The sequence below is a fragment of the Cytobacillus sp. IB215665 genome, assembly GCF_033963835.1.
Lineage (GTDB): Bacteria > Bacillota > Bacilli > Bacillales > SM2101 > Nanhaiella.
In genome coordinates this window covers 1-111,222 of sequence record NZ_JAXBME010000017.1, presented here as the reverse complement: position 1 = coordinate 111,222, position 111,222 = coordinate 1, and the positions used below count along the sequence as shown (strand labels likewise).

At 34.7% G+C, this 111,222-nt stretch carries 121 protein-coding genes, 8 tRNA genes, 1 rRNA gene and 1 pseudogene; 95 read left to right on the top strand and 36 right to left on the bottom strand.

The features are described 5' to 3' along the window. Window positions 1-262: 262 nt before the first annotated feature. The 15 genes from rrf (at window position 263) to glmM (ending at window position 7,533) form a co-directional block, all read left to right on the top strand. A 5S ribosomal RNA gene (rrf, locus tag SLH52_RS18315) occupies window positions 263-378 on the top strand. 7 nt (window positions 379-385) lie between these two features. Then, window positions 386-460 (top strand) — tRNA-Asn (locus tag SLH52_RS18310). A gap of 1 nt (window position 461) precedes the next feature. Then, window positions 462-534 (top strand) — tRNA-Thr (locus tag SLH52_RS18305). Window positions 535-550: 16 nt separating this feature from the next. Then, a tRNA-Glu gene (locus tag SLH52_RS18300) sits at window positions 551-625 on the top strand. Window position 626: 1 nt separating this feature from the next. Then, window positions 627-702: transfer RNA gene (locus SLH52_RS18295), tRNA-Val, on the top strand. 11 nt (window positions 703-713) lie between these two features. Then, window positions 714-789 (top strand) — tRNA-Thr (locus SLH52_RS18290). Between the two features lie 13 nt (window positions 790-802). After that, window positions 803-887: transfer RNA gene (locus SLH52_RS18285), tRNA-Tyr, on the top strand. A 21-nt stretch (window positions 888-908) separates the two neighbouring features. After that, window positions 909-983: transfer RNA gene (locus SLH52_RS18280), tRNA-Gln, on the top strand. A 17-nt stretch (window positions 984-1,000) separates the two neighbouring features. Then, window positions 1,001-1,073, top strand: a tRNA-Lys gene (locus SLH52_RS18275). Between the two features lie 168 nt (window positions 1,074-1,241). After that, window positions 1,242-2,144, top strand: coding sequence for an arginase (rocF, locus tag SLH52_RS18270; protein WP_320210703.1), 903 nt, complete (start codon window positions 1,242-1,244; stop codon window positions 2,142-2,144). 296 nt (window positions 2,145-2,440) lie between these two features. Continuing rightward, on the top strand, window positions 2,441-3,004 hold the full coding sequence (gene sigW, locus SLH52_RS18265; protein WP_214483887.1) for an RNA polymerase sigma factor SigW: 564 nt from the start codon (window positions 2,441-2,443) through the stop codon (window positions 3,002-3,004). Window positions 3,005-3,020: 16 nt separating this feature from the next. After that, a complete protein-coding gene (locus SLH52_RS18260; protein ID WP_320210696.1) occupies window positions 3,021-3,662 on the top strand; it encodes an anti-sigma factor in 642 nt (213 codons plus the stop codon). A gap of 401 nt (window positions 3,663-4,063) precedes the next feature. After that, window positions 4,064-4,885: a diadenylate cyclase CdaA gene (cdaA, locus tag SLH52_RS18255; protein ID WP_320210695.1), complete on the top strand. Its 822-nt coding sequence runs from the start codon at window positions 4,064-4,066 to the stop codon at window positions 4,883-4,885. Beyond that, window positions 4,878-6,143, top strand: a complete 1,266-nt coding sequence (locus SLH52_RS18250) for a YbbR-like domain-containing protein (protein ID WP_320210694.1) — start codon at window positions 4,878-4,880, stop codon at window positions 6,141-6,143. The genes cdaA and SLH52_RS18250 overlap by 8 nt, the downstream gene beginning before the upstream one ends. A gap of 43 nt (window positions 6,144-6,186) precedes the next feature. Then, window positions 6,187-7,533, top strand: a complete 1,347-nt coding sequence (glmM, locus tag SLH52_RS18245) for a phosphoglucosamine mutase (protein ID WP_214483891.1) — start codon at window positions 6,187-6,189, stop codon at window positions 7,531-7,533. Window positions 7,534-7,879: 346 nt separating this feature from the next. On the opposite strand, the gene SLH52_RS18240 is transcribed toward glmM, so the two are convergent. Continuing rightward, complete coding sequence (locus tag SLH52_RS18240; RefSeq protein WP_214483892.1) at window positions 7,880-8,023, bottom strand: hypothetical protein; 144 nt, start codon at window positions 8,021-8,023, stop codon at window positions 7,880-7,882. 39 nt (window positions 8,024-8,062) lie between these two features. Between SLH52_RS18240 and glmS the strand changes: the two genes are divergently transcribed. Continuing rightward, complete coding sequence (glmS, locus tag SLH52_RS18235; protein ID WP_320210693.1) at window positions 8,063-9,865, top strand: glutamine--fructose-6-phosphate transaminase (isomerizing); 1,803 nt, start codon at window positions 8,063-8,065, stop codon at window positions 9,863-9,865. A gap of 672 nt (window positions 9,866-10,537) precedes the next feature. Here the strand turns inward: glmS and SLH52_RS18230 are convergent. The 3 genes from SLH52_RS18230 to SLH52_RS18220 all read right to left on the bottom strand — a co-directional run bounded on the left by SLH52_RS18230 (window position 10,538) and on the right by SLH52_RS18220 (window position 12,683). After that, window positions 10,538-11,623, bottom strand: coding sequence for a site-2 protease family protein (locus tag SLH52_RS18230; protein WP_320210692.1), 1,086 nt, complete (start codon window positions 11,621-11,623; stop codon window positions 10,538-10,540). 152 nt (window positions 11,624-11,775) lie between these two features. After that, on the bottom strand, window positions 11,776-12,201 hold the full coding sequence (locus SLH52_RS18225; protein ID WP_413785561.1) for a flavodoxin family protein: 426 nt from the start codon (window positions 12,199-12,201) through the stop codon (window positions 11,776-11,778). 176 nt (window positions 12,202-12,377) lie between these two features. Further along, window positions 12,378-12,683 (bottom strand): lanthionine synthetase LanC family protein, encoded by a 306-nt coding sequence (locus tag SLH52_RS18220; RefSeq protein WP_320210691.1) that lies wholly within the window; start codon window positions 12,681-12,683, stop codon window positions 12,378-12,380. A 714-nt stretch (window positions 12,684-13,397) separates the two neighbouring features. Here SLH52_RS18220 and SLH52_RS18215 point away from each other — a divergent pair. Beyond that, window positions 13,398-13,754 (top strand): winged helix-turn-helix transcriptional regulator, encoded by a 357-nt coding sequence (locus SLH52_RS18215; RefSeq protein ID WP_214483894.1) that lies wholly within the window; start codon window positions 13,398-13,400, stop codon window positions 13,752-13,754. Between the two features lie 49 nt (window positions 13,755-13,803). Here the strand turns inward: SLH52_RS18215 and SLH52_RS18210 are convergent, their stop codons facing one another. Continuing rightward, window positions 13,804-14,331 carry an NAD(P)H-dependent oxidoreductase gene (locus SLH52_RS18210; protein ID WP_320210690.1) on the bottom strand — a complete coding sequence of 176 codons (528 nt, stop codon included), beginning with the start codon at window positions 14,329-14,331 and terminating at the stop codon, window positions 13,804-13,806. A gap of 297 nt (window positions 14,332-14,628) precedes the next feature. Between SLH52_RS18210 and SLH52_RS18205 the strand changes: the two genes are divergently transcribed. The 5 genes from SLH52_RS18205 (at window position 14,629) to SLH52_RS18185 (ending at window position 18,121) form a co-directional block, all read left to right on the top strand. Then, complete coding sequence (locus SLH52_RS18205) at window positions 14,629-14,913, top strand: hypothetical protein (RefSeq protein WP_320210689.1); 285 nt, start codon at window positions 14,629-14,631, stop codon at window positions 14,911-14,913. Beyond that, on the top strand, window positions 14,910-15,236 hold the full coding sequence (locus SLH52_RS18200; protein WP_320210688.1) for a collagen-like protein: 327 nt from the start codon (window positions 14,910-14,912) through the stop codon (window positions 15,234-15,236). Before SLH52_RS18205 ends, SLH52_RS18200 begins: the two co-directional genes overlap by 4 nt. A 628-nt stretch (window positions 15,237-15,864) precedes the next feature. Beyond that, a complete protein-coding gene (locus SLH52_RS18195; RefSeq protein ID WP_320210687.1) occupies window positions 15,865-16,371 on the top strand; it encodes a GNAT family N-acetyltransferase in 507 nt (168 codons plus the stop codon). A gap of 713 nt (window positions 16,372-17,084) precedes the next feature. Then, window positions 17,085-17,687 carry a TetR/AcrR family transcriptional regulator gene (locus tag SLH52_RS18190; RefSeq protein WP_320210686.1) on the top strand — a complete coding sequence of 201 codons (603 nt, stop codon included), beginning with the start codon at window positions 17,085-17,087 and terminating at the stop codon, window positions 17,685-17,687. Between the two features lie 11 nt (window positions 17,688-17,698). Then, complete coding sequence (locus tag SLH52_RS18185) at window positions 17,699-18,121, top strand: DUF3995 domain-containing protein (RefSeq protein ID WP_320210685.1); 423 nt, start codon at window positions 17,699-17,701, stop codon at window positions 18,119-18,121. A gap of 352 nt (window positions 18,122-18,473) precedes the next feature. Here SLH52_RS18185 and SLH52_RS18180 read toward each other — a convergent pair whose 3' ends face one another. The 12 genes from SLH52_RS18180 to SLH52_RS18125 all read right to left on the bottom strand — a co-directional run bounded on the left by SLH52_RS18180 (window position 18,474) and on the right by SLH52_RS18125 (window position 28,162). After that, window positions 18,474-19,823: a PAS domain S-box protein gene (locus SLH52_RS18180; RefSeq protein ID WP_320210684.1), complete on the bottom strand. Its 1,350-nt coding sequence runs from the start codon at window positions 19,821-19,823 to the stop codon at window positions 18,474-18,476. A gap of 20 nt (window positions 19,824-19,843) precedes the next feature. Further along, window positions 19,844-20,305 carry a GAF domain-containing protein gene (locus SLH52_RS18175; protein WP_320210683.1) on the bottom strand — a complete coding sequence of 154 codons (462 nt, stop codon included), beginning with the start codon at window positions 20,303-20,305 and terminating at the stop codon, window positions 19,844-19,846. Beyond that, complete coding sequence (locus tag SLH52_RS18170) at window positions 20,295-20,948, bottom strand: response regulator transcription factor (protein ID WP_284730479.1); 654 nt, start codon at window positions 20,946-20,948, stop codon at window positions 20,295-20,297. The genes SLH52_RS18175 and SLH52_RS18170 overlap by 11 nt, the downstream gene beginning before the upstream one ends. 100 nt (window positions 20,949-21,048) lie before the next feature. After that, entirely contained in the window at window positions 21,049-21,690 is a 642-nt protein-coding gene (locus tag SLH52_RS18165) for a sensor histidine kinase (protein ID WP_320210682.1), read from the bottom strand. A 65-nt stretch (window positions 21,691-21,755) separates the two neighbouring features. Then, window positions 21,756-23,066, bottom strand: a complete 1,311-nt coding sequence (locus SLH52_RS18160; RefSeq protein ID WP_320210681.1) for an MFS transporter — start codon at window positions 23,064-23,066, stop codon at window positions 21,756-21,758. Between the two features lies 1 nt (window position 23,067). Continuing rightward, entirely contained in the window at window positions 23,068-23,346 is a 279-nt protein-coding gene (locus SLH52_RS18155; RefSeq protein WP_320210680.1) for a hypothetical protein, read from the bottom strand. Next, window positions 23,333-23,644, bottom strand: a complete 312-nt coding sequence (locus SLH52_RS18150; protein ID WP_320210701.1) for a hypothetical protein — start codon at window positions 23,642-23,644, stop codon at window positions 23,333-23,335. The genes SLH52_RS18155 and SLH52_RS18150 overlap by 14 nt, the downstream gene beginning before the upstream one ends. Further along, a complete protein-coding gene (locus SLH52_RS18145; RefSeq protein WP_214483908.1) occupies window positions 23,634-23,840 on the bottom strand; it encodes a hypothetical protein in 207 nt (68 codons plus the stop codon). The genes SLH52_RS18150 and SLH52_RS18145 overlap by 11 nt, the downstream gene beginning before the upstream one ends. After that, on the bottom strand, window positions 23,830-24,351 hold the full coding sequence (locus SLH52_RS18140) for a Rieske (2Fe-2S) protein (RefSeq protein WP_214483909.1): 522 nt from the start codon (window positions 24,349-24,351) through the stop codon (window positions 23,830-23,832). Before SLH52_RS18140 ends, SLH52_RS18145 begins: the two co-directional genes overlap by 11 nt. Window positions 24,352-24,363: 12 nt before the next feature. Continuing rightward, window positions 24,364-24,924 carry a 4Fe-4S dicluster domain-containing protein gene (locus SLH52_RS18135; RefSeq protein ID WP_320210679.1) on the bottom strand — a complete coding sequence of 187 codons (561 nt, stop codon included), beginning with the start codon at window positions 24,922-24,924 and terminating at the stop codon, window positions 24,364-24,366. Further along, window positions 24,925-27,093: a molybdopterin oxidoreductase family protein gene (locus SLH52_RS18130; RefSeq protein WP_320210678.1), complete on the bottom strand. Its 2,169-nt coding sequence runs from the start codon at window positions 27,091-27,093 to the stop codon at window positions 24,925-24,927. Next, window positions 27,080-28,162, bottom strand: coding sequence for a hypothetical protein (locus SLH52_RS18125; protein WP_320210677.1), 1,083 nt, complete (start codon window positions 28,160-28,162; stop codon window positions 27,080-27,082). The genes SLH52_RS18130 and SLH52_RS18125 overlap by 14 nt, the downstream gene beginning before the upstream one ends. A gap of 620 nt (window positions 28,163-28,782) precedes the next feature. Between SLH52_RS18125 and SLH52_RS18120 the strand changes: the two genes are divergently transcribed. Beyond that, window positions 28,783-29,076: a hypothetical protein gene (locus SLH52_RS18120; RefSeq protein WP_320210676.1), complete on the top strand. Its 294-nt coding sequence runs from the start codon at window positions 28,783-28,785 to the stop codon at window positions 29,074-29,076. A 537-nt stretch (window positions 29,077-29,613) separates the two neighbouring features. Further along, entirely contained in the window at window positions 29,614-30,126 is a 513-nt protein-coding gene (locus SLH52_RS18115; RefSeq protein WP_320210675.1) for a hypothetical protein, read from the top strand. A 396-nt stretch (window positions 30,127-30,522) separates the two neighbouring features. Here SLH52_RS18115 and SLH52_RS18110 read toward each other — a convergent pair whose 3' ends face one another. Then, window positions 30,523-30,834, bottom strand: coding sequence for a YesK family protein (locus SLH52_RS18110; RefSeq protein WP_320210700.1), 312 nt, complete (start codon window positions 30,832-30,834; stop codon window positions 30,523-30,525). Between the two features lie 437 nt (window positions 30,835-31,271). On the opposite strand from SLH52_RS18110, the gene SLH52_RS18105 reads away from it, so the two are divergent. From SLH52_RS18105 to SLH52_RS18090, 4 genes are all read left to right on the top strand, one after another. Further along, on the top strand, window positions 31,272-32,036 hold the full coding sequence (locus SLH52_RS18105; RefSeq protein WP_320210674.1) for a polysaccharide deacetylase family protein: 765 nt from the start codon (window positions 31,272-31,274) through the stop codon (window positions 32,034-32,036). 430 nt (window positions 32,037-32,466) lie between these two features. Beyond that, complete coding sequence (locus tag SLH52_RS18100) at window positions 32,467-33,573, top strand: flavin monoamine oxidase family protein (protein ID WP_320210673.1); 1,107 nt, start codon at window positions 32,467-32,469, stop codon at window positions 33,571-33,573. 236 nt (window positions 33,574-33,809) lie between these two features. Further along, window positions 33,810-34,028, top strand: coding sequence for a hypothetical protein (locus SLH52_RS18095; RefSeq protein ID WP_320210672.1), 219 nt, complete (start codon window positions 33,810-33,812; stop codon window positions 34,026-34,028). 545 nt (window positions 34,029-34,573) lie between these two features. Then, entirely contained in the window at window positions 34,574-34,927 is a 354-nt protein-coding gene (locus SLH52_RS18090; RefSeq protein WP_320210671.1) for a VOC family protein, read from the top strand. 86 nt (window positions 34,928-35,013) lie between these two features. Here SLH52_RS18090 and putP read toward each other — a convergent pair whose 3' ends face one another. The 3 genes from putP to SLH52_RS18075 form a co-directional block, all read right to left on the bottom strand. Beyond that, window positions 35,014-36,462, bottom strand: coding sequence for a sodium/proline symporter PutP (putP, locus tag SLH52_RS18085; protein ID WP_320210670.1), 1,449 nt, complete (start codon window positions 36,460-36,462; stop codon window positions 35,014-35,016). 515 nt (window positions 36,463-36,977) lie between these two features. Then, a complete protein-coding gene (locus SLH52_RS18080; protein ID WP_320210669.1) occupies window positions 36,978-37,403 on the bottom strand; it encodes a VOC family protein in 426 nt (141 codons plus the stop codon). Then, on the bottom strand, window positions 37,403-38,392 hold the full coding sequence (locus SLH52_RS18075) for a helix-turn-helix transcriptional regulator (RefSeq protein WP_320210668.1): 990 nt from the start codon (window positions 38,390-38,392) through the stop codon (window positions 37,403-37,405). The genes SLH52_RS18080 and SLH52_RS18075 overlap by 1 nt, the downstream gene beginning before the upstream one ends. A gap of 261 nt (window positions 38,393-38,653) precedes the next feature. Between SLH52_RS18075 and SLH52_RS18070 the strand changes: the two genes are divergently transcribed. From SLH52_RS18070 to SLH52_RS18030, 9 genes are all read left to right on the top strand, one after another. Continuing rightward, window positions 38,654-39,697 (top strand): DUF1835 domain-containing protein, encoded by a 1,044-nt coding sequence (locus SLH52_RS18070; RefSeq protein WP_320210667.1) that lies wholly within the window; start codon window positions 38,654-38,656, stop codon window positions 39,695-39,697. Between the two features lie 122 nt (window positions 39,698-39,819). Next, a complete protein-coding gene (locus SLH52_RS18065) occupies window positions 39,820-40,248 on the top strand; it encodes a hypothetical protein (RefSeq protein WP_320210666.1) in 429 nt (142 codons plus the stop codon). A gap of 487 nt (window positions 40,249-40,735) precedes the next feature. Next, complete coding sequence (locus SLH52_RS18060) at window positions 40,736-41,572, top strand: VOC family protein (protein ID WP_320210665.1); 837 nt, start codon at window positions 40,736-40,738, stop codon at window positions 41,570-41,572. Window positions 41,573-41,595: 23 nt separating this feature from the next. After that, window positions 41,596-42,354 carry a MerR family transcriptional regulator gene (locus SLH52_RS18055; RefSeq protein ID WP_320210664.1) on the top strand — a complete coding sequence of 253 codons (759 nt, stop codon included), beginning with the start codon at window positions 41,596-41,598 and terminating at the stop codon, window positions 42,352-42,354. 72 nt (window positions 42,355-42,426) lie between these two features. Continuing rightward, window positions 42,427-43,215 (top strand): AraC family transcriptional regulator, encoded by a 789-nt coding sequence (locus SLH52_RS18050; protein ID WP_320210663.1) that lies wholly within the window; start codon window positions 42,427-42,429, stop codon window positions 43,213-43,215. A 204-nt stretch (window positions 43,216-43,419) separates the two neighbouring features. Continuing rightward, entirely contained in the window at window positions 43,420-43,782 is a 363-nt protein-coding gene (locus SLH52_RS18045; protein WP_320210662.1) for a VOC family protein, read from the top strand. Between the two features lie 366 nt (window positions 43,783-44,148). Continuing rightward, window positions 44,149-44,637 (top strand): SRPBCC domain-containing protein, encoded by a 489-nt coding sequence (locus tag SLH52_RS18040; protein WP_320210661.1) that lies wholly within the window; start codon window positions 44,149-44,151, stop codon window positions 44,635-44,637. A 356-nt stretch (window positions 44,638-44,993) separates the two neighbouring features. Beyond that, window positions 44,994-45,518 (top strand): DUF6773 family protein, encoded by a 525-nt coding sequence (locus SLH52_RS18035; protein ID WP_320210660.1) that lies wholly within the window; start codon window positions 44,994-44,996, stop codon window positions 45,516-45,518. Then, entirely contained in the window at window positions 45,515-45,712 is a 198-nt protein-coding gene (locus SLH52_RS18030) for a helix-turn-helix transcriptional regulator (RefSeq protein WP_320210659.1), read from the top strand. The genes SLH52_RS18035 and SLH52_RS18030 overlap by 4 nt, the downstream gene beginning before the upstream one ends. Window positions 45,713-45,842: 130 nt before the next feature. On the opposite strand, the gene SLH52_RS18025 is transcribed toward SLH52_RS18030, so the two are convergent. Together SLH52_RS18025 and SLH52_RS18020 are read right to left on the bottom strand one after the other, a co-directional pair. Further along, window positions 45,843-47,081, bottom strand: a complete 1,239-nt coding sequence (locus SLH52_RS18025) for an ABC transporter permease (protein ID WP_320210658.1) — start codon at window positions 47,079-47,081, stop codon at window positions 45,843-45,845. Beyond that, window positions 47,071-48,009, bottom strand: coding sequence for an ATP-binding cassette domain-containing protein (locus tag SLH52_RS18020; protein ID WP_320210657.1), 939 nt, complete (start codon window positions 48,007-48,009; stop codon window positions 47,071-47,073). The genes SLH52_RS18025 and SLH52_RS18020 overlap by 11 nt, the downstream gene beginning before the upstream one ends. A gap of 337 nt (window positions 48,010-48,346) precedes the next feature. Here SLH52_RS18020 and SLH52_RS18015 point away from each other — a divergent pair, with 337 nt between their 5' ends. From SLH52_RS18015 to SLH52_RS18005, 3 genes are read left to right on the top strand one after another with little or no spacing between them, the layout of a single operon-like run. Continuing rightward, the gene (locus tag SLH52_RS18015; RefSeq protein ID WP_320210656.1) at window positions 48,347-48,724 is read left to right on the top strand and encodes a DUF3796 domain-containing protein; all 378 of its coding nucleotides are present in this window, start codon (window positions 48,347-48,349) and stop codon (window positions 48,722-48,724) included. Further along, window positions 48,708-48,926, top strand: a complete 219-nt coding sequence (locus tag SLH52_RS18010; protein WP_320210699.1) for a helix-turn-helix transcriptional regulator — start codon at window positions 48,708-48,710, stop codon at window positions 48,924-48,926. The genes SLH52_RS18015 and SLH52_RS18010 overlap by 17 nt, the downstream gene beginning before the upstream one ends. Further along, the gene (locus tag SLH52_RS18005) at window positions 48,923-49,702 is read left to right on the top strand and encodes a class I SAM-dependent methyltransferase (RefSeq protein ID WP_320210655.1); all 780 of its coding nucleotides are present in this window, start codon (window positions 48,923-48,925) and stop codon (window positions 49,700-49,702) included. The genes SLH52_RS18010 and SLH52_RS18005 overlap by 4 nt, the downstream gene beginning before the upstream one ends. Window positions 49,703-49,974: 272 nt before the next feature. Here the strand turns inward: SLH52_RS18005 and SLH52_RS18000 are convergent, their stop codons facing one another. Then, on the bottom strand, window positions 49,975-50,538 hold the full coding sequence (locus SLH52_RS18000) for a hypothetical protein (RefSeq protein WP_320210654.1): 564 nt from the start codon (window positions 50,536-50,538) through the stop codon (window positions 49,975-49,977). 102 nt (window positions 50,539-50,640) lie between these two features. Beyond that, window positions 50,641-51,204 carry a hypothetical protein gene (locus SLH52_RS17995; RefSeq protein ID WP_320210653.1) on the bottom strand — a complete coding sequence of 188 codons (564 nt, stop codon included), beginning with the start codon at window positions 51,202-51,204 and terminating at the stop codon, window positions 50,641-50,643. Between the two features lie 393 nt (window positions 51,205-51,597). Between SLH52_RS17995 and SLH52_RS17990 the strand changes: the two genes are divergently transcribed. The 4 genes from SLH52_RS17990 to SLH52_RS17975 all read left to right on the top strand — a co-directional run bounded on the left by SLH52_RS17990 (window position 51,598) and on the right by SLH52_RS17975 (window position 52,711). After that, window positions 51,598-51,804: a class I SAM-dependent methyltransferase gene (locus tag SLH52_RS17990; RefSeq protein WP_320210652.1), complete on the top strand. Its 207-nt coding sequence runs from the start codon at window positions 51,598-51,600 to the stop codon at window positions 51,802-51,804. Window positions 51,805-51,870: 66 nt separating this feature from the next. After that, window positions 51,871-52,218, top strand: a complete 348-nt coding sequence (locus tag SLH52_RS17985) for a hypothetical protein (protein WP_320210651.1) — start codon at window positions 51,871-51,873, stop codon at window positions 52,216-52,218. A gap of 60 nt (window positions 52,219-52,278) precedes the next feature. Beyond that, window positions 52,279-52,545 carry a DinB family protein gene (locus SLH52_RS17980; RefSeq protein WP_320210650.1) on the top strand — a complete coding sequence of 89 codons (267 nt, stop codon included), beginning with the start codon at window positions 52,279-52,281 and terminating at the stop codon, window positions 52,543-52,545. 13 nt (window positions 52,546-52,558) lie between these two features. Continuing rightward, window positions 52,559-52,711 carry a hypothetical protein gene (locus tag SLH52_RS17975; protein ID WP_320210649.1) on the top strand — a complete coding sequence of 51 codons (153 nt, stop codon included), beginning with the start codon at window positions 52,559-52,561 and terminating at the stop codon, window positions 52,709-52,711. Between the two features lie 337 nt (window positions 52,712-53,048). Here SLH52_RS17975 and SLH52_RS17970 read toward each other — a convergent pair whose 3' ends face one another. Continuing rightward, the gene (locus tag SLH52_RS17970; protein ID WP_320210648.1) at window positions 53,049-54,278 is read right to left on the bottom strand and encodes an MFS transporter; all 1,230 of its coding nucleotides are present in this window, start codon (window positions 54,276-54,278) and stop codon (window positions 53,049-53,051) included. Window positions 54,279-54,446: 168 nt separating this feature from the next. On the opposite strand from SLH52_RS17970, the gene SLH52_RS17965 reads away from it, so the two are divergent. The 15 genes and pseudogenes from SLH52_RS17965 (at window position 54,447) to SLH52_RS17895 (ending at window position 69,494) form a co-directional block, all read left to right on the top strand. Next, window positions 54,447-56,207: an ABC transporter substrate-binding protein gene (locus SLH52_RS17965; protein ID WP_320210647.1), complete on the top strand. Its 1,761-nt coding sequence runs from the start codon at window positions 54,447-54,449 to the stop codon at window positions 56,205-56,207. A 50-nt stretch (window positions 56,208-56,257) separates the two neighbouring features. Further along, the gene (locus SLH52_RS17960; protein ID WP_320210646.1) at window positions 56,258-56,755 is read left to right on the top strand and encodes a GNAT family N-acetyltransferase; all 498 of its coding nucleotides are present in this window, start codon (window positions 56,258-56,260) and stop codon (window positions 56,753-56,755) included. Then, the gene (locus SLH52_RS17955; protein ID WP_320210645.1) at window positions 56,745-57,257 is read left to right on the top strand and encodes a GNAT family N-acetyltransferase; all 513 of its coding nucleotides are present in this window, start codon (window positions 56,745-56,747) and stop codon (window positions 57,255-57,257) included. The genes SLH52_RS17960 and SLH52_RS17955 overlap by 11 nt, the downstream gene beginning before the upstream one ends. A 435-nt stretch (window positions 57,258-57,692) precedes the next feature. After that, complete coding sequence (locus SLH52_RS17950; RefSeq protein WP_320210644.1) at window positions 57,693-58,346, top strand: FusB/FusC family EF-G-binding protein; 654 nt, start codon at window positions 57,693-57,695, stop codon at window positions 58,344-58,346. 342 nt (window positions 58,347-58,688) lie between these two features. After that, window positions 58,689-59,654, top strand: coding sequence for a Gfo/Idh/MocA family oxidoreductase (locus SLH52_RS17945; RefSeq protein WP_320210643.1), 966 nt, complete (start codon window positions 58,689-58,691; stop codon window positions 59,652-59,654). A gap of 371 nt (window positions 59,655-60,025) precedes the next feature. Beyond that, window positions 60,026-61,000 (top strand): annotated as a pseudogene (locus SLH52_RS17940) (quinone oxidoreductase family protein). A gap of 353 nt (window positions 61,001-61,353) precedes the next feature. Then, window positions 61,354-62,178 (top strand): MBL fold metallo-hydrolase, encoded by an 825-nt coding sequence (locus SLH52_RS17935; RefSeq protein ID WP_320210642.1) that lies wholly within the window; start codon window positions 61,354-61,356, stop codon window positions 62,176-62,178. A gap of 46 nt (window positions 62,179-62,224) precedes the next feature. Next, window positions 62,225-62,890 (top strand): HAD family hydrolase, encoded by a 666-nt coding sequence (locus SLH52_RS17930; protein ID WP_320210641.1) that lies wholly within the window; start codon window positions 62,225-62,227, stop codon window positions 62,888-62,890. Window positions 62,891-63,241: 351 nt separating this feature from the next. Further along, the gene (locus SLH52_RS17925; RefSeq protein WP_320210640.1) at window positions 63,242-63,949 is read left to right on the top strand and encodes an MBL fold metallo-hydrolase; all 708 of its coding nucleotides are present in this window, start codon (window positions 63,242-63,244) and stop codon (window positions 63,947-63,949) included. Between the two features lie 24 nt (window positions 63,950-63,973). After that, entirely contained in the window at window positions 63,974-64,543 is a 570-nt protein-coding gene (locus tag SLH52_RS17920; RefSeq protein ID WP_320210639.1) for a TetR/AcrR family transcriptional regulator, read from the top strand. Between the two features lie 222 nt (window positions 64,544-64,765). Continuing rightward, window positions 64,766-65,656: a 5'-3' exonuclease gene (locus tag SLH52_RS17915; RefSeq protein ID WP_320210638.1), complete on the top strand. Its 891-nt coding sequence runs from the start codon at window positions 64,766-64,768 to the stop codon at window positions 65,654-65,656. Between the two features lie 375 nt (window positions 65,657-66,031). Continuing rightward, complete coding sequence (locus SLH52_RS17910) at window positions 66,032-66,499, top strand: NUDIX hydrolase (RefSeq protein WP_320210637.1); 468 nt, start codon at window positions 66,032-66,034, stop codon at window positions 66,497-66,499. Window positions 66,500-66,560: 61 nt separating this feature from the next. Beyond that, entirely contained in the window at window positions 66,561-67,025 is a 465-nt protein-coding gene (locus SLH52_RS17905) for an NUDIX hydrolase (RefSeq protein WP_320210636.1), read from the top strand. Between the two features lie 841 nt (window positions 67,026-67,866). Then, window positions 67,867-68,481, top strand: coding sequence for an HAD family hydrolase (locus SLH52_RS17900; RefSeq protein ID WP_320210635.1), 615 nt, complete (start codon window positions 67,867-67,869; stop codon window positions 68,479-68,481). Window positions 68,482-68,777: 296 nt separating this feature from the next. Beyond that, window positions 68,778-69,494: a YebC/PmpR family DNA-binding transcriptional regulator gene (locus SLH52_RS17895; RefSeq protein WP_214484193.1), complete on the top strand. Its 717-nt coding sequence runs from the start codon at window positions 68,778-68,780 to the stop codon at window positions 69,492-69,494. A 36-nt stretch (window positions 69,495-69,530) separates the two neighbouring features. Here SLH52_RS17895 and SLH52_RS17890 read toward each other — a convergent pair whose 3' ends face one another. Both SLH52_RS17890 and SLH52_RS17885 read right to left on the bottom strand, forming a co-directional pair. Then, the gene (locus tag SLH52_RS17890; protein WP_320210634.1) at window positions 69,531-69,788 is read right to left on the bottom strand and encodes a VOC family protein; all 258 of its coding nucleotides are present in this window, start codon (window positions 69,786-69,788) and stop codon (window positions 69,531-69,533) included. A 9-nt stretch (window positions 69,789-69,797) separates the two neighbouring features. Next, the gene (locus SLH52_RS17885; RefSeq protein ID WP_320210633.1) at window positions 69,798-69,959 is read right to left on the bottom strand and encodes a hypothetical protein; all 162 of its coding nucleotides are present in this window, start codon (window positions 69,957-69,959) and stop codon (window positions 69,798-69,800) included. Window positions 69,960-70,179: 220 nt separating this feature from the next. Between SLH52_RS17885 and SLH52_RS17880 the strand changes: the two genes are divergently transcribed. The 12 genes from SLH52_RS17880 (at window position 70,180) to SLH52_RS17825 (ending at window position 80,115) form a co-directional block, all read left to right on the top strand. After that, window positions 70,180-70,587 (top strand): VOC family protein, encoded by a 408-nt coding sequence (locus SLH52_RS17880; protein ID WP_320210632.1) that lies wholly within the window; start codon window positions 70,180-70,182, stop codon window positions 70,585-70,587. 302 nt (window positions 70,588-70,889) lie between these two features. After that, the gene (locus tag SLH52_RS17875; protein WP_320210631.1) at window positions 70,890-71,402 is read left to right on the top strand and encodes an NUDIX domain-containing protein; all 513 of its coding nucleotides are present in this window, start codon (window positions 70,890-70,892) and stop codon (window positions 71,400-71,402) included. Between the two features lie 147 nt (window positions 71,403-71,549). Beyond that, the gene (locus tag SLH52_RS17870; RefSeq protein ID WP_320210630.1) at window positions 71,550-72,179 is read left to right on the top strand and encodes an NUDIX hydrolase; all 630 of its coding nucleotides are present in this window, start codon (window positions 71,550-71,552) and stop codon (window positions 72,177-72,179) included. A 386-nt stretch (window positions 72,180-72,565) separates the two neighbouring features. After that, complete coding sequence (locus tag SLH52_RS17865; protein ID WP_320210698.1) at window positions 72,566-72,829, top strand: metalloregulator ArsR/SmtB family transcription factor; 264 nt, start codon at window positions 72,566-72,568, stop codon at window positions 72,827-72,829. A 93-nt stretch (window positions 72,830-72,922) separates the two neighbouring features. Beyond that, window positions 72,923-73,789 carry a permease gene (locus tag SLH52_RS17860; RefSeq protein WP_320210629.1) on the top strand — a complete coding sequence of 289 codons (867 nt, stop codon included), beginning with the start codon at window positions 72,923-72,925 and terminating at the stop codon, window positions 73,787-73,789. 282 nt (window positions 73,790-74,071) lie between these two features. Further along, window positions 74,072-74,404 (top strand): PadR family transcriptional regulator, encoded by a 333-nt coding sequence (locus SLH52_RS17855; protein ID WP_320210628.1) that lies wholly within the window; start codon window positions 74,072-74,074, stop codon window positions 74,402-74,404. Between the two features lie 14 nt (window positions 74,405-74,418). Continuing rightward, window positions 74,419-75,090 (top strand): hypothetical protein, encoded by a 672-nt coding sequence (locus SLH52_RS17850; protein WP_320210627.1) that lies wholly within the window; start codon window positions 74,419-74,421, stop codon window positions 75,088-75,090. Between the two features lies 1 nt (window position 75,091). After that, window positions 75,092-75,661 carry a DUF4825 domain-containing protein gene (locus SLH52_RS17845; RefSeq protein WP_320210626.1) on the top strand — a complete coding sequence of 190 codons (570 nt, stop codon included), beginning with the start codon at window positions 75,092-75,094 and terminating at the stop codon, window positions 75,659-75,661. A 340-nt stretch (window positions 75,662-76,001) separates the two neighbouring features. Next, a complete protein-coding gene (locus tag SLH52_RS17840; RefSeq protein ID WP_320210625.1) occupies window positions 76,002-76,241 on the top strand; it encodes a transcriptional regulator SplA domain-containing protein in 240 nt (79 codons plus the stop codon). 111 nt (window positions 76,242-76,352) lie between these two features. Further along, window positions 76,353-77,381, top strand: a complete 1,029-nt coding sequence (splB, locus tag SLH52_RS17835) for a spore photoproduct lyase (protein WP_320210624.1) — start codon at window positions 76,353-76,355, stop codon at window positions 77,379-77,381. 238 nt (window positions 77,382-77,619) lie between these two features. Continuing rightward, window positions 77,620-78,834, top strand: a complete 1,215-nt coding sequence (locus tag SLH52_RS17830; protein ID WP_320210623.1) for an FAD-dependent oxidoreductase — start codon at window positions 77,620-77,622, stop codon at window positions 78,832-78,834. 234 nt (window positions 78,835-79,068) lie between these two features. Next, window positions 79,069-80,115 (top strand): hypothetical protein, encoded by a 1,047-nt coding sequence (locus tag SLH52_RS17825; RefSeq protein ID WP_320210622.1) that lies wholly within the window; start codon window positions 79,069-79,071, stop codon window positions 80,113-80,115. A 226-nt stretch (window positions 80,116-80,341) separates the two neighbouring features. Here the strand turns inward: SLH52_RS17825 and SLH52_RS17820 are convergent, their stop codons facing one another. Beyond that, complete coding sequence (locus tag SLH52_RS17820) at window positions 80,342-81,268, bottom strand: manganese-dependent inorganic pyrophosphatase (protein ID WP_320210621.1); 927 nt, start codon at window positions 81,266-81,268, stop codon at window positions 80,342-80,344. A gap of 192 nt (window positions 81,269-81,460) precedes the next feature. Here SLH52_RS17820 and iadA point away from each other — a divergent pair, with 192 nt between their 5' ends. The 9 genes from iadA (at window position 81,461) to SLH52_RS17775 (ending at window position 87,268) form a co-directional block, all read left to right on the top strand. Beyond that, a complete protein-coding gene (iadA, locus tag SLH52_RS17815; protein ID WP_320210620.1) occupies window positions 81,461-82,630 on the top strand; it encodes a beta-aspartyl-peptidase in 1,170 nt (389 codons plus the stop codon). A gap of 289 nt (window positions 82,631-82,919) precedes the next feature. Further along, window positions 82,920-83,078, top strand: coding sequence for a hypothetical protein (locus tag SLH52_RS17810; protein ID WP_320210619.1), 159 nt, complete (start codon window positions 82,920-82,922; stop codon window positions 83,076-83,078). 28 nt (window positions 83,079-83,106) lie between these two features. After that, entirely contained in the window at window positions 83,107-83,346 is a 240-nt protein-coding gene (locus SLH52_RS17805; RefSeq protein WP_320210618.1) for a sulfurtransferase TusA family protein, read from the top strand. Window positions 83,347-83,384: 38 nt separating this feature from the next. Then, window positions 83,385-83,726, top strand: coding sequence for an FAD/NAD(P)-binding oxidoreductase (locus SLH52_RS17800; RefSeq protein ID WP_320210617.1), 342 nt, complete (start codon window positions 83,385-83,387; stop codon window positions 83,724-83,726). Further along, window positions 83,659-84,525: an FAD/NAD(P)-binding oxidoreductase gene (locus SLH52_RS17795; protein WP_320210616.1), complete on the top strand. Its 867-nt coding sequence runs from the start codon at window positions 83,659-83,661 to the stop codon at window positions 84,523-84,525. Before SLH52_RS17800 ends, SLH52_RS17795 begins: the two co-directional genes overlap by 68 nt. A 44-nt stretch (window positions 84,526-84,569) precedes the next feature. Further along, window positions 84,570-85,106 carry a hypothetical protein gene (locus tag SLH52_RS17790; RefSeq protein ID WP_320210615.1) on the top strand — a complete coding sequence of 179 codons (537 nt, stop codon included), beginning with the start codon at window positions 84,570-84,572 and terminating at the stop codon, window positions 85,104-85,106. Window positions 85,107-85,322: 216 nt separating this feature from the next. Further along, window positions 85,323-85,688: a hypothetical protein gene (locus SLH52_RS17785; protein ID WP_320210614.1), complete on the top strand. Its 366-nt coding sequence runs from the start codon at window positions 85,323-85,325 to the stop codon at window positions 85,686-85,688. Then, window positions 85,637-86,446 carry a membrane protein insertase YidC gene (gene yidC / locus SLH52_RS17780; RefSeq protein WP_320210613.1) on the top strand — a complete coding sequence of 270 codons (810 nt, stop codon included), beginning with the start codon at window positions 85,637-85,639 and terminating at the stop codon, window positions 86,444-86,446. Before SLH52_RS17785 ends, yidC begins: the two co-directional genes overlap by 52 nt. A 105-nt stretch (window positions 86,447-86,551) precedes the next feature. Further along, complete coding sequence (locus SLH52_RS17775; RefSeq protein ID WP_320210612.1) at window positions 86,552-87,268, top strand: hypothetical protein; 717 nt, start codon at window positions 86,552-86,554, stop codon at window positions 87,266-87,268. A gap of 195 nt (window positions 87,269-87,463) precedes the next feature. On the opposite strand, the gene SLH52_RS17770 is transcribed toward SLH52_RS17775, so the two are convergent. Next, window positions 87,464-87,769 carry a hypothetical protein gene (locus SLH52_RS17770; protein ID WP_320210611.1) on the bottom strand — a complete coding sequence of 102 codons (306 nt, stop codon included), beginning with the start codon at window positions 87,767-87,769 and terminating at the stop codon, window positions 87,464-87,466. A 314-nt stretch (window positions 87,770-88,083) separates the two neighbouring features. Between SLH52_RS17770 and SLH52_RS17765 the strand changes: the two genes are divergently transcribed. The 3 genes from SLH52_RS17765 (at window position 88,084) to SLH52_RS17755 (ending at window position 90,334) form a co-directional block, all read left to right on the top strand. Continuing rightward, on the top strand, window positions 88,084-88,704 hold the full coding sequence (locus SLH52_RS17765) for a DJ-1/PfpI family protein (protein WP_320210610.1): 621 nt from the start codon (window positions 88,084-88,086) through the stop codon (window positions 88,702-88,704). Window positions 88,705-88,877: 173 nt separating this feature from the next. Further along, window positions 88,878-89,315, top strand: coding sequence for a GNAT family N-acetyltransferase (locus SLH52_RS17760; RefSeq protein WP_320210609.1), 438 nt, complete (start codon window positions 88,878-88,880; stop codon window positions 89,313-89,315). A gap of 320 nt (window positions 89,316-89,635) precedes the next feature. Beyond that, the gene (locus SLH52_RS17755; RefSeq protein WP_320210608.1) at window positions 89,636-90,334 is read left to right on the top strand and encodes an aspartate/glutamate racemase family protein; all 699 of its coding nucleotides are present in this window, start codon (window positions 89,636-89,638) and stop codon (window positions 90,332-90,334) included. 213 nt (window positions 90,335-90,547) lie between these two features. Here the strand turns inward: SLH52_RS17755 and SLH52_RS17750 are convergent, their stop codons facing one another. Further along, window positions 90,548-91,603 (bottom strand): cytochrome D1 domain-containing protein, encoded by a 1,056-nt coding sequence (locus SLH52_RS17750; RefSeq protein ID WP_320210607.1) that lies wholly within the window; start codon window positions 91,601-91,603, stop codon window positions 90,548-90,550. 354 nt (window positions 91,604-91,957) lie between these two features. On the opposite strand from SLH52_RS17750, the gene SLH52_RS17745 reads away from it, so the two are divergent. Beyond that, entirely contained in the window at window positions 91,958-93,010 is a 1,053-nt protein-coding gene (locus SLH52_RS17745) for an acyltransferase family protein (RefSeq protein ID WP_320210606.1), read from the top strand. Window positions 93,011-93,108: 98 nt separating this feature from the next. Here the strand turns inward: SLH52_RS17745 and SLH52_RS17740 are convergent, their stop codons facing one another. From SLH52_RS17740 to SLH52_RS17730, 3 genes are all read right to left on the bottom strand, one after another. Beyond that, window positions 93,109-93,762, bottom strand: a complete 654-nt coding sequence (locus tag SLH52_RS17740; RefSeq protein WP_320210605.1) for a class II aldolase/adducin family protein — start codon at window positions 93,760-93,762, stop codon at window positions 93,109-93,111. Further along, a complete protein-coding gene (locus SLH52_RS17735) occupies window positions 93,762-94,994 on the bottom strand; it encodes an MFS transporter (protein ID WP_320210604.1) in 1,233 nt (410 codons plus the stop codon). Before SLH52_RS17735 ends, SLH52_RS17740 begins: the two co-directional genes overlap by 1 nt. A gap of 108 nt (window positions 94,995-95,102) precedes the next feature. After that, window positions 95,103-96,632 carry an FGGY-family carbohydrate kinase gene (locus SLH52_RS17730; protein WP_320210603.1) on the bottom strand — a complete coding sequence of 510 codons (1,530 nt, stop codon included), beginning with the start codon at window positions 96,630-96,632 and terminating at the stop codon, window positions 95,103-95,105. Between the two features lie 650 nt (window positions 96,633-97,282). On the opposite strand from SLH52_RS17730, the gene SLH52_RS17725 reads away from it, so the two are divergent. The 4 genes from SLH52_RS17725 to SLH52_RS17710 all read left to right on the top strand — a co-directional run bounded on the left by SLH52_RS17725 (window position 97,283) and on the right by SLH52_RS17710 (window position 100,937). After that, window positions 97,283-97,843 carry a TetR/AcrR family transcriptional regulator gene (locus tag SLH52_RS17725; protein ID WP_214484163.1) on the top strand — a complete coding sequence of 187 codons (561 nt, stop codon included), beginning with the start codon at window positions 97,283-97,285 and terminating at the stop codon, window positions 97,841-97,843. A 14-nt stretch (window positions 97,844-97,857) separates the two neighbouring features. Next, window positions 97,858-99,318, top strand: a complete 1,461-nt coding sequence (locus tag SLH52_RS17720) for an aspartate aminotransferase family protein (RefSeq protein ID WP_320210602.1) — start codon at window positions 97,858-97,860, stop codon at window positions 99,316-99,318. Between the two features lie 168 nt (window positions 99,319-99,486). Next, window positions 99,487-99,867: a nucleoside 2-deoxyribosyltransferase gene (locus SLH52_RS17715; RefSeq protein ID WP_320210601.1), complete on the top strand. Its 381-nt coding sequence runs from the start codon at window positions 99,487-99,489 to the stop codon at window positions 99,865-99,867. 245 nt (window positions 99,868-100,112) lie between these two features. Beyond that, entirely contained in the window at window positions 100,113-100,937 is an 825-nt protein-coding gene (locus tag SLH52_RS17710; protein WP_320210600.1) for a DUF4037 domain-containing protein, read from the top strand. Window positions 100,938-101,182: 245 nt separating this feature from the next. Here the strand turns inward: SLH52_RS17710 and SLH52_RS17705 are convergent, their stop codons facing one another. Beyond that, a complete protein-coding gene (locus SLH52_RS17705; RefSeq protein WP_320210599.1) occupies window positions 101,183-101,644 on the bottom strand; it encodes an SAM-dependent methyltransferase in 462 nt (153 codons plus the stop codon). 353 nt (window positions 101,645-101,997) lie between these two features. Between SLH52_RS17705 and SLH52_RS17700 the strand changes: the two genes are divergently transcribed. Further along, a complete protein-coding gene (locus SLH52_RS17700; protein ID WP_320210598.1) occupies window positions 101,998-103,224 on the top strand; it encodes an MFS transporter in 1,227 nt (408 codons plus the stop codon). A gap of 90 nt (window positions 103,225-103,314) precedes the next feature. After that, window positions 103,315-104,529: an MFS transporter gene (locus SLH52_RS17695; protein WP_320210597.1), complete on the top strand. Its 1,215-nt coding sequence runs from the start codon at window positions 103,315-103,317 to the stop codon at window positions 104,527-104,529. 214 nt (window positions 104,530-104,743) lie between these two features. On the opposite strand, the gene SLH52_RS17690 is transcribed toward SLH52_RS17695, so the two are convergent. Beyond that, window positions 104,744-105,925, bottom strand: a complete 1,182-nt coding sequence (locus SLH52_RS17690; RefSeq protein WP_320210596.1) for a DUF418 domain-containing protein — start codon at window positions 105,923-105,925, stop codon at window positions 104,744-104,746. Window positions 105,926-106,080: 155 nt separating this feature from the next. On the opposite strand from SLH52_RS17690, the gene SLH52_RS17685 reads away from it, so the two are divergent. From SLH52_RS17685 to SLH52_RS17665, 5 genes are all read left to right on the top strand, one after another. Beyond that, on the top strand, window positions 106,081-106,794 hold the full coding sequence (locus tag SLH52_RS17685) for a response regulator transcription factor (protein ID WP_320210697.1): 714 nt from the start codon (window positions 106,081-106,083) through the stop codon (window positions 106,792-106,794). Further along, window positions 106,791-108,551: a HAMP domain-containing sensor histidine kinase gene (locus SLH52_RS17680; protein WP_320210595.1), complete on the top strand. Its 1,761-nt coding sequence runs from the start codon at window positions 106,791-106,793 to the stop codon at window positions 108,549-108,551. The genes SLH52_RS17685 and SLH52_RS17680 overlap by 4 nt, the downstream gene beginning before the upstream one ends. Before the next feature lie 699 nt (window positions 108,552-109,250). Beyond that, the gene (locus tag SLH52_RS17675) at window positions 109,251-110,570 is read left to right on the top strand and encodes an MFS transporter (protein ID WP_320210594.1); all 1,320 of its coding nucleotides are present in this window, start codon (window positions 109,251-109,253) and stop codon (window positions 110,568-110,570) included. A 17-nt stretch (window positions 110,571-110,587) separates the two neighbouring features. Next, a complete protein-coding gene (locus SLH52_RS17670) occupies window positions 110,588-110,878 on the top strand; it encodes a glutaredoxin family protein (RefSeq protein ID WP_320210593.1) in 291 nt (96 codons plus the stop codon). A gap of 68 nt (window positions 110,879-110,946) precedes the next feature. Beyond that, window positions 110,947-111,222 (top strand): heavy metal-associated domain-containing protein (locus tag SLH52_RS17665; RefSeq protein ID WP_320210592.1); only part of this gene is annotated, 276 nt, incomplete at its 3' end.

The window sequence follows — 111,222 nt, the reverse complement described above, 5'->3', positions numbered from 1 at the left end:
CTGAGGTGGAAGCGTGGTGACACGTGGAGCTGACAGATACTAATAGATCGAGGACTTAACCAAGTTGAAATGTGTAGCAAGCTCGCTCATATCCATAGGGCATTGGAGCTATCGACGAGAAGTTGTTTTGTAACTTCGTGGGAGAGAGCGAAATGACCGTAGGATATAGCTTGCGAAACTGGACAAATAAGAAACAAGCTTTATTCAATGAATGTCTATTATCTAGTTTTGAAGGAATATCAACTTATTCCTACATATTATGTCTGGTGACGATGGCGAAGAGGTCACACCCGTTCCCATACCGAACACGGAAGTTAAGCTCTTCAGCGCCGATGGTAGTTGGGGGTTTCCCCCTGTGAGAGTAGGACGTTGCCAGGCTCATTGTTCCACAGTAGCTCAGTGGTAGAGCTATCGGCTGTTAACCGATCGGTCGCAGGTTCGAATCCTGCCTGTGGAGCCATGCTTCCATAGCTCAGCAGGTAGAGCACTTCCATGGTAAGGAAGAGGTCACCGGTTCAAGCCCGGTTGGGAGCTTACAATGAAAAGTATTGGCCCGTTGGTCAAGTGGTTAAGACACCGCCCTTTCACGGCGGTAACACGGGTTCGAATCCCGTACGGGTCACCACGGAGGATTAGCTCAGCTGGGAGAGCACTTGCCTTACAAGCAAGGGGTCGGCGGTTCGATCCCGTCATCCTCCACCATTAAATTTTATGCCGGTGTAGCTCAACTGGTAGAGCAACTGACTTGTAATCAGTAGGTTGGGGGTTCAAGTCCTCTCGCCGGCACCATCTATAAACATATGGAGGGGTAGCGAAGTGGCTAAACGCGGCGGACTGTAAATCCGCTCCCTGAGGGTTCGGCGGTTCGAATCCGTCCCCCTCCACCATGTTTTTATTGTAAATAATAATGGGCTATAGCCAAGCGGTAAGGCAACGGACTTTGACTCCGTCATGCGCTGGTTCGAATCCAGCTAGCCCAGCCACTTATATTTTTTGTTTTGAGCCATTAGCTCAGTTGGTAGAGCATCTGACTTTTAATCAGAGGGTCGGAGGTTCGAGTCCTCCATGGCTCACTCTTAAGACGATATCTTTTTGATAGGTAAAATACATACTACCAGAAACATCTAAATCATGTGATTTAGATGTTTCTTTGTATATATATACAAAATGTTGTTCAGTTGAATCATTGATGCTATTACAGATAAAATATAAGTATAGTCTAGAAGGGGGAAAATGTTGTGATGAAACAAGTATCAATAATTGGAGTACCTATGGATTTAGGACAAATGCGTAGAGGGGTAGATATGGGGCCTAGCGCGATTCGTTACGCAGGTGTTACAGAAAGACTTGAGAATTTATCTTATGAAATAGAAGATTTAGGGGATATTGAAATTGGTAAACCAGAGAGAGCAAATGCTATTGTAGAAAATCATAAACTCCGCAACTTGAAAGCGGTTGCTGAAGCGAGTGAACGTTTAGCAGATAAAGTCCAGGGTGTAATTAAAGAAAAACGTTTTCCATTAGTTCTTGGTGGAGATCATAGTATTGCCATTGGAACATTAGCTGGAGTTGCAAAGAGTTACAATAATTTAGGTGTGATTTGGTACGATGCTCATGGCGATCTAAACACAGAGGAAACCTCACCGACAGGAAATATCCATGGGATGCCGTTAGCAACAAGTATGGGTATTGGTCATAAGACCTTAACAGAGATAGCAGGATATACTCCAAAGGTTAAACCTGAAAATATCGTTATAATTGGCGCAAGATCACTTGATGACGGAGAAAAAGAACTAATTAAAGAAAAAGGTATAAAAGTTTATACGATGCATGAGATTGATCGATTAGGTATGGCTAATGTTATGGAGCAAGCTATTAATTACCTTAAAGATCGTACTGATGGCGTACACCTGTCATTAGATTTAGATGGCTTGGATCCTCATGATGCTCCAGGTGTAGGCACACCTGTAATTGGAGGGATAAGCTATCGTGAGAGCCATTTAGCAATGGAAATGTTAGCAGAAGCAAATATTATCACATCTGCTGAATTTGTTGAAGTAAACCCTATACTTGATGAAAGAAACACTACAGCTACTGTTGCAGTAGCATTGATTGGCTCGCTATTTGGAGAAAAACTACTTTAACGAAAAAATGTATGGACTGTTATTTTAGGTGGAGTGAAATCTCCACCTAATTTTATTAAGAAACACGTTGACTATAGAATATAAAATATATTAGAAATGATTGCTTGCTATAAACTCTATCTTTAGTACTAACTTTCCCTTTCTATATCACCGAATTTTGTAATCCTCATGGAAATTATACTATTTTAAACACACCCTTCCTTAATTTTGTTAAAATATTTATATGCATATTTTGAAACCTTTTATAAGTTAGAGACGTAAATAAGCTAGCCGCATGGAGCGGGGGTATGAATGGTATGGAAACAATTGTTAAAAAAAGGATAAAACAAGTTATTAAAGGAGATCAAAACGCATTTGCAGAAATTGTAGAAATTTATAAAGATAAAGTATTTCAATTATGCTATAGAATGCTTGGAAATCGTCATGAGGCTGAGGATATTGCCCAAGAAGCTTTTATTCGTGCATATACTAATATTCAAAGCTTTAATCAAGATCTCAAATTTTCGACTTGGTTATACCGAATTGCTACAAATCTTTCAATTGATAGAATTAGGAAAAAGAAACCAGACTATTATTTAGATGCAGAAGTTTCTGGAACAGACGGACTGACTATGTATTCTAATGTAGCTGCGGACGAAGCTTTGCCTGAAGAAGAGCTTGAGAGACTAGAGTTACACGAAACGATTCAAGGTGAAATATTGAAGCTTCCAGAAAAATATCGTACAGTCATCGTATTGAAATATATTGATGAATTACCATTAAAGGAAATAAGTAAAATATTGGATTTGCCTATAGGAACCGTTAAGACGCGGATTCATCGTGGTAGAGAAGCATTAAGAAACCAACTTCGAAATGTATAATGAAGGGGTGATTAAAATGAAATGTCCTGAAAACATTGTTTATTTAATGCATGAATATTTAGATGAAGATATTTCAATTGAAGATAAAAATTTGTTAATTGATCATGTGAAAAGTTGTGAAGACTGTGAGGCGCACTTCCATGAACTTAAAAAGTCCATTGCTCTCGTTCAAAGTATTTCTCATGTAGAGGCGCCTAGCAATTTCACAAATAGCGTAATGCAAAGTTTGCCTAAAGAAAAACGATCAGCAGGCGCAAAGCGTTGGTTAAGAAATCATCCTTTTCTAACAGCTGCATCGCTTTTTATCATCTTAATGGCAGGTAGTATATTTTCAAACTGGACAGAGGATGACCAGTTTACTGTATCTAAACAACCGAATCTAATTATTGAAAACTCTACAGTGACCGTTCCAGAAGGGGAAATAGTTGAAGGACCAGTCATTGTGAAAAATGGTACGCTCAAAATAGAAGGGCAAATTAACGGTGATGCAACAGTAATTAATGGTGAAGTAATTAATGGGGAACAGTATCTTGCTTCTGCTGGCAAAGTAACAGGTGAAATTGAGGAAATTAATGAATTATTTGAATGGTTATGGTATCATCTAAAGGATATTGCAAAGGATACAGTAAGTCTATTTGACCAAGATCAGTCAAAATAGAAACAGAATAATGAGGGTCATCTTAATAAAGATGACCTTTTTTTCTAAGGTTGTTTTCCTTAATTGTGCTTTGCGTAATAAGAGTTAAACACGAATATCTCTATATGAGGGGCATCTTTTCTCCTGAAAAATCCATATAAAGCATATAATAAACACCAGTTACTCAAATTTAAGTAGAAAAAGGAACAAGGTTTACGAAAAGAGTTAAGAAATCAAGGTCCCATATAGCTTTATTATAATTTTTACATTTGCAACAAAGTTTAACGAAAAAACTTAATACTAATAAAAGATATTTAATACATTATTTTAGGTTTAATTAGGTTTGGTATGATATATGCTATAATAGTCATATTTATATAGAAGAGTAGTTCAAGTACTTGAATAATGGAGGAAGTGTGAGAATGTCTTCAGAGGGTCTCTCAATCTTTAATTATCTAGGTATTATCGTCGATATTCTCGTTGTTTGGTATGTTATCTATAAGCTAATAATGGTCGTCCGAGGAACGAGAGCTGTACAGCTTCTCAAAGGAATCACTGTTATTATAACCATTCACATATTAAGTCAGTATTTGGGCTTAAAAACATTAGGGTGGTTAATGAACCAAGTGATAACATGGGGATTTTTAGCTATCATTATTATTTTTCAGCCTGAACTACGTCGTGCACTAGAACAATTAGGACGAGGTAGATTCTTTTCAAGAATTACGATTAATGAGGAAGAAGAACAAGCAAACTCAATTGAAGCCATTGTAAAAGCTACAGGTTATATGGCAAAACGTCGTATTGGCGCTTTGATTACTATTGAGCGTGAAACAGGGATGAGCGATTATATTGAAACAGGAATACCACTTCATGCTAAGGTTTCTTCCGAATTGCTTATCAATATTTTTATCCCAAATACACCACTTCATGATGGAGCAGTCGTATTGCAGAATAATCAAGTGGCTGCAGCAGCGTGTTATTTACCATTGTCAGAAAGTCCATTTATATCTAAGGAGCTTGGAACAAGGCATCGAGCAGCGTTAGGTGTCAGTGAAGTAACTGATAGTCTTACCATCGTTGTTTCAGAAGAAACTGGTAGTATTTCTCTAACTAAGAATGGTGAATTACATAGAGATTTAACACAAGATTCTTTTCGAGAACTTCTTACAAATGAACTAAAACCAACTCAAAACCAGGCTACTTCTACTCGTTGGCAATGGAGGTGGCAAAAGAATGGATAAGTTCATGAACAATCGATGGTTTATGAGGATTATCGCCCTGTTATTGGCCTTGATGCTGTATATGTCTGTCTATATTCAAGAACAGAAAGAGCAGAGTGATGGAAGCCTTACGCTACCTCTTTTTGATGATTCAACTGAAATATTAGAAGACATACCTGTTGAGGTTTTGTATGATCAAGAGCGATTTGTTGTAACAGGTGCTCCTCAATCAGTTGATGTGAGATTAGATGGACCAACAAGCAAAGTTAAAACGATAATAGCATTAAGAAATATAAAAGTTTATGCTAACCTAGAAAACAAATCAGAGGGTAATTACTTAGTAACGCTAGAATATGAGAATGTGGATGATAAGGTAAACGTTACATTTGAACCAAAATCCCGATATGAGGTAGCTTTGCATGAAAAAGTAACGCAAGAATTTGCTATCAAAGTGGATTATAATGAATCTTTAGTAACAGAAGGGTATACTGTAGAGAACTTGGTGCCTGAACCTACTATAGTCTCCATAACAGGGGCAAAAGAAGAGGTTGAAAGAACTGCAATCGTAAGAGCTTATATTGATTTACAGGATGTTATTGATGATATAACAGTTGAATCATCAGTGACAGTACATGATAAAGATGGGCAACCATTAAATGTGGAAGTTGAACCAGCAAATATTAGTGTTGGGGTTTCCATTACAAGTCCAAATAAAGTAGTACCACTTAATTTTATAGAAGAAGGAACGTTACAAGGTATATACATCAAGAACATTGAAATGGTTCCGGATAAAGTAACTGTCTATGGACCGAAAAATGTCATTGATAGTATTACGAAAGATGATGTCATTGACATTCCTATCGATCTTAATAGCATAACTAAAGATGAAGAAATCATCATCCCTATTAAGCTTCCTGAAGGAGCTGCGAAAATAGATCCTGTAGAAGTGAAGGTTGCGATTGATGTAGAAGAAGAGGTTACAGAAACTTTTGCCGATATACCGATCGATTATGAAGGGTTAGGAGAAGGCTTAGCCTTAAGCTTTTCTGACCTGGAAAACGGTGTACTAGATATAACGGTAACAGGTAGAAAGAGCTCTATTGAAAATATAAGCAACAATAATATTACAGCAACGATAGATGTAGCGAATTTACCTGTAGGAGATTATGAAGTACCTGTTGAGGTGTCTATTTTAAATGAAGAAGGCATTGAACCGATCGATATTTCTTTGGAAATACCTATAGAAACTGTGAAAGTTAATATATCTGGTATTGAGTAAATATATAAACGGTAATTGTCCTAAAAAGGAGCGAATAAAGGAAATGAGTAAATATTTTGGTACAGATGGAGTGCGAGGGGTTGCTAATAGTGAGTTGACGCCAGAATTAGCATTCAAAATTGGTCGTTTTGGAGGGTATGTCCTAACAAAGGATGAAGAACGTCCTAAAGTTCTTATCGGGAGAGACACCCGTATTTCTGGTCATATGCTTGAAGGGGCTCTTGTCGCAGGTCTACTATCAATTGGAGCCGAAGTGATGAGATTAGGAGTTATCTCTACACCAGGTATTGCTTACTTAACGAAAGCGCTAGGTTCTCAAGCAGGTGTAATGATTTCTGCTTCTCATAACCCTGTTCAAGATAATGGGATTAAATTCTTTGGTCCTGACGGTTTTAAATTGTCAGATGAACAAGAAGCAGAGATAGAAGAATTGTTGGATCGACCTGAAGATGAGTTGCCACGTCCAATCGGAGGCGACTTAGGGCAAGTGAATGACTACTTTGAAGGTGGACAAAAATATTTACAGTTTTTAAAACAATCTGTTGATGAGGACTTTTCTGGCATACACGTCGCACTTGATTGTGCGCATGGTGCTACTTCATCATTAGCGCCACATCTGTTTGCTGATTTAGAAGCAGATATATCAACGATGGGAACTTCACCAAATGGTGTGAATATTAATGATAACGTGGGCTCAACACATCCAGGAAGTTTGTCAGATCTCGTAAAAGAAAAGGGGGCTGACCTTGGTCTTGCATTTGATGGTGATGGAGATCGGTTAATTGCTATTGATGAGAACGGTGATATTGTTGATGGCGATCAAATTATGTTTATTTGTAGTAAATATTTGAAAGAGCAGGGACGCCTAAAGCATCAAACAGTCGTATCTACTGTAATGAGTAATATTGGTTTCTATAAAGGATTAGAAGAAATTGAAGTACAAAGTATACAAACAGCGGTAGGTGACCGTTATGTTGTCGAAGAAATGAAGAAAAATGGTTATAGCCTAGGTGGAGAACAATCAGGTCATATCATCTTTTTAGACTATAACACGACTGGTGATGGTTTATTAACAGGGATTCAGCTCGTTAACATTATGAGAGCAACACAAAAGCCATTGTCTCAACTTGCGAATGAAATGAAAAAGTTTCCTCAGCTACTAGTGAATGTGAGAGTTACTGATAAAAATAAAGTGCTAGAAAATGATAAAATCAAACAAGTGATCGAATCTGTTGAGCGTGAAATGAATGGCAATGGTCGAGTTCTGGTCCGTCCATCTGGTACTGAACCACTCATTCGTGTGATGGCAGAAGCATCGACAGAGGAATTGTGCCAAGAATATGTTGAACGCATTGTTGCTGTCGTGAAAGAAGAGACATCAGAGGTATAAGCTTGCTAAACGTTTGAAGAATATGTGTACAAGTTCGCTCTTAATAATAGATGAAAACACCCTCACAAGAAATAGATATGTGAGGGTGTTTTAGGATGCTATCTTGCTCATGGGCACCTTAACTAACACGTAATGTGTTTATCATGCATATTTTATAAATAGAGCAATAGCTCGAGATTAGAGGTAAGTGTTGAAAATATACAGTTAAATTTGACGATACGAATGGAAATCATGTAAGATATTAGGTATAGCTTTATTCAAGGACAGAAAGGTAGGGTAGGAAAACGACATATTTAAGCGCCTGAACTAAGTAAAGGACGAACAACTTAGTTGACGAGGAGGAGGTTTATCGATTTATCGGCGGATACCTCCCGGTTGCACTGATTACGACCGCAAGCATATACGAAAACAAAGAGGTGACTTTTTGCACAAGCGTATGTGTATAATCAGCAAAAAAAACAACTTGGCAAGGGGGCGAGTAAGTCCCCATACTTCCTTGCCCCCTTATTATTAGGGAGGACGAAGAAACATGTGCGGAATTGTAGGATATATTGGTCAACAGGATGTAAAGGAAATTTTATTAAAAGGGCTTGAGAAACTCGAGTATCGTGGTTATGATTCAGCTGGAATAGCAGTTGTAAATGAATCTGGTGTACACGTATTTAAAGAAAAGGGACGAATTGCTACATTACGAGAAAATGTAGATAGTCACGTAGACTCATCGATGGGGATTGGCCATACAAGATGGGCTACACATGGTGTACCTAGTAAAACTAATGCGCATCCTCATCAAAGTGCATGTGGTCGATTCACGTTAGTGCATAATGGTGTAATAGAGAACTACTTATTGTTAAAGAATGCATATTTACAGAATATCACTTTACAAAGTGAGACAGATACAGAAGTTATTGTCCAAATGATTGAGCAATTTGTCGTTGAAGGTTTATCTGTAGAAGAAGCCTTTCGTAAAACAATGAGTGAGCTGAAAGGTTCATATGCGATTACAATGATAGATGCAGAAAATGATGAGACGATTTATGTAGCCAAAAATAAAAGTCCATTATTAGTTGGAGTCGGTGACAACTTTAATGTAGTTGCAAGTGATGCAATGGCGATGTTACAAGTAACAGATCAGTTCATCGAATTAATGGATAAGGAAATTGTTATTGTTACAGCGCAGCAAATGGTTATTAAAAACTTACAAGGTGTCGTCAAAGAACGTGAGCCATTTACTGCAGAGCTTGATGCGAGTGATATAGAAAAGGGAACATACCCACACTATATGTTAAAAGAAATCGATGAACAGCCACTTGTCGTGCGCAAAATTATTCAACAATATCAAGATGACCGTGGAAAATTGGCTATTGATCATCATATTAGTGAGGCATTAGACGAAGCAGATCGCATTTATATTGTAGCTTGTGGAACGAGTTATCATGCCGGTTTAGTCGGAAAACAATTTATTGAAAGAATGGCTAAAGTACCAGTTGAGGTACACGTAGCAAGTGAATTTTCTTACAATATGCCACTGTTATCGAAAAAACCACTGTTTATTTTTATATCTCAAAGTGGTGAAACAGCCGATAGTCGAGCTGTCCTTGTCCAAGTGAAAGAACTTGGTCATAAAGCCTTAACGATTACAAATGTACCGGGTTCTACACTATCACGTGAAGCGGATTACACCTTATTGCTACATGCTGGACCTGAAATAGCAGTTGCATCAACAAAAGCATATACTGCCCAAATCGCTGTACTGGCGATATTAGCTGCAGTAACAGCTGAACGAAAAGGTGAACGCTTAGATTTTGACCTTGTGACAGAGCTTGGAATGGCTGCAAATGCAATGGAAGTGCTATGTAATGAAAAAGAAGAATTTGAACAAATTGCACGTGAGTACTTGTCAACAACGAGAAACTGCTTCTTTATCGGTCGTTCAATAGACTATTATGTAGGACTTGAAGGTGCACTTAAGTTAAAAGAAATCTCATACATCCAAGCAGAAGGCTTTGCTGGCGGAGAGTTAAAGCATGGAACAATTGCCCTTATTGAAGACGGTACTCCTGTCATTGCACTTGCCACACAAGACCATGTCAACTTAAGTATTAGAGGAAACGTAAAAGAAGTCGTTGCACGTGGTGCTAATCCTTGTATTATCACTATGAAAGGTTTGGAGAGTGATGATGATCGTTTTGTCATCCCTACTGTTCATGAGCTACTCACACCACTCGTATCAGTCATTCCTTTACAACTTATTTCTTATTACGCAGCCCTACACCGCGACTGCGACGTTGACAAACCTAGAAACCTTGCCAAATCAGTAACTGTTGAGTAGGATTGATTAAATTTTAGAAAAGAGTTGTCATATTACAACTTAGTCGTGACTTATACAACTCAATCGTGACCTAGCGTTGTACTTTATTAGTATAGTATTGGATGCTTGAATGGATAAACTGGTTAGTATCAGAGTGCTAACCAGTTTTTTTATATGCATTTAAGAACCTAATTAAACATGCCTATTCTCTACAGACACCGAAGCTCGAATGGTATTTTAGTGTTGATATTGTTTTATTGAAAGTAAGTTGTACTCTGAATATTCAAAGGGAATGTCTCAAAAATTGAGATATTCCCTTTTTTTAATTAGTATTTAAAAAAATCGATCATTTTCTTCCTATGTTATTCCATATTCGCGCCATATTGTGGAAGACTCGAGTCATAATAATCTTAAAAGAGAATAACAGTCTTCAAGAAAACTGCCCTATTGCTCAATACCAATTATTTCAAATATCAGACTTTTACTCAAGATATATTTCCATAAAAAAGAAGCTTATCTTGTTGCAGATAAGCCCCCGTTAGAAAATATTTTATATGGTAACTTTATTTTATCAGAAGTGGTCCTTACTTAAATTCCAATATCAAAATAACCTGTAAAATTTCGTCGGCTTTTTCATCTTAGAGTAAGGGTTTATCCCGGCCTCTTTAAACTACTATCAATACAATAATCTAGTTACTCTCTTACACTACCTATTTTAATCTTTGTCTTTAACTCATCTAACAATTCATTCTCTAATATAAAATAACCAGGATTAACTATAGTTACATTAAAAAGGTCTTGCTGCAAAGTATTCAATTTATTTAACTCTTTTTTGGCTGTTTGTAACTCTCCATCTAAAAAGTCGATAATACATTTAGCTCTTAAAAACCCATATTCGTTAACATTGTTTGAAGGATCTAGTTTACTATATAAACTTTTTAGTTTATAGTAATCTAAGTTATTTTGTGAGTTAAGAAATTCAACCATGATCCGTGATGAGTTTAATATTTCTTTTAAGTCTTTACTAGGGTCAAAACGCATTAACTCCTTTAAAGTTAATAAACGTTCTTCATTGGTATCGACATCCATCCCTTGATAATAAATTAAAGTATGAACATGTTCCTTATACTCAAAGGAATTATCAGATGTCATTAAATTATTCTTTAAATATTCTACTGTCTTAATATCCCAATCTTTTGGTCTTCTCACACTTAAAAGTTCATTCATTATAAGAAAAGTGTTTAAATACTTTTTTGTATTTAAATCATTTTTCAATAAAGTTAGTAACTCTTTTCCGTCAGTTTTATTGTTTTCATCACCAAGTGGAAGAAGTGTTGCTAAAGATATTAATATATTTATAAGAAAGAAAGTGTTCAGAAACTCTATATTAAAAATAGAACCCAATGTTAAAAACAGTGTTGCTAACATTATACTTATTAATGGGCCACCAGCAGTATAAATTATTAATTTTTTTCTTATCTTTGTCTTATTGGTCAAATAAGACCGTGTTACTCCTCCAGCCAATTCCCAATTATCATTTTGAAAAATCTTTAATTTCCCATTAGATTTATAAATTTTAATTGGGCCTAGAATAACAAATTCAAAATCGAATCCCGCTATTTTTCCAGCTATTACATGTCCAATTTCATGTAACAAGAGAAATACAAACATAGAAAGTAACAAAAAGATACCTCTATAGAAATTCTCTTGGAAATCCATAATTAAAGAAAGAACATAAATTACCATAATAAACAAAGGAATAGCAGAAACTGGTTTCAACAATACACTTTTGATATTGGATCACTACTTTCTAAAAATATACTAACCTATTCTTCTCAAGCATTTTGCTATTAATTACATCTTGGAAAGAATCACATTCAAACAATCCATTGTTCTCCCAATATTGATATTCCGTATGATTAGGTGGATAATCACTGTATACATACTTTAAACCTTGGTTGGAAGACGTGTTCTAATTCGTCTGTACTTTTGACTTTTTTGGTTTCATTAATATAATCATAAATATTAGAAGCAAAACCTGTTAACTGAGAATCTGTAATTTGAGTTTCATGATCAAGACCTATTTTTTCAACAATATAGAGCCCTAGATAATTAACAATTTTACGTAAATACGCATAAACAAATTGCATACCATTATTTGAACATGAGGACACTACAGTCCCTGGTTTTCCAGTTAATCTTAATAAATGTGTCCAATAGGTTATTCTATCGATAAAAGCTTTCGTATCACCTGAGACATTGTGACCGTAAACTGGACTTGCAACAATAATATAGTCTGCAGTGAGCATACCCTTTTTTATAATTTTCATGTTATCACTACTATCATCTTTGTCAATTTTACACGTGCCATATTCAAAGCATTGCGTACAACCTGTTGAGTTATACGGTGTATGAAAATCAATTATTACTTTCTCCTTAGAAACTTGATTAAATCTCTATGAGTTTATTTATAAAAACGTTTAAACTGGAATTCTCATTTCCACTTCCAGAGTAAATGAATATCTTTTTCAAATTATACACTCCCCATAGTTAAGACTGAAGGTACTTGATTATTGGAATGAATTCTCAAAAATTGATATCCAATTCCTGATAATCCATTAAACAATGAAATATTTGGAAAACCATCTATTGAATCTACTCTATATCCGTTATTAGACTTTGAATGTTTTATTACTTCATTTGCTATAATTTTTGTACAGTTAAGGTAGTAACTATCTCTTGTTAGTTCAAAATAATGTAAAAACAATTCTACCGTACCAAAATTGCCATGACAAAGTCCATCAAGATTTTTGTAATACCCGTTGCTTGCAATTTTCATTACTTTCTTAAATTTGTCATACAATTATGTCACGACTAAGTTGTAATGAGGCTAATTATTTGGAACGGTATGATAGGTGTTAGAAAAGATATTATGTCATGACTGAGTTGTCACACTACAAGAGTTCTCAAATTACAGCTTAGCTTTATTAGTATAATATTAAATGATTGAATTCGAACAATGATTTTATAATAAAAAACTGGTTAGTTATAGTGCTAACCAGTTTTTTTGCATGTATTTGAAAATGTAATCAAACAAGTCTATGTTTTAGCACGTTTGTGAAACAAAAAGTAAAAAGGATGGTACAGTAATGGGCATTTGTAGAATGTATTATCCTTATTTTTAGACTTTTTACTATTTAGATCTTGATTATTTTTACTACAACTGAATTTTTTCCGACTCTATTAATCATTGATAAAAACAGATGGTGAAAAGGCCATATCAATACTTAAATTGTCATTCAAGCTCCAGAGTCTGGACTTTAGTTTCATTTATCTACGTGAAAAAAGTAAACAAATAAAGAGCCAAGCAAAGCTTGATCAATCGGTTGTTGTTGCGGAAGAGGGGTTATCAGCACTTAAATAGCTTAGCATTGTAAATCCGTATGTTCGGGATTGGACCCCTATTTGATGAATAATGAATAATGACTATGATATATTATTAAATATAGCTACTTAGAGGATGTACTATTTGGTCAGAAGGAGGATATAAGTTGTGAGTGAAACATGCGTTCCAACTGGTGTTGAGTTAAAAAGTACTGATTTTGGTTATACACTGTCCTTGATAGGCGGTAAATATAAAATGATTATTATGTATTGGCTTTTTGAAAATAAGGTTATGCGTCATAATGAGTTGAAAAGGTGTATTGCTACAATTCCATTTAAAACGTTAAGTGTCATGTTGAAAGAGCTTGAAAGAGATGATCTCATTATACGAAAAGAGTTTCCCCAAATACCTCCAAAAGTTGAATATTCATTATCTGAACGAGGGCTTTCCCTCATTCCGTTATTAGATATGATGTGCGAGTGGGGAGAGAAAAATCGTTTGTCAGTCTCCGAAGTTGGCAAGTAGGAGTTATAACAAAAAAAAGTATTCTCTGAATTAGAGAATACTTTTTTTGTTATAGTGCCTTAAGAAATTCTAGATAATCATGAGCACTTTGTTCAATTTCACTCTTGGATGGTTCATATTCTGCTCCATAAAACGCAAAGAACGAACGATAATCTGCTTTGCAATATAAAGCAGTTGTTTTAAATGGAACTAAAATCTGTTCAAGTGTGAATTGATATCTTCCATTATCACTGTAATCTTCATTTCTTATTCCGGCAGATACAGCAAGAGCAAGCTTACGACCTTGTAAATTATCTCCTCCTTGACCAAAGGCCCATCCGTGAGCTAAAACATCGTCCATCCATTGTTTAAGAAGAGGTGGGCAATTAAACCAAAAGATAGGGAACTGAAAAATAAGATTTCCATGAGATTCAACCAATTTTTGTTCTCTTTCTACATCTATTTTTCCATCAGGATAAACTTTATATATCTCATGGATAGTATATTGTTCAGGGTGTTTTTTTAATTCTTCAACCCATCTATTATTAACAACGGATGTTTCTATATTTGGGTGTGCTATGACAACAAGAGTCTTCATGTCATCCTCCTAAATTTTATTTATTTCAACCTCGGAATTTATTATAAACTCAACAGCACATATATGTAAGTACGCACAATTAGTACAGGTACTTACCTAAAGGTAAGTATTATTGATCTTTCCTCCTTTGTGAGGGAGCTGGTTTTTCAAAACGGAAGTCACCCACAAGGAAAATACCAATTTATATTTGTTTGAATCTCCTACATATATACAGTCAATTGACTACACACACGTCTATACATACTAATTTCAATCTCATAATATAAAGAAAAAATGAGGTGAAAATGATGTATAACGATGAAAAAGATAGCGTTTGTAACAGCTATAAGATCATACCTCCACCACCACAAGGAAAACAGGGTCCAAAAGGACCACGTGGGAAACAAGGATTACAGGGACCGCAAGGAGAACAGGGACCGCAAGGAGAACAAGGACCGCAAGGAGAACAAGGCCTGCAAGGAGAACAAGGCCTGCAAGGAGAACAAGGCCTGCAAGGAGAACAAGGCCTGCAAGGAAAACAAGGCCTGCAAGGGGAACAAGGGCGGCAAGGAGAACAAGGTCTACAAGGAGAACAGGGATTGAAAGGGGAACAAGGGCCACAAGGAGAAATAGGTTTTCAGGGACCACCAGGAGAACAAGGGCCACAAGGGGATAGTTCGGGCAGTCAGGTTGTCCTTTTGCAATCATTATTGGCAACAAAGAGCAATATCGAAGCGGTTGTGGAAAAGGAAGTCTCCAAAATAAGTGATTTATACAACGTTATGAAGTTTGAAGAACAGCAGAAACTATTAGACGAAACATTAAAGATGATTGATGAAAAGCTAATGGTGTTGCTGAATCAAAGTATGGAAGCAAAGAAACAAGCCGTAGCCAAGAAAAAAAAATGGTGGAAATTTTGGTCATAAACATTCTATAATTGCACATAAAATTATCATTAAAAATGAGCACTATTTTATCCTAGTTATCTTGAGCTTTCCTATGTAACTATGGGGTGTGTATGTGACGATTATTGACTAAATGCTTTTAAATGAAATTATCTTTTTTTTATGTACTATGCTGCGTATAGATATTATAAATATAAAACACCGTGCTAGAGCAAGCGATTGACTAGGTGGAGCTACAATCCCATCCAGTAATAGACTTTGTACCCTGTCCTAGAAATTGTGGGCAGGGGAATATTAGAGGATAATTAATCCAAATGTTCTTTATAAAATCTGTGCGTAACCTTTGTTGCTTTTTCGATTACATTATAGGACATGATGTGCATTAAATCATTTTTTATAAAAGATGAGATGCCCCGAATACTAGTTATATTCATGTTTAGCTCTTATTACGAAAAGCAATAAATAAACGCTGAAATAGCCTCTGTGTGTGTCCTTAATCAATATAATGTGTATCTCATAAACAAAGAATCTTGTAGGAAAAAATAAATAACCCGAAAAAGAAGTGACTCCCAAGTTGCATGACGTCATAAGTTAGGTCGAAATGTTATACTATTTAATAGAAATCGAGATCATAAACGAGGTGATTCGAGTGAAAGTAATCGAAACTGATAGATTAATTCTTCGGTGGGTAGAATACAGTGATGATGCATTTATCCTAACATTATTGAATGAGCCTGGATGGATTCAATACATAGGAGATAAGGGAATTAAGACATTGGATGATGCGAAAGATTATATTGCATCTGGACCTCGAGCGATGTATGAACGAGAGGGTTTTGGCCTTTTCTTGACAGAGACTAAGGAAGATCACACTCCGATTGGTTTGTGTGGGCTGATTAAGAGGGCCGGTCTTGAGGATGTGGATATTGGTTTCGCATTTCTGGCTGACTATCAATCTAAAGGCTATGCGTATGAGGCAGCTAGAGGGACAGTGGAATTTGCTAAAAGACTGAACTTAAACCGTCTTGTAGCAATCACCTCGAAAGATAACTACTCGTCTGCCAAATTATTAGGGAAGCTTGGCATGGAGCTTGAAGGGTATATGACACTTCCAAATGATACGGAAGAGCTTAAATTATTTGCTTTGAATATATAACACTACCATGATTCATTAGAAAATATTTTTTATGGGATTGTTTTGGCCTTGGTAGGTGTTAAAAAATATCCTCCTTACTAAGTACGAATGATGGATTGCTCTATGAAAAGCCTTTAAACACAGTAGAGGAATGGTCAGAAAAAATAAATATGATTACTGGGTATGATAAGCAATTTCTTATTGAAGCATTAGAAATATATAAAGATTTATTTGAGTTAAACTCTCGGTGATCTTATTAAAAAAGTGGCGCTTTTTACTATAAAAAGCGTCTTTCTTTATGACTTGTCCGAGGTTGTTGAGTAACCATACTAGTAATCTCAGCGTTGGTTGTTAAGTTAATGATTATGCCATTCAAGAGCTGCTCATTCATCTTTGTTCATTATTGGCTGAACAGTATTCGTTAATTGATGAAGAATAAATCTATAGATATTAAGCAATGTTATTCAATGTGAAGGAAGTGACCATTGATCTAGGTGAACCTACAAAAACTACATTTAGTGTTATAGGTAATTAACAATGACATCATGAAGCAACGGTTGAAATCACTCACGTGTAAGGGTCTAACAATTACGTGAACGGATGAGTAAAAAGAAGTGTTTGGAGTTGAATGTGAGATTATTAAATGTATTTATTTGTAATTTAAAGGAGTATGTATTAAAATGACTATAGTCATAAATTGACTACAGTCAATATAATGGAGAGGAGGAAAATCTATGTTACGTGAAGAACGAAAAAAAGAATTAAAAAAACAGATATTCCTTAAATCAATTGAATTGTTTAAAGAATATGGGTATGACAATGTGACAGTTGAAAATATTGCTTCTTCATGTGGAATCGCTAAAGGAACATTTTTTAATTACTTTCCGAAGAAGGAACACGTTTTATTGTATTTGGGTCATTCTCAGAATGATTTATTTCAAGAGATCATAAAAAAACATCAAGATTTAAAAATTAAAAATAAGCTTCTACTTATTTTTAAGGAACTATTATCCGTCTATTTGGAAAATACTGATCTCCTAAAGCTTACGCTATCTGAAACCATTAGATCAGCATTAAAGGATGAAACAAGGAATATTGGTTTTTTTAAAGAAAGCTTAGCTGAATTGCTTGAAGACGCTATAACAAACGACATGTTACCTACACATTTTTCCTCAAAGACGATTGCCTCAGTACTAATAGGAATCTATTTTAATACTTTAATTAGTTGGTCTGTTAATGAAGGCCAAAGTAACGATATCTTTACTATTTTCCAAGATCAGTTTGAAGTGGTTTGGCAAGGAATTGATGGAGGCTCGAAGTACGAAAACCTACATTAGGAGGTAATATTGTGCAGCTATTATTTATTTACTTACCGGTAACGATTTTAGGTTTAGTTAGTTTGTTGCATTTTTATTGGCTTTTTGGTGGTACATGGGGATTTCAAGCTTCATTACCAGAAAAAACAGAGGGAGGCACATTGTTTACCCCTAGATGGTTTGAAACCCTCATTGTTGCAGTCGGGTTAATTGGTGTGGGGGTTATATTATTAGTTCAAAATGAACTCATTCCATCTTGGGAATTAAATTCTTGGATGAAATGGGCGAGTATCATTCTTACATTCATTTTTTTGATAAGAGCAATAGGTGATTTTAAATATTTAGGGTTCTTTAAGAGAGTGAAAAATACAACCTTTTCAAAGTACGATACAATATTATACTCCCCTCTTTGCTTGTATTTAGGAATTTCTTTCATGATTTCATGGCTACAATAATGTTTGAGATACTTAGTTAAGTAAGGAGATATGGATTCTTATTAACATGCAATAAATTCTTTAATCGATCTTTAGATATGGGCCTTTCAGGAAGAAGAATGTCATTGTATATGGTTGTTTTCACACTAACCATAAACATGATCGTGGCATCGCTTCTCCCTTAAGGTGATGATAACAAGCAACAAAGTTTACGAAAATAGTTTTAGTAGAGGTTTAATAAATACATTAGCAGAGTATTTAGATCATTTTTTTCATATCGACGTTTCTTTTGGCTGCTTAACTTTGTTTCAATCAACATATACATTGAATAAACAAAGGTTTTTATGACGTTGTCACATTTAAGTGTTGGGGGTCAGGCCCCCAGCGGAATTTCTAAGACAACTGTCGTTCCTTTGCCTTCAGTGGAATGTATTCGAATAGATCCTCCAGCGGCTTTTGCTCTTTCCTTCATACTGAACAGGCCAACTCCACGCGAAATTTTATTAATATTAAAACCTTTTCCTTTGTCTTCAATGACTACACGTATTTCTTCATCCATTTCTCTAATGGTAACAGTTGCGTCTTCGGTATGAGCATACTTTCTAATGTTCGTAAGAGCCTCCTGAATAATTCTATAAATAGTGATTTCTTTGTTTGAGTTTAACCGGTAATTTAAAAAACAATCAAAATGGACGCTAATATGATAATATTCTGTATAACGGACCAAATACGATCTAATGGCAGGTATGAGACCTAAATCATCGAGAACAGATGGACGCAATTCCCAAGAAATATCACGGAGCTCTTCAATAATTTCAGTCGCTTCATCTTGCAGTTGATCAAGTAGTGGATGGTTTATTTCTTCCTTCAGCCTATTTATCGTTATGAGGTGGCTATATAAATTTTGTCCTATGCCATCATGAAGCTCTCGTGATAGGCGTTTCCTTTCATCTTCCTGTATATCAATGATTTTTGTCATCATTTTTTTAAGCTCTTCTTCAGCATTTTTTCTTTGAGTCACCTCATGGCGAATGGCTAAATGCTGATAAGGTATCCCATCCTCATTTAAGAACGGTACAATAGTAGTATCCACCCAATAATACGTACCATCCTTCGCTTTGTTTTTTAATTCGCCTTTCCAAACATGACCTGAGGAAATTGTTGTCCAAAGCTCTTTAAAAAACTCTTTGGAATGATGGCCAGAATTAATAATTTTATGATCTTTCCCAAGAAGCTCGTCCTTTGAGTATTTTGAGATCTTACAAAATTGATCATTAACATAGTTAATGATACCTCTTTGGTCTGTGATCGCGACAATGGAGGAGGCATCGAGTGCAAATTTAAGGTCAACAAGTTCATTCAATTGGTAGCTTTGTTGCTCGTTTAATCTCGACCTATCCTTTACAGTGTATAAGTTCATGAGGAAGAATAACTCGTCATGTAGTTTAAAAGAGCTTATTTTAATAAAAAGTGAAAATGTGTGACCATCACGGTGTCTGCCGTATTGGTGTATAATCTTACCTTCACGGTTTTCATTTATAACTAAGTCAGGAAGTACGTATGACAGCGTCTTTCCGATTAATTCTTTTGCCTTATAACCAAAATTGTTACATCCGTGCTGGTTTATATATGAGATGATGCCAAAACCATTAAGGAGAATGGTAGCATCTCTTGAACCAGGATCAATCTTAGTAGGATCAAGTGAAAGATGATTCCTGTCCATATTATTGGCCTCCAGTTGCATTAAATTAGTCTGTTTAATTTCTCTTCCAATATTTTCGCTGTTTCTCTAACTGTTGCTTGTTCGCGTTCATTTATAGCTCTTTTTTCCCTGTTACCTGCCAATATGACTCCTTTAGGGATGTTATTTGAAAAAATCGGGACAGCATAAGCAAAAAGAATATTTTCAGCAAGCATAATAGGATACTCAAGCGCCTTTCCCAATATTTTTTCTGGAAAATTTTCTATATACATGGGCCTACCTGTAGAAATCACTCTCCCAGCTATCCCTTTGCCAAACCTAAGTGTTATGCGTTTATATTTATCGTTGCTGTTTCCAGCAGCATAATGCCATTTTATGTTGGGCCCTTCCGTATTTTGCAGGGCTAAGCCAATAAAATCGCATTTTAATTGTAATAATAATTTTTCACATACTTGATTAATCTGCTCATCGCAGGCTGCCAACCTACTTACTTTATATTCCATAGCCTAATAACCCCTTTTTTAATGCATAAGCTACAAGCTCTGGACGAGTTTTCATTTTAAGTTTTTCCATCAGATTTCCTTTATGCGTTTCCACAGTTTTAACACTGATGACCAATTTTTCACCAATATCCTTATTAGAAAAGCCTTTAGCAATCAATGTAAGGACCTCTTTTTCTCTATTTGATAATAAGTTAAAAGTGTCGGCATTTCCATCTTTCACATTTCCGAGATATTCCTCCATCAATCGTTTCGTAGCATTAGGGTGCAAATAGGCGTCGCCAATCGCAACAGAGCGAATAGCAGCAACCAACTCATCATGTGGCGCACTTTTTAAAATACAGCCTGATGCACCTGCTTGGATAGCTCTGAATAAATATTCTTCGTCATCATGCATTGTCAAAATGAGAATGGCTATATTAGGCATAAGCTTTTTTAATTCTGATGTCGCGGATAAACCATCTTTACCATGGGGCATACTTAAGTCCATAACGACAACATCTGGATTAAGTTCAAGCGCCTGTTGAATGCCCTCATTCCCTTCAGAAGCCTCACCAACAACCTGCATATCCCCTTGGTTGTTTAATAGCATTTTTAATCCCATTCGTACGACAGCATGGTCATCGCATAGCAAAATTGTAATCAATCCCGCTCCCCCTTACTAATGTTTGCACTTATATTATAGTCATTATGTTAAAAAAGAAACAAGGGAATATGCTATGCACACCCCTTGCGTATATGTATCTCTATAACGGAAGGGAGATGTCTATTGAAGTCCCTTCTCCTATATTAGAAGTAATGGTGCACGTGCCTCCGATTAACACTAATCGTTCGATCATAGCTGCAAGACCTGTGGATTTTTTCATGCCGGTGTTCACATCAAAGCCTTTGCCAGAATCGTGAATGTTTATTTTTAACACCTTAGGTTTCCACATGAAAGTAATATGAGCTTTCATTACATCTGCGTACCTTGCTATATTAGCTAAGGCTTCCTGACACACTCGAAATAGCGTAATGTTTGTTTGTTCATCCATTCTCATTTCATCACCTTCGCTTACTACCTCAACAATAACTCCATATGTTGAAGTATAAAGCTTTAAGTAGCTTTTCAAAGCAGGCAGTAAGCCAAGAGTAGGAAGGGTAGGTGGATGCAATTCGACAGCAAGAATACGCATTTCATTTATTGTTTTTTCTAACATTTGCGTCATATCATCAATATATTCTTTCATTCCTTGTTGATCTATTGCCGTTCTTAAAAATTCCATACTCGTATATAAGCTATAGAGGTTTTGACTCACACCTTCATGTAATTCTAGAGCAATTCGTTTAATTTCATCCTCTTGAGACTGAATAATATATGAGGAAACATTCTTTTGCTTTTTAGGCATGTCTTTCATGCACCCCCCTTATTTCTTTAACATTTAAAGTATGATTGCAGCATACCAGGTCTGATTTATGATGCTTTTGCAACTTCTTTTTCTTTTGAGTGTACCTTTCGCTGATAGTAATACCAGTTTAATACTAATGAAACGACATACAATCCAATAAAGATATAAAAAGCATTGACTGGTGTTCCTGTTGATTCAACAGACCACCCAAATAGTTTTGGAATAAAGAATGAACCATATGCTGCAAATGCAGCCGTAATTCCTAAAACAGGAGCTGCTTCTTTAACAGGGAAGATACCAGGTATCATTTGGAACGTTGATCCAGAACCGATTCCAGATGCAATAAATAACAGTAGGAATGATGCAAGGAAACCAGAGAAAACTTCCATATTTGTAAAATAGATTACACCTAAAGATCCAGAGATCATTGTTATAAATACCCAAGCGGTAACAATTGCTCCTCCGAATTTATCAGACATCCATCCCCCAACTGGTCTTGCTGCTGCAGCAAGAAATGCACCTAGGAAAGCGACAGATAGATATTCTGGGAATTGAGCTTTTAATAGTAAAGGAAAAGCTGCTGCATAACCGATAAATGAACCGAATGTTGCTACGTAAAGAACGGTCATAACCCATGTATGCTTGCGTTTAAGAACAACAAATTGATCTGAAACAGATTGTTTTGCAGTAGGAATATTATCCATTCCAAAATAGGCAACAATGGTCAATATAACGATAGGTACAACCCAGATAAATGCAGCATTGTGTAGCCATATTACTTCACCGTTTGTGAGTTGTTGTCCTTTTCCTAAAAATGCTAAAGATCCAGTTGCAATAATAAGTGGTGTTACAAATTGTACTACAGACACACCCATATTACCTAATCCACCATTAATACCCAAGGCCGTTCCCTTTTCTTTCTTAGGGAAGAAGAAGCTCATATTAGCTGAGCTTGATGAAAAATTCCCTCCACCAAGGCCACAAAGCGCTGCTAGCAATAGCATAACTGAATATGGAGTTTCAGGGTTTTGAACCGCAAACCCAATTCCGATAGCAGGAATTGCAAGGATTGCTGTTGAGAATACTGTCCAGTTACGTCCACCGAATGTTCCAACGGCAAAAGTATAAAAGAATCGTAATGTTGCGCCTACAAGTCCAGGAACTGCAGCTAGTGTAAACAGCTGCTCAGCCGTAAAGTTAAAACCGATATCATTTAATCGGACAGCTACTACTGACCAAATTTGCCATACAATAAAAGCCATCATTAATGTTGGAACTGATATCCATAAATTTCTTGTCGCATGTTTTTTCCCTTCTTGCTGCCAAAACTTGTCATCTTCCGGGTTCCACTGAGTAATTCGTTTGTTCTTACTCATGTTAGTCACTCACCTTTCTAATTACGTAATATAATGCATGTTCTGAATCAAAAGCTTTCCATTCATTATCGTGTTTGTTTACACTTGAACTTAACGGGACTGCAAAGAAGTTCATGTGATCAAAATAAATGCGCAAATGAGTTTCATCTGGACACAAAGCTGTTTTTTGAATGATTTTAGGTACAAAGGGAGCTTTGTCATCATCCTGATCATCGAAAATAGCTACCTCCACATTTTGTAGGACAAAAGAATTCAAGTCGTTTTTGTTAACGAGTTCCACAAGTGCTGCACCCTTTCTTAGGAGGATATATATATATTTTGTATCCTTGTAAATATTCCCAAAATTGGTCGCGAGCGTGGTCTTCGATATAATGGATTGTTTCTTCTTCAGATTTCCATCTGCTCATACCCTTAACCTCTGCTACGACGATATCGATGCCTTGCTCGTTCTTTTCTTCAAGATACCAGTTTAAGTTAACCTCATTGAATAGCTCGGTTAGCATAGGCTCAACAACAGCTATAAAGTTGCCAGTTGACTTCCTTACGAAACAAAAATCAATATAAGTTTCACTGTTCATCACACTCACGCCTCACGTTAATCGTCTTTTTATAAGCTAGTATTGCTAAGGGGAATGATACAAAATTTAAACCGGCAAAAATCAACACATTTACGTAGTTTTCATAATAGTATTGATGAACCATATACTGGGTAAAGACAATATTTAATAATAAAATAGCGCTTAAGATGATTACACCTATATAGCTACGTTTCATAACGCTTCACCCTTTCTGCATAAATTGCACCGTTTTCAACTTTGACCTTTATTTCAGGCAGAGGTCTTCTTGGAGGTCCTGCAGTAGGTGCACCTGTTTCAACATCAAATTTGCCATGATGGCAAGGACAAATCATTTCACCTTCCTCCTTCACCCAGAAAACTGGGCAACGTAAATGTGTGCATGCATTCTGATATGCAACATATTTGTTTTCTGCCAAGCGAATCAAAATGGCGTCATCATGCTCACTAGGGAACTTGAATTCTACTGCATCACCAATTGGTAAGTTGCTTACGTCAGTTATTTTCTTAAGTGGATATTCTTTGTCTCCTAGACCCATTAATTCTTTAGCTGCTACTGCTCCCCATGGAAGTGAAGACACTGCGAATACACCTGCAGCTCCAACCAATGTTTTCATAAACCCGCGTCTGTCCAGTCTTCTTTCATTATTCCGCTCTATATTATGAGTATAATTATCTTCATTAAAGGGAATTTTGTTGTTATCAGACATCCCTCATCCCTCCTAATATAACTTTGTAATGCCTTGCAAGATCCCAGGAAGATTTACTTTCACGTTTGTTTCACCTTCTAGGTATGGCATGCTCGTAACCCATTTGTCGTTATCTAGGTTAAACTGCTTCTTTTTGTTTGCAATTTCTTCTTCTGTCAACCATTGAAGTGTGTTGGAAGGGCATACGCTAGCACACATAGGTGGAATGCCGTCTTTTGTCCGATCTATACATAAATCGCATTTATACATTAAATTCTGTTCTGTATCAAATTTCGGTATGCCATAAGGACATGCGATTGTACAGTTTTGACAGCCGATGCATTTCTCAACAAGTGCTGATAATACTGCCCCTGTTTCATGTATTTGGATAGCCTGGGCTGGACAGCTTCTTGCACATGCTGGATTTTCGCAGTGTAGACACATAAGAGGCATCGTCTGCCGGTTAACAAGAGGGTTAACATCATAAACGTAGTTCCTGTTACGTTCTTCATGCCCACCACATTGCGTACATGCAGCGAGGCATGAACGGCACCCTATACAGTTTTCAAGTTCTAAGTACAGCCTCTTTTTCATTTATTGCACCTTCTTTATTTCGACTTTTTCCAATTGTGCAGCACACGCCTTAAATTCTGGCATACGGGACATAGGATCTAGTGCTGCAATTGTTAATAGGTTAATAGAATCCTCGTTACCAAAGTGATACGGAACAAAAACGGTATCCTTTCGAATCGCTTCTGTTATTTTAACTTTATAAATTGCTTCGCCTCTTCTAGTAAACAAGCGGACTTGTTCCTCATGGTCCATATTGTATTTAGCTGCTGTTTCCGGATGAATCTCCACAAATGGCTCTGGGCACATGTCATGCAGGAACGATATTCTCCTTGTTTGGTTTCCTGATAGATAGTGATAGACAACTCGTCCAGTTGTTAAACGAAGAGGATATTTATCACATGGCTCCTCTGCAGGAGGACGATAAGGAAGTGCACATATCTTTGCTTTTCCATCTGGATGATAGAATTTCTTATCTAAAAACATATGTGGAGTACCCTCATCATGCTCATCCTTACAAGGCCAAAACACTCCATCCTGCTTATCGATTTTGTCCCATGTTGCACCATAGTAGTCTGCATTACCACCTTTTGTTGCCAATCTGAACTCATCTGCAATAGCTTTAGCTGTTGTCAAATGAGAGAAATATTTACCACGTCCTAGGCGTTCAGCAAGTTCAACTTGTATTTGCCAATCAGGCTTCGATTCTCCTACAGGCTCTTGAGCTTTATTAATCTTGATAATACGCCCTTCAATATTAGTAACTGTTCCTTCATCCTCTGACCAAGTGACTGCAGGAAGAACGACATCGGCAAATTGTGCTGATTCTGATAGATAGAAATCCGCACAAACCATAAAGTCTAAATTCTTTAATGTTTTGCGAACATAATTTAGATTTGGTGCAGAAACTGCCGGATTAGAGCAGAGGAGGTATAAACCTCGAATCGTTTTCTCCTCCATCAGCTCGAACATTTCATAAGCTGATACACCAGCTTGTGGCATTTCATCAGGTGTAATATTCCAAACCTTGCATATTTCTTTCACATGTTCAGGGTTAGTAATCTTACGGTATCCTGGAAGCAAGTCTGATTTCTGTCCATGCTCCCTGCCACCTTGACCGTTCCCTTGCCCTGTAAAAGTTGCGACACCTGACTTCGGACGGCCAATTTTCCCTGTAACAAGCGCCATATTCGTATAACCAGAAACATTATCTACCCCTTTGTGTTGCTGCTCCACTCCACGGGCAAACATAACAACTGCATTTGGTGCCTTACCGTACAGCTTTGCTGCACGAATGATTTTTTCAGGTGCTACACCTGTCAGCATGCTCGTGTATTCTGGCGTGTAATCTTTCACAAGTTCCTTCGTTTCTTCAAAGCCGTTTGTATGGTTATTGATAAAATCTTCATCTATATAGCCCAATTGGATTAGCTGATTTACAATGCCATTAGCAAGTGCCAGGTCAGTACCAGGCTGTAGATCTAGGTGAAGGTCAGCTCTTCTTGCAATTGGTGTTTCACGCGGGTCAACTACAATGATATAGCCGCCTCTTTCTTGCACGTTCCAAACCCTAAACATGGATGTTGGGTGACATTCAGCAGTATTGCTTCCAGCGATAAATAAGCAGTCTGTCTCATGGATATCTGTCCATGGAAGCGTAGAGCCTCTATCAACACCAAATGTACGGAGGAACCCTCCAGCTGCACTTGACATACAAAAGCGACCGTTATAATCGATATAGCGCGTTCCGAGACCAACCCGAGCGAATTTCCCAGTTAAATAACACTTTTCATTTGTCATGGACACGCCACTGAATACCGATAAAGTATCTTTACCATACTCTTTTTGAAGCTCTATGAATTTCTTTGAAATCAGCTCATACGCTTCATCCCAGCTTGCTTCGCGAAAGCCTTCCGTAGTACCTTTGAGTGCAGCATTATCACGGATCAACGGCTTTAACAAGCGGTCTTTATGATTTGTCTGCTGATAGGCTGTTACACCTTTAGGGCACATTTTTCCGACGGTAACTGGCCAATCATAACGAGGTTCAACCCCGATAATTTTATTTGTTTGGGTATTAACACGTAGATTCATCCCGCATTGCATACCACAATAGCTGCAATGTGTTTTGACTAATGTTTCATTTGGATGGTATACATTCTCAACTTCCTTATAAAACTTATCCCTTTGCATTCTGGTTTGCCTCCTTGACCTTCACTTCATGGGTAGGGAACCCTGAAAATTGTGCGATCCGATACTTTCTTCTGCATGGAAGACACAATTCCGCTAGATGATGACCTTCCTTCGTTGTGAATTGAATATCATTCACGTTAAGAACATCGACGACATCTTGCGATTGTTCTGATGATACAAATTGACCTCCACAAACTTTACATTCTTTCATCGATTGCTCAGCATAATGTTCTCTATAGTTTCGAGCAAGTACACTCATTGGACGGAATGGAATGTGTGCTAGCTTGCCGAATGGAAGATAGATTAACGTAATAATGACTGACCACTGATGAATTAATGACATTGCTGGCTGTCCCGCACCGTCTAAAAAAATGTTCATAAATGTTAGAGATAAACCTGTTATGCTCACAAGAAGTAGCATATATAGAGGCATGAAGTCATAAAGGAATTTCTGCTCTGCTCTTGCTTGCATATTTTTTAGGCGACGGTACAATGCCATACATACGCCCGTAATGACCATAACCGCAGTAATGTTTAGTGCATTATAAGAAAGATTTGCGATGATGCCCTCCGCAGGGACAGTCATTACTTTTATGCCGAACGCAATAATGTTATAGAAGCCATTGTCATCCATCGTAAAATACATCCATCCGAAAACGAGAGGGAAAGTGACGAGGCAAGATAGAATACATCCCCATCCAATTAACACGTGTTGAGTCCATCGGTAAATTCCCCTATTCCAGATGAAATTGTATGTTGCAAGATGATCAACGGAAGTTTTTGGTGTAGACTTTCTAAATAACAATTTCAGCCCTTTTTTCAAAATGATCTTTGTTGGTGGACGTTCTCCCCAAGCAATAAATCGGTAGAAGAAGCCTCCTAGAAAGACGATTGTTCCAACCATATATCCATAGAGGTTCAAATCTATATGTGTAAACATCCTAGTCCCTATAAAAGATAAAATTGCAAGTGCTGTTACTGATAAGAACATTGACTTAGCAAAGTTCGATGCAAACGCATTGTTTAGTTGGCTTCCTGTTTTTTGATTGACTGCAGCTTTTGCTTGCATGTAAACTCCTCCTTATTCACGAACAATTATCATAATTCAATTGTATATGAGGGAAAGGAGATTACATATCGGGGAAATTCTCTATTCGAAGAGGGAAATTCCCCTATTTTTTAAAATAAGTATTTATAAGCAAAATGAATCGATTGCCAAAAGGATAGTAAAGAGAAGGCGGTTAGGGGAGTGTACAAGTAATGACATTATAAAAATGCCATTACCCTGTGGTGATTTACTTTTGCAGTTTGAATTTGGATTGTGGTTGTTCGGACTATTAATCATGCCATTGTTCCAATTGTTTTGTTATATTTCTTCATATTAATAAGACCTCTCAGTAAAATAGCGAAATAGGTGAAACCTTTGTAGCAAGAAAACGTATTACTTTTAAAGGATTTTTTATTAAAAATGGACAGTGTGATGAGTTTTAAGAAAGCTCAATGTTTATAAAAGTAAAAAAGCACGAAATCTAGATGTGTAAGTACTTATCTTAGAACGAAAAGCAACAATCAATACAACAACAGCCGTTATTTACTTAAGTATGGTGCAATTATATGAAGCCCTTCAGGTGGGTGGGGGTCTACTGAATTTAATATAAACTAAAATGTAATACTCATGGAGGAGACTTTATGACTACAGCGATTTTAACAGTTATTTTTATGATTCCTATATATGCATTGTTAATTTGGGCTTATATTTCTCCCGAGGAAAGTATGTTATTTGGGAATAGATGGATGTACAAGGAAGAACCTGAGCTTTCAGAAGAAGTGATTCGCTATAGGAAGTTTGTATCTCTTATGATTATGATTGGACTACCTATTGTAATAATTAGTTTCATGTTTGAGCTCTATTTCCTCAGATTCATCTCCATTATCGGATTAGCTATTGCTTTCATGTTCGGGATATTAAAAATATTTAAATGAAATGAGATGTATAAACGATTAGATGCAGTAGCTTATGAAGCTGCTGTTTTTTTGATGTTTATGAATTTATAGTGTAAAAGATATCTTAAATTATGTAAGTGTCGGTTATGATGAGGGACGATTATTCAATAATTTACGAAAGTCTTATATATTGCTCATGTTACTAACATAAGACAGCAGAAATAAATTTATACAGTTGTCATCAAATTAATGGGGAAAAGAAGCCACAAACGTTAAGTTTATATGGCTTTAGACTTTAAACAACATTTGATGTACAAAAAACTATATAGAAGGTTTATATAGTAAAGAGTAGAATTATTAATTAACATTCTATTTCTATTGTTTAGTTAGGTTATAGGAAATCTTATCTAGCATTTATTGAGAAGTAATTAAATCTACTTCATTGCTCAATTCAGATGGTAACAATGTAGTTTAATTGACAGGAGTTCTCAAAAAACTCTTAACCTATTTAATAGGAAATTACATTGTAAGTGAAAGAACAGAAATGATTGACTTTAGAGTAGTTGAAAGGGGTGAATGGATATAAGAGTTCATATTATTGGTGGAGCAGGGAGTGGAAAAACATATACTGCTAAGCAGTTAAGTGAAATGTATAAAATACCACACTTAGATTTAGATCAAATATTTTGGGATCAACAAGCAGAAGAGTATGGTATAAAAGCTTCTGCATCTATGCGGGATAACAATTTGAAAGGGTTTGTGGAACACCCTTCATGGATTATAGAAGGAGTATATTTCACTTGGTTAGCCCCTAGCTTCGCACTCGCTGATCAAATATTTGTCCTTCAAACACCGTTATCAATACAGGAAAATAGAATTTGGAGTAGGTTCCAAAAAAGAAAAACAGGTTTATTACCTTCAACTAAAAAAGAAACAACTCAAAGCATACAACAATTAATTGAATGGAACAAAAAATATAATCAAGACTTCCTACCGAATTTTATTAGAAATACGGATTACAAATATAAAATAATACAATTCGAAAACGGTGAAAGTATTATAGAGCATGTTAGCAAATTTTTAAGTTAGTGAGACTTAGTCTATTGAAACTTAACTGTAACTTCACTTGTTTCAGCATTAATAATTTCTCCCAATTATATAAGAATACTGACCATCGTATAAAGTCTATTTCTATTTACGATACAAGCTGTATGATATATGAAAAATGCAATATAAAATCATTGAGCATCTAAAGTGAGTAACTCCGATAAATTCTTAGAATCACATTAATTGTTGAGAACCTTCAATTGAAGGTTCTTCTTTAATATCTTTAGTTGCTACTTGTGCTACATAAGAACAGCTAGACTAGGTTTTAGTGCTAGATTGCCGGTATATATAGAAGGAATATTACTTGTATGATAGACAGCAACCTTACAAAAACAGCCTTGCTGAGAAATTAAAGTGCATATAGTTAGCTACTATTTGTTAATGTATCGACGCTTTCTTAAACTTTACAATGAATGTTCCTATTACGGAGCCGAAAAGCACACTAATAAACAAAAAGAAAAAGCCCATAGCATCCCAGCCATTAAGGGTAAAAAAACTAATTATCGCGAATGCCAAAGTAATAACGGATAAAATTGTTCCTGGTAACCAGTACAATGTTGGCTTCCGCTTGCTAACCAATGTGGAAGAAAACCCAACAATAATAATAACTGCAACAAAAGAATAAACAAAGATTTGCACAAATTCACCTACTTTCCTTTTTGTAGGAACATTTATAGCTCCCTTACCCATCAAATTTGCAATTTCCCTACATCATCAGAAAATGAATCATGAAGTTGGCATCTATTACTATTCTTATGCAGGTCCTTGCTGATTTTATTAACAGAAAAAATACCGATAAGTGTCTTTAAATTACTATAGCTGTTTTCGAGTTAATTTTTATTTTTCAATCTAAGATTTAAGCACGTATCAACCTGGCGTTCATGGGATCTTTTCTACTAATATACAATAATTGAAGTTTCATTAAAACTCTTCATACTGTCCATTTTTAATAAGAATAGCAACAATGTTGTCTTAGTTAAAATAGTTACAAAGAGAGCCATTACTACAACCAAAGTGTTTATATATAGTTGAATAGAAACAAAATTTAACTATTTATTTTTTGTGCAAGGATAATTAATCTGTTAATTGTGGAAGAATATAGATAATAATAAGGGAGGAGAAAGAAAGTGAATCAACATTATACAAAGCAACTTTGTATTAAACCAATTTTTAAGTTAAACATCGTCGTTATATTTTTCAGGGTTTTCATGATTCTTTTCATTCTACTTTCTTGTTTATTCTATTCGGTCAGTCCTGTAAAAGCTGAGCAAGATTATTCAGAGGAAACTACATCGAGAAGTAAGGTTGCATATATAACTATAGATGATGGCCCTTCGGAATATACTGAGAAATTTTTAGATCTATTTGATAAATATAATGTAAAAGTAACCTTCTTTATGCTCGATGGCTATATGAGAAAATATCCAAACATCGTTAAAGAAGTAATAAAGAAAGGTCACAGTATCGGCCTTCATGGTGTGACCCATGATGCTCGTCATGTATATGCATCACTGGAAAATGTTATTAATGAAATGGAGAAAGAACGAATAACGCTCCAAACAATAACTGGTATTGATACTACATTAATTCGTACGCCATATGGAAGTAAACCTTTTTTTGAGGAAGGGTGGAAGGAAGCGATTCAAGATATTGGCTATCAAATATGGGATTGGAACATAGATAGCGAAGATTGGGTAACCCAAGATGAAAGAATGGTTGAAAATGTTATTAATGATGTCAAGAACCTTGAGCTAAAGAATGAACAACCAGTTATTTTATTTCATGATACAAAAGCTACATGTGAACATATAGAAGCAGTAATTGTTTATCTACTTGATCAAGGATATGATATACGCTCCATTGATGATTCCATACCACCTTTCACTTGGTGATATGGAGTCAGCCTTGTTGTCATACTTTGTGCTGAGCGTACGCTAAACTCAATATTCAAATGAATTTTAAACGTAAGCTTGGGGTTTGGTTGATGGTTATAATCATTTCTGTTGAAAATTTACCTATTAGTAGATAAAATATATTATTAGTAATTTAAGCTTTTTTATATGTTTTGTGGTTGAAATTATACAAATAACTAAAATTTTTTAAACTTGTCTAGTACACGTAGTTATTCTGTTTATTAAAATTAGCTTAGTGAGAAGAGCTTTTACGGGTTTTCATAGTGTTACAGAAGAAAGCTATAACGAGTACTAGAGGTATAATTATTCTTTCATAGTACGAAAACCAATGAACGTATGGTAATTAAGGCTTTCTGGGTACGAAGAATATTATATCCAGTTTAAAGTTTCGAAATGGAGGTAAAAAAAGATGAACGATCCTATCATAATTGTGGGTGCTGGCTTAAGTGGTCTACGTGCTGCTTCTTTATTAATTGCACAAGGCATCAATTGTAGGGTTTTGGAAAGTAGAGGGAGAATTGGAGGTAGAGTTTTAAGTAATTTGGGGCTAGGTATTCACGGTCTTGACAAGTTTGATTTGGGACCGACATGGTTCTGGCCGCACTATGAGCCGGTTATAACTAGCCTTGTTAAAGAGCTTGGGTTACATACATTTGATCAGCACATCAAAGGAACTAATCTTTTGGAACGGTTTAAGAATGAACCAGCACAGAGATATTTGTTACCAGAAGGAGCTGTTGAGAGGTCTACCCGCTTCAAAGGTGGAGTACAATCTCTCATTGATGCCGTGGCAGCTACACTACCTCTCGGGACAATCGAGATGAACACGCGTGTAACAACAATTCGATGGGAAGGTGAAGAAGAAATTACTGTTGAAGCGCTCGTTGGAAGCAAAAAAAAATATTTTCGACCAAGAGCTGTCATTCTTGCATTGCCTCCTAGACTTGTAGCAAATCACATTGATTTTTCACCTTCTCTCTCAACGGAACTTATGGGGAGCCTCCTTAATAAGCCTACGTGGATGGGAGGACAGGCAAAGGTGATTGCGGTTTATGACCGACCTTTTTGGAGAGAACATGGACTTTCTGGTCAAGTAACGAGCTGGATTGGTCCATTGCAGGAAATACATGATGCTTCACCTCAAATTGGTTCAGGAGCACTTTTCGGTTTCTTTAGGATACCTGCGAAAATGCGTCAAGGACTAGGCGAGGAAAAGATATTCAAACTAGTCGTGGAGCAGTTGACTCGGCTATTTGGAGCACCAGCGAATAACCCGGTAGATTTGCTATATAAGGATTGGTCAACTGATAATGAGACAGCGGTAGCAGAGGATATCACTTCACTTAGCGATTTTCCAAGGTATGGTCCACCGACAGGAATTCGTACGTGGGAAAAGAAGTTATTTTTTGCAGGTACAGAAACTGATGCTGAGTTTGGGGGACATCTTGAAGGAGCTTTACGATCAGCTGAGCGTGTGGTATCTGAAATTAATGAAATATACAAAGCTCCATTATAACTTACAATATTCTATTCTGTCTCATTTCAACAAAGCACAGTAAGTCATGATCTGTGCTTTTTGTATTTAAGATTTTGAAATAAATGTTCTTAAGAAATTCTTCATTTTTATCATACTTTAGATTTAAGATTTAGCTTGTACAATAATTAGTATGTAAAGCAAACGATTAGAATCATAGAACAATCATAATTTGTAGCAAATCAAGCTAAACCCAAATTTACAAGGAGGAATAAGTCATGAAAACTGCCAAACAATATATGGTATCTCCATCAGAACCATTCCGTAGATATGCACAGGATTTAGGGATTGATTATTCAAACAAAACAGTAGATGAGATTGAAGATTTAATTGTTGAAACATTAGCTGATCTTGAAGAATCGAAAAAAGTATTCCGACTTGTTCAATTCTTTAACATGATCAGGTTTCGTTTTCATGCGCTTGTTTTAAGAACTTGAACTCATTTTACAATTTTCCATACATCATTATCATAATTAATAGAAACAACAAATACCTCTTTCATTCCAAGCTTACCGCAACGGTTGACGGTTTCTCTTCTAAAAATCTAGCCTTTCATCACCCACTTTTTTTTATTACTGTAATTTGATTATAAGAGCCATTTCCTCTTTTAAAACAGGCTGTTTTCGCATGATCGTTGTTCTTTTTCTACTTGTACTAGGACTTCGCAACAATAAGAAAACGTAGAAGGAACAAGTAGTTAAAGTTCAAATGAATTTAATGTTATTCGTAGTCATCAAATAAGTTCATTTTTGATAAATTAGAGTTTAACACTAAAAAATATATTGTAAAAATTCTTATTATTTGAAATAATTGTATTTATGGTATCTTACCTAGGGGGATCAAGCGGTATTTTCGCATTGATTGTCGTTTTTCGTAGTACTGTAAAACGATAGCTATAAAGTCTATCTTATTACTTTTGATTTAGGAACTATAGCAACAAAGTTTATAAAATGAGTCTTTTAAAAAAGTAGGAGGTATGGTGATGAGTATTCCTGTTTTAAATGAAATTGGGACCGTTTTTATTCCAGTAAGTAATATAGAAAATGCACGTGATTGGTATTGTGACATTTTAGGTTTACCTGTAGACGGAGAAGTTCAGTTTGGTCATATATATGTAATGCCTATGAAAGGTTCGGGTATTGTACTAGACAGTAAAATATTTTCAGAGGAAAATATTTTTAAAACGCCATTATTTCATTTTAATACAGAAGATATTGAGGCAGCTTATACATATATGAAACAAAAAGGGGTTCAGTTAACTTCTGAAATTGAACATAATCATTATTTTAATTTCAAAGATCCTGACGGAAATCACTTAATGATTTGTAAGTGTTAATGTTATGAAAATATCTCTCTAGAGTTCAAATGAAAAACTACTCCCTTAGGATATGAGAGTAGTTTCTTTATATTTTATACGATAATTCATTTTACTTGTTCAAATTCGTTTTCAATTTCTTTAGAGGGCTTTTCTCCTACTAAACTTACGATCACGATGGCTAATGATGCAAAAATAAATCCTGGTACAATTTCGTAAAGATCAAACAGGCCACCTTCAGCATTTTTCCAAAGCATAACAGTCAGTGCCCCTACAAACAACCCAGCAGCCGCTCCACTTCCATTCATCCGCTTCCAAAATAGCGAAAAGAGGATTACTGGACCGAATGCAGCACCAAAACCTGCCCAAGCGTAGCTTACTAGCTCTAGTACTGAGCTCTCAGGATTTGAGGCTAGAAGGATGGCAATAATAGCAATGATTACAACAGATAATCGACTAATCCACACTAACTCACGATCACCAGCTTGCTTTTTGTACAACGATTTATAAAAGTCTTCAACGACTGCACTTGATGATACGAGTAACTGAGAGTCAATTGTACTCATAATTGCAGCTAATATTGCAGCTAATAAAAACCCAGAAACCCAAGGATCAAATAATACTTGCGTAAATTCAATAAATACAATTTCGGGATTTGCTAAAGGTACATCTGCAAAATAGGCAATTCCGACAAACCCGGTAAAAACTGCACCTAACGCAGCTAGTATCATCCAAGTCATCCCTATTAACCTAGCAGTGGGAATATCTTTTACGGATTTTATAGCCATAAATCTTGCTAAAATATGTGGCTGTCCGAAATACCCAAGTCCCCAAGCTAATAAGGAAACAACTCCAATAAAGGTTGTATCGGCAGCAGCATCTAAATAAGTTGGATCAATCGATGCTACTCGATCTATCGTTTCACCGATCCCCCCCATTTCGGTGATGGCTACTATAGGGACAATAACCAAAGCAAGAAACATTAAAATACCTTGAACAAAATCTGTCCAACTAACAGCAAGAAAACCACCTAAAAATGTATATGAAACAATGACGAGTGCACCAATCCATAAAGCAGAGCTATACGATAAACCGAATGAGTTTTCAAACAAAATGGCTCCGCCAACCATTCCTGAAGATATGTATAAGGTGAAAAATATGAGGATAACAACAGCAGACGTGATGCGTAAAATCTTTGATCGATCTTTGAAGCGGTTTTCTAAAAAATCTGGAATCGTAATTGAGTTGTTGGATATTTCAGTATAGGCTCTAAGTCGCCGTGCCACGAATTGCCAATTTAAATACGCACCGATAGCTAATCCTACTGTAATCCATAGCGCATTCATACCTGAAAGGTAGGCTGATCCAGGTAAACCTAATAACAACCAGCTACTCATATCAGAAGCCCCAGCGCTAAGTGCCGTTACTCCTGGACCTAAATTTCTCCCACCTAATACATAATCTGATAAGTTTTTTGTTAAACGATAGGAGATAAAACCGATAACGAGCATTAAAATGAGATATACAATGAAAGTAATAAGAGTTGCTTCATGCATTATGAATTTCTCCTTTCAAGTAGATAAGTCAAAACAGATAATGCGATTAACAAAGGCATACTAAATAGTAATAGATAGGATGTAATTGATAAGCTTGCCATTGATTACCCTCCTTATGTGCTATGTAAAATTATGCTACCACGGTATTGAATGCGCTTTCAATAAGCTTGAACAATATTAGGAGTATATTAACGAAATAGTAAGTATTTGGTATGAATGATGTATATATATCAACTAAATAGCGTCTTATCGACATATAATAGCGTTTATCGTAATTTTTGGATATTTACACCATCGTATAATACTGGTGTAATAAAGGGATATTTTATTGATAGCAGGGAATCAAGTATGAACATTGATAAAAAAATCACTAACCAATTCAACTCTTTGCTCACTCATGTGAGAAATTCTTATCTTTTCATCAATTACAAATATAAATAAAAAAAACATAGTTTACGAAAAGAGTCTTATAAAAAAACCATGTGGGGTAGGCTCTCCACATGGTAATCCTTTAACTATGCTTCTTCAGTTCTTTCTCCAAACCCTATTATATTCCCGTTGCAGTCTTTGATATGGAATTCTTCCATACCGTACCAAGTTGTGTATAAGTCTTTTACGACTTCAACTTTTGTTTTGATTTCTTGGTAGAATTCTTTCAATCCCTCTACTTCTAAATAATAGCAGGCAGATGTCCCAGGTGTAATGTCCTTAAATACAGGCACATCTTCTGCCATACTTTCTGGTGTTTGAAACATTAACACTATATTATCCTTGCTCATAATGGCAAAAACATAGTCTTTACTTTCATTAATTTGATTGTCGGTATTTTGATTACGATCTACAATCATCTCGACCTGAAAACCTAACACATCTTGATAGAATATTATTGATTGATTAATATTTTCCACAATAAAGTTTGTTGTGAATTTTTTTAGTTTCATTAGATTTGCTCCTTTAAATTAATTTCTGATTTTGCTTTTCCAATTGAATTCCTTTTATCTGAATAACGATGACACATGTTCTGTGCAAGCTGGAAAATCTCATTTCGCATAGCTTCTGGTTCTACCACATGAGCATTTAATCCGAGAGAGAAAAAATAGTTCACAGTATAATTCCACTCTGTTGCTGGACACATGTAATCAATTTCCCATTCGTTATCTGTGATGTTTTTTACTAGATGTCCGATATGAGGGTCTTGCTCCAATTGTAATGCACCTTGATAAGTTAATTTTGCAATAACTCGTATAGGAGGGGCAGGGCTTGTTGCGTCCTCTTCACTAGGTTTTTGACTAGGTGTCATGTTGTCTGTTAATTCAATGACTTCAATGTTGTCCATGCGGTCAACTCTAAAAATGCGATCTTCTTGATGCAAATGAGAGTAGGCTTCGCAATACCAAAATCCGTGAGCAGTGTATACTCTTTTAGGGAGGATTTTGACCCAGCGGTGATGATTTTTGGATCTATATTTTATGTTCAACCACTGTGAGTTTACCGTATATTCTAGCAATGACATTAACAAAGGGGTTTTGTAATTTCTATTAGGAATTTCTAATTCGACATGATTAAGAATTGGGTCTATTTGTTCCAATGTTTCATCAGGTATTATTGCTTTGATTTTATCTAGTGCTGTCCATCTTTCTTGATTAAAAGGAGTGTCTTGTATTTTTGTCATTGCACGAAGAGCGAATAGTATAGCTAACCCTTCTTTTACATCAAATTGTAGTGGTGGTAGCTGATAGCCATCCATTAAATGAAAACCTCCACTAGGACCAGTCATAGAATATAGAGGAATGCCGATTTCGGATAATGCTTGCATGTCTCGTAAGATGGTTCTTTTTGATACTTCAAATTTAGCTGCTAAAGATTGTGCAGTTTCTGATTTATGCTGTAATGCAATGAGTATTGCCATCAGCCTGTCAGCCCTTTTCACATTGTGTCACCTCCTTAACAAGTATCTAAAGACATTATAACAAGGTATTAGTGACACTATGTTTGTCATCAATTATAAAAAACTTGAAAGTTGATATCTTTTATGGGTCAAATATAAGGTTTTATAGGTCAAATTCGTATATTATTGTGTCAAAATCTTATATATATCGGTCATTCGACAATATTCTTTAAATCTGTTTGTAACTTTGAAAGGAGATATTCTTCTTACATAGAATAGCTTAACTTAAGGGGAGATGAAACGATGTTAGAGCTAAAAAACATGATAGAAAATCTACCAGAAAACGAAGCAAAGTCATTCTTGTATTTAATTTTACGTAGAATTGATATGGAAAAAGAACCAAGCAATGTTGAGGCACAACATCTCATAAAATATCTTAAACAGACTATTGATGACTTTATTCGTATAAAAAGAGAACAATCTATAGATTATAAAGAGTTTGAAAAAGTACATATCGTCTTTGGTGTCTCAGCTGGAGGTAGTCTTAAAAATGGGTTAAAAAATTTAGACAAGCATCACACTGAGAAGATTATCCATTTCCGAGACACTTTCTCTGTAGGTCCATTAACAGATTTAGAGGATTCTAGCGGTGTAGGCAATAGATATCACTGGTTAGAAAATCATTTAATTTTTGAAGATGGGGAAATAGAGAAAGATATTATACGCTTTAAAGATACAATACGCGAGCTGAATGCAATTCCTTTACATATTCCTATCGTTATTTGGGCTGGAGAAAATGCTCATGAACAAACTGGATTAAGATTTGTTTTGCACTTGTTAAAAGATAAGTGTAACCCTATATTTTGTATAAATTCTTCCTTATCTTATATAGACGTATATAAAAATCATGAAATTAATTATAAGCCTTTGCATACAGGAGAGATTGCTCCTGATAAATTGTTAAGTATTTATGAGAAAAATAGTGAGCTTCAGCAGCCTATGTCTAAGGAAGAACGAATACAGCTCGAGGAAGAATGGGTAGAGCTATCAACGACTCATGAGGTACTGAGAATATGGGAGCAAGGCAAAATACTTAGTGTTGATGAAGATTACTATGATGAATATATTATTAATACCGCAAATGAATTACATCAGGAACGACAACATACTGATTTTTTGAAGTGTGCTACAGTGATAGGTCATGCCATTGGTCATTTAGAGCAATATCATGGTGATTTGTTTTTTGAATATCGAGTGAGACATTTAATCTTGAACGGAATTTTCGAGATCCATGGTGTACCAAAAGCAATGAGGTTTTATAGTGTGAAATTACGTGAAATTTCTTAAACTAACTCTTAATAAAAAATCCAGTTCCTTTGAGCGGAATTGGATTTTTTCTAGTTAACTTTAATTTGTAATGTTTGATGATGAATATCGTCTATAAAAAATAAAAGATAGGAGGCAATGAAATGACCTTTCATAGATATACGTTGTTTTCTGTTTTGATATTCACCTTTGCTATAATAGGTTGTAGCGAATCACAAAGAAACGAACAACCCAACGCTTCGATTGTAACATTAGGTGGCAAAACGATTTCAAGTGTATTAGTCACCATTACGAACAATGTGAACAAACCTCAAATTTATTACACATCAGAAAATTTCATAGCCATTCAAACATTTGTGGCAGCAATTAAAGAGGCAAATAGAATACCTGGTATAGTTGATGTTAGTCGTTCTGACTTTGTGGTTTCATTAAATTTTGAAGATGAATCGACTGAGCAATATTTTTTATGGCTAGATTCAGATAGTGGATCTATTATGAATCGAGCAGACACACATTCATTGTATACATTACCTCACCATGTTATAGAAGAGCTAAACGAATATATTAAGTAGAATTTCTGATTTCTTACCTTTGTCTTTAAAAGAAGGACTTATTGAAAAAAAGTAGAAAATTTATGATGTAGACTTCATTACTTAGGCTCACACAAAATTGAGAGATGATTTGCCAACCTGTTAGAGTGATAGTATCTCTTCTACAAATTAGTTTATAAAGTACATTGACCTTAAACCAACTACAACCTTTATGATAAATTTCATTAGGAGATAAATTTTTAAAAATTGTATAAGGAAAGGCTTATTTCGTCAACTTTGTTGCTGCTTTTCCTAAAAATGGACAATATATATAAGTATTTTTTAAACTCAATAATTTAATAAATTTGCCACGAACGCTAGATATATATGTGCTTATATCTAACTACGAAAAGCAATAATGAATGTGAAAATAGCGTTGTAACAAATATAAGCATGTATATCAATTACGATCTTTTAATCTCCCTATTTTATCTCTTATGAAAATATTTTTTTGAATGAGGTGCTCAATATGTTATGTTCATCTATTGGTTGGGACGGTGGTTTCATTATGGTCGATTCTGATAAATTTGAAGAGGGAGTTGAATGGTATGTGCAGTATATGGGGTGGGAATGTATCGACCAATTCCAAACTCATGTAGGAAAAAAAGCATTCTTTCGTCTACCTATTCGTGATCATTTTGAACAAATTACATTGAAATCGTTTGAATCAAATATAGAGCATTTTCAAAAGAATGCTCAAAATGAAGGTCATGCTCGGCTAACATTTGATGTTGGAGATATTGATAAGACGCTGGATTATTTTCAAACAAACAATATTATTGTTTCTGATGTAAGGGAACTTGCTAATGGGATAAAAACATTTGATATAAGCGCTTTTAATGGTGCGAGATTAACAGCTATACATAACCCCGAGCTTGAAGGAGAGTACCCTCAGGCTAGGTTAATTAAATTTGGAACTACAATATCTACTATTATAGGAGTTTCTAATCTTGAGCGATCGGCAAACTGGTATAAACATAATTTTGGAATGGAAATAATAACTAGCTTTCCAGATACTCGAGCAGTCCTTATGCACGCTTTTACTTCACCATGGAATGAAAAGAGAGAACCAATACCGATATTATTAGAAGAAATGATAGACAGTGATTTTGAACAATCTAACCCAGCTGTACGAGTTTATTTTGATTTAAAACAAAAGAACATGTTTTTCAACACGTATGAATTGTTTAAAGAAAGAGGAGTAACAACGTCCCAAATTGCTGGGAATCCAAATATGTGGGCTGGTTTTCATGTGTATGATCCAGATGGTAACCGCATAAATCTGTGGACGTATCAGATCAGCTAACTTTAATTGGGATGTGAATGTAGATGAAGATAAACGATTTTGCACAAAAAACAGGTATACCATCTAGTACTTTACGTTTTTATGACCGGAAACAAGTTCTTGTCCCTGAAGAAAGATTAGCTAACGGCTACCGTATATATACGGAAAATCAAATTAAGCAAGCTCAGTTTATACATTCGCTTCGACAGGCAGATGTTTCTATCACTGATATTCAACTATATTTAACAGCTGATCAAGAAACAAAATCAAAGCTTGTTGTGGGTTGGAGAGAAAATATCGAATCAAAGCTTTCTGCATTACATATTGCACAAAAGTACTTAGGAGGCTTTCATCCCGAGAATGAAGGTATTTACTTAGTTAAATGGAATGAACCTAGAGATTTTATATGGTTTACACATACAGTTGAAAGAAAAATGAGTCCATTTCACGCATTTATTGAGTCTGATCGAGATAAAGCTCTACAACTTGGTTTGACGATTTTTCCTGAAATTTACATAAGAACACATGAAACAAATAACACTCACATGACAGGAGAAATTGGCTTCCAAATTAAGAGTTATTATAATGAAGTAAGCGAAGAAGGAATTAATTTCGAATCTTATCCACCTACGCTTTTCACTACGATCAAGTATCCTATTCATAATGAGTATATTTGTTTTCATTATATGAAAGTTATCCAGCAGTATGGGTTTATTCCTAAGGGTCAAAAAATGGAGCGTTACGAAAGTGATGATGCTACTTATTTTCAGCTAATGATACCTGTAATGCATTCTGTCAACTAGAAGAAGAAATGATGTGATGTAGAAAATTCATACTGAAAAAGAAAAATAGATTTTTTGAAGCAGGTGAACAATTTGACAAGTAATGTAGATCATGTCAAAGCTGTTGTCCAAGCGGTAGAATATATGAAAAATAACTTAGATAAAGAGATTACGACTGAAGAATTAGCGTCACTTGTGGGCTATAGCTCTTACCATTTTTCAAGGTTTTTTAAAGAAGTAACAGGAATATCACCTCGTCATTATTTGTCTGCGCTACGTATTGAGGCGGGTAAGCAAATGCTTGTCAGACATTCCTCTCCATCTATTGTCAAGACGATGATGTCCATCGGTTTTAGCAGCCTGGGAAGCTTTAGTGCAAAATTCAAACAATTTGTAGGTTTACCACCAAAGCAGTTTCAGGTAACTACAAACGACTTATATCATTTTGTTAATCAATACACAGAAGGAGAAAATTCAGTTATTCAATACTTTCATCCACCAGTTCTCACCTGTCATATAGAAGCACCAGCTGGATTTAAAGGGTTTATATTTGTTGGCTTATTTCCTCGACCGATCCCTGACGAAAGACCAGTTATTGGAACAGCATTTACTCAAAAACAATCGAGCTGTATATTTTCTCAAATCCCTACTGGGACTTATTATGCTCTTGCTGCAGGTATACCACTAAGCTTGAATCCTAAAGATTATTTCTTGCTAGAACATGCTTTACGTGGGATGTACGATGACCCGATTCACGTTACAGGTACTACAGATCAGGAGGTACACATTAAGTTAAGGAGCCCTTTGCCGTTCGATCCTCCGATCTTAATTAACTTACCACAATTATTATTAGAAGAGGTACAAAAAGTGCGGAAAAAATGACTGTTATTACTTGAAAAGGAGGTACATATTAACACGTTTGTCTTAGACTGTATTTGCTTATAATGAGGGGGCACATTCCTTCTTTTCCAATTGCAGAGGATACACAATACCTTGTCCGTAGTTATTATAAAAAAGCAAACTAGGAGAAATTTTATCTCTGAATTATTGTTAAAATAAGGATGTAAACAATAAGGAGGTCATGTTATGTTAAACAAAGTTTGTGTCATTACGGTTAAAGTAGATAATATGCAAGAAGCAATTCACTTTTATACAAAGATGTTGGACTTTAAAGTGTCTGAGCATTATGGTGACAAGATAGTTAGTTTAGTACAAGATGAGGTACCGATTGTTCTAGAGGAAACAGGGACGAAAAATACTGCATCAAACCAAAATGTGTTATTTGGTATTATATCAGAGGATCTTGATAAGGATTTGACGGAGTTAAAATCCAGAGGGGTAAGGCTCCAATTCAGTGAACCTAAACCATGCCCACCAGGTCGTTACCTTGTCATAGAGGATCCAGCAGGAAATCAAATTGAACTTGTTGAGTTTTCAAACTTTAATTGATTATATTTGTACATTCAGAACTGCCAAGGATTTTATTTTCGCTGAGCTTCACAAATCAATCTTTTTACTTTCATGAAGCAAGTGTACGTTATGATTAGAAAACAACAAGGAAATTACTAATCTTAACTAAGGCTCTTTTCTTGAAATTTATTCCTATTGTTTATCAATTTAGTGGTTATATATATTGTTAGTCATCGTTGTACAGAAGAAAAGATGCTACGAACTCAAGTTGTGTACGGTGTATTTTTAAATACGAAAAACAACAATCAACGTGAAAACATCCTAGACTAAAGTCAATAGTGCGTGAGGGTATAGTATATTCTCGCAATCAATAAAATTAATTCTATATATAAGGAGAGGGTTTTGTTGAAAACATCTACAGGAAAAAGTATCTTGAAAAAGGATGTTCTTATTAATGCTCCATTAGATCTTGTGTGGCATGCATGGACGAATTCCGATAGAGTTTCCAAATGGTTTGCACCTATAACTGTAGTTGAACCTAAGGAAGGTGGAGCATTTGAGTTATATTTTGATCCTGAAAATGTTGAAGGTATGAATACGAAAGGTTGTAAAATAAAAAGATTTGTTCCAACAAAGCAATTAGAATTCACTTGGAAAGGTCCTGATCAGTTTGCTTCCATTATGAACAACCAAGATGACCTTACACTTGTAAATGTTCTTTTTGAAGAAGAGGAAGAAAAAACTAAGGTTACACTTGAACATTTTGGTTGGGGATTCGGAGCATCTTGGGAAGAAGCATTTAAATGGCATGAAATGGCATGGCAGGGAGCGCTCGGAAGTCTGAAATCTGCATTAGAGAAGGGTGAAGGCGAACTTTGTTGTCAGCCAGAATAAGCGTATTTAAATGGTGAAGTATACAGCCAATATTAAAGACATCGTAACAATAGTAGGAGCACCAGCTGCTTTAATTACCTTTGAAGGCCCGTATGGAAATAAAATAAGATTGTACGATGAGCTTTAAAATTTATATAGTGATTATATAATATGAGTAATTAGTGCCTATTAGGGGTGCTTTTTTTATTTGATCATTCCTAGGACGAGCTGAAATATATGTCTGTATTATTAATGATAAAACCGTTAAATAATAAATATAAATGCTAAAATGACATATATATATTGCAATAAGAAATATATAGTTGTATAATTTTTACATAAGTTTAAGTGCCAATATAAAACGAGGGGTGAAAATATTGTTAGGGTTGAAAAGACATAAACAAGTTGATGAGCGCCTTTTGAATCTGCAAAACAAAATATACAAAGAGATATATTTCATGATCATGTGTATAACTATTATCTCAATAATTGTAAAGTTTATAGTGTATGGGGTAGGTTCAAAATTTATTTTGACAGAATTGATTATTTTAATTATTACGGGTTTGTATTATATGGTACGAGCGGGGCACTTAGGAATTTTTACAGATGAAGCAGAGATGCATGACCGTAATAGCAAGATAAAGCTATCTACGAAAAATGTAATTGTGGGTCTTATCATTGGAATATTTATATCTGTCATTTTAGCAACAAGTAGTGCCATAAATTATGCAAATAGTAAAGGAGAATCTATCTATTTCTTTATTATTGTGTTCATCGCATCCTTTATGATGTATGTACCTTTTTTTGTTGGTATTATATCCATACCGTTCCTAATTACAAAAAAGAAGAGTGACCAAGTTGTCCGAAAAGGGCTGGAGGATATTCAAGGTGAGTGGAAGTGAAAAACTTAAAACTAAAAATGGCCAGAGTAGAACATGATTTATCACAACAAGAATTGGCAAACAAGGTGGGTGTATCTAGGCAAACAATAGGTTTAATAGAACTCGGTAAGTACAACCCTACATTGCAGTTATGTCTTGCTATTTGTAAAGCACTAAATAAAACGCTAGATGAGCTGTTTTGGGATGAAGATTAATATTATCGTCATTCTATGAATTGCTAATAAAAAACCAATATTAAAAAGAAATAATATTCAAAGTAGAAATATTGAACAGGGGCGTCTATAAGTCAAGAAACTTGACTTAGTAGACAGCCCCTTTTGTAATTTATGCTCTTAGCCACTTCCAAATTTCTTTCGGGCTAGCATTCTTACCATACATTAAAATACCAACTTTAAATATTTTCCCAGCGATTTTCATTAACAACCAAACGCTTATAAGTAATAAGACTAATGAAATAATAATCTCCTTCCATGGCCAAACCTCTAGCATTGAAAGGCGCATTAATAGGACTGTAGGTGAAGAAAACGGAATATACGTGCCAATTATAGCAGCTAATCCTGATGGATTATCTAAAATAGGGCCAATAAATATAAGCGGCATAAATGGCAACATCAATACAAGCCCTTGAAAATTACTAGATGAATTTACATCTTCTACTGTTGCTCCTAATCCTACAAATATAGCAGCATATAGAAGGTAACCAACAATCGCGATGAATAATAACAGTAATAGCTCTGGAACTAATAAATATTCAATGATTGGGATTTCATCGAAATTCAAGACTACTATAGGGCCAATGATCCCTAACCAAACAATTACTTGAGTCATTCCCAACCAAAAATAACCAACGATTTTACCTTGCATTAGCTCTACTGGCGTTACAGATGATAATACAATTTCAGCTACTTTCTCTTTTTTCTCCTGAGATGCACTTTGGAATATCATCATTCCTGTCATGCTTATCGAAAACAAAATTATGCCAGCGAATAGTCCAGGAATAATTCTTTTTAGAGGGTCTTGACTAGTAGCTGTTGCGCTAGTTCCTTCCTTAGCTGTATCTTCTATTAACACAGGTGAAAATACAATTTCACTTGTAACCACTTGCAGTTGCTCAGAGGTTAATTCTAGTTGATTCAACCTTGATAATTGTAGCGGTTGGGTAAAGATACGTAGATCTCTTGAGAAATCATCGTTTATACCTTTACTAGTGTAAACTTGTATATTTCCATTTAATAAAATTGATTTCGACAATGGAATATAAGCTGTATTTTCCTCGATTTTAAGTTGCTCAAGCATTGTTGCTTCATTTGATGTTGTTTTTTTGATGGACCAATTTATGGATTCATCTTGTTTTATAATCTCTTCAATTTGAGGCATGATGTTCAGTTCATCATAAAGATAGACAGTTACTGCTTCATCGTCATTTCCAAGCCCTTCTAATAAAGAAGGTAATGTTGCAAATAAGATAAAAATGATTGGTGTTATGATAAGTGAGATTAAAAAAGATTTATTCTTAATGTTGCGTTTAAATTCCCATTTAGCTACCTTCATACTATTGCGCATTAGCTTCACCTACTGACTGATGTAATTGATTATCGGTTGCAATATCAACAAAGATTTCATGAAGTGAAATACGGTCAATTGATAACTCTTGAATGTTTAGATCGTTTGGAATTTCCTTTAACCAACTGTTTATACTTACATGTTGGGATAGATAAAGTATAGACGTATTTTCATGCTGTTCCACACGTTCAACCATAGGAATATTTTCTAATGTGGCAAGGTCATTATTTCCTAGAATCGTACATTTAAAGTTTGCAAACTGTGTTTTCACCTCATCCATCGTTCCAGAAATAACTTTTCGCCCCTTGTGAATCATAAATAAACGATCACATAGCTCCTCAACTAAGTTCATCTGGTGAGAAGATAATAGAATAGCTGTACCATTGTTAGCCAATTCTTTAATTTCTGTTTTGAATAGCTCTTGGCTAACAGGATCTAATCCTGAGAACGGTTCGTCCAATATTAATAATTCAGGTTCATGAATAATTGAAGCAATAAACTGAACTTTCTGCCCCATTCCTTTTGACAATTCTTCAACAGAAACCTTGTCTTTTCCTTCTAATCCTAGTTTAGCAAGATAGTGTAAAGCTCGTTGTTTGGCTTTCTTTTTTGGATAGTCCTTGAGCTCTGCGAAATAAAGCAGGATATCCATCACAGTAACATTTTTATAGAGCCCACGTTCCTCAGGTAAATAGCCAATTTTGTGGCGTGGAATTTCCTTTTCAGCATGATTATTGAAAGCTACTGACCCTTCGTCAGGATACAAAATACCCATAATGTTTCGGATCGTTGTTGACTTACCAGCACCGTTAGGCCCTAGGATGGCCATGATCTCTCCTTTGTGGACCTCAAATGAAATGTCTTGAATGATGGATTTTTTCTTGAAATACTTCCCTAGCTGATTAACTTTGAGAACCACTTCAGTCATAGCTGTTTTCCCCCTTTTTTAAATCTACGGCTTATTAATTTACCATAATTTAAAGTGAAGTAGTGTCATAATTTGTCGAACATATGAGGGAGTTTTAGAGACTATTGATCTACCAGAGGTGGGAAATAGCGAAACGTGGAGATATGAAAAATTAGATAAACCAAACGGTAATGGGAGATGGTCTAACTATTACGGAGAAATAATTGAAAATTGGGTATTTGAGCAACAACTGTTAATGGCTCTAACATCCTATACATTTTATAAATTTATTGGAATATAATGCTACATGTGATATATTTATAACATGATGTTAAAAATATATCACACGGAGGAACAAATGTTTAAAAATAAATTAGCTTATTTAGGCTTTTTAGGCTTTTTAGGTTTTTTAGGACCCTTTAAAGTGTTAGGACCTATATCAGACAATGCTGCATTCATGTGGGTTTTCTTTATACTCTTTTTATATGCAAAGGTTATTCCAGATGAATTATTTAAATTACATGTAAAAAATGCTGCAACAAAAGCTTTCTTTATCGGCATGATTATGACCTTTGTTATCTTCATATTTTCATCAAATATTACAAATCCTGCATTTCTTAGGTTAATATTATTATTTCCATTTCTTACTTCAGTACTGATTTTTTTTACTATGTTGGAGGTATACGAACGAAGAGAGAAGAAAGGTTTACACAATGGCATTGATTTTGATCACTAGAATGAAAGAATATAGGGCTAAGCACAACATTTCACAAAGTGAGCTTGCTAACGCTGTTGGTGTAAGGCGTGAGACAATAGGGAATATTGAAAACGGTAAATATAATCCGTCTCTTAAATTAGCAATGGATATCGCAAAAATATTAAATACGACTGTAGAAGAGTTATTTTCATTTAAAGATGAGAACGAGGTAACAATATGAGCAAACACAAAAACAATATTTTTGAAGATAACATGGAAAAATATCGAGATCCAGAATACTACGACCTCCAGTTTGAACATTATATGAAAGATTTACCACTACTGTTGGAATGGGCAGAGAAGCAGCAAGGTACGATTGTTGATCTTGCCTGTGGTACAGGTAGAATAACGATACCATTAGCTAAACGTGGCTTTAGTATGATAGGTATCGATATAAATGAGGGTATGTTGAAAAGAGCAAAAGAGAAAACGAATGATACGAAGTTTTCAATTCAATGGATGATGCAGGATTGTACGAAGCTATCGTTAGAAAATAATAGCTCATTTATGTACATGACGGGAAATTCCTTTCAACACTTTTTAACGAATGATTCACAAGATCAATTATTAACTTCGGTACATAGTAATCTTTCAAAACAAGGGATATTTATTTTTGGAACACGGTATCCAAATGTAAGGGAATGGGACGACAAAGCGGAAAAGAAAACTACGTATATTGATAAGCGTAACCGAAGCGTAGTTGAATATCGCAGTGAGTCGTATCATTCTCTTACGCAAGTTTTACATTGTAAATCACGAAGAGAAATTATTAATAATGATGGAGGTGTGATTACTACAGAAAAAGATAGTATTTCGTTACGCTTTGTCTTTCCTCTAGAAATGGAAAGGTTATTAAATCAACATGGGTTCACTATTATAGATGAATACGGCTCTTGGGATCAAACTCCGTTAAATGAAAGTAGTCAAGAAATGATCTATGTTTGTAAGAAAGTATAGTCCTTAATCACTTGGTTAAGCTCTCTAACAAGAATCGAATTTAATCATTTTTAGAATATAAGAATGAAAGGTTTAATTATCAATGTAGCTTTTCATGCCATGATTTATAAATACTTATACATGGCTGAATGGTGAGATAGATTAATTAAATGATTTTAGGAAGAAAATAAGATTAGGTGATGACATTGTATAGAGTAATTCATAATGTACCTGTAAGAGCGTTGCCTCATAAGCTATTTGGCTTATGAGACAGCACCTTAAATGTCCCAACATTATTTGCTATTGTTAATGAACTCTACTACAACACCGTTACCTCTTAATATATGGTTGATCATTTGACCGTTGTGGATATAAACCCTATCACGGAATTCATTTACATCACCATTGCTATATTTAAATTCTATCACTCTTTTTCCATTTTCTTTCGAAATTAAATTAGCAGTTTCAACATCTTCCCATTTGTATAGTTTCTCTTTTGTAGAGGTGGTTTGATTGACTACGATACCATCATTTGTCATATAAAGATAATCATTCATACCAAAGAAGATCAAGATTGCAGATATAACAGTTACAATCAGCATCATACTGTTTGTAATAAGCTTCTTCACCTTTTTACTTGATAAAAAAACATAAAGCATTAAGGCTAGCCCTATAAGACCTAAAGCTATTCCCATTAGAAAGTATGCTGATAGGTTCGGCGCAAAATACCATGAATATTCCAAACCTTCAACAAGCAATGATTGAAAAATCCGAATAATAAAAAAAGGAGCTAGCCAGCAAGATAATAATAAAATGACTCCTATTGAAAATAGTATAGTGTGTTTAGATGAATACATATTATCCCCCTTTTCAAAGTTATAAAAAATTTACCATTTTTCTACTATTTTTGCAATATAGTAGTGAAATTCATATTGAGAAAAGTAGTAAACAAGGACGAACTATTTCCTATCATTTTCATTACTGACTCCGATTGCTACTTCATGTTTCTTTAAAATTTTCTTCATATTATTTTTGTAAACTGCATCCTGAAGCTCAAGCTCTACTCCGTTCGTGTATGTAAGCTTAATAACCTTATGACCATTACCAATGCCAATAAAAGAAGCAGCCTCAATATCCTCCCATTTATATAACTCTTCTTTTAATGAAAATTTATCATTAAGTAATATCCCATCAGTTGTCATATATAAGTAACTATGCAAACTAAAATACATCAAAACGATTGAGGCAGTAGTAAAGATAACTAGTACTGTTCTTGTAATTATCTTTTTCACTAATTTACTTACTAAAAAGACATAAATGAATAGCCCCACTCCAATCAGTCCGAATCCTATGGCTAGCATTATGTACCCTGGAGTAAGAGGGGTGAAATACCATGAATGGTTTAAATTGTCAGCTATACTAAATAACCCTTGGAAAAAATAAAGATAAACAGGAGCGATTATACTAGATAAAGTGAACACCAACCCTATTGCAAACATCAAATTGTGCCTTTCCGAAAACATACTATCACTCCAATTTGTAGTAATTATGTTGAAATATAGGTTATTAACTATCAGATAATTAAAAATCTTATGTACTGAATAGCACTTTTTTCATTTATCTGATTATTTTTACGGAACTAAATAGAAAAAGTTCCATAATATTTAAAAAAATAACAACATTTTCAACAAAATAAAAAAGTAAATTCACTAATGGTCGGTGCTGGGTGACACTATCTGTATGCAATAAGATTTTATGGCATTTTTGCTACTTTTATAATTAATGAGTATTCATAACAAAACATTTTACTGTAATTTTTCAGAAAAAATCAACCAAAACAAAACGATGTATAGCTGGATTGAAATAGCCTATTTGTTATGTTAAAATAAACCAATTTGTGCAAAGGGGGAATTCAATTGAACTTATATTATAGTAATCGTGCTCGAGAGTATGAAAGGATATATTACAGAAATGATGAAGTACGGCAGAAGGAGCAAGCGGCGATTCGTGAATCGATGAGTACACTTTTTGTAAACAAACATGTGCTAGAAGTTGCGTGTGGAACGGGTTATTGGACGCAGTTTGTTGCTCAAGATGCATCCACTTTTCAAGTGAAGTATTAGAGATAGCAGTAAAAAAAAAATCTACCGTCTAATAAAGTTCTTTTTCAGCAGGCAAATGCTTACGAATTGAAAAAAGTTCAAGGTAATTTTAATGCGAGTTTTGCTAACTTTTGGTTCTCTCATATTCCTAAAATTCAAATTGAAGAATTCTTACAACAACTTCATACACGAGTTGGTACAGGAGCACAAATATTTTTGGCTGATAATATATATATTGAATCATTTGGTGATTCCCTAATTAAAAAAGCAGGTAGTAAAGATACATATAAATTAAGAACATTAGAAAACGGTTCGCAATATGAAGTAATTAAAAATTATTATAACGAAGCTGAATTGGGTGAAATTTTTACACCTTATGCTAGAAATTTAGACATAACGATTGGTCAATGTTTTTGGTGGATATCTTATCTATAAAATAACAAATAGTTACTAAAATATAGACACTCAATTAGGAGCGTTAACTGAGGTGAAGTTATGAATCTATTTTGTGAAAGTGCCTTTAGGCAAATAAATGTTTTTGCTCAATCAATATGTGACATACTTGACAAGCTCGAAGATACTGATTTAGCAAGAAGACCTACTGAAAATAAACATTCAATCGGTGAACTACTAAAACATATTGCAATGATTTGTGAAGCTGATTTACATATTTCAGATGAAAAGACGATTGAAGAAATGGAAAGTTATTATTCATCAAAAGTAATTAGTAGCAAAGAGGAAATTAACCAACGCATTATATAGTGAGGAAGAATTAATGGTGAGGACTACTTCATACTGGGGAGTTACATATACCCGTTTTGATTGGTTATTAGAAATTGTCGCTCACCTATATCATCATAGAGGGCAGTTACATGCGACACTTGTTCATTATTACAAGCAGGATCCTAATATTCTTTTATTTGAGTAATTTATAAGTTTTGTCTCGTTCATAAATAAGTAATATCTATATCATTCATCAGCCGTGCATGTATCGTACATATGTATAGTAGGCATGACTAGATGTGGGTGGATTAAGCCAGCAATATGTAGAAAGTTACTTATTAAATTACGGTAAGAAAAGATTTATAGTTGAAACATATTATCGCTACTGTTGGAAAAAAGATGAAATGTAAAGATGCTTTAACTACTTCAAATAGTTAATCATCTTTTCTATGTGGGTGATATATTTCAAGTTTTAAGTAAGTAATAATTAGTGAAAGAACAGGTGGGTTGGTGATTCCGCCTGTTCTTTCACTATTATTTAACTATTGTAGCTTCCGAAAAGAATGAAAATAAAGCCTTATAAACATAATTAGGATAATTAGTGTTGAGAAAACAAATAAAATTCTTACTGAAAACCACTCTGCCCACAAACCTGCAATGAATAATCCAAGAGGTAGTGTAAGTTTCATAAGCATTGATGATGTACCTGAAACACGACCTAATAGGTGATTAGGTGTAAATTCTTGTCGGATTGTAAAATATACAATATTACTCATTGTAATTGCAAACGTGCGGATGGCTAGTGAAATTCCAATTGCCCACCATGTTGGAGCAACTATAAGTACCCCCATTGCACATGCATCAATGAGTAAACAAAATGTAAAAATGTTTCCTCTTCCAAATTGTTTACGAATGTGGTTAATAATCGCAGCACCTAGTAACCCTCCAATAGCAGAAATGCTAAACATTAACCCGACTTGAGCAGATGTAGCTCCTAGTTGATCTTTTACATAAAAAATAAGTACCCCCGTTACAAGACTCGCTGCGAAATTTACAAATAGTATGGTGATTGTTGGTGTTAATAACGTCTTATTAAAGAACAGTTCATCAATACCTTCCTTTATATCACGTAACATTGAATTATGCTGTTTTGTTGCGCGGTTATCTGCAGGCAAACTGATAAACTGTACACAAATGTGAAGTATGAATAAACATACCATGTATACCATCAAAGTTGAAGTGTAAGAAAATACTAGTAGAGCAGCACCAGCTAATCCAGGCCCGATCATTTGGATAAAAGTATTAACGAATGACATTTGTGCATTTGCAGAAGTTAATTGTTCCTTTGTAACAATTTGTGGTAAAACTGAATGGTTAGCATTTCCAAATGTATATCCTGCCGAAGAAAGAATAAATCCTAGTATGTATAAATGCCAGATGGCCAACTGATTGGTCATGAGTAGTAAGATAATTCCAGTCATTGATGCAACTTGTATAAAACTCGTCCAGGCCATCATTTTTTTGCGATTAAATCGATCTACAAACACGCCCACAATCATCCCAATGAAAATATTTGGGAAAAACTCTATCGCACGCATAGTACTCATCGCTAGTGCTGATTGACTTATATCATAAATGAGCAATGGGATTGTAATAATATACATTTGCATGCCGAAATTTGAAATCATTGAACCAAACCAAATAAGTAGAAAGTCTTTATTTCTCCATAATGTTAATTGAGCGCTCCGCTGTTGTGTGGTCTGAACGGCCATTCATATCCCCCTTGTCGTTTAGTGTAGTAGTTGAGGGTGTTCTTCCCCTTTCTTTCTCAGTCGTTGTTGTCCTCTTTTTTAAACACGCATTAGTAGTGTAAAATATAAAAAGGTGAATAAAAAGTGAGATGTTTAAATTAAACTGTTCACCTTTTATTGGGGGGAAAGATGAAATACTTTGATTATTTAATAAAACTTACTGAACACTTTAAACCTGGAGTTGGGAATGAAACAACCATTTTTGAGATATCTAAGCTCTTAACTTGTTCAGAACGTCATGTGAAAACGATTGTTCAGTATTTAAATGAAGAAGGTTATATTAATTGGAAAGTACAGAGAGGGCGAGGGAAGAAGCCAACAATTACGATTATTTATTCTAAGGAGCAGCTTTGTCTCAATTACGCAAAACAAAAAATTCAACAAGGTCAATATCAACAAGCATTTCGCATTGTGGAAAATTTAGGTGATTCTTCACGAATTGATATCCAAGAGTGGTTTATAAAGCATGTAGGCTTCTCACGACTACAACAAAGAAATAAAGCTGGCGAAAATTTAGATATTCTGACATACCCTTTTTATGAAACTGATTTATCGATGGATCCACTACATATTCAATCCCGTCACGATTCCCATATGGTACAACAAATTTTTGATAGGCTTGTAGAATATGATCCAAATACAAGTCAGCTAATACCAAGTATTGCCCATAGCTGGGAAAGTGTTGATGGAAAGCTGTGGACCTTTTATTTACACAAAGGGATAAAGTTTCATCATGGTAGAGCGTTAACAAGTGAGGATGTAAAATTAACTTTTAGTAGGTATCCGAAAAAGGATATTCTTATGACTAACATAGAATATATAGAAATAATTGACAAGGATGTTATCCAGTTTCAATTAAAGAATGTTGATTATTTATTTCCGCGTCATTTATCGGGAATGAAATTCTCCATTGTACCTCTAGAAGTGGTTAAAAATGATTATGGGAACTTCCGTAGATTTCCTGTTGGAAGTGGACCTTATAAAATTACGCAACACAATGAAAATAAAATTCGGTTAGAGGTATTTGCTAAATATTTTGGAGTTAGGCCGTGGTTAGATAGAATAGAGATTATTAAAACTCCAACTCCATTTAAAGGAGATGAGGGACTTCCGTTATTATTACATTCTTTAGACGAATCATGGGAGCAAGTAAGAATGCTAGAAAAAGGAGCAGCCTTTATTGCATTTAACTGTAAGAAAAATGGGCCACTGAGAGATCAAGATTTTCGTGAGGTAATCAGTAGCTCGTTAAATCAGCAGGATTATTTAGCCGAAAAAGAAATTAGACGAGCTGCGTGTAGTTTTGTAACTGATCGGTCTATTGAAAGCAGTGTTACTAATGTTAAGAATTGTAGCATGGTAAGTGATACAGAAATAATACTGAAGATTGGAGTGCAACAAATTCGAGATGGAGTAAACTTTGAGGAGGAAGCCAAAATCCTGCAAAAGCAATTACTTAAAGTAAATATCACTTCACATATTGAACTAGTAGATTTTCATCGTTTTAGTGGATATGAAGAGTTTCAAGATTTTGATCTATTTGTCGGAGGGATTGCTCTTGCAGATGACCAGCTATTATCAGTAATTACTGCACTTCAATCACAAGTCATAAATATTTATCACTTTCTAAATGAACCAATGAAGCAATACGTTGACCGACAAGTTTCATACATACAACAATTAACTGATGAATCTGACCGATGGAAAACGTACTTTCAAACAGAAGAGTATTTGAAAGGAAACTACGCTATCTATTTTTTATACCATCGTTATCATACTGTGTACAAGTCTAAAAACAGTCGATATGTAAATTTAGAACTCGATAGTAACGGAAGAGTCGATTATCGGAAGGTATGGAAGAGAGCTGGTCAACTTGGGAATCCAACATAGGTCATGGTACAACATATATTAAGCTATATTTTATTCAAAGGGGAATAACAGTGATTCGAAGATATAAGCTTGAAGATATCAATTATATTATTAGTGCTCATTACGAGATTTATCATAAGGAATTCCATTATGATGAATCATTTAAAGAATTTATTCAGAAAAAAGTTTGGGATATCGTCAATAGATCCCATGTTAGAGAAAATATATGGGTAGTAGATAAAGATGGAGATCTGAAAGGTTCAGTTTGTATTAGTCAGTTCGATAGCGAAATTGCTCAGCTAGGTTTATTTCTTATAGACCCCCTTTCAAGAGGTTTAGGTATAGGTGGCCAACTAATAAAGACAGCCATCAAATTCTCAATAGAAAAAAAGTATAAGAAAATAATTTTGTGGACAAATAGTGACTTAACAGCTGCAAGAAATCTATATAAAAAGTTTGGATTTAAAATAGTAGAAACACAAGAAGTTGTTTTATCTAACATTAATATGGTTGAGGAACGTTGGGAGCTAAGTCTGAATAGTGATGGAGAGAGAAAAGGTGAAAATTAGAAAAGCAGTTTTAAAAGATGTAAAGTCTATTGCAAAAGTACATGTAGACAGTTGGAAGACTACATACAAGCATGTTGTACCAGACGAGTATTTAAACAATTTATCCTATACAATACGGGAACAATTATGGGAAGAGATTGTCCCAAGTGGAAATGTATATGTTGCGGAAAATAATCAAGGTCAAATTGTGGGCTTTGCAAATGGTGGAAGGGAAAGGTCAAGACAGTATGATGGCTACGAGGGAGAGTTATATGCCATCTATCTGTTACAAGAATATCAAGGATGTGGCATAGGGAAACAACTTATAATGCCAATTATCGAACATCTAAAACAATTAAAGATACATAGTATGGTTGTGTTCGTCTTGGAAGAAAATAGCGCGTGTCAATTTTATGAAGCTCTTGGTGGTAAAAAAATTGACTCGTTGGAAATTGAAATAGCCGGGAAGAGATTGAATGAAGTCGTTTATGGGTGGAGTGACATAGACTATATTTTCTCATAGGTTTTTATGTCGAGTAAGGCGCGCTTCCATTACTATATAACAGACTGGTGGTCATGGTTTAGGTTCATGGAATAGTATCTTAACCCTCTGGAGTTTTAACGCAGTCAAATTTTTATTCCTCTGATATAATACCAAATAGCAGAGAGATTTGTGTAAGTCGAGAAAAATTTTTAAGAATGATGTATGAAGACTGAATTTTATATATAATGAACAATTAAGGGGGTGGATGAAAAATGGCAAACGAATTATCTTTGCCAAAGTTAAATATGTCCCATGCAAAGCCTGCGGTTGGGGGCGATTCTTTGCATGGGTGGACATTGAGGTAACTCGAGTGTTCAAAGCTTAAGCAACCTCTTAACGTCGCCCGTATAAGCTCGTTCCTAAATGTGGTTTTGCACCTTCATTTTATTTATAAAATAAGGAGCGGATGATATTATGAACAAACCATTTATTAGGAACCATCAATATAATCTAATTCAGAGACAAGCAGGGATTATTCAACATGCTTTAAAGACTACGGCTGATCTAAATGTAATGGAAGTAGCGAAGTATAGTGCGCTATCTAAAGTTCTTGATGCTACTTCTCATACGACGGTTTCACAAGATCAATTGTTAAGGAAAATGTCTGATTTAGAAACAGCTGAGGAGTTTCAGCAGTATATAAATTCATTAGAGCCATTGCTGTTGGAATTTCCACAAGTGACTAAAAAACAATTAACAAAACTATTCTCTAAAAATAAAAAACTTAAGCTACCTGATTTAGCAAGTATAGATTTTCGATTCTTGACCTATCTCGGTTGGCTTGATATATCAAAAAATAAACTGTTTATCGTTTATGAGCTAGACAATGAACTAATTGGTGTAGAAGGTAACTTTACTATAACGAACAAAAAGAATATATGCTCGTTATGTAAAGGATTCAGTAAGGTTGTGTTCGTTTCAGCAATATCTAAAACAAAACCTAAAAATGCTTCACCTGATTATTATAAATCTTATGGAAACTATATGTGTATGAACAGTGAAGAGTGTAATCAGAACATAACAGATGTATCAAATTTAGAAAGCTTTATTCGAAATGTCAGAGGTTAACCTCCAATGTGTTTGAAACCACGGAAAAAGTGAGGAAGGTGTTATGGATGCTCACCGCCCGTGCTGTGGAAAATGAGCATTAAGGGGCAGAAATCTTCTGCCCTTTCGTATCTTTTAGCTAAAGGCTGTCTTCGCATAAGTTGTTGTTTTTCGTACAACAATTAAAAATGAATACAACTAGCTTTCGTGGCATCTTTTCTTTTTTAAAAACGATAACTGTTCCGTTAAACAACATCTTTACCTTCAAATTTAGGAACAATAGCAACAAAACTTCCGAAACGAAAGCCTTACTAAATAGCTATAAAGTTTACGAAAAAGCCTAATAAAACAACGAGACAGAAGGTGACGGTTTTGAGCGGAAAAATAAAAGTAGGTTTAATTGGTATGGGAGCAATCGGTGAAAGAGTGTTACGACAATTTCAACAGCATAATGAAATCGATATTGCGGCACTTTGTGATCGAAACGCAGATAGTTTAAACAAATTTAAGGATGAATTGCCAAATGTATCTCTATACTTGGATCATTTAGATATGCTTAAGGATGAAAGTATTCAGTTAATTTATGTGGGAGTTCCTCCTAAATTCCATCATAAAATAGCAATAGATGTAATAAGAAACGGCCGACACCTGCTATGCGAAAAGCCGCTTGCAAATTCTACTGAAGAAGCATTGGAAATGGTTGAAGAGGCTGAAAAAACTAATATTGTGCATGCCATGAATTTTCCAATGGTATATAGTCAGGCATTCCAAGTTTTCAAAAATAAGATTATGGATGGTGAGCTCGGGTCGGTAAAAAAAGTTGAGCTTAACTTGCACTTTACGGAGTGGCCTCGCAAATGGCAGCAAAACGAATGGATTTCTAGCAGGGAACAAGGAGGATTTATTCGAGAAGTTGCTCCTCATTTTATTCAAATCATACATGACGTTTTCGGGGAAATGAGCATTGTTCGATCAAGTGTTGAATATCCTGAAAATGAGGACTTGTGTGAAACAAGCTTTATCAGTTCTATGAAGCTATCAGGTGGAATTCCCGTTCTATTTAACGGCTTAGCAGGTATTGGTCAAAAGGAGGACCTTTCTTTAAAAGTTTTCGGAGACCAAGGAACATTGGAAATTGAAAATTGGGGAACCCTTTCACAGACTAGAGCTGATGACAATGGAAACATCATTCCGATTGATAGTGCTGACAAAGAAAACGTAGTAGACGAACTGGTGAAGGCGATCAAAGGCGATGCAGCTAAGCTAGTATCTTTTAAAGAAGGTTATGCAGTTCAAAAGGTGTTAGATGATATTTTAATGGCGAAGTAGAGGCACTATTTGTGTCTCTTTTTTTATATGCCATACATGGCATATCTAGATGGTGAAAATCCACTATTGGGTTGCATATCGACAAATCACTATGGAGCATCTCCTACAACAGTTAGTGAAGAATTCATAAGCGCTTGAATACACACCTAATGAAGACAGCAAGAACGAGGAAGCTATCCTGAAAACTTGTTCAGACTCCCATTATAATAATCTACATCATACATACCCTGTCTCTTTTTTTTCATAAAAGAACGTATAATAATTAATTCTTATTCGCTGTAATAACATATTGCTATTATAGATTTTTTATAGTGTAAGATAAAATAATTGATGTGGTATTCTATGGAAATTGATTATAGAGGTGGATAGAAATGAGGAGTATTGTTATTAATCAATTTGGTGGTCCTGAAGTACTTGAATTAACAGATGTTGAAATTCCTGTCGCAGGTCCACATGAAGTATTAATTCGTGTAGAGAAAACGAGTGTTAATTTTGCAGACATAAAAAAAGAAAAGGGAACAAAGGTCATGGAAGCTTTCCGTTATCGATCGGCTTGGATGTAGCAGGAACGGTGGAAGCTGTTGGGGATGAAGTTGAGAGGATATTTGTTGGCCAAAGAGTGATCGCGTTTCCTTCAAATGGCTCCTATGCTGATTACGTGGTGGCTAAAGAATCATTAACCTTTGTTTTTCATGAAGATATTGATTTTTCAACAGCTGCAGCTTTGCCCAACAGTTTCAATCTTAGCGTATAAGCTACTTCATGATATTGCTAGGGTTCAAAAAGAGGAGACGGTCCTTATACATGCGGCCGCAGGAGGAGTAGGGACAACAGCGATTCAATTGGCAAAGTTACTAGGTGCAGGAAAAGTGATTGGTACGGTTAGCAATGAGGCTAAATTTTCAGTTGTGAGAGAAGCTGGGGCTGATGAGGTAATGTTATATGATGGGTTTTCAAACAAAGTAAAAGAGCTTACGAATGGGACAGGTGTAGATATTGTTTTAGATTCTATCGCTGGTCGGATTACTGAACAAAGTTTAGCATGCTTAGCGAAGTATGGCAGGCTGATCCAATTTGGAAATTCCAGTGGTGAAGTAGGACATTTTCAAACAAGTGAGATTCACTCAAGTTGCAGATCTGTACTAGGGTTCAGTTTAGGTACCATACGAAAGGAAAGGCCTCAGTTGTTAGAACAAGCAGCTAAGCAAATCATAAGATATTTATCAAACAAACAATTAACGATGAAAATTGGCAAAGAATTTCCTTTACAAGAAGCAAGGAAAGCCCATGAATATATTGAATCAAGAGGGAATATAGGAAAGGTACTATTAACGATCAGAGGATAACCTTATAATAGTAAGAGATTGTCAATTGTTGAATTTGTTTTGGCACTAGCCTACAAGCATAGGGTTTTTTATAAGGAGTATTTTCTCATTAATTTAAGGCTATTTTCGCATCGATTGTTGCTGTTGCCCTAAGAAATAAGTACGTACAAATCAAGTCATTCTCTTTTAACATATAGTCAATTGCAAAAATTTATTTGCTGCTGTCCTAAGTGAGTCTCTATAGCAACAAAGTTTACAAAAAGAGCCATAATGTTATTGTACTAAGAACGATACAAATCAATTTGCGTGTACGTTTAAAACAATGACTATCGAATATAGCGTATGGAAAGATCGACTTAACGAGGGGGAGTTAGATGATAATATTTAAAAATCAATATATTACAGTGTTTCAAAGCGCATTATTTCAAACGACATCAACAGTTATTGAGATGCCAGAATTTGTATTAGTTGTTGACCCAACATGGTTACCAGCTGAGGTAGAACAAATAAAAGAATATGTATATCGAAATAAAGGCGATCGAAAGTTATATCTATTATTTACTCACTCGGACTGGGACCATATTATCGGATATGGAGCTTTTCCTGATGCAACGATCGTTGCTAGTTTTGAGCTAGTAAACAAAGACCATAAGGAAAAGGAACGTATTCTTGAACAAATCTATTCCTTCGATGATAGGAACTACATTGAGAGAGGGTATGAAATTACTTATCCAAAAGTAAACCATGTCATTCAAGTGGATGGAGAGCAATTGACTGTAGAAGGTACAACACTTACTTTTTATAAAGCGCAAGGTCATACTGATTGTGGGTTATTCACAGTTATTGAACCTCTAGGCATTTTTCTAGCAGGTGACTATCTTTCAGATTGCGAATTCCCTCTCATATACCATAGTAGTAAAGCGTATGAACTTACGCTAAATAAAGTAGACGAAATTTTAGAGCAGCACAATATCAAATTAATGATTCCAGGGCATGGGGCTGTAACTGAAGACAAGTCCATTATCAAACAAAGAAAACTAGAATCAATGACGTACATAAAACAACTTAGAGCGTTGCTCCAGGAAAACAACAAGGAGCAAATTGAAAAAATGATAGAGAAATATCGCTTTCCTAGAATGATGAAAGATTTTCATAAGGAAAACCAGCAATTATTAAGTGAAGAGCTAGGAATCTTATAACGTTAGTAGAATAGAAAAATACAATGTGCTAAGAAAGGACTTGAACATGGGTAATTACAAAGTAATTCTTTTTGATTTAGATGGAACACTTTCAGATCCTAAAATAGGCATAACCAAATCAGTTCAATATGCATTGAAGAACATGGATATTGATGAGGATGATCTCGATAAGCTTGAATGCTTTATTGGTCCACCTTTACAAGTTTCTTTTGCAGATTATTATCAGTTTGATGAGGAGAAAATTGAACGAGCAATTGAATTATTTAGAGAGAGGTTCAAGGACAAGGGGATGTTTGAGAATGTCCTATATCCAAATATTCCTCGCCTGTTAAGTCAACTTAAGGAACAAAATTATAAGTTAGTTGTAGCAACCTCAAAGCCGACAGTATTTGCAGAAAAAATACTCAACTACTTCCATATAGAACAGTTTTTTGACCTAGTAGTTGGTAGCAATCTTGATGGATCAAGGGCATCAAAAACAGAAATTATTCAACACGTTTTAGATGAGTACAACGAAACTGAGCTGAATAATTTTATTATGATTGGTGACCGTAAACATGATATAATCGGCGCGAATAATACCGGAATTGATTCCATAGGCGTCACATATGGTTACGGCTCATTTGAAGAACTGAGTAATGTTAAACCTACTTACATTGCAAATAATGTTGAAAAGATCAGGGAGATTTTTTTAGCGAATAAAGTAATATGAAACTCTTTAAAAAAGGTAAGACTCACCGGATATGTGGAGTCCTACCTTTTTTAAAATTATTTTCTTTATGTCGAATTTATTGCTCTAAATGACTGGAGATTATAGCTAATATTGCTCATTTTACATATTATTTATTAAAGGCTCTTTTAAAATTTGTTGCTATTGTTATCAATTTAGTACCAAAAATAGTTTGATATTGTTAGTCATCATTGTACAGAAGAAAAGGAGCCAACAAGTTATGTAAGGTCTATCTCTAAAACTGCCATTTTAAATATAATGTTTGACAAAACTAATATCATTAGTTAATATAAAACTAACGTTATTAGTTTATGGATATGAGGTGAGAATAAAATGAGGAAAAAGCACGAAAAATATTTGTATCAGTTGACGTTTTTACCCCGTTTATTGCCTGTGAATAGCTATCTTGTCGAGGAAGATAATGAATTGACATTAATTGATGCAGCCTTGCCCTACAGTTTCAAGGAGATTTTGCGTACTGCTGAATCAATTGGTAAACCGATTACCAAAATATGTTTAACCCATGCCCATGATGACCATGTTGGTGGTTTAGATAACTTGAAAAATAAACTCCCAAATGCCAAGGTTTATATCTCAAGTCGTGATGCTAAACTATTAGCTGGAGACAAATCTTTACAAGCTGATGAACCAAACACTCCTATTCGAGGTGGAGTTCCTAAAGGTATTCAAACAAAACCAGATGTGCTACTTAATGAGGGAGATGCAATTGGTTCATTACTAACAATTTCGACTCCTGGGCATACCCCAGGTTCCTTAACCTTCTTAGATACACGTACAAACACATTAATTGCTGGAGATACATTTCAAATAAGGGGAGGAATAGCTGTTGCTGGACAATTAAGAGTTTCGTTCCCCTTCCCAGCAATGGCAACATGGAACAAAGAACAAGCACTTCAAAGTGCAAAGAAGCTAATGAAGTATAAACCAGCCTTACTAGCAGTTGGTCATGGAAACCTACTAAACAATCCATCCTCAGCAATGAATCATGCTATTCGAGAAGCTGAAAGAAAGATCGGTTAATTCAATTGACAAAGGAGTATGAGCATGTCACCTAGAACAGGTTTAGATTTACAAACAATATTACAAACTGCAGCAGAGATTGCAAATGAACAAGGGCTTGAAGCAGTAACATTAGCTGTATTAGCAAAAAAGCTGAACATTCGTCCTCCATCATTATATAACCATATTGATGGATTACCTGGATTAAGGAAACAGCTAGCCATTTATGGACTTGAGAAACTTCATAATGAACTGACAAGTGCTGTAATAGGGATCGCAGGGGAAGATGCTGTACATTCATTAGCGAAAGCTTACGTGAACTTTGCTCGTTCGAACTGTGGATTATATGAAGCGACATTAATGGCACCTGATGCATCTGATGAAGGAGCACAAAAGGCAAGCCGTAACATCGTTAACCTTGTGTTAGCTGTCCTGCAAACTTTTCGATTAGAGGATGAAGCCGCACTTCATACCGTTAGAGGTCTAAGGAGCATCTTACATGGATTTTCTTCATTAGAGCAGCATGCTGGGTTTGGATTGAATCTGAGCCTTGATGATAGCCTGCATTATATCGTAAGCACATATCTTAATGGTATTAGCAAAATGCAGAAATAACAGTGATTGATGATTAGGCTTGTTTGTATGGAGCGTGGAGGGGGCTCTATGTTTTGTGTCGGAAGATTTTTTAATCATTAGAGGTAGATTCATAGCCAGATTCGTAATGGTTCAGTTAATAGGTCTCCGGATTTTCCAACATCTTAGCAAGTTATATCCAACATCGTTATGATAAAATGATAGGAAGTAAGTGCTGTTATTGAAAGGGTGTATGAGAATAAAATGGAAAACCATAGTTTACTTTTAATAGATGGGTTCAATATATTAAGTAGGTGTTATTTTGCAACTTCTTATGGTAGGGATGAGGATCAGCTTGCAAAAAATAGCCAAGGGTTATACATTAACGCGTTACGAGTCAAGTTTAATAAAATCTTTGCGTTAATTGAAGATCTACGAGCGACACATGTAGCAATCGTATGGGATGTAAAGCGTGATGAAGTCATTAGGCGTGACATGTTTGAAGATTATAAAGCGACAAGAGGCGAACTACCGGACCCTCTGATTCAGCAATTCGAAACGTCAAAAATAATACTTGATAAAATTGGGATTTCTCAAATTTCTGTAGATCGCTATGAAGCAGATGATGTAATAGGGGCTTTAGCAACAAAATGGAGTCGCGAGCATCAAAAGCAGTGTTATATATACAGTAATGATCGTGACTTATTACAGTTATTAGATCCAAATATTTCACAAGTTATTGCAATTAAATCTAAAGGTGATACCATTTACAGATTACAAGACTTTCATAATGAATACGAAATATCTCCAAATCAATGGGTTGATGTGAAGGCATTATTAGGGGACAAAAGCGATAATATTCCCGGCGTCACTGGTGTTGGTGAAAAAGCAGCACTTCCTTTAGTGAAAATGTATGAAGGCATAGATAAACTATATGAACAAATTGATGGTCTAGATAAGTCCTTCAACCGATATAAGAAAAAATTAATTGCAGGCAAGGAAATGGCTTTTTTAAGTAAGAAGTTAGCTGAAATTATTGTCGATATACCACAAATCAATGAATTTGATATTTCTGAACTTCTTCTTCAATTAGAAGAAGAGATGATTCACGAAGAGTTTGAAAAATATGGATTGAAAGCAAAGGTTAAAAGATAGTAGAAAAACCGTGGCAATAGCATACTTGTAAGCACATGAGATGTAACGAATTTTCATGTGTTTTTATTTTAGTAAGAATCTTCTTACTAACTTTATTAGAATAGTAAAATGAGGTGATATGCGTCTTTCGTCTGCTATAGAGAGTTAAAGGTGCCATGAATACAAGTTGGTATGCGTATTTATTTCTTAATACGAAAAACAACAACCAATGCGAAAACAATTTATTTGTATGGGAGCTTCATAGGAATGTCAGTGTTATAAAGAAGGTTAGCTCATATAAAAAGAAAACAACCATTTTGTTATTAAATCTAGTATAAAAATATGATATAATTACTAAAATTTAGCAAATAAACATAGTGTTTGAGGAGAAAAAATATGGGCTATATCATGGATTTAAGAAAGTTAGTAGGTAATCGTCCACTGATTATGGTAGGTGCATGTGTCATTCTTTTTGATAAAAGTAATAGAGTATTATTACAATTGCGCAAAGATAATCGATGTTGGGGGTTGCCAGGAGGCTCTTCAGAGATGGGAGAAACGCTAGAAGAAGTGGCAAGACGTGAGCTGTTTGAAGAAACAGGGTTAACAGCAAAGTCTCTTAAGCTGTTTAATGTTTTTTCAGGTGAAGAATATTATTATAAATATCCAAATGGTGACGAAGTGTATAATGTAGTTTCAGTTTTTATATGTACTTCATATGATGGTGTGTGTAAGAAGGGTGTAAGTGAAGTGGCTGATCTACAATTTTTTCATCTTAATGAACTCCCAGAAAATATAAGTCCACCTGATTACCCCATTATAAAGGAGTATTTGCAAAAAGAAGCTCTTTATAAAGGAGAATAACATTTTAAAAATTAGAAGTAACAACAATTATGCATACAACACAAAGGAAAGGTAATCGCAGATGAATTATATTAAGGATATGAGAAAGCTCATCGGTCACCAAACTCTTTTTACCGTTGGCTGTGGAGTAATTATCCAAGATGGAGAAAGAATTTTATTACAGCATCGAACTGATGAGGATAATTGGTGTATCCCTGGTGGGGTTATGGAAGTAGGAGAGTCGTTTGAACAAACAGCTAAAAGAGAAACGTATGAAGAAACCGGCTTACAAGTACAGAAATTAGATTTATTCGGTATATATTCAGGTGAAGCATGTTTCGTTAAATATCCTAATGGTGATCAAGTTTTTAGCGTGCAAATCATCTTTAAAGCGAGCTGTTATAAAGGAGAATTAAAGCAAATGGATATTGAAAGTCGGGAGCATAGATTCTTTTTGAAAGAAGAGCTGCCCCCAAAATTAAACCCACGTCAAAAAGCTTTTATTCTCGATTGGGCGGAGAAAAAGCAGTTACCTGTTATTAGTTGATAATGATACTTATAAAAAACAACTAAGCCTCATTGTGTTTAACCAAGGGTTTTTTGTATTATGATCCTTCTAAAAAAAGATTAGATAAATAAAATATTGTAATAAGACTAACAAAACTACCTTGCCCTAATAAAGCGATACAAAGAATTTTCTTTTTTGATAGTCGATCAATAACTGGCCCGAAAGAAATTGTATAGTTATTGGCAGTATGGCAATGGCACTAGTAGTCCCTATTAACATTGGTGAATTCGATATAGTCTTCACATACCATATAGTAGCGATCATATAAAAACTATCTGCAAAATTTGTTATAACTCTTCCTATTAGTAAAATCATTAATTGTTTATTCATGTTATTCCTCCTCAATTAAGCAAGAATGCCTTTATTAGATTGCTAAATAAGTAAAAAGGTGGACCTCGAAAATAAGATGTCTAATGGTCGAAGGGGTTTAGAAAAATTGTAAGAATTATTATTAGCTCATTATAATAATAGTTGATGGTAATTTTTTCATAAATTTAATAAAATTTCAATTTATGCATTGTATCATAAACTAAAGTATTGTAGAATAATAATTATATTTTTAATAGAAGGGTAGGGTAGAATGATTGGTAAAAAAGCGCCTGAACTAGGTAAGGGTAAGATGTTCTAGTTGACGAGGAGGAGGTTTATCGATTTTTCGGCGGATACCTCCCGGTTGCATTGACTACAACCGTAATCATATACGAAAACAAAGAGGTGACTTTTTGGACAATCGTATATGTGTAATCGACAAAAAATTAACTTGCAAGGGGACGAGAGCAGTCCTCTAAAATTCTTGTCCCTTTGTGTTGGAGGGCATTATATGGATAGCATTATTTTTGATTTGGACGGTACACTTTGGGATTCTAGTCGTGAGATTTTAACTTGTTGGAATGATGTATTAGCTAGGTATGATGAAGTTAATTACAGTATAACAGTAGACGATTTAACTGGCACGATGGGCTTGCAATCCAAGGAGATTGGGGAAAAGCTATTCCCTCATCTTGGGTCAAGTTTGCAACAACGAATATTAGCAGAATGCTGTCAAGTTGAATGTAACCACTTAGCAAATCACGGTGGGGTACTATATGACCGTGTGGAAGAAGTCCTTAGTGAGTTATCTCAAACTTACAAATTGTTTATCGTTAGTAATTGTCAAGACGGCTATATCGAAGCATTTTACAAATATCATAAGCTAGATAAGTATTTTATTGATTATGAGAATCCTGGAAGAACTGGGCTATCAAAAGGTGAAAATATCAAGCTGGTCATCAACAGAAATCAATTAGTAGACCCGATTTATGTAGGTGATACTGAAGGTGACCGAACAGCAGCGAAGTTTGCGGGAATACCGTTTGTATTTGCTAAGTATGGGTTTGGTGAAGTTACTCAATACGATTATAGTGTCGATACATTTGATGCAATAAAGGAACTATGAAATGTTTCTTACTAATGATATAGTCTGCTGAAATCAATTTTGATTCAGCAGGCTTTTTCACAGCTAATTTAATCTAATTTAGTATTTAGTAATGCCAATAATTCTTCAATATGTAATCAAAAATCACTTACTTAATTATGCTATAATCAATATAAGTGCTAAATTGGATGTTACTGCGAATAATTAAAACTAATTTAAGTGGTAAGAATGTCTGTGTAAAATTATTGACTTCTATCATTTAAAGAGCTTCATTAGTTATATTGTATAGATTCATACATGAAAGAGAGTGAAAAGAAATGGGTCGTAAGTGGAACAATATTAAAGAGAAAAAAGCATCAAAGGATGCGAATACGAGTCGTATCTATGCTAAGTTTGGTCGAGAAATTTATGTGGCTGCCAAGCAGGGTGAACCAGATCCTGAAGCAAACCAAACTTTAAAATTTGTTCTAGAGCGTGCAAAAACCTACAATGTGCCGAAAGCCATTATTGAACGTGCCATTGAAAAAGCTAAAGGTGGTTCTGATGAAAACTATGATGAACTTCGTTATGAAGGATTCGGACCAAATGGATCTATGGTCATTGTAGATGCATTAACGAATAACGTAAACCGCACTGCATCAGATGTACGAGCTGCCTTCGGTAAAAATGGTGGTAATATGGGTGTCAGTGGGTCAGTTGCATATATGTTTGATGCAACAGCTGTTATTGGTTTAGAAGGTAAAACAGCTGATGAGGTACTCGAACTATTAATGGAAGCTGATTTAGATGTTCGTGACATATTAGAAGAAGATAACGCTGTTATCATTTATGGAGAACCTGATCAATTTCATACAATACAAGAAGCTTGTACAAATGCAGGTATCACTGAATTTTCAGTAGCAGAAATTACAATGCTTGCACAAAACGAGGTAGAACTTCCACAAGATGCACAGGTGCAATTCGAGAAGTTAATAGATGTATTAGAAGACTTAGAAGATGTTCAACAAGTTTATCACAACGTTGATATTAAATAACAAAGGGGGACAGCCCCCCTTTTTTGCTTTGACGTGTTAACGTTGAGGGGACAGCCCCCTTGTTATTTCATCCATTGATTTGTCATTGTTTATTTGCATAGAAAGTGTGATCGTGTAGTCATTTGGATCTTTTAAAATGAGTTCACGTGCATTCCATGGTTGGTCAATGGGACCTTCAATTACTTTAGTATTCGCTGCTAAAGCTCTTTCGAAAAATTGATGAACATCCTCTACTGATAGGTTTACAACGATCCCCTGTTTACTACACTTATCTTGGCTATTATCCTTCAGCAACAAAATATCTTAATACTTTTCACCACGAATATGAGCCATAATTGTGTTACCCTCCTTATCTGGTAGCTCGAATATTGATTTAAAGTCGATAACCTCGTTGTACCATTTCAGTGAATAATCCATGTTTTCTACTGAAAGTTTGACGAATAATGGCATTGGATAATAATCCATGTTACTTCCTCCCTTGACTGATGATAATTCAAAGATACGCCATCACGTTACGTGAGGGTCAAGAAGTTAAAAGTAACTTAGTATCTCATCTCTTCAATGAATATTTCTTCCCTAAACAATATTTATATACTTCAAATTAGTAGTTGATAAAATAGTTGAAGACCTATTGTATGGTATCGTACTATTTAAATATATTGATAATTTTAAGGGGGATTTTAATTTGATTAAAGGGATAGGTCACACCGCTTATACTGTTAAGAATATGGAGAAATCGCTTCATTTTTACTGTGATATTTTGGGGTTTCAAAAGTTATTTGAATTAAAGAATAGTGATAATGAACCTTGGATTGTTTATTTAAAAATAAGGGAAGGGCAGTTTATTGAGTTATTTTATGGTGGTAAAAAAACGAATAAAGTAGATGGAAGTACAATTGGTTATGCTCATTTATGCTTAGAAGTTACTGACATCCATGAAATTGCAAATCATTTAAAGAAAAATGACTTAAAATTAGATGTAGAGCCTATGCAAGGGTTAGATTTAAACTTTCAATGTTGGGTTAAAGATCCCGATGGTAATGCAATTGAATTTATGCAAATGAACCCTGATTCGCCACAAATGAAGAATTAAGCTGCGTGGTTAGTTTTTACTTTTCGTAAAAAATTTAAAATGGACTGTATGATGGGTTTTATAAGAGCTCAACCATTATAAAAGTAGCAAAGATGCCACGAACGCTAGATGGATATGTGCTTAACGAAAAACAACAATCAATGCGAAAACAGCCTTACATATTGACGCAAAATGGAGGTTTCATCCCATAGAGGTTGATTTTAAAGAAGAAAAGATGTCGCATGCATTAGTTGTATACGTATTTAACTTTAGTACGAACAGTTAATGCGAGAATTACCTTTTAAATAGAGAAGGGTGAGCTTTTGAAACTACGGCAAATGGCGGTGGCTTTTCTAATCAATGAGGAGCAACAAGTGTTATTTCTTCAAAAAAAACCAAAAGACACATTTCTAGCAGGCTTGTTAGTGCCAATTGGTGGCCATATTGAAGAGGAAGAAATATGTGATCCTAAATCGGCCTGTATAAGGGAGATAGCAGAAGAAACAGGTCTATCTAGTAGTTGCATAGATAACTTAACTTTGCGATACATTGTTCATCGATTGAGTGAAACTAAAGAAATAAGGATACAATATGTGTTTTTTGGCAATGTGTCTAAAGACTCTAAGTTAATCGAAAGCGATGAAGGGTCATTATGTTGGACAAATTATAATGAAATTTCTAACATTAATATCTCAGCGACAACTAAAGAAATTGCTAAGCATTATGAAAAAACTGCAAAACTATCAAAGAACGTATATGTAGGGTCAATGAAATCATTAAATGGGGATCCTGTAGTCACATGGGGGTTGTTGGAAGATTGGGAAAACCCCCGTTAAATTAACAAATCAAAGTGAATTTAGGTAGGAAACCATAGTAATAGAATTATAGCTATAAATGACTGAAAGTTAATTTGCAGTCGAAAAAAGTAGTAGGAAGTTCATCTGAGTCAACTCAAATACTATATACATAAGCGGGAGACTAATATGGAAAAGGAATTAATTAAGGTCTTTGACGAGTCCCAACATGAATGTGGTGTAGCCACTAGAGAAGAAGTACATAAATTTGGTTATTGGCACGAAACATTTCATTGCTGGTTTATTAGTAAAGATGCTGGGAAAGATTATATTTACTTTCAAAAACGGAGTGCTATTAAAAAGGATTATCCTAACCTTTTAGACATTACAGCTGCTGGACATATATTAGCTCATGAAACGATGAGCGATGGAGTGAGAGAAGTTCATGAAGAGCTTGGTATTCAAGTAACGATGGAAGAACTTGTTTCATTAGGGATCTTCAAATATTGTGTGATTCATGAACAATTAGTCGATAAGGAAATAGCAAATGTTTTCCTATTCGATTATAAAAGTAATATGGAAAACTTCAAACTACAAAAGGAAGAAGTATCAGGAATTGTGAAAGCCGATTTTAAGCACTTCAGTGAACTGTGGTTAGGAGGTAGAACACATTTAAACATAGTTGGATTTGAAATTGATGAGAATGGGAGAGGATTGCCTATAGATCAAATTGTGAGTAAAGCCGAATTTGTGCCACATGAGCAGGTGTATTATGAAAGTATTATTTCGAAAATAAATAAATACATCAAAAAAAATTGATTTAATCATTGACATTTAATAACATCGCATATATGATGATTATATCAAAAAAAATTGTTTTAAGAGATCTTTAGTAAACTTTTGGTTTATAGATGGCTGTTTGCGGATTAATTGTTGCTTATTGTAATAAGAGCTAAGCATAAAGAAACTAACTTTCGGTGGCACCTTTTCTTCTTTAAAGAAAATAAAAACATATCTATTAGTTACTTAAATTCAAGTGAAAAAAAGCAGCAAAGTTGACGAACAGAAAGACAACGCCCGTCATCGTCATATAGGAGAAAAGGTGCTAGTAGTATACTTAGAACAATATATAAAGGAGTGATAAGGTGGAAAACATTATACCATTAAATGATATATCAGCAGAACGAACATTTGAAACTTATGAAATGAAGTTTAAAGCACTTGCGGACAAAAAAAGGTTACAAATAATGAATATTTTAACTCAAAAAGGGGGTATGTGTGTATGTGATTTAGCCCCATTAGTAAATATGACTCAATCTAAATTATCATATCATCTGAAAATATTATATGATGCAAATATTTTAACAAGAGAAACGAGAGGAACATGGAGCTACTACGAGCTAAATATGGACGAAGTTAACCATTTGCTTTCTGAGGAACTATGTTGCTTATTTAGGCCAAAATCGTAATTTTTTTTAGACTATTAATCAATTTTTTTTGATTAATATATCAATTTTTTTTGATTTATAAAAATTTATAAGCCAATAATAAGGAGGAAAAAAATGTGGATTAATACATTACATAGCTTTTTGTACATTGCATTAGAATTAACAGTTTTATTTGTCGTAATTTCGTTTGTCATTAGTTTATTACAAGGCTTCATTCCATATGAAAAAATTGAGAAAAAGTTAATAGGAAAAAATAAAATAATCGCAGCTTTTTCGGCAGTCATATTTGCATTTATAACACCGTTTTGTTCATGCTCGACAATTCCAATTGTAGTTAATATGTTAAAGAAGAAATTACCTTTTGGAATCGTAATGATCTTCTTATTTGCTTCACCTGTTCTTGACCCGACTATTTTAACGGTGATGGGAGTTATTCTAGGTTGGAAGGTGACGATTATTTATACAATCGTCACAACAATGATCTCGATTATTATTGGATTTATTATTGAGGCACTAGGTTTTGAAAAGTATGTCAAAAATGTTGTAATGTCTGGTTATGAGGAACAACAGAAAAAATTTAACTTTAAACTAGCAATCAAGGAAACCATTGACCTCATGAAAAATGTATACCCATACCTTATTATTGGTGCTGCAATTGGTGCAGTTATACATGGTCTTGTACCTACAGAATGGATTTCTAGTGCATTTGGTAATGAGCACTGGTGGTTAATTCCTATTGCAGCTATCGTTGGAATTCCATTATATATCAGGCTTTCTAGCATGATTCCAATTTCACAAATATTAATAATGAAAGGGATGGCGTTAGGTCCAGTAATGGCAATGATGATCAGTTCAGCAGGAGCTAGCTTACCAGAAATCATTTTATTAAAAACAATCTTCAAAAAAGAGCTAGTTACCACCTTTGTTCTATCTGTAGTCATTATGTCAACCATTTCCGGCTTTATTTTCTATTTGATCTAACAATTAAGGTAGGAGTATCCGAGTAAGGAGGTGAAGTTGATGTTACGTTTAATAAATAAATTGATAAAGAGTGATAAAGCTGAATCAAACTGCTGTACTGTAAAGATTAAAGAAGCTAGTGACAACAAAATACAGCAAGCTAAGTAATATGACATACCATACATAACGTGTGGTATTTTTTTATTTTAATATATTTACAATTTATAGAAATTGTAGTATTATTACTTATAATAAAGTACTACGTCATACATAGTAATATGTTGTAATTGCGAGGTGAGTGCAATGAGTGAGATAAGCATTAGTCGAGAGTTAATTCGTGGAAATATTGATACGATTATTCTTTGCATACTGTTGGAACACGATAATTATGGTTACGAAATTATAAAAGCAATTGCAAAGAAAAGTAAACGAACATACGAATTGAAGGAAACTTCATTATATACAAGTCTGAAAAGACTGGAATCACAGAAGCTAATTCAATCTTATTGGGGAAATGAAAGCCAAGGGGGGAGAAGGAAGTATTATAAGATAACATCATTGGGAACAGAAACTTATCAAAAGAACCTTAGCGCTTGGAAAACAGCAAAAACGCTAATTGATCAATTAATTGAGTGAAAGGAGGCGTCAAGGTGGATTATTTAGAAAAGCATGTAAACCGCTTATTTAAAGGGTATGTGGAGAGTGCACAAATTAGAGAATTGAAGGATGAAATATTAAGTAATCTAGAAGCAAAAGTAACAGATCTTACTAACGATGGTATAGTTTATCATCAAGCAGTTAAACTTGCGACACAAAATATTGACAGTATCCAAATGTTAATTGGAGATCACAAAGATGTTTTTACAAATAAATATAAAACTGAAATGCTCCAGTACGGTTTATTGTATGTCATTATCTCTTGGATCGTCACGATACCTATGAGCATTGTTGGAATGGGTAAGCTACTGTCGACTGTTTTGCTCATTTCCTTGTTCATCATCGGGATATTGTTCTTACTATTCAGTAGTATGAAAGATGAGGCTTCCATTAATAAAGTATCAAGATACAATTTGAAATCAGCATTTTTATATAAAAAAATTGTTTGGAATATATGGATATTATTTATAGTTATTTGCTCAATAAATACAGTTGTCTTGCAGTTTGGAAGTGATATTTGGTTTGGGAGATCAATTGATATTGATGGACCATACCAATTTATGATTTTAGTTATCAGCCTTGTATTACCAGTCGTTTCAATTATTATCCCTTTACTTTTCAGTAAAGCCGTGAAGCTTATTCAAAAATATGAAGTAGGTGGCTGAAATGAATTTTAGAAGCAAATTAATTGTATTGTTATTTATTTTAGGGTTGGTGTTGTATGGAGTTGTCAATGTGATCGTATTGCCAAAAATAAATGCTAATGAAAAACAATATGTCATAGAACAACAAGACCCACTAACACATGACTTTGACCGTATTTTAAGTTATAAAAACCAATACATGGGAAATGCTGCAAATCTCGGTATGCTTTTTGATCACTTACCATTAAACGATATTCAAAGAACTTATCAATCGTATCCAGAGTTACTTACTTTTGAAATTATCTATCAGGAAAAAATATTAAATATAAGTAACAAAGAAAATGTTGAAAGAGCTTTTATTTATAATGCGACAGCTGCTTTTGCGCTCATTGATAATTTAGAAGGTTTATATTTTACACTTGATGATGAAAGGTATAAAATTTCACGTACAAGTCTTGAACAATGGTATGGGATAGATTTGAGAAGTTTAACTCATAAAAGTATATGGGAAGAAAAAATCCAAAACAGGTTAGCTGATGATAAAAATATTAAAGAAGGAATAACAACGGTATTTGAAAGAGAAACATATTGATTGTTCTTATATTCATGAGAAGTGTTGATTAAAGCTGCATAGTAAGCTTTAACAGAAAAACAAGTCGATTCCATTAGTGAAGGAATCGACTTGTTTTGTTTTATGCATTAATTACTACTTCATAATTTGGTGATAATGATCTTTCTCTCATAATTATTATTGAATCATATGAATGGAATCCAAACTGCTTCATAGTTTTCATTGCAAGACAATAAGCAAAGCAATTTTGTAACTTTATGATGGTGATATTGCTTATAACAAGTGATAACACCTTGTTTAAAGGATAATACATAGATTCACCATGGAAGGAAACGATATTGTTTAAAAGGAGGTTAACTATATGGATAATAAACATGTTAAAGCAGGAGATCAGGTGTATGTGATATATCGCAACCCTCATACCCCAAATGTTGCAAATATTGAGCAAGCAGAAATAGTAGCACATCCAGAAAATAACAATGATGTTGCACTTTTTCTTCATGAATCTTTTCATTTAATTGACGAGGATGATGCAGTTTATCCTACGTATGAAGAAGCAGAAAAAGCGTTCAATAATATATTTGATTACGAACAAGACTAAACTAACATGGCTATTGGATTTACGGTAGGTTATAACATTAATTATTCATGGGACTGAGACTTATATTTTATGTAGTTACAATTCGGACATTACGATAAGGAAGTGAAATATATGGTAAAGCCCTTTATGCCACAGCTTGTCTACTATGAACCTAATGCTATAACTTACAAGCTGGGTGAAGAGCTTTTAGATAAATTTAACGACTTAGGCGTCGAAATAAGAAAAACGACCTCTCATAATCAAGTAAGGAATATACCAGGTGAAGGTCATTTGCAACAATATCGTAACGCTAAATCAACGTTAGTGATAGGTGTTAGAAAAACGTTAAAATTTGATTCATCAAAGCCTTCGGCTGAATATGCACTTCCTTTGGCGACTGGATGTATGGGACATTGTCATTATTGTTATTTACAAACGACAATGGGAAGTAAACCTTATATTAGAACGTATGTCAATGTAGAAGAAATTCTTGATCAAGCTCATCAATATATGGTTGAGCGTTCACCAGAGGAGACAAGATTTGAAGCCTCTTGTACTTCAGATATTGTAGGGATCGATCACTTAACACATACTTTAAAACGAACAATAGAGTATTTTGGACAAAGTGATTTAGGTAAATTACGGTTCGTCACAAAATTCTCCCATGTAGATCATTTGTTAACTGCTAACCATAACGGAAAAACTCGCTTTCGCTTTAGTATCAATGCAGATTATGTCATAAAAAATTTTGAACCAGGTACGTCGCCATTATCAGATCGAATTGATGCGGCTAAAAAAGTTGTAGATGCAGGGTATCCATTAGGTTTTATTGTAGCCCCTATTTACTTGCATGAAGGGTGGAAAGAGGGATATCGAAATTTATTCATCAATCTAGATGAACAGCTACCAAAAACACAAAGAGGTGATATTACCTTTGAGATGATTCAACATAGATTTACGAAGCCAGCTAAACGTGTAATTGAAAAAAACTATCCAAAATCAAAGCTCAAAATGGAGGAAGAAGATAGAAGGTATAAATGGGGGAGGTATGGAATCGGAAAATATATCTATCAAAAAGATGAAGAGGCAGAACTTAAAGATACGTTGGAAAGTTATGTAGATCAATTTTTTCCAGAAGCAAAAATTGAGTATTTTACTTAAGCTGTTTTCGGATGGATAAACGGAGAACCTTAACTAGCAATAAAACAATAAACAATAAGCCTCTGGTGTTGATCTAGTTTGCAATATTACTTTTGTGCCATGGGCCTTTTCTTAAAAAGTTTGATAAAGTCTTGCTTTTTCCGTAGCATTTCTGGTGCCTTCTCTCTTTTAAAATTGACAATTGTAGTAAAGAAGCCTACGAAAAGAGCCTAAGAAACTATATATGAGGAGCAATTTTATGGATTTGCAAAGTGGTAAATTTTATTGGCCGACAACTTATAACAATCCTCCATCATATCCTGTGTTAGAAGAAGACATCAATTGTGATGTTCTTATTATAGGTGGAGGGAGTTCAGGTGCACAATGTGCTTATTTACTCAGTGAAACTGGTTTAAAAGTAGCTGTTGTTGATAGAAGACAAATTGGACAAGGCAGTACAGCTGTAAACACTGCTTTAATACAATATTTGGGAGATAAAATGTTATTCGAACTAGTCAATAGTTTCGGTGAACAGTCGGCTATTTTACATACAAAATTATGTGAAGAAGCAATGAATGACATCGAAAAAGCTGCAATGCAAATGAAAATAGACCCGGAATTCAACCGTAGAGATAGCCTTTATTATGCTAGTGATGAAGAAGGAGTAGAAAAGTTAAACAAAGAATATCACTTTCTTCATAAACATCATTTTCATGTCGATCTATTAACTGAAAGACAGATTAGTGAGCGGTATCCTTTTGCTAAGAAATTGGCTTTACATATTTATGATGATGGGGAAATTAATCCTTATAAATATACGCATGGTCTGCTAATGGAGTCTCAACAGAGAGGAGTTCAAATATTTGAGCGAACTAGAATTAACGGTCATAAGTTAGAGAACGGTTCGACAACTTTTTTTACAGCAAATAAACATGCTATTAAGGCTAAACATGTAATTATTGCTGCTGGCTATGAAGGATTAGAATTTAAAAAAGAAAAAAATGGGTACTTAACTAGTTCCTATGCTATCGTAACTAATCCTATTGATGACTTTTCAGGCTGGTATAACAAAACATTGATTTGGGAAACTGCTCGCCCTTACATTTATATGCGGACAACACCTGACGGTCGAATAATTATTGGAGGCTTGGACGAGAATACCCATTATGCTAATGATCGTGATTCGAAAATTATTCATAAAAAGAAGAAATTAGTAGAGGAATTCAATAAATTGTTCCCAAACATAGCAGTTAATCCAGATTATTATTTAGGTGCTTTTTATGGTGGCACCCATGATGGATTACCTATGATTGGACAATATGAAGAATTTCCAAGCTGTTATTTTATATATGCATATGGTGATAACGGAATGGTTTATAGCGGAGTGCTAGCAAACATATTAAGAGATGTCATAACAAAGGGCTCACATCCAGCAATGGACCTGTATGGAAAACATCGCGTTTCATCTATGTAGTATTAATTATTTTCTCTCAAGTGTCATGAAGGTTTAAGCTAACTAAGAGCTGTGTAGTAAAAGGGTTCGTATGCTACACAGCTCAATTTTTTTGTGAATGACAAAATGACAAATAATCTTATGCGTTGAAGGTCATACAAAAAATCATAATGAAAAATAAATTACTTTTAAAAGTAATTTATCATTGCTTTCAAAAGAAAAGAGTATTACTATATAAAGTAAGGAGGTGTTGTTATGGATAACTTAAGACTAAATGTTACATTATTGCGTAGAAGAGTTCCTAATTTAACGAGTGCTGCAAAGTCTGTAGGTTTACGGCCAGCTACTGTTTCTAATTTATGTACCGGAAAAATTCCTGTCGGGCGTTCTGAGGTTCGCACGTTGGTTGCACTTGCTTCATTGGCAGAATGTAGTTTAGACGAATTAATATTAAGAGGGGAGAAGGTTAACATGGTTGAAACGGGAATAAAAGCATTAGATTTGTTTGCACCGTTAACGAAAGGAGGAACTGTCGGTTTAGTAGCCCGTCCTGGAATGGGGCAGCTAGTCGTCATTGCTGAAATGCTCGAGCGACTAAAAAAAGAAGGCTATTATTCAATTATGCTAAAACCAGAAGGCGAGCACCCAGAAATAAATGATATCGAAAAGATTGTGGATCTCGTAATAAATTCAATCGATGATGCTTATGAAAAGATGGTTAGCATAGGGAAAGCGAAAGAAATTACTTTTGTAACAGACCGCTCTCATGTTATTTCAGGTGAAATACATCGTTTGCAAGAACGACTACACGATGTAGGAGTAGAATCCGTTACTACTTTCCTTGTAGATCTAAAGGGAGAAGCAGTCGATGAAGACTTACCTTATGGCCCTTTAGAAACGTTATGGCAATTTGACGCAGACCTTGCAGCAAGGCGTAAGTTTCCAGCAGTGAACCCCATTTTTTCTACATCCTCAGTTCTTGAAGGATCACATATTGACCAAACCCACCTTACGATTCAACAACGTGCAAGAAAATTATTACGTCGCTACCGTGAATTGCGTTCATTAGTAAATATTAAAGGAGAAAAAAGCCTACCAGCCTCTGAAGTACAGACGTATAAGAGAGGAGAACGACTTGAGGCGTATTTAACTCAACCATTCTATGTTGCTGAGTCTTATAGTGGGCAGGAAGGAATGACGGTAAGTCTTCAGGATACGTTAAGTGATGTTAGAAAAATACTAGATGGATCATTTGATTCAGTTGACGTTGAGAAGATGAGCTATGTAGGGAAACTTATTTAATTTGAGTAACAAAATATACTCATGGGATCAAAAGTCGTAGAAGTTTAATTTATATTGTGTAAATGTTAAATTGACCAAAAGCTGTTTTAAGCATGCCAACAAGTGACGTGCAAAAAACAGCTTTTTATAGGTTAAAAAGTATAAACGTATTGGAGCGTGCTTACTTTATAATTCACTTCACATTTCACAAAAGCGAAATTCATTCAGCACTTTATTTACACATTTCTTAAGATAATGCTTCAGTTAATTGTGGAACAACTTGCTTTTTACGTGAAACAACACCTTTGAGAATAGCAGTATTGTCTTGTAATGATACATTGAATGCTTTTTCTACAGCATTAGCAGATTCACCTAGTGCAATAGCAGTTGAATCATTTGTTAAAATGTCAGTTACAACGAATAAAAATAAATCTAGTCCTTTTTCATTTATGACATTTGACATCGCTGTCTCTAAGTCGCTTTTGCGAGTAAGAACATCTGCTGTATCTACTGTGTTTACTTGTGCAATTTCAACTTTAGCAGAACCCATTTGGAATTCTTTTGCATCAAGAGATATCATCTCACTAGGAGCTTTATCGCTTAAATCTGCACCAGCCTTCAGCATGTTTAAGCCAAATTCTTCAAGATTCACCTCTGCAATTTCTGCTAATTCACGTGCAGCAGCTACGTCTTCTTCTGTGCATGTCGGTGATTTGAATAATAATGAATCAGAAATGATCGCTGATAACATTAATCCCGCAATTTCTTTTTTTATTGTTACACCGTGCTCTTTATATAACTTGTTTAAGATCGTAGCTGTACAACCAACTGGTTCAGCACGATAATACAAAGGGTCACTCGTTTCAAAATTAGCGATACGGTGATGGTCAATGACTTCGAGTACACGAACTTTATCAATATCATCCACACTTTGCTGACGCTCGTTGTGGTCAACTAAAATAACACTGTTTACTTCATTTGAAACTGTTTCAACTAAACGTGGTGCATCTATATGGAAATGGTCTAAAGCAAATTGTGTTTCTCCGTTTACTTCACCAAGGCGTACAGGCTCAGCGTTCATTCCAATTTGTGTTTTTAATTCCGCATAAGCTATTGCAGAACAGATTGTATCTGTATCTGGATTTTTGTGTCCGAAAATGAGTGTTTTTTCCATTCATATTCTCCTTCACTTATTCTTAATTAATAGGGTTCCAGTGGAAATCCTTTATTAAAATATGAGATATATATACTAACAACATATTTTATCATATATGAATACTTACAATAAAGATTTATATCGAAAACGAGCTGTAGACTGTGTTATTTATTATGTTATGATTGGTGAAAAATAGATAGGAGAGTAGAGATGTCATACATATTAATTAAGAATGGTAAAATATACAATCCTAACTATCACGGAAAAGCAGACATATTAATGATTAACGATAAAATCGTGAAGATAGCTGAGGATATTTCTGTAGAACATGATCTATTTGATATGGAAGTCATCAATGCAATGGGCAAGATCGTCGTTCCAGGGTTTATAGATCAACATGTTCATCTAATAGGTGGTGGTGGCGAACTTGGTTTTTATAGTAGAACACCTGAGGTGGTGCTATCTGATCTTGTGAAAAATGGCATCACTACAGTCGTTGGATTGCTCGGAACAGATGGTGAAACAAGGCATATTGAATCCCTCCTCGCTAAGGCTCATGGTTTAGAACATGAAGGAATAACGACATTTATTCATACAGGTTCATATACAATACCGAGTGTCACGATTACAGGTAGTGTGAAGAAGGATATTATGTTTATTGATAAAGTAATTGGTGTGAAGGTTGCGCTTTCAGATCATCGGTCTTCACAAATGGCAGATCAAGAAATGATTCGTTTAGCTTCTGAGGCAAGAGTAGCAGGTATGTTAAGTGGCAAAAGTGGTATGGTGCATATCCATGTTGGAGGTGGAGGCGCTCGACTTGATCAGTTATTACGAATTGTAGAAGAAACAGACATTCCTATTACTCAATTCATGCCTACACATGTTTCAAGAACGAAGGGGTTACTTGAACAAGCCATTCAGTTTGCACAAGTTGGTGGTCGTATTGATATATCAACATACGCAGAGGTCTATAACAATGACGAAATCCTACCGAGTGATGCAGTAGTAGAATGTTTAAACCATAAAGTTCCGGTCGAAAACATTACGATAAGCTCTGATGGGAATGGAAGCTTACCTGTGTATGATGAAAATAGCAACATCATTGGGTTAGATGTAGGTAAAGTGGATACTCTATACACTGTTTTTAAGCATTTAGTTACGAAGAAGAATATCGATTTAGCTGATGCTTTAAAAATCGTAACCTCTAATGTTGCTAAAGCAATTGGTGCGTATCCACATAAGGGTTTGTTAAAAGAAGGTAGTGATGCAGACATTGTTATTCTAAATGAACAAACTCTTAATATTGAACATGTATTTGCAAAAGGACAACAGATGGTCAAGGATGGGCAAGTAATTGTGAAAGGAACATTTGAATAATTTGATATATGTAAAAAGGTACTAAGCATAACATTGTATAGTGCCTTTTTCGCTGTTTTTGTATAAAGGTGAATGAAATAAGAGTTGAAGATAACTCTGTTAATGGCGAGTTATACATAAATGACGTTTAAGTTATTACTTCTAGAATTTAGACCGCAACTTTAGTTAAAGTTGTTGGAAGTAAAAGAAGATAAGAAGTATACTGTTCATGAAGTTGTAACACCTATACGGGTATAGGTAATATATAATATAGTTGTAAATAAAATTTTTAAGTAAGGAGGAATAAAAAGTGAGTGCGCAGCAACCATCTATAGGCATTATCCTAATGAGTGACGAGCTTGAAAAATTACATGCAGGTGCATTAGTCGGGTCAGTAGCATCGATGTCAGGAATGAAGGTAAATGTTTTTGTAACAATGACCCAAGGTTCACAAGTCATAACCATGTAAGAAAATATTTATTGGAGGTGTTATTACTATGGCTGATGTTATGATCACAAGGTCTATTGATGCTCGTGGCTCATATTGTCCAGGTCCATTAATGGAGCTTATTAAATCCATTAAAACAAGTAAGATAGGTGACATTATTGAAGTTCTTTCATCCGACAAAGGATCGGCTGTTGACATTCCGGAATGGGCCAAAAAAATGGGCCACGAAATAGTTTATTTAAAAAGAATAGATGAAGAGTACAAAATAGCGGTCAGAAAAATGAGATAAATTTATGTGATTTGAAGGAAGGAGAGGTGTTTTTCTCCATGAAAAAAAGGATTGTTATCATCGGTGCAGGTAGTGGTGGCATGATGGTAGCGAATAAATTGGCACGGCAGTTAAATGATGAAATAACAGAAGATAAAGTTGAGGTTCAATTAATTTCTAATACAGAACAGCATATTTATCAGCCTGGTTATTTATATGTTGTATTTAATGAAAAAGCCCCTGAACATTTTATCCGTCAGCAAGAAACACTCGTCCATAGAAATGTTCATTTACAATTTGATGATATTGAAAAAATTATCCCTGAAAAAAAATTTGATAAAGTCAAAGACAACTCAATATTCCTACGATGTTTTAGTTATTGCTACTGGCTCTCACCCTAATTTTAATAGTATCCCTGGTTTACAAGAGGGGGCAGATAATTTCTACACACTTGAAGGGGCTATTAAATTACGAGATAAGCTAGTAGATATGAAAAAAGGTAAAATTCTTATTACGATTGACGTTCCTCATAAATGTCCTGCAGCTCCTCTAGAATTAGCATTAATGTTAGAAGATTATTTTAGTAAGAGGGGTATAAAAGACGACATTACGATTAAATACACATATCCAATAGGTAGAATTCATTCATTGCAACCAGTGTCAGCTTGGGCAGAACCGGAATTTGAGAAACGCAATATAGAATTCGAGTCATTTTTTAACGTAGAATCAGTTGATCCACAACGCAAGGTTGTAATGACAATGGATGGTGAGGAGCATTCTTATGATCTACTCATTTCTATTCCATCTCATGAAGGGGCACCAGTTGTTGTAAATTCAGGACTCGGTGATGAGATCGGCTTCATTCCGACAGATCGTTATACATTAAAAATGGCAGGGTCAGATAATATTTATGTGGTAGGAGATGCCACTAACTTACCAATTAGCAAAGCTGGCTCCACAGCACATTATCAGACAGAAGCGTTAGTACCTAATATTGTGAATCGTGTTAAAGGTTTACCTGAAACTCATAGATATAATGGTAAAGTCGCGTGTTTTTTAGAAAACAGTTTAGAGGACGCAAGTATGATTACATTCGACTATCATACACCACCTAAACCAGTTGCCACTTCTGATTTTCTTCATTGGTTCAAGCTAGTCTATGGTGAGTTATATTGGCTAAACGCAAGAGGAATTTTGTAAAGAAGGTGTTCATATTGAGTACTAGTGAGCAAGGAGAACACTTAGTGGTTGATCAAACGAGTGATAAAATAAAGCAATTATTGGATGCTGTTAGTCAAGCAACAACTGGAGAAATGGTTTCAGAGCTAGCTCATAAAACGGTAAAGATTACTGAAGTAGCTGATCAAATAATTCAGCCTGAAACTATAGAATTATTGACAACTCTCGTTGAAGTAAGTAAAAGTTTACAACAGACGTTAGTTGAAATTAAGCAGCTAGAAGAAAATGGTGTATTAAAAAGTTTAGCTCAATTGGCTGAGCTAATAAATGGTATGAAACAAGCTATGACTAGTTCTATGGTTAGTGATATGTTTGAAAAATCAATAAAAATGATTGAAGTAGCTGATGTAATGTTACAGAATGGTTCAATTAATATGGCTGAAGGTGTAGTTAACGCTTTTAACAAAGCACAATTAGATCGTAAAGGAAAAGATCCATTAACTGCAATGCAACTTTCAAGATCAATGTTTGATAGAGAGACAAGAGAAGGTTTGAGTTTACTGTTATTTTTTTTGAAGTCCCTTTCAACAGAACTGAAATAGGCTCAAAACCATTAAGGCAACATATCCAGTATGTTGCTTATTTTATTAGTACAAAAAAATAAATACATATATAACGAATCTACGTGGTATCTTTTGAAAGCAATCCTTTATAGTGATTCTAACAACAAAGTAAATATAAACAGCCGTTATATAAAATGAAACCTTTTAGGTTGTAGTCCGTATACAAAGATATATTCAAGAGGGAGGTGAATACAGATGTTTGTTGAATTGATAAACAATATATTCCCTTATATATTTTCACTTAGTTTACTTATTACTACTGCACTTGTAGTGTCAGCAGTCATTTATATTTCTAAGCAATATGTAAATAAACATCAATTTTTTAAAAAAGAATACTTACAATCAATTCATCTATCTCCTTTACTTGATCAACAAAAATCAGGAGATGTTAAGCTGATACAAAATTGGATCAATTCAAAAATAAAAAGGAAAGAATCTCCTGATGACGATTCAGATTGTTTTCCGGTCTCATTAAGAACAAAATTACAAATGAGACGAGGAGGAAAACTGTGGTACGTCAGTCTGTATTCACAATTCTTAAGAAAAAGAGTAGTTTATTAGTTATCATTGGGTTGGTCTTGTTAAGTGGCTGCCAAGCAACGGCTGAGCCAATAGATGCCAATACATCTGGATGGTTTAATCATTATTTTGTGTATACATTTTCTTATTTAATTCAATATATTGCAGCCTTGTTTAAAGATAGCTATGGATTATCTATCATTGTGATAACAATCATTATTAGGCTAATTTTAATGCCTATGATGATTAAACAATACCGTAACCAATTGAACATGAAAGAAAAGATGAACATGATCCAGCCGCAAATGAAGGAATTACAACAAAAGCTTAAAGACAAAGCTAAGAAGCCTGATGAACAAAGAAAGCTGCAACAAGAGATGTTAGAACTTTATCAACAGCATGGGATTAATCCTTTATCCATTGGCTGTCTACCAATGATCATACAATTCCCAATTTTAATTGGCTTCTACTATGCGATTCAGCGCACACCTGAAATCGCTACCGATTCATTTCTATGGTTTAACCTCGGGCAACCGGATATAATTATGGCGCTCATAGCGGCATTCGTTTATTTAATTCAGTATAAAGTATCGCAAATGGGCATGAATTCACAACAGCAACAACAATTTGCGTTTATAGGTTATGTGTCACCAATTTTAATTGGCTTATTTTCGTTAACTGCTCCAGCAGTTTTACCTCTGTACTGGGCAGTCAGTGGAGTATTTATGATTTTTCAAACTGTCATTGCGAACGTTCTTTTTAACAAGAGGCTAATGCCAAATGGCAATGTTGTAGAATAATTAATGATAGACAGATTTTTTATCCCCTCTATTGCCGGTTTATAATCTTAGCATTCTCATTTATAATTATCGTAATCTTAATAGGAGAATAGAGGGGGGATATTAATGAAGGAAGTTTATATTTTATTAACGGATACCGGTACAACACTTAATAGAACAATTAAACTTGTCACACATGCCCCTTATAATCATGCTTCAATAGCATTAGATAAAGAGTTGAACGAAGTGTTTAGCTTTGGACGTAAACAACCAATTAACCCTCTATACGGTGGATTTGTACAAGAGGACTTTGTGAAAGGTACATTTAGTTGGTACCCTGAAACAACGTGTGCTATTTATAAATTATATGTAAATGAACGTATATATAATAAAATGCTGCGACTTATTGCAGCTTTTAAAAAAAATGAGAAATGGTACTATTACAATTTTATAGGATTGTTTGGTGTACCTATTAATTATCCGATTGAAGTTCCTTCATCTTATTTTTGTTCTCAGTTTGTTGCAGAGATTTTGAGGCGTAGTGGCATTAAACTTTTTAATAAGCCTAGTTCACTAGTCTCACCAAATGATTTCCGAAACGCTAACAAACTAGATTTAGTCTATGAAGGAAAAATTTATGACTATCCTGAATTAAAGCTTAGTTATAATCCAAAAAAATATAATAGTTTTCCATTTCGAAAGTATGTAGCTCAACAATTTATAGCAGCCTTTGAAGGAAATAGTGATGAAAGAGAATATTATTTTCGAGATGGATTTGTCAAACCGAAAAAAATATTGTTTGAAAGAAAGATAAGAGATGCTTCATCTATCATTAAAAAATAAAGGCACTTTTTGAAAGCTTTGTTAATATAATGGCTAAATAAGGACAGATGAAACGACTGATAGCTGTTCATTTCGGATTTAATTTTAGCTGCTTTCACAGCCTATAACATCAAACTACACCTCCAATGTTACTCATTAGTAATAACAGGAGGTGTAGTTTTTTTACGATAATAAATATAGAAAGAGTGCTAGTATTTAATCAAACACTTTGACAGTAGACGCTTCAAAATCTAAGAGTTCGTTAGTTGTTTGTTCTAGTAATGCAACATTAAATAGATATTCCCCAGGTTTGTTGAACGTACCAATAATGTTGGCACATGTGTTTAGTATAACAGGGTCAAAGATATGAACACCTACTTCATTAAACTCTATTGGAGTCCCATCACTAAATACAAATTCTATATCATTAGCTTGTTCGTGATCTCCTAGTGCTACTAATACTTTTGTATCTATATCTGCATCAGTAGTAGAGAAGGTACACACTTGAATAAATTCTTGCACCCCAACTTCTGCATTTATAGGTTCTCTAAGTCGGACACAAAACGCCAGTTTTCATACACCTCCTTATATAAAACTACTTTAGTATATGAACTGATCATTTAAGAGATTGGACAAAATATGTAATTTACAAAAAAAGGTATGTGTCTTGGAGCATAGGTCTACTTGTATAGAGTAGGAATATAGTTTGTAGTTTGTAATGGTGGGTAATATAAGTTTTTCTTATGTTTATATATAAAAATTTAAGAATATTCTTATGTTAAATTCGAGAGTAAGATATATATAGAATAACATTCATCGTGATTTGAGGTGTATAAATGGTTATACAAATTATACTATTTAACGGTTTTGATGAATTAGATGCAATTGCTCCTTATGAAGTTTTAAAGCGTTCAAATGAAATAAAAGACTATTTTCAAGTAAGTCTTGTCACGTTAGATGGGCAAAAGGAAGTAAAAGGCTTTTATGGTTTGAAGGTAAATGTAGATGCTACAATCTCCATTGAAAAACGTCCAGATATGTTAATAGTTCCGGGGGGTGGATGGAATCATAAAGGGGAGCATGGTGCTCGAAAAGAAGCAGAGCTGGGTGTTTTACCTGAAATAATCAAACAATTTTATGAACAAGGTACGATTATTGGTGGTGTATGTACAGGTGGAATGTTAATGGCGGTTTGTGGGATAACAAAAGGTCGTACAACTACAATGCATCACCTAGCATCAAAAGAAATGGCCGCCCTAGGTTGTGAAGTGATCGGTGCAAGAATAGTAGATGATAATAAGTTACTTACTGCAAGAGGAGTCACGTCAGGTGTTGATTTGGCTTTATGGTTAATAGAACGGTTTGTTGGATCGGATGTAGCCTGTGCAGTGGAAAAGAGATTAGAGTATGAGAGAAGGGGAACGGTGTGGAAGACGAGTGCGAATGATAGCAATTAGACTATCATCTTTGTTTTAGCATAAGTTTTGTTTTGTCTGTATTTTAATAAGTTTGGAGGGAATTAGAAGTATACCTTACCAATAGGAAAATCTTGTGTAGTATATGTTACTTATCACTTTACATTCTTCTCGACAATAATTGAGTGTAAATTTATGTAGAAAGGGGCTTAATCATGATAGCTGTAAAACAGATAAACCCTGAAGACACTTATGAAATACGTAATGAAGTATTGCGCCCTCATCAAACAATAGAGGCATGTAAGTACGAGCATGATCATCATCATCAAACATTTCATTTAGGAGCTTTTGTAAATAACAGCATAGTAAGTGTAGCCTCGTTCTATAACGAGTGTCACCCGTTGATTGACGGTCATGTACAATATAGGCTAAGAGGGATGGCGACTTTGAAGAAATATAGAAATAATAATGCAGGTAGTAGTTTGATTAATTATGCAGAAGCATTGATGAATGAAAAAAATGTGGACTCTTGGTGGTGCAATGCACGTGTATCTGTATGTGATTACTACGGGAAATTAGGCCTTTTACCACAAGGTGATATATTTGAAATTTATCCAATTGGCCCTCATAAGTTGATGTATAAGGTTTTTTAATAAGGCTGTTTTCGTGCGGAATTGTGTTTTTTATACTAAAAAAACATGTATACAACTAGGTTTAAGGCATATTTTCTTCTGTACAGCGATGATTGTTGAGTAAAATGACGTTTTTATCTTCTATTTTAGGAACTATAGATTTTAAAATAGAAACAAAAAAAAATAAATAACCTTTGTTACAATTGCATTATTTTGAAAGTAATTTGAGAGAGTGGGCACAGATCAATCTAATCTACTATGATTTATCTCGTAAAGTGTTACAATAAACTTTAATTATCTGAATGTTCAAATAATCATGCTGATGAGGGGGGAGAAATATAATGAAAACAATCGGGCTGCTTGGTGGCATGAGCTGGGAATCATCCTCTATATATTACAAATTAATTAATGAAAGAGTAAAAGAAAAACTAGGAAAACATCATTCAGCAAAAAGTTTAATGTACTCTGTAGATTTTCAACATATCAAAGATCTTCAATTTGCTGGGAAATGGGATGAAGCGACTGACGAACTTATCAATGCGGCAAAGTGTATAGAAAAAGGTGGGGCAGATTTTTTACTTATTTGTACAAATACGATGCATAAAATGGCTGAGGATATCCAAACAGCAATTACAATGCCAGTGCTTCATATTGCAGATATGACGGGAGAAGCAATAAAGCAATGTGGGATAACAAAAATTGGACTATTAGCAACGAAGTTTACGATGGAGCAGGAATTTTATAAAGGGCGATTACAATCGAATGATAATATAGAAGTGATTGTACCTAATGAACGAGAGCGCAACATTATTCATGATGTTATCTATAATGAGCTTTGTTTAGGCAAAGTAAGGGATGAATCCAAGCGTCAATATGTAGAGATCATCGATAAGTTAATTGAGCAAGGAGCTGAAGGTATTATACTCGGTTGTACAGAAATAACGATGCTTATAAAGGAGCAAGACATATCAGTTCCTGTCTTTGATACGACGAAAATTCATGCTATTAAAGCAGCTGATCATGCTATGAATGAGGAATAAGAGCAATTAAAAAACTAGTAGATGAGATTTAGAGAAACTCATCAAAGTTATTGTTTGAGTAATTGATAAAGTTAAATATGATTGTACAATGTGACGTCTTTCTTGTGTAGAAGGGACGTCTTTTTATCATGGAAAAAGCAGTTGGGTTAAAGCTAAAGCTTGTCAAACTATTACTTATTTGCAAAAAGGCCTTAGTGGGAATTTACGATTATGCTATCCGATTGGCAGTTGAGACACATAAGCTAGCTTACCATCTGGTGTGAATAAAATAGTATTAGGCTGAAAATTAATTTGAACGGTAGCAATCACTGTATGGGTCTTAACATCAACGACAGAGACAAATCCCTCATTTATATTAATACTATTAGTCACATAAGCCAATTTTCCATCTGGTGTGAATATAACATCGGATTGTCCGAATGGAATCGAAATATTAGCAATAACTGAATGGGTTTTTACATCAATAACTGTCAAAGAGTTACCCGTAGTTTCATTTGTTACATAGGCTAGTTTACCGTCAGGGCTAAAATCAATAGTACCTGTTAAGATTTCTACAGGTATATTTGCTACGACTGAATGAGTTTTCACATCGATAACTGATACTGATACATCTCCTCTGTTAATGACATAAGCAAGCTTGCCATCAGGGGTAAATTTAACTCTAAATGGAGAATCACCAGCTACAATCGTTGCAATGACTGAGTGTGTATCTGTATCAATGGCAAAAACATTTGAGGTAGGAGAATTTCCTACAGCATAAACGATGTTACCATCAGGACTGAATGAAATATCTAATAAGTTATCAGTAACTGCAAATTCTATTGTGTCAATAAGTAAATGAGTTTTTACGTCAATAACAGATATTGTGTTTGGCTCTATTCCTTGAAAATCTTTATTGGTTACATAAGCAAGTTTGCCGTTTGGAGAAATATCTACGATAAAAGGGTTTCTACTTACTTGAATTGAAGAAATAAGTGAATGAGTATTTACATCGATTACGAAAATTTTCTTACTGAAAGGGTTAGTCACGTAAGCTAATTTGCCGTTAGGTGTAAATGCAACATCAATCGGATTATCATCAACTGGAACCGTAGCGATGATTGAATGAGTTTTCACATCAATAACAGATATTGAGTCAGGTAAAGTTGTTACATAAACTAGTTTTCCATCGGGAGTAATAGCCATCCCATAAGTATCAAAAAGACCAGTACCTACAGGGATTGTGGTTATCAAGCTATGTGTTTTCACATCAATGACAGCAATGGTCAATATGAATCACCTCTTCAAAAGTATGGATAATATAATCATATGAAGCTATAACTTGGTTTTTTCCAGTTCCTAGATTTTTTTGTAGGGGGCGAGCATAGCGCTTCAGAAGGAAGTAGCTATTGCAGAAAACTGTTAAATAGATGAAAAAAAGTTGATTCTCTGTTATGGTAGAGAGTCAACTTTTTTATCGTGGAGATGTCAGTTAAGACAATTAAATCCGATACTTGATTTTTTCAGTTGCTTTATAGGTAATAAATAACAACATATATATTGTAACGATTTTAGTTTTAAGGACGTCTAACAGTAGTAAATGTATTGAAACTAATATTTTGTTAGTTAGATTATTGATAATAAATGATGGGGTGTTTTGCTATCAGCAAAGATATTACACAAAAGAAGAGTAGAGACCCTTTTTTTGATAATGCAAAATTTTTTCTAGTTTTGTTGGTTGTATTTGGGCATTTAAGCAGTATGTTTAGGACGCAGAATGAATTTCTAAATGTAATGCTCAATTTCTTGGCTGCTTTTAGAATGCCTGCTCTAATATTGATTGCAGGATATTTTTCTAAAAGCTTTTATAAAAAGGGATTCATAAATAAGGTTATTAAAAAGACGCTATTTCCATATGTTTTATTCGAAATCATATATTCTTATTACAATTATGTATTATACGATTACGATACATTTCAACTGTCATTATTTATGCCAACGATGGGTATGTGGTTTTTGTTAAGTATGTTTTGTTGGAATTTAATGTTGTTTATATTTACGAAAATTCCATATTCACTCGTATGTGCTTTTCTATTTGGAATTGGAATTGGCTATGTAGATAGTGCAGAAGCATACTTTAGTATTTCAAGAACTTTTGTGTTCTTTCCGTTTTTCCTTATTGGCTATTATATGAAACCAGCATATTTCCATTGGGTAAAACAAAGTTATGGAAAGATCATATCTATTACATTATTTATTTTTTGTTTGGCTATATTTATAGTTTTGGATCCATCTACAATGAGAATGTACCTATTAGGTAAATATTCTTTTGATACTATTGGACATTCTGCTTTGTATGGGTCATTCTTTCGCATGATGGTTTATGTAGTTATGCTTTGTGGTATTATTTCTTTTTTACCTTGGGTTCCAAAAAAACAGATGTTTTTTACACCTTTAGGCCTTAGAACTTCGTACGTATTTATTTTGCATTTCTTTTTTATTAAATTTATTAAAACACTAGATTGGTACGCTGCTGGAAGTGTATGGAATATCATTGTTATTCCGTTATTAACGATAATCATCACATTTGGATTGAGTTCTAGGCCAGTCATGTTCTTGACAAGATCGGCTATTGAATGCAAATTTGTAACAAAGAATGTTAAGAAGCCATATGGTTCCGTTAACAAAGCGGCTTAGAGTATTGAATGAAAGTGTGGGAATATACCTTATTATTTTGGCAATGAAAGAGGCTGATACAATTACTTACATGTATCAGCCTCTTTGTTATTACAGTTTTATATTGACTGCCTTTTAGAATATTTTTTTAAATAATATTGGTGCATCGCAATGGCTTCTACTTTATTTATTTGAGCCGCACCACCGATATTTTGTACATCAATAAATATCCGACATGCTTTTTCGAGTACTTGACACGTAACGAATGCTTCGTCAATCGATCTGCCTACACAAATTGTACCGTGATTAGCTAATAGAGCACCATTTCTGCCTTTAAGTGCTTTAATAACGTTTTTTGTGAGTTTTTTTGTGCCTGATATAGCGTAGTCAGCCACTCTAATACTCGGCCCTACAATTTGTACCATATCATCTAATATTGGAGGGATTTCTTTACGAGCAGCGGCAACTGTACAACCGTGAAGGGAATGAGTATGAATTACGGAATTTACATTTTTTCTTTCCTTATATATTTCCGCATGTAATCCACGTTCTGTGGAAGGTTTTAGCTCACCTTCATATGTTAAATCCGCCAAATTGACAACGACCATATCATCAGGTGTTTGATCTGCATAATTTTTACCACTTGGTGTGATAACCATTGTATTCTCATCAACTCTTGCACTAATATTTCCCCAAGTTCCTTCTACAAGTCCGCTGGAAAGTAGTCTCTTTCCTGCGTCACAAACCATCTTCTTCACTTCAGTAACTTCCATTACATTTCCTCCTTATGTTCACTTGATAAAATCATCGTTGATTCATTTAATTTAGACGTCAGAAATAATCCAATTAACATTAAACCTATAAGTATGATCATGGCAGGTGTTAGTGAGTCAGTTGAGCTAACTCTAAATGCATCCATGCTATAAGTGAATATTACACCTGAAATTTGCCCCATTAGCATAAGCATGCCATAGGATGTACCTTCTGGGATTGGATTAGCGATCTCTGCGCCATATTGAAAAGCGATCGGTCCGACCCCCATCATGAAAAATCCTAGAAATGCACAAGACAGAAGGATTAAGCTATATTGGTGAAAAAAAGTAAGCCCAATAAAACCAGGTATAGATGCAATTAATGGAATGATTAATAGTAAACGACGTTGATGAATACGATCTGAAATAATTGGGAGGATAACAGCTCCAACGAGGCCTAATATAACTAATACACCGCCAGCGATACCTGCTTGTGAAGGGGTGATTCCTCTAGGACTAAGGATATTTTCAATCCATGTCATCACTGCATTGAATACGCCCATTACGATAAAAACACACGCCATTAACACGATAAAATCTCTTTTGTGTAACATTTGCTGTAACCCTTTAAATGAAAAGGTTTGTTCGGTCTCTTCAACGATACTTGGAGATGTCGGTGGATGCTCTTTGGATAAGATTAAAAATATGCAGGCAGAGATGAGCGCTACAATACCATATATGCTCAACATGCTTTCTAAGCCGTACTGGTCAGTAAGAATTGGGGTTAACACTAAGGCAATAATCATCCCGATATAAGTAGCCATAGATGCAATTCCTGTAGCGGTAGCCCTTTCATCAACAGGAAACCAACGTGCAGCTGCCTTTGTTATGGAATTTGTTAGAAATGGCTGACCGGTAGCAACACCGATTTGTGAAATAACTACTATCGTAAAGCTTGACGACATATACCCTCTTGATAGGCCAAATACAGCAGTAATAATAGCACCAACTGCAACAGCGATGCGAAAACCATACGTATCAACAAGCCAAGAAGCTGGTAAGGTCATTATGATATACACAACCATGAAACAAATTGATAAAAATGCAATGCTAAGGCTAGAAACGTTGTAATAATCTTCTGCGATACGAGTAATTGGAGCGAAAGTTAACCAAAATAAATTGGTTGTAGCAAGAATTGGAATCATTGAAACAAGAATAACCCATCTGTAACGGTAGACTTTAGGTTTTTCCATACCGACCTCCATATCATGTTTTATTAGGTAGATTTTCTAGTTACCTTTTCTATAACTTGGGTAGTATTGTGGAAATAGTAAACGATGTATACAGAAAAGAGTCTTCTGTTAGAATCGAGCCGAATTTAAATCGGCATAAGATTGTTTCAAAGAGTAGTAGATTGATTTATAGGAGGATAATAACTGACTATAAATTTGAGCATTTTGTACATTGGGTTCATAATGTTTATCCGTTTTTATTAAATTATTAACACAGTTAAAATCATCATAGATACCAAGTCCAATCGCTGCACAAATTGCTCCACCAACGGCACCGGCCATTTGTGGTTGTAACACTGTAGTGACAGGCTTTTGTGTTACATCTGATAATATTTGCATCCATTGGCTGTCAAGAGAGCCTCCTCCAATTAACTTTAATGTTGAAACATCAAACCCGTAATCACGTTTGAAGTTTTCTAAAATCCAACTTAAGTTGTAAGAGACACCTTCATAGACAGCTCTCATCATATGTTCCCTTGTATGTTCTAGGCTTATATTAAATAATGTGGCCCTAGTAGTAGTAGTACTCACTGGACATCTTTCTCCTAGCATCCAAGGTGTACAAACTAGATAGTCAGAACCAGGAGGGATTTTCTTAACATCTTCATCCATAAGATCAAATATATTATCAACATTCGGATCTTGCTGTTCGTGAGAGTAGAATTGATCAGCAATCCATTGGATACAAGATCCAGCAGCTTCAGTAATACCCACAACATGAGCCATGTTGGGATCAGCACTTTGAATAACAGCAGCACCATTTTTATGCTTTAAGTTTTTTGAAGTTGAAACACATACCCATGCAGAAGTCCCGAGGTAAATATGGGCTTCCCCTTCACCAACTGCATTGGCACCAACTGCAGCACTTTGCACGTCATCACAACCACCGAAGACAGGGGTCCCTTGAAGCAATCCCATTGCATCAGCAGCCTCTTTAGTAAGGCCACCAACATTATCTATTGAGCGCACAAGAGGTGGAAGTTTATTCGTATCAATACCGCAAAGTTGAAAGAAGAACTTTAACCAATCTTTTTTCTTTAAGTCAAACCCATAGGATGATGCACCAGACCATTCAATGACTGGATTGCCGGTTGATTTAAATTTAAGAAAGCCATTTACGTCTAAAAAATACTTCGTTTCATGATATACCGTAGGTTCCTTTTCTTTGATCCATAGAAGTTTTGGGATCACATCTTTGCCCATTAATTTTACGCCAACAACCGCTTTAAAAAGCTGTTCCCCTAGAAGTTTCCTCATAATTCTTTTTGCTTGCAGTTCAGCTCGACCATCTACCCACGATATATTAGGTCGTAATACTTGACCATCGCTATTAATTGGTATTATACCCATTGCTTGAGTCGTGAAAATGATTCCTAATACTTCTTGTGGTGATACGCTTGCTAATTCTAACACTTGTTTTGTCGTTTTAATGATTGCGTTCCAATAGTCTTCAGGTTGTTGCTCTACCCAATTTGGGTGTGGTGTGAGTAAAGGATAGGAAGCAGTAGCACTAGCAATGATTTTTCCGTTTGTATTTACAAGAACTGTTTTATTGGAACTCGTACCTACATCATGAGAAATTAAGTATTTCCCCCCCATACAAAACCTCCACTAATAGATTAAAGGCTACATTCGTATTGATTTGTGTTACTAAGAAATACACCGTAGCCAATTAAATTACAGCATCTTTTCTTCTACTGATAATTTTTCGATCTTGTAATGACAATAAGTAATGAATGCTACAAAGTTCATGATAAAGAGTTTGGAAAATAATAGATTCCTGTAGTTGTAAGCGCAGTGGTGATGCATATTTTACTTTTAATATGGAGTCATGGTAGATGAAGGTGGCATAAACAGTACTGAAAATTCAGAAAAATACACATAATAGAAAAGCCTCTAACTATATTATATATGCTATTCCAAATATGGAAATAGTTTTTTCTGAGAAAAGTATACCTTAGTACGATTTAATAATCAAGTATATAATTAGAATATATTTTATATTCAGACTTTACAATAAAAATAGACTGATATATAATACCGTTATTAGGAAAAGGCTGTTTTCGTATTAAGGAATAAACACGTATCCTCATCTTAAATACAATGATTATCCTATACAAACCCATTGAATACTTAAGAAATTAGTAGCTTCAATGTATACGAAAAGAGCCTAGGAAAAAGCGTAACTAGGAGGAAAAAACATTAACAATCATAGTTCGTATAACCTATCCAGGCGAGAGCGTAAGAAAATGAAAACCACAACAAATATTCTCAAGTCAGCACGTTATTTATTCCGAGATAAAGGCTATGAGAAAACATCAATAGAAGACATTACAGAAATGTCAGATATCGCAAAGAGTACTTTTTTTAAGCATTTTCCGAATAAAGAAAGTTTGTTGATTGGAATTGCAGAAGAAGAAGTAGCTGATCTATTAGATTTAATGGACGACCCACTTTATAAATCCTCGCAAACAATTGAAAAGATTAGAACCATTATGCTTAGACTTCTAGAAGATTCTTTACCCTATTTACAGCTTACAGGGCGTGTAGTTTTCTCATCAATTATTAATAAAAGTGATAAAGAAACTCCTTACTTGCAAATTAGAAGAATATTAGAAAACTTAATTAGAGAAAGTCAGGAAAAAGGTGAGATCAAAGCAACTTTTTCACAAAGTGAGATCGTTACGTTAATTATGGGTAGTTATTATGGGCTCTTATTCAGGTGGCTTGAAGAAGATTCTAAAGTAGGTGCAACTTCGGAATTAGATCACATTTTAGATATGATTTTTAAAGGAATTACCGAAGAATAAAGGGGTGTCTTTCTATGGAAAAGAAAGGATACGCAATCTCAACATGGCACGATACAGCGGAAATTTACAACAAACTTGATCATTTAATGCAACAGCCGATGAGGCCGATTAAACGTGAAGCGATGAAAGAATATCTAGATTACTATGAAACTAAATGTAGTAAATCTAAAGAAATGATTACAGAGGCAAAAAAATATATTCCTGGTGGTGTACAGCATAATTTAGCGTTTAATTATCCATACCCTATTGTCGTAAACAAAGCAGAAGGAGCTTATTTGTGGGATATTGATGGAAATAAATATATTGATTTTCTACAATCAGGTGGGCCCATTATTTTGGGGAGTAATTATAAACCAGTTAGAGAAAAAGTAATTGAATTATTAAATGATTGTGGACCTGTTACTGGACTATTCCACGAATATGAATTTAAGCTTGCAAAGTTAATTAATAAACACATGCCTGCAGTAGAAATGTTTCGTATGCTAGGAAGTGGTACAGAAGCCGTTATGGCTTCAATCAGAATTGCTAGACTTGCAACAGGGAAGAAAAAGGTTGTCAAAATTGGCGGTGCGTATCATGGCTGGAGTGACCAAATGGTTTATGGATTAAAGATCCCAGGTACAGGGAGATTTGAAGCACACGGTATACCTCGAGCAAGTACTAGGCATACGCAAGAAGTAAAACCAAATAACTTAGGTGCATTAAGAAGGCAGCTACAGCTTAATAAGCTAAAGGGCGGTACAGCTTGTGTAATAGTTGAACCAGTTGGTCCAGAGAGCGGTACGAGACCGATATACAAAGATTATAATCATGAAGTTCGCAAACTTTGTGATGAGTTTGGTGCTCTGCTCATATTCGATGAGGTTGTAACGGGTTTTCGCATAGGATTAGGAGGAGCTCAAGGCTATTTTGATGTAAAACCAGATTTGACGGTATTTGGAAAAGTAATTGCTGGTGGTTATCCAGCTGCGGGCGGTGTTGGAGGTCGCAAGGATTTAATTGAACGACTTGCTGCAGGTTTGGAGAGTGGTAAAAAAAGAGCATATGTTGGCGGAACATTAGCTGCAAATCCGTTAAGTGCGCTTGCTGGCTACTATACAATACTAGAAATTGAAAAAACAAACGCATGTGAAGTTGCAGGGAGGGCAGGGGATCGTTTAACGAAGGGGCTTAATGAACTTATTAATAAGTATAATCTACCTTTTGTCGCCTTTAACCAAGGATCTATATGCCATCTAGAAACTGCGGCAGCGATGTTTGTCAAATTAGGAATCAATATTTTAAGTGCACTCGGTGAAATTAAAAAACGGAAGCACATGATGGAGGAGATGGGTGCTGCTTATATGGCGGAAGGAATCGTTTCGCTGGCAGGTAGCAGACTATATACTAGCTTGGCAGATACTGATGAAGTGATTGATGATGCACTTAATCGTTTTGAGCGAGTTTTTCAAAAAATTGAAGGTGCGCATGTTTAACTATTAATTGGATGAAAATAAGATGAATATGAGGGGTGTCTTATAATTAGCGTTTCCATTAACAAAGAGACACCTTTTTTGTATGTAGATCATTTAATTTGTGCTTATGTAATAACTAGCGTTATCGTAGTTTATAACAAATAAAAGACAAATTTAGGAGCAACAACGATGAAATTTTATATAGCATCAAGTTTTAAGAATATTGAACGTGTTAAGTATGTGAGTGAAAAACTAATAGCTAAAGGCTATACTCAAACGTATGATTGGACTAAAAATAACAGGGCATCGACTATTGATCAGCTTAGGCATATTGGTCAAAAGGAGAAAGATGCAGTATGTGAAGCTGATTTTTTAGTAGTTTTATTCCCAGCAGGGAAAGGTAGTCATGTTGAATTAGGTATTGCACTAGGCAGAGGGAAAAAGGTTTATCTTTATTCAGAAAGTGAAGATATAAATGACTTTGAAACTACAACTACCTTTTATCACTTAAATGGCATAGAGAAATGTATAGGTACTATAGATGATTTAATAAGGCTGGTTTCGGCGTAGGTTGTTGTTTTTCATACTAAAATAATAAACACGTATACAACTAAATTTCTTGGCATCTTTTTTCTATAAAACGATGGCTGTTACGTAAAACGACACCTTTATCTTCAAGTTTAGGAACAATAACACAAAGTTTATGAAAAAACGCCTTTAACAAATACATAGCAAGTTCATCATAACAAGCTTTTTATTACTGGTTTCATTAGTGAAGCTAGTTTAGATAAAGCGAGTTTGTCTGGAGGACGAAAATGGAATTATTGCAAATAGCAGAAGAAATGGGAGCAATCTATAAACAAAATCCAAAAGTGGAAGCGATTATTTTGGCGGGATCAGTGTCAAGGAATTTACATGATGAACACTCAGATATTGAATTGCATATATTGTGGAAGACGCCTCCAGAAGATAAAGATCGTAAAAAGCCAATAGAACAAGTAAATGGAAGAATATTGTCCTACTATCCTTTTGAAGAGGAAGAGTGGTCTGAATCCTATGTAATAAATGCTGGAGTAAAATTAGAAATAAGTAACTTTTTAACGACCACAGTTGAAAATATTATTTCTGACATAGTAGATAACCATGAAATTGATTATGTAAAGCAATGCCTAGTAGCATCGGTAAATGATGGAGGAAGTATATATGGTCATAACATAATAGCATCATTAAAGAATAGAGTTGCAAAGTATCCGTTAGAGTTAGCTAAACGAATGATTTCTGAAAACCTATCGTTTAGTAACAAGTGGGCTAATCGACATGCACTTTTATATCGTCAAGATTGGCTTATGCTATATGAGGTAATTTGTGAAATTCAAAAGAATTTGTACGGTGTGTTGTTCGGTTTAAATAATATATATGTTCATCATCCTGCTTTCAAATGGATGAACTACAATATTAAATCCATGCACCTTAAACCTCAAAATCTATATAACAGAATGACAACTATTCTTGTTGGAAGTCCAAATAACAGTGTGGTGGAATTGGAAAAATTAATTGAAGAGATCATTGATTTAATAGAGGAACAAATACCAGAATTAGATATTAGTAAACAAAAAGAACGTATTGGTTATGTGAAATAAAAGACTAAAAAGGAACTTTATTGGGCAAGCAGAGAATTAGGATAAGTGTAATAGTAATACTAATTCTAATACTTTATTGATATTAAGCTAGTATTTTCTTGACACCTTTCTTAATGAGGAAGAGTGTTTTTTACTTAAAACAGTAAGTGAGCTCACCTTTTCGTAGAGCTGTTGTCGAATGACCATTCCACTACATATTGAAGGGCTAAAAATATACATTTTTAGGCCTTCAATTCCTCTTATTATTATACTTTCCAATAATTTGTCATTAAATCTCTTGACCATCTCGGCTGTTTAATTGTTCCTTTAGGTAAAAACTCTTCCATAACAGGCTTGATGTCTATGATTGGTGTGTTATGAATTGCATCTAGGCCTGTCACAAACAGTGTCATGCCTTCTCGTTTCACTAACTTCACAGTAGTTAAGCCAAGTTTGTTCGGGCGGTCTTTACCACGCTGAGCAAAGATGCCGACCTTTGGATAGTTCTGATTATTGCGGGGGTGTCTTGCTGAGAAGTGGGTATGACTATCAGCTACCTTATCGAATAAAAAGATGACGTCAACGTGAGAAAATTCTTCAATTCCTAATAAGCTCTCTTCTGAAAACTCTTCTGTTAATTCTATTAATGATAAAACATCTCCCCAATTGTCATCTGCTATTTTTTCTCTATTATTTTTAACGTAAGCGATCGGCTTAAATGAATACATATTTTCTCCTTTCTAACATCATAATTTTAATGGATTACTCCTAGACTGTTGTCGAGTTATTGATATGTACGTAATTGGAACGCGTAGCTGTAGTTCATGCTGTTTTCGCTTAGATATTAGTACGACATTAAGAGTTTAATCAAACGTTTGTTTAAATGAGGGTTTGGGTAATGGTATCAAGATATTATGTTATATAAATACATAATTGCGTTATATTAGTAATTATATTAAAATTTAAATAATTATGAAATATGTATGACCTAACAATAATACATTACAGGAGCTAAGTTCAATGTGAGAGGAAGTTTAATTCTAATCTAAAAAATGAATAGAAGTTTGTTAGAGGTGTTAGGATGTCCAAGAATAGAAACTTTCTACTGTTATGGTTAGGTCAACTCGTTTCGATATTTGGAAATCGTTTTAGTGAGCTTGTCATACCATTAATTATTTTACATGTGACAGACTCACCGTTGAAGGCCGGAGTTGTTGCGGTAAGTACTCACATTGCACCGCTATTATTTTCTATACCAGCAGGTGTTTGGATTGAGCAAAGGTCAAAGAAAACAGTTGCGTTAGTAAGTGAGCTTATTCGAGCATTGACGATGTTTATGTTAGTTGCCACCATATTTTTCGGAACGTTTAATTTATGGTTTGTATCTGGTATCCTGCTATTGACTGGTCTAGCAGGAGTTTTCTTTCGAATTTCATTTAATGCGATGCTACCACGTGTAGTACAACGTCAAAATTTAGTTGATGCACATAATTATTTGGAAGGTGCAGATGCGGTAAGTACTTTAGTAGGTCCTGCTCTGGCAGGTATTGCTTTAACAGTAATTGGTGGAGCATGGACGCTAAGCATTGATGCTTTTTCATTTTTACTATCTTTCATTGCAATATATTTTCTCGTTGTAAAAGAGCCAGTTGAAAAGGCTGTTCGTAACGAGAGTGGAAAACAGAAGATCAATGAGGGGCTACAAGGTGTTAGGTTTTTGTTTGGAAATCGTCTTCAAAGGTTTATAACACTTAATCATACTGTGCTAAACTTTTCATCCTATGCAGTCGTTTTATTGGTCATTGTATATGCTTCACAGGTTTTACACTTAAATGATGCACAAACGGGGCTGCTGCTCTCAGCAGCTGGATTAGGGAATATATTTGGTGTTATTCTCATGCGTAAAGTGAAATTAGTGAACTGGAATGTACTATATGGAAGCCTTATATTTATATCTGGAATAGGAGTTTTATTAATTGTATTATCAACCAGTTTTGTTCCTGCATTTATTGGGATGTTCATCTTTGATGGTGCATTGTCGATGGCATTCGTTATTAACGGTGCAGGTAGACAAACAGTTACTCCAACAACTTATTTGGCAAGGGTAAGTAGCGCTGGGTTACTTATTTCAAGTTTAGTAGCAATTGTAGCTAATCTGTTTGCTGGTGGAATCGCGCAATTTGTTAACGCAAATTTAGGACTTGTAATCTGTTCAATGATCTTAGTGATGAATGGTCTCATAGCATATAACCAGAGGAGCTTAAATAAACCCGTTTCTACCTTTGAAACGAGTAATGAATTAATATAAAACATATTGTACTTATAATGAACGGAGTGAAATGAATGTAGGTGACTACCCCAAACTAATAAAATTTGAAACTACAAAGGGGTAGTAAAAATGAAAAGTAAATCATTTAAGTATTTATGGATAGGTCAATCATTTGCAGATGTTGGCGATGTCCTTTATATTGTTGCGCTAATATCTTTACTATACAGTTCCACTGGCTCGCCATTCTATTTAGCCTTCTTACCTTTTGCAATTACTTTTGCCAGGTTTATAAGTGGAATTTTTGCACCAATATTAATTAATCGTTTAAAGTTAAAATCATTACTAGTAAGCTCTCAAGTAATTAAAACAGTGTTGTTATTATTATTGTCGCTTTATGTGTATATGCAAATTGAAGCGATGTCTCCATTTATTGTTATCACATTTGCTTTTACCATTTCTTTCTTTGATGGATGGGCAAATCCGGCTCGGGATGCTATGTTACCGAGGCTTGTAAGTTCTAAAGAACTGGTTAGAGCAAATAGCTTTCTTGCAAGTGTAGATCAGATTATACAGTTAGGTGGCTGGGCTTTCGGAGGCATTTTGGTAGCAGCAATAAGTGGCTCATATGTGATATGGCTGACCTTGTTGTTATATTTAGTGTCGACATTGATGATGTTTGGTATTATTGACGAAACTCGGCACGAAATAAGTAAGGATAAAGAGGAAGCCTTTTGGTATGTGCTAAAAGAAGGATGGGCAATCATTTGGAGGAATCCTTCTCTTAGAAATATTCATGTTATGCTGTTTATAGAATCAATTGCTCATGTAGTATGGATTGCTGCTATTCTTTACGTGTTCGTCTATGAAGTCTTACAAGAATCTGAAAAATGGTGGGGCTATATTAATGTAAGTTTCTTTGTCGGTCTTTTAATTGGCAGTGTAGTTGGAATGAAATTCTCTACTATGATCGAAAAACATATGACAAAGACAATTATTATGACATCATTTGTAGTAAGTGTCATTCCATTTCTTTTTGGTGCTAATTCAAATGCTTGGATTGCTCTTATTATATCAGCTATGTTTGGATTATTTGAACAAATAAAGGGAATCAGCTTACAAACAGGCATACAACAAAGTACCTCTGCAGATATGTTACCAAAGGTATACGCAGCTCAAAGTGCGTTAACTGCGATAACATTTGGTCTATCAACACTATTTTTTGGTTACATTTCAGAGCAATACAATATAAGGGTTGTTTTTATTTTAGCAGGTATATTATTGGTTATGTCAGCAATATATGCGCTGAAAAATAAAAATTCCTTAGAGGTGAAGAAGGTAGATTAATAGTATAAATCTTTCATGAAAAGGTTAAAAGCTGTTGTTATGGGTATGTACACCATAGCAACAGCTTTATTTATCATTGAAAAATTCATATGAAAAAAGATTGAAACTATATATTTATTGGAATGATGCCTGAAATTACACATATAGGAATAAACCTTAGGATTTTGTAATCCATCTTCTTTTATTTTTACATGATATCCTTCTAGCATAAATATTAAGCAATTCGTTTATTTTCTATTGATGCTTTAATTCTCGGTTTACCTGATAGGGTGAAATATGTCCAAATACGTATCATTTTTTCGAATGGTCCAGATCTGAATCTCTTTAAGTATAGGTAACTAAGGGAAACCTGTAAGGAGTAAATGATGATGCCGAGGAAAAACGCATTAACTATTCCTAGTTTTCCAAATAAGCCGAAACCATAACCATAAAAGATAGTTGTACAGATAACAGTTTGTAGTAAGTAATTTGTCATTGATAACTTGCCAACAGCTTCAAATGACTTAAATAGTAAAGTACCTTGCTTATAACCGAGTGCCATTAAATAAATATAGCCTAGTGATAACATATTTGCCCCGAGTAATGAACCAATACCGACCCAAGATTGATTTGGAATAATGTAAACTAAGCTTTTTAGTAATAGACCGATTGGTACAAAAAATAGTGCGTATTTAATATATAAATCTTGTTCTTTTGCTGGATCTGTGAAGCGTTGTTTCTTTGCGGCGTACATCCCAAGCAAGAATAAAGGTGCCGAAGCAATAGGCGCTAATAATAATAAAACAATGTACATATAATCAGGTAAATTAAGCGGGTCAACGTTGTTTCTATGATATGTTATTTCATTATAAGTACCACTACCATAAATCTCAAATGTATCTTTTACGTATTGTTCTAAAATAGCTTTGTCTTCAATAGTTCCAGATTCATTTCCATACCCGAAGAGTGAGGTAAGTAACAGTAAAATTATTCCCCATACTAGGACAGTCTTACTCTTTCGATTCATAAACAATAAGAGAAAAAACCCCATCATTCCATATAAGAGTAGAATGTCACCTTCCCATAACAATGTACTGTGCACTAGGCCAATAGCTCCCAAGAATATAAAACGACGCACGAAATGTCTTTTTACTTTGAGTTCCTTTCTCTCTAAACTTTCTTTCATTTTAATCATCCCATATCCAAATAAAAATGTGAAAATGGGCATAAAACTACCCTCGATGAATATTTTTATCAACTTATATGCAAATAAATCTGTTGCTGATAACGAAAGAAGTGATATTTCATCTTTTCCAAATAAACCATATTGAAAGATTAGTAGGTTCGCCATTAATATTCCAAATAAACTAAAGCCCCTTATACCATCGATCATATTTACTCGGTTGTTTATCGTCATTGTAGTTCCCCCTTGCTCAGTTTTATAAATATAGCATAATTGATATTCCTTACTGCATATGAAACAGCACCTTATTTTTATCTTAATTATTAGGTATCGCGTTAAGATTCTCGTAAGGTTAACATGGTAATATTAAGACGAGGTGGATAATCATGGTGGAAAATTCGAGGGTATTAATTGTTGATGATGAGAAATCTATCGTAAAAATGCTAGAAATGGTGTTGATGAAGGAAGGATTTAATCTAATCTTTAAAGCTCATACTATTAATGAAGCAATGGTTATTTTAGAGCAAGAACAAGTAGATTATATTGTGCTAGACGTAATGCTTCCAGATCAATCAGGGTTTGAAGCATTGCCAAAAATAAAAACAATGACAAATGCTCATATATTATTTTTAACTGCAAGGACATCTGATTTAGATGTATTAACAGGCTTTGCGATTGGTGGTGACGATTACGTTACAAAACCATTTAATCCGTTAGAGATTGTTGCTAGAATAAAAGCGGCTAATAGAAGGAGTGGAAATCAACTAACAACAAGTAGTTCAGAGCGTAAAAATTTATATGATTTTGGTTTTTTTATGTTAGATGAGATGACAAAAGAGCTCAATGTAAATGGAGAGGTTGTGTCATGTCCTCCACAAATCTATCGTTTACTCCAATTCTTATGTGAGAATCCTAATCGTGTGTTTTCAAAAGAAGAGTTATTTGAAAAGGTGTGGGGTCTTGATACGATGGTTGATGATAATACTGTTATGGTTCATATTAGGAGATTAAGGGAGAGAATCGAGCCTGATCCTAGTAATCCTCGCTTCCTCGTAACTGTTCGTGGATTAGGATATAAGCTTATGAAGGAGCAAAAGAAATGAAGTTGAAATCAAAGTCGATAAAACGAAGGTTTGCGTTTCAATTTACATTTCAATATATTACGCTTGTGTTGTTTATATTTGTTGTATTAGTTATTTTCCTCTTAATATTTTATCGTTTTATGGCCTTATCAGAAATTCGTAGTAATTATCCAATAGGTGTTCTTGACTCGATACATACAGAAACTAGTATTGCTGACGGTAAAGTAGAATTTTCAACCGATTGGCATCGAGAGTTAGCTAAGAAGAATATGTGGTTGCAAATTGTTAATCTTGATGGTGAAGTCATGTATGCAATTAATACACCGTCACATGTAAATGATAAATATACGATTAATGATCTTGTTCAAATAGAAGAGGCTAATCAATATGAAACATATAAAGTTTATTATAAATACGACGCTACTTTCTTTGATGATCCGTATTTGTTTTTATTAGGATATGAAGATAAAAACTTGGAGCTGTTGGAGTCATGGGTGAATCAATTTTCTTCCAATGAAGCACTAGCAAAAGAAGCAAAATTCCATCTAGATAAGGTGTTAGCAGAAATGGATGGCTATCTCCAGATATTAAATAATGATGGTGAAATTGTACAATCAATTGGTCAGAAGGACGATGCTCAAACATACAAGCCTTTAGACGTCTTAGGTAGAAAATTACAACCCGGAAACTACGAAACTGATGCAGTCATCTACCATGACAATAAGTGGGATACGACTTGGATGTTGCATTTGAATAAAAACGATGATGAAGTCATTCAATTAATTTTTATAAAAAAGGCTATTTTAACATTAGTCATTATGGGTGGTGTGCTACTATTTTTAGCTATAGCCTTAACTGGATGGCATGCGTTTCGCTATGGTCAACCACTACACATTTTTATAAGCTGGTTAGAAAGAATGGGTCATGATGAATACACTCAGGTATTTACCGATAAGGAAAGACAAAAGATATTTAATAAAAAAGGAAAGGTTCGTTACCGATACAGATTATACCAAGAAGTGATACAAGCCTTTTATGATGTCACTGAAAAGCTATCAGAATCTGTGAGAGAACGAAAACGACTTGAAAAAGTGAGAGAGGAATGGATGACAGGTATTTCCCATGATTTAAGAACGCCATTATCAACGATTCAAGGGTACGGTCACATACTTGAAAGTGGAGAATACGAATGGAGTTCAAATGAGCTTCAAGAAGTTGGTGCCATGGTAAGAGAAAAAGGTGACTATATGTTAAACCTCATCCAGGATTTTTCGTTAGTGTTTCAGCTTAAAAATGACACACTTCCGTTAACTTTAGAACCAATAAACATTGTTGAAATTATTGAACATACTTTAAAGAAATTCAGCAAAGATGTGACCCTTGGTCAAAATACTATAAATGGTAAGTACAGTCAGCCCAATATAGAAATTTTAGGTGATCGAAAATGGCTTCTGAGAATGCTAGATAACTTAATATATAATTCGATCAAACACAACCCACCTGGTATTTCAATTGTAGTGAAAGTTGAAAATAAACTGAATCAAACATTTGTTCAAATTATTGACAATGGACAAGGTATGGATGAAGAAACGAAGCAAAATTTGTTTGAAAGGTATTACAGAGGAACGAATACAGACGAACAGATAGAAGGAGTTGGGTTAGGGATGAGTATTGCAAAAGAAATTGTAAACTCTCATCATGGCGATATTAAGGTTGAATCAACAGTTGAGGTAGGAACTAAAATTACGTTAATTTTCCCTATATACTCTACTGAGTAAATGTATTAACAGCATGTACGATTTATAACATACGCTGAATGAGCTTATGATTAGTAAATCAAAAATCTCCATAGTCATTATATCTTCTAGCCTCAGGATAAAGGTCCTGAGGCTACTGTTATATCTTCCCCTTCCACAAAAACTTACTCTTTTGAGGGACAACGTTTAGTTGAAAGTATATAAAAAACATCGTGTTGCATTATCTATATATACGATAGATCATCTAAGGGTAGTCGAAATAATACAAGTAGCATCGATATTTTACATTTTTAAACATTCTGAAAAAAGATATAATCAACCTTAACAATTCTTGGTAGCCTTTTAATGATGACAAGTAAGTGAATGATCTAAGAAAACTCTATGTAATTAACTCAATATAAAATTGGTAATTCAAATGTAACAATTGAAACTTTTGTATTGACATATACCATACAGGGGTATAGTATATAGTTAAAGAGGTGATTGAAATGGATATTGATTGTCAAGCCATGATGGGGAAGGATACTTATCTTCACTCTTAATAAAAGGGTGTTTTCACATTAATTGTTTTGTTCTAAGTATAGGCCGGTATACATTAAGCATTCGTGGCTCTTTTCTATCTTCATAAATGTTGATCTCTATCTAAGAATAGCAACAAAGTTTACGAAAAGAGCCTAATAAATATGAATAAAAATGAGGTCACATATGGAGGTAAATAACATGGAAGTTACTTTGAAAAAGCCAATAGTAAGTAAGAATGAAAGAAAAATAGCAATGACTCTGTTTTTAATTGGGATATTCATGGGGGCACTTGACCACGGTATCGTTGGTCCTGCTCTAAGCTCAATTGTCTTCACTTATAATATTGATACCTCGTGGGGAGTCTGGAGCTTTACGATATATACATTATTATTTGCAGTAAGTATACCCCTCATGGGTAAATTCTCTGATCGATTCGGGAGGAAGTTAATCTTTATAGTTGGTATTGGACTATTTGGCATTGGATCATTGTTTGCTGCATTAGCACCTAACTTTGTTCTGTTTTTAATAGGGCGAAGTATTCAAGCTATTGGAACAGGTGGAATATTTCCAATAACTGCAGCATTTATAGCGGTAAGTTATCCAGAAGAAACTCGTGCAAAGGCTATGGGGATGATAGGACTCATATTTGGATTCGGAAGCATTCTCGGCCCAATGGTAGGAGGATATATCATTCAAAACTTTGATTGGCAGTGGATATTTTTAATCAATGTTCCAATTGCAATTCTAGTGGTAGTACTCATGAGTTTTGTGAAGATACAACAACAAATAGTAAAAAATCCAATTGATTATAAAGGTATTATGCTTCTGACAGCTATCATTCTGTCAATCATGCTTGGGATTACAACAGTAAATATATATGTCCTAATTATAGGTGTCATATTAATACCAATTATGATATTCGTAGAAAAAACTGTACCAGATCCAATTATTAAAATACATTTCTTTAAACAAAAGAATACTCTTATAATTTTATTCTACTCAGCGGCATCAGGGGTAATTATGGCCTCTACAATTAATTTATTACCTATATTTATAGAAACTGAGATGATGATTACCAAAGCAAGTGCAGCTTTAGGTGTTGCTCCATTAGCTATTACATCAATGATTGCCTCAGTAGTTGGAGGTCAAATGGTTACAAAAATTGGGGCAAAGAAAGTATTGTTTATTGGCTTTCTTCTGACAACCATTGGAACACTGTTGTTAATAAACCCTATAAATTATAGCTATGTTTTAGTAGTTGCTGCGATTATTGGCTTTGGGATTGGAATTATTATCGGTGCTCCTTTAAATATTTTGATTATACAAGAGACACCTATATCTGAGGCTGGTACATCAGTAGGATTTCTTAGTTTATTCAGATCTCTTGGATCAACTGTCGGTCCAACAATTGCAGGAATAATGATTGCTTCTTCTGCAGATGGTTTTGCTTATATTAGTATCTTTTTAGCTAGTGTTTCCATCATTTCATTAATCGTATTCGCAATTTTTAAAAAATAATAGAAAGGTAGATATTTATGACTGATAAATTAATTCTTGAACTTTATACAAGGCCTACATGCTCAGATTGCCAACAAGCGAAGCAATTTCTTGCATTACATCAGATCCCGTATGTTGATAAAGATGTTAGTAAAGATTTGAAACTAGAAGATGATTTGAAGACTATTTCTGGTACAAGAATTGTTCCTTCCTTCGTCTTTTATAAAAAAAATATATGGGGTAAGATAAAAATTCACAAAAATATTATTGGTTTTGAACCAAATAAACAGGAGATTATGGAGCTGTTAAATGTACCAGTAGTACAATAAAAATTTTTATAGTGTTAGTGTAGTTTCGTAGTTTGTAATATATAAATCATTAAATGGAGATGATCAATATGAGTGGATTAACAGAATTAATAGCAAATCCTGCTCAAGAACAAATACAATTAGGTATAACAGGGATGACATGTGCATCATGTTCTACACGAATTGAAAAAATGTTAAACAAAATGGACGGTGTAGAGGCGAATGTTAATTTAGCAATGGAATCGGCAACAATTAAGTATAATGCTAATACAGTGAAGCCAGAAGATGTAGTGTCAACAATTAATAAACTCGGCTACGGTGTACAGACTGAGAAGGTAGATCTTGATATATACGGCATGACATGT

What these genes read in the sequence shown, in the direction of transcription:
- SLH52_RS17870 (WP_320210630.1), top strand. Translation starts at nt 71,550, where the DNA reads ATGGAAAAGGAATTAATTAAGGTCTTTGACGAGTCCCAACATGAATGT.
- SLH52_RS18180 (WP_320210684.1), bottom strand. Translation starts at nt 19,823, where the DNA reads ATGGACAGGAATCATCTTTCACTTGATCCTACTAAGATTGATCCTGGT.
- SLH52_RS17840 (WP_320210625.1), top strand. Translation starts at nt 76,002, where the DNA reads ATGGATAATAAACATGTTAAAGCAGGAGATCAGGTGTATGTGATATAT.
- SLH52_RS17690 (WP_320210596.1), bottom strand. Translation starts at nt 105,925, where the DNA reads ATGACGATAAACAACCGAGTAAATATGATCGATGGTATAAGGGGCTTT.
- SLH52_RS17930 (WP_320210641.1), top strand. Translation starts at nt 62,225, where the DNA reads ATGGGTAATTACAAAGTAATTCTTTTTGATTTAGATGGAACACTTTCA.
- SLH52_RS18110 (WP_320210700.1), bottom strand. Translation starts at nt 30,834, where the DNA reads ATGGGTAAGGGAGCTATAAATGTTCCTACAAAAAGGAAAGTAGGTGAA.
- SLH52_RS18150 (WP_320210701.1), bottom strand. Translation starts at nt 23,644, where the DNA reads ATGAACAGTGAAACTTATATTGATTTTTGTTTCGTAAGGAAGTCAACT.
- SLH52_RS17950 (WP_320210644.1), top strand. Translation starts at nt 57,693, where the DNA reads ATGAACAAACCATTTATTAGGAACCATCAATATAATCTAATTCAGAGA.
- SLH52_RS18070 (WP_320210667.1), top strand. Translation starts at nt 38,654, where the DNA reads ATGTTAGAGCTAAAAAACATGATAGAAAATCTACCAGAAAACGAAGCA.
- SLH52_RS18125 (WP_320210677.1), bottom strand. Translation starts at nt 28,162, where the DNA reads ATGCAAGCAAAAGCTGCAGTCAATCAAAAAACAGGAAGCCAACTAAAC.
- SLH52_RS18020 (WP_320210657.1), bottom strand. Translation starts at nt 48,009, where the DNA reads ATGACTGAAGTGGTTCTCAAAGTTAATCAGCTAGGGAAGTATTTCAAG.
- SLH52_RS17995 (WP_320210653.1), bottom strand. Translation starts at nt 51,204, where the DNA reads ATGTTTTCGGAAAGGCACAATTTGATGTTTGCAATAGGGTTGGTGTTC.
- SLH52_RS17800 (WP_320210617.1), top strand. Translation starts at nt 83,385, where the DNA reads ATGAAAAAAAGGATTGTTATCATCGGTGCAGGTAGTGGTGGCATGATG.
- SLH52_RS18095 (WP_320210672.1), top strand. Translation starts at nt 33,810, where the DNA reads ATGAAAACTGCCAAACAATATATGGTATCTCCATCAGAACCATTCCGT.
- SLH52_RS18090 (WP_320210671.1), top strand. Translation starts at nt 34,574, where the DNA reads ATGAGTATTCCTGTTTTAAATGAAATTGGGACCGTTTTTATTCCAGTA.
- SLH52_RS17895 (WP_214484193.1), top strand. Translation starts at nt 68,778, where the DNA reads ATGGGTCGTAAGTGGAACAATATTAAAGAGAAAAAAGCATCAAAGGAT.
- SLH52_RS17825 (WP_320210622.1), top strand. Translation starts at nt 79,069, where the DNA reads ATGGATAACTTAAGACTAAATGTTACATTATTGCGTAGAAGAGTTCCT.
- SLH52_RS18220 (WP_320210691.1), bottom strand. Translation starts at nt 12,683, where the DNA reads ATGAAAATTGCAAGCAACGGGTATTACAAAAATCTTGATGGACTTTGT.
- SLH52_RS18100 (WP_320210673.1), top strand. Translation starts at nt 32,467, where the DNA reads ATGAACGATCCTATCATAATTGTGGGTGCTGGCTTAAGTGGTCTACGT.
- sigW (WP_214483887.1), top strand. Translation starts at nt 2,441, where the DNA reads ATGGAAACAATTGTTAAAAAAAGGATAAAACAAGTTATTAAAGGAGAT.
- SLH52_RS17910 (WP_320210637.1), top strand. Translation starts at nt 66,032, where the DNA reads ATGGGCTATATCATGGATTTAAGAAAGTTAGTAGGTAATCGTCCACTG.
- iadA (WP_320210620.1), top strand. Translation starts at nt 81,461, where the DNA reads ATGTCATACATATTAATTAAGAATGGTAAAATATACAATCCTAACTAT.
- SLH52_RS17845 (WP_320210626.1), top strand. Translation starts at nt 75,092, where the DNA reads ATGAATTTTAGAAGCAAATTAATTGTATTGTTATTTATTTTAGGGTTG.
- SLH52_RS17735 (WP_320210604.1), bottom strand. Translation starts at nt 94,994, where the DNA reads ATGGAAAAACCTAAAGTCTACCGTTACAGATGGGTTATTCTTGTTTCA.
- SLH52_RS17920 (WP_320210639.1), top strand. Translation starts at nt 63,974, where the DNA reads ATGTCACCTAGAACAGGTTTAGATTTACAAACAATATTACAAACTGCA.
- SLH52_RS17775 (WP_320210612.1), top strand. Translation starts at nt 86,552, where the DNA reads ATGAAGGAAGTTTATATTTTATTAACGGATACCGGTACAACACTTAAT.
- SLH52_RS17755 (WP_320210608.1), top strand. Translation starts at nt 89,636, where the DNA reads ATGAAAACAATCGGGCTGCTTGGTGGCATGAGCTGGGAATCATCCTCT.
- SLH52_RS17970 (WP_320210648.1), bottom strand. Translation starts at nt 54,278, where the DNA reads ATGGCCGTTCAGACCACACAACAGCGGAGCGCTCAATTAACATTATGG.
- SLH52_RS17900 (WP_320210635.1), top strand. Translation starts at nt 67,867, where the DNA reads ATGGATAGCATTATTTTTGATTTGGACGGTACACTTTGGGATTCTAGT.
- SLH52_RS18205 (WP_320210689.1), top strand. Translation starts at nt 14,629, where the DNA reads ATGAAAAAGATAGCGTTTGTAACAGCTATAAGATCATACCTCCACCAC.
- SLH52_RS17785 (WP_320210614.1), top strand. Translation starts at nt 85,323, where the DNA reads ATGTTTGTTGAATTGATAAACAATATATTCCCTTATATATTTTCACTT.
- SLH52_RS17730 (WP_320210603.1), bottom strand. Translation starts at nt 96,632, where the DNA reads ATGGGGGGGAAATACTTAATTTCTCATGATGTAGGTACGAGTTCCAAT.
- SLH52_RS17805 (WP_320210618.1), top strand. Translation starts at nt 83,107, where the DNA reads ATGGCTGATGTTATGATCACAAGGTCTATTGATGCTCGTGGCTCATAT.
- SLH52_RS17915 (WP_320210638.1), top strand. Translation starts at nt 64,766, where the DNA reads ATGGAAAACCATAGTTTACTTTTAATAGATGGGTTCAATATATTAAGT.
- SLH52_RS17680 (WP_320210595.1), top strand. Translation starts at nt 106,791, where the DNA reads ATGAAGTTGAAATCAAAGTCGATAAAACGAAGGTTTGCGTTTCAATTT.
- SLH52_RS18055 (WP_320210664.1), top strand. Translation starts at nt 41,596, where the DNA reads ATGAAGATAAACGATTTTGCACAAAAAACAGGTATACCATCTAGTACT.
- SLH52_RS17925 (WP_320210640.1), top strand. Translation starts at nt 63,242, where the DNA reads ATGAGGAAAAAGCACGAAAAATATTTGTATCAGTTGACGTTTTTACCC.
- SLH52_RS18060 (WP_320210665.1), top strand. Translation starts at nt 40,736, where the DNA reads ATGTTATGTTCATCTATTGGTTGGGACGGTGGTTTCATTATGGTCGAT.
- glmM (WP_214483891.1), top strand. Translation starts at nt 6,187, where the DNA reads ATGAGTAAATATTTTGGTACAGATGGAGTGCGAGGGGTTGCTAATAGT.
- SLH52_RS17715 (WP_320210601.1), top strand. Translation starts at nt 99,487, where the DNA reads ATGAAATTTTATATAGCATCAAGTTTTAAGAATATTGAACGTGTTAAG.
- SLH52_RS18165 (WP_320210682.1), bottom strand. Translation starts at nt 21,690, where the DNA reads ATGCCTAAAAAGCAAAAGAATGTTTCCTCATATATTATTCAGTCTCAA.
- SLH52_RS17740 (WP_320210605.1), bottom strand. Translation starts at nt 93,762, where the DNA reads ATGGAAGTTACTGAAGTGAAGAAGATGGTTTGTGACGCAGGAAAGAGA.
- SLH52_RS18065 (WP_320210666.1), top strand. Translation starts at nt 39,820, where the DNA reads ATGACCTTTCATAGATATACGTTGTTTTCTGTTTTGATATTCACCTTT.
- SLH52_RS17855 (WP_320210628.1), top strand. Translation starts at nt 74,072, where the DNA reads ATGAGTGAGATAAGCATTAGTCGAGAGTTAATTCGTGGAAATATTGAT.
- rocF (WP_320210703.1), top strand. Translation starts at nt 1,242, where the DNA reads ATGAAACAAGTATCAATAATTGGAGTACCTATGGATTTAGGACAAATG.
- putP (WP_320210670.1), bottom strand. Translation starts at nt 36,462, where the DNA reads ATGCATGAAGCAACTCTTATTACTTTCATTGTATATCTCATTTTAATG.
- SLH52_RS18250 (WP_320210694.1), top strand. Translation starts at nt 4,878, where the DNA reads ATGGATAAGTTCATGAACAATCGATGGTTTATGAGGATTATCGCCCTG.
- SLH52_RS18240 (WP_214483892.1), bottom strand. Translation starts at nt 8,023, where the DNA reads ATGGGGACTTACTCGCCCCCTTGCCAAGTTGTTTTTTTTGCTGATTAT.
- SLH52_RS18015 (WP_320210656.1), top strand. Translation starts at nt 48,347, where the DNA reads ATGTTTAAAAATAAATTAGCTTATTTAGGCTTTTTAGGCTTTTTAGGT.
- SLH52_RS17710 (WP_320210600.1), top strand. Translation starts at nt 100,113, where the DNA reads ATGGAATTATTGCAAATAGCAGAAGAAATGGGAGCAATCTATAAACAA.
- SLH52_RS17705 (WP_320210599.1), bottom strand. Translation starts at nt 101,644, where the DNA reads ATGTATTCATTTAAGCCGATCGCTTACGTTAAAAATAATAGAGAAAAA.
- SLH52_RS17760 (WP_320210609.1), top strand. Translation starts at nt 88,878, where the DNA reads ATGATAGCTGTAAAACAGATAAACCCTGAAGACACTTATGAAATACGT.
- SLH52_RS17670 (WP_320210593.1), top strand. Translation starts at nt 110,588, where the DNA reads ATGACTGATAAATTAATTCTTGAACTTTATACAAGGCCTACATGCTCA.
- SLH52_RS17695 (WP_320210597.1), top strand. Translation starts at nt 103,315, where the DNA reads ATGAAAAGTAAATCATTTAAGTATTTATGGATAGGTCAATCATTTGCA.
- SLH52_RS18115 (WP_320210675.1), top strand. Translation starts at nt 29,614, where the DNA reads ATGGATATAAGAGTTCATATTATTGGTGGAGCAGGGAGTGGAAAAACA.
- SLH52_RS17720 (WP_320210602.1), top strand. Translation starts at nt 97,858, where the DNA reads ATGGAAAAGAAAGGATACGCAATCTCAACATGGCACGATACAGCGGAA.
- SLH52_RS18145 (WP_214483908.1), bottom strand. Translation starts at nt 23,840, where the DNA reads ATGAAACGTAGCTATATAGGTGTAATCATCTTAAGCGCTATTTTATTA.
- SLH52_RS17830 (WP_320210623.1), top strand. Translation starts at nt 77,620, where the DNA reads ATGGATTTGCAAAGTGGTAAATTTTATTGGCCGACAACTTATAACAAT.
- SLH52_RS17675 (WP_320210594.1), top strand. Translation starts at nt 109,251, where the DNA reads ATGGAAGTTACTTTGAAAAAGCCAATAGTAAGTAAGAATGAAAGAAAA.
- SLH52_RS17820 (WP_320210621.1), bottom strand. Translation starts at nt 81,268, where the DNA reads ATGGAAAAAACACTCATTTTCGGACACAAAAATCCAGATACAGATACA.
- SLH52_RS17725 (WP_214484163.1), top strand. Translation starts at nt 97,283, where the DNA reads ATGAAAACCACAACAAATATTCTCAAGTCAGCACGTTATTTATTCCGA.
- SLH52_RS17745 (WP_320210606.1), top strand. Translation starts at nt 91,958, where the DNA reads ATGATGGGGTGTTTTGCTATCAGCAAAGATATTACACAAAAGAAGAGT.
- SLH52_RS18175 (WP_320210683.1), bottom strand. Translation starts at nt 20,305, where the DNA reads ATGGAATATAAAGTAAGTAGGTTGGCAGCCTGCGATGAGCAGATTAAT.
- SLH52_RS17965 (WP_320210647.1), top strand. Translation starts at nt 54,447, where the DNA reads ATGAAATACTTTGATTATTTAATAAAACTTACTGAACACTTTAAACCT.
- SLH52_RS17865 (WP_320210698.1), top strand. Translation starts at nt 72,566, where the DNA reads ATGAAGTTTAAAGCACTTGCGGACAAAAAAAGGTTACAAATAATGAAT.
- SLH52_RS18140 (WP_214483909.1), bottom strand. Translation starts at nt 24,351, where the DNA reads ATGTCTGATAACAACAAAATTCCCTTTAATGAAGATAATTATACTCAT.
- SLH52_RS18130 (WP_320210678.1), bottom strand. Translation starts at nt 27,093, where the DNA reads ATGCAAAGGGATAAGTTTTATAAGGAAGTTGAGAATGTATACCATCCA.
- SLH52_RS18000 (WP_320210654.1), bottom strand. Translation starts at nt 50,538, where the DNA reads ATGTATTCATCTAAACACACTATACTATTTTCAATAGGAGTCATTTTA.
- SLH52_RS18080 (WP_320210669.1), bottom strand. Translation starts at nt 37,403, where the DNA reads ATGAAACTAAAAAAATTCACAACAAACTTTATTGTGGAAAATATTAAT.
- SLH52_RS17980 (WP_320210650.1), top strand. Translation starts at nt 52,279, where the DNA reads ATGAATCTATTTTGTGAAAGTGCCTTTAGGCAAATAAATGTTTTTGCT.
- SLH52_RS18210 (WP_320210690.1), bottom strand. Translation starts at nt 14,331, where the DNA reads ATGAAGACTCTTGTTGTCATAGCACACCCAAATATAGAAACATCCGTT.
- SLH52_RS17860 (WP_320210629.1), top strand. Translation starts at nt 72,923, where the DNA reads ATGTGGATTAATACATTACATAGCTTTTTGTACATTGCATTAGAATTA.
- SLH52_RS18120 (WP_320210676.1), top strand. Translation starts at nt 28,783, where the DNA reads ATGACTACAGCGATTTTAACAGTTATTTTTATGATTCCTATATATGCA.
- SLH52_RS18025 (WP_320210658.1), bottom strand. Translation starts at nt 47,081, where the DNA reads ATGCGCAATAGTATGAAGGTAGCTAAATGGGAATTTAAACGCAACATT.
- cdaA (WP_320210695.1), top strand. Translation starts at nt 4,064, where the DNA reads ATGTCTTCAGAGGGTCTCTCAATCTTTAATTATCTAGGTATTATCGTC.
- SLH52_RS17885 (WP_320210633.1), bottom strand. Translation starts at nt 69,959, where the DNA reads ATGGATTATTATCCAATGCCATTATTCGTCAAACTTTCAGTAGAAAAC.
- SLH52_RS17905 (WP_320210636.1), top strand. Translation starts at nt 66,561, where the DNA reads ATGAATTATATTAAGGATATGAGAAAGCTCATCGGTCACCAAACTCTT.
- SLH52_RS18045 (WP_320210662.1), top strand. Translation starts at nt 43,420, where the DNA reads ATGTTAAACAAAGTTTGTGTCATTACGGTTAAAGTAGATAATATGCAA.
- SLH52_RS17700 (WP_320210598.1), top strand. Translation starts at nt 101,998, where the DNA reads ATGTCCAAGAATAGAAACTTTCTACTGTTATGGTTAGGTCAACTCGTT.
- SLH52_RS18160 (WP_320210681.1), bottom strand. Translation starts at nt 23,066, where the DNA reads ATGAGTAAGAACAAACGAATTACTCAGTGGAACCCGGAAGATGACAAG.
- SLH52_RS18005 (WP_320210655.1), top strand. Translation starts at nt 48,923, where the DNA reads ATGAGCAAACACAAAAACAATATTTTTGAAGATAACATGGAAAAATAT.
- SLH52_RS17975 (WP_320210649.1), top strand. Translation starts at nt 52,559, where the DNA reads ATGGTGAGGACTACTTCATACTGGGGAGTTACATATACCCGTTTTGAT.
- SLH52_RS18260 (WP_320210696.1), top strand. Translation starts at nt 3,021, where the DNA reads ATGAAATGTCCTGAAAACATTGTTTATTTAATGCATGAATATTTAGAT.
- splB (WP_320210624.1), top strand. Translation starts at nt 76,353, where the DNA reads ATGGTAAAGCCCTTTATGCCACAGCTTGTCTACTATGAACCTAATGCT.
- glmS (WP_320210693.1), top strand. Translation starts at nt 8,063, where the DNA reads ATGTGCGGAATTGTAGGATATATTGGTCAACAGGATGTAAAGGAAATT.
- SLH52_RS18190 (WP_320210686.1), top strand. Translation starts at nt 17,085, where the DNA reads ATGTTACGTGAAGAACGAAAAAAAGAATTAAAAAAACAGATATTCCTT.
- SLH52_RS17935 (WP_320210642.1), top strand. Translation starts at nt 61,354, where the DNA reads ATGATAATATTTAAAAATCAATATATTACAGTGTTTCAAAGCGCATTA.
- SLH52_RS17765 (WP_320210610.1), top strand. Translation starts at nt 88,084, where the DNA reads ATGGTTATACAAATTATACTATTTAACGGTTTTGATGAATTAGATGCA.
- SLH52_RS18135 (WP_320210679.1), bottom strand. Translation starts at nt 24,924, where the DNA reads ATGAAAAAGAGGCTGTACTTAGAACTTGAAAACTGTATAGGGTGCCGT.